At 47.9% G+C, this 104,049-nt stretch carries 104 protein-coding genes, 1 riboswitch and 1 other annotated feature (1 of these 106 running past the window's edge); of the genes, 88 read left to right on the top strand and 16 right to left on the bottom strand.

Going from position 1 to position 104,049, the window contains the following annotated elements; all coding sequences use genetic code 11:
- The 4 genes from HP568_RS07440 to HP568_RS07455 all read left to right on the top strand — a co-directional run.
- A protein-coding gene (locus HP568_RS07440; protein WP_048032227.1) for a hypothetical protein crosses the window boundary here: on the top strand, positions 1-478 show its 3' portion. It extends 11 nt beyond the left edge of the window; the window shows 478 of its 489 coding nt (coding positions 12-489); its start codon lies off the left edge, out of view; it ends in the stop codon at positions 476-478.
- Positions 479-495: 17 nt separating this feature from the next.
- Positions 496-936, top strand: a complete 441-nt coding sequence (locus HP568_RS07445) for a peroxiredoxin (protein ID WP_048032228.1) — start codon at positions 496-498, stop codon at positions 934-936.
- A gap of 73 nt (positions 937-1,009) precedes the next feature.
- Positions 1,010-2,062, top strand: coding sequence for a DNA polymerase IV (locus HP568_RS07450; protein ID WP_048032229.1), 1,053 nt, complete (start codon positions 1,010-1,012; stop codon positions 2,060-2,062).
- Positions 2,063-2,074: 12 nt separating this feature from the next.
- Positions 2,075-2,263 carry a hypothetical protein gene (locus HP568_RS07455; RefSeq protein ID WP_048032230.1) on the top strand — a complete coding sequence of 63 codons (189 nt, stop codon included), beginning with the start codon at positions 2,075-2,077 and terminating at the stop codon, positions 2,261-2,263.
- Between the two features lie 50 nt (positions 2,264-2,313).
- Here HP568_RS07455 and HP568_RS07460 read toward each other — a convergent pair whose 3' ends face one another.
- From HP568_RS07460 to HP568_RS07470, 3 genes are all read right to left on the bottom strand, one after another.
- Positions 2,314-2,760 (bottom strand): GNAT family N-acetyltransferase, encoded by a 447-nt coding sequence (locus HP568_RS07460; protein ID WP_048032231.1) that lies wholly within the window; start codon positions 2,758-2,760, stop codon positions 2,314-2,316.
- A complete protein-coding gene (locus HP568_RS07465) occupies positions 2,757-3,974 on the bottom strand; it encodes an MFS transporter (RefSeq protein ID WP_173628765.1) in 1,218 nt (405 codons plus the stop codon). Before HP568_RS07465 ends, HP568_RS07460 begins: the two co-directional genes overlap by 4 nt.
- A 106-nt stretch (positions 3,975-4,080) precedes the next feature.
- A complete protein-coding gene (locus HP568_RS07470; protein WP_173628766.1) occupies positions 4,081-4,629 on the bottom strand; it encodes a TetR/AcrR family transcriptional regulator in 549 nt (182 codons plus the stop codon).
- A gap of 214 nt (positions 4,630-4,843) precedes the next feature.
- On the opposite strand from HP568_RS07470, the gene HP568_RS07475 reads away from it, so the two are divergent.
- From HP568_RS07475 to leuS, 9 genes are all read left to right on the top strand, one after another.
- The gene (locus tag HP568_RS07475; RefSeq protein WP_012685700.1) at positions 4,844-5,368 is read left to right on the top strand and encodes a YqeG family HAD IIIA-type phosphatase; all 525 of its coding nucleotides are present in this window, start codon (positions 4,844-4,846) and stop codon (positions 5,366-5,368) included.
- Positions 5,365-6,486, top strand: a complete 1,122-nt coding sequence (yqeH, locus tag HP568_RS07480; protein ID WP_048032234.1) for a ribosome biogenesis GTPase YqeH — start codon at positions 5,365-5,367, stop codon at positions 6,484-6,486. Before HP568_RS07475 ends, yqeH begins: the two co-directional genes overlap by 4 nt.
- A 73-nt stretch (positions 6,487-6,559) precedes the next feature.
- Complete coding sequence (locus tag HP568_RS07485; protein WP_173628767.1) at positions 6,560-7,411, top strand: shikimate dehydrogenase; 852 nt, start codon at positions 6,560-6,562, stop codon at positions 7,409-7,411.
- 29 nt (positions 7,412-7,440) lie between these two features.
- Positions 7,441-7,731: a ribosome assembly RNA-binding protein YhbY gene (yhbY, locus tag HP568_RS07490; RefSeq protein ID WP_007727776.1), complete on the top strand. Its 291-nt coding sequence runs from the start codon at positions 7,441-7,443 to the stop codon at positions 7,729-7,731.
- A 14-nt stretch (positions 7,732-7,745) separates the two neighbouring features.
- Complete coding sequence (locus tag HP568_RS07495) at positions 7,746-8,339, top strand: nicotinate-nucleotide adenylyltransferase (protein ID WP_173628768.1); 594 nt, start codon at positions 7,746-7,748, stop codon at positions 8,337-8,339.
- Positions 8,323-8,913: a bis(5'-nucleosyl)-tetraphosphatase (symmetrical) YqeK gene (yqeK, locus tag HP568_RS07500; RefSeq protein ID WP_048032237.1), complete on the top strand. Its 591-nt coding sequence runs from the start codon at positions 8,323-8,325 to the stop codon at positions 8,911-8,913. The genes HP568_RS07495 and yqeK overlap by 17 nt, the downstream gene beginning before the upstream one ends.
- On the top strand, positions 8,913-9,269 hold the full coding sequence (gene rsfS / locus HP568_RS07505; protein ID WP_047072622.1) for a ribosome silencing factor: 357 nt from the start codon (positions 8,913-8,915) through the stop codon (positions 9,267-9,269). Before yqeK ends, rsfS begins: the two co-directional genes overlap by 1 nt.
- Positions 9,270-9,275: 6 nt before the next feature.
- Complete coding sequence (locus HP568_RS07510; protein WP_173628769.1) at positions 9,276-10,025, top strand: class I SAM-dependent DNA methyltransferase; 750 nt, start codon at positions 9,276-9,278, stop codon at positions 10,023-10,025.
- A 39-nt stretch (positions 10,026-10,064) separates the two neighbouring features.
- Positions 10,065-10,309: a binding site (T-box leader), on the top strand.
- 64 nt (positions 10,310-10,373) lie between these two features.
- Positions 10,374-12,791, top strand: coding sequence for a leucine--tRNA ligase (gene leuS, locus HP568_RS07515; protein ID WP_173628770.1), 2,418 nt, complete (start codon positions 10,374-10,376; stop codon positions 12,789-12,791).
- A 75-nt stretch (positions 12,792-12,866) separates the two neighbouring features.
- Here the strand turns inward: leuS and comER are convergent, their stop codons facing one another.
- The 3 genes from comER to asnB all read right to left on the bottom strand — a co-directional run bounded on the left by comER (position 12,867) and on the right by asnB (position 16,529).
- On the bottom strand, positions 12,867-13,700 hold the full coding sequence (gene comER, locus HP568_RS07520) for a late competence protein ComER (RefSeq protein WP_173628771.1): 834 nt from the start codon (positions 13,698-13,700) through the stop codon (positions 12,867-12,869).
- A gap of 74 nt (positions 13,701-13,774) precedes the next feature.
- Positions 13,775-14,485 carry a ComEA family DNA-binding protein gene (locus HP568_RS30105; RefSeq protein WP_173628772.1) on the bottom strand — a complete coding sequence of 237 codons (711 nt, stop codon included), beginning with the start codon at positions 14,483-14,485 and terminating at the stop codon, positions 13,775-13,777.
- Between the two features lie 118 nt (positions 14,486-14,603).
- Complete coding sequence (asnB, locus tag HP568_RS07530) at positions 14,604-16,529, bottom strand: asparagine synthase (glutamine-hydrolyzing) (protein ID WP_048032242.1); 1,926 nt, start codon at positions 16,527-16,529, stop codon at positions 14,604-14,606.
- A 204-nt stretch (positions 16,530-16,733) separates the two neighbouring features.
- Here asnB and HP568_RS07535 point away from each other — a divergent pair, with 204 nt between their 5' ends.
- From HP568_RS07535 to holA, 4 genes are all read left to right on the top strand, one after another.
- Entirely contained in the window at positions 16,734-19,136 is a 2,403-nt protein-coding gene (locus HP568_RS07535; RefSeq protein ID WP_173628807.1) for a DNA internalization-related competence protein ComEC/Rec2, read from the top strand.
- Positions 19,137-19,189: 53 nt separating this feature from the next.
- On the top strand, positions 19,190-19,735 hold the full coding sequence (locus tag HP568_RS07540) for an RNA polymerase sigma factor (RefSeq protein ID WP_012685711.1): 546 nt from the start codon (positions 19,190-19,192) through the stop codon (positions 19,733-19,735).
- Positions 19,735-20,598, top strand: a complete 864-nt coding sequence (locus HP568_RS07545) for an anti-sigma factor family protein (protein ID WP_048032244.1) — start codon at positions 19,735-19,737, stop codon at positions 20,596-20,598. The genes HP568_RS07540 and HP568_RS07545 overlap by 1 nt, the downstream gene beginning before the upstream one ends.
- Positions 20,599-20,839: 241 nt before the next feature.
- Entirely contained in the window at positions 20,840-21,877 is a 1,038-nt protein-coding gene (holA, locus tag HP568_RS07550) for a DNA polymerase III subunit delta (protein ID WP_048032245.1), read from the top strand.
- A gap of 63 nt (positions 21,878-21,940) precedes the next feature.
- On the opposite strand, the gene rpsT is transcribed toward holA, so the two are convergent.
- Positions 21,941-22,216: a 30S ribosomal protein S20 gene (gene rpsT, locus HP568_RS07555; RefSeq protein WP_012685714.1), complete on the bottom strand. Its 276-nt coding sequence runs from the start codon at positions 22,214-22,216 to the stop codon at positions 21,941-21,943.
- Positions 22,217-22,393: 177 nt separating this feature from the next.
- Between rpsT and gpr the strand changes: the two genes are divergently transcribed.
- The 8 genes from gpr (at position 22,394) to HP568_RS07595 (ending at position 31,193) form a co-directional block, all read left to right on the top strand.
- A complete protein-coding gene (gene gpr / locus HP568_RS07560) occupies positions 22,394-23,494 on the top strand; it encodes a GPR endopeptidase (RefSeq protein ID WP_048032246.1) in 1,101 nt (366 codons plus the stop codon).
- 140 nt (positions 23,495-23,634) lie between these two features.
- Positions 23,635-24,813: a stage II sporulation protein P gene (gene spoIIP, locus HP568_RS07565; protein WP_048032247.1), complete on the top strand. Its 1,179-nt coding sequence runs from the start codon at positions 23,635-23,637 to the stop codon at positions 24,811-24,813.
- Between the two features lie 5 nt (positions 24,814-24,818).
- Positions 24,819-25,127 (top strand): YqxA family protein, encoded by a 309-nt coding sequence (locus HP568_RS07570; protein WP_007727739.1) that lies wholly within the window; start codon positions 24,819-24,821, stop codon positions 25,125-25,127.
- A 313-nt stretch (positions 25,128-25,440) separates the two neighbouring features.
- Positions 25,441-26,409, top strand: coding sequence for an ABC transporter ATP-binding protein (locus tag HP568_RS07575; RefSeq protein WP_017247685.1), 969 nt, complete (start codon positions 25,441-25,443; stop codon positions 26,407-26,409).
- A gap of 18 nt (positions 26,410-26,427) precedes the next feature.
- Positions 26,428-27,399, top strand: coding sequence for an ABC transporter ATP-binding protein (locus HP568_RS07580; RefSeq protein WP_048032248.1), 972 nt, complete (start codon positions 26,428-26,430; stop codon positions 27,397-27,399).
- Positions 27,400-27,511: 112 nt separating this feature from the next.
- Positions 27,512-29,167, top strand: coding sequence for an ABC transporter substrate-binding protein (locus HP568_RS07585; RefSeq protein WP_048032249.1), 1,656 nt, complete (start codon positions 27,512-27,514; stop codon positions 29,165-29,167).
- A 93-nt stretch (positions 29,168-29,260) separates the two neighbouring features.
- Positions 29,261-30,271, top strand: coding sequence for an ABC transporter permease (locus HP568_RS07590; protein ID WP_082195900.1), 1,011 nt, complete (start codon positions 29,261-29,263; stop codon positions 30,269-30,271).
- 16 nt (positions 30,272-30,287) lie between these two features.
- Positions 30,288-31,193 (top strand): ABC transporter permease, encoded by a 906-nt coding sequence (locus HP568_RS07595; protein WP_048032250.1) that lies wholly within the window; start codon positions 30,288-30,290, stop codon positions 31,191-31,193.
- 61 nt (positions 31,194-31,254) lie between these two features.
- On the opposite strand, the gene HP568_RS07600 is transcribed toward HP568_RS07595, so the two are convergent.
- A complete protein-coding gene (locus HP568_RS07600) occupies positions 31,255-32,025 on the bottom strand; it encodes an alpha/beta fold hydrolase (protein ID WP_173628808.1) in 771 nt (256 codons plus the stop codon).
- Positions 32,026-32,149: 124 nt separating this feature from the next.
- Here HP568_RS07600 and HP568_RS07605 point away from each other — a divergent pair, with 124 nt between their 5' ends.
- The 10 genes from HP568_RS07605 (at position 32,150) to HP568_RS07645 (ending at position 42,660) form a co-directional block, all read left to right on the top strand.
- On the top strand, positions 32,150-33,244 hold the full coding sequence (locus HP568_RS07605) for a M24 family metallopeptidase (RefSeq protein ID WP_254551073.1): 1,095 nt from the start codon (positions 32,150-32,152) through the stop codon (positions 33,242-33,244).
- Positions 33,245-33,257: 13 nt separating this feature from the next.
- Positions 33,258-33,457, top strand: a riboswitch (cobalamin riboswitch).
- 170 nt (positions 33,458-33,627) lie between these two features.
- The gene (locus HP568_RS07610; protein ID WP_173628774.1) at positions 33,628-34,647 is read left to right on the top strand and encodes an ABC transporter substrate-binding protein; all 1,020 of its coding nucleotides are present in this window, start codon (positions 33,628-33,630) and stop codon (positions 34,645-34,647) included.
- A gap of 24 nt (positions 34,648-34,671) precedes the next feature.
- Positions 34,672-35,730, top strand: a complete 1,059-nt coding sequence (locus tag HP568_RS07615; RefSeq protein WP_241970802.1) for a FecCD family ABC transporter permease — start codon at positions 34,672-34,674, stop codon at positions 35,728-35,730.
- Positions 35,727-36,542 (top strand): ABC transporter ATP-binding protein, encoded by an 816-nt coding sequence (locus HP568_RS07620; protein WP_048032254.1) that lies wholly within the window; start codon positions 35,727-35,729, stop codon positions 36,540-36,542. Before HP568_RS07615 ends, HP568_RS07620 begins: the two co-directional genes overlap by 4 nt.
- Positions 36,543-36,616: 74 nt before the next feature.
- On the top strand, positions 36,617-36,748 hold the full coding sequence (locus HP568_RS29510) for a helix-turn-helix domain-containing protein (protein WP_217366460.1): 132 nt from the start codon (positions 36,617-36,619) through the stop codon (positions 36,746-36,748).
- Positions 36,749-36,769: 21 nt separating this feature from the next.
- Complete coding sequence (locus HP568_RS07625; protein ID WP_173628775.1) at positions 36,770-37,813, top strand: dipeptidase; 1,044 nt, start codon at positions 36,770-36,772, stop codon at positions 37,811-37,813.
- A 23-nt stretch (positions 37,814-37,836) separates the two neighbouring features.
- The gene (locus HP568_RS07630; RefSeq protein WP_173628776.1) at positions 37,837-39,987 is read left to right on the top strand and encodes a CocE/NonD family hydrolase; all 2,151 of its coding nucleotides are present in this window, start codon (positions 37,837-37,839) and stop codon (positions 39,985-39,987) included.
- A 24-nt stretch (positions 39,988-40,011) separates the two neighbouring features.
- Positions 40,012-41,025 (top strand): methyltransferase domain-containing protein, encoded by a 1,014-nt coding sequence (locus HP568_RS07635; protein WP_048032257.1) that lies wholly within the window; start codon positions 40,012-40,014, stop codon positions 41,023-41,025.
- A gap of 112 nt (positions 41,026-41,137) precedes the next feature.
- Positions 41,138-41,686: a sigma-70 family RNA polymerase sigma factor gene (locus tag HP568_RS07640; protein WP_048032258.1), complete on the top strand. Its 549-nt coding sequence runs from the start codon at positions 41,138-41,140 to the stop codon at positions 41,684-41,686.
- Positions 41,656-42,660: a hypothetical protein gene (locus tag HP568_RS07645; RefSeq protein WP_173628777.1), complete on the top strand. Its 1,005-nt coding sequence runs from the start codon at positions 41,656-41,658 to the stop codon at positions 42,658-42,660. Before HP568_RS07640 ends, HP568_RS07645 begins: the two co-directional genes overlap by 31 nt.
- A gap of 54 nt (positions 42,661-42,714) precedes the next feature.
- Here HP568_RS07645 and HP568_RS07650 read toward each other — a convergent pair whose 3' ends face one another.
- Both HP568_RS07650 and HP568_RS07655 read right to left on the bottom strand, forming a co-directional pair.
- Positions 42,715-43,593, bottom strand: coding sequence for a GNAT family N-acetyltransferase (locus tag HP568_RS07650; RefSeq protein ID WP_173628778.1), 879 nt, complete (start codon positions 43,591-43,593; stop codon positions 42,715-42,717).
- Positions 43,571-44,059, bottom strand: coding sequence for an HIT family protein (locus HP568_RS07655; protein ID WP_173628779.1), 489 nt, complete (start codon positions 44,057-44,059; stop codon positions 43,571-43,573). Before HP568_RS07655 ends, HP568_RS07650 begins: the two co-directional genes overlap by 23 nt.
- Positions 44,060-44,250: 191 nt before the next feature.
- Between HP568_RS07655 and lepA the strand changes: the two genes are divergently transcribed.
- From lepA to HP568_RS07720, 13 genes are all read left to right on the top strand, one after another.
- Positions 44,251-46,068 carry a translation elongation factor 4 gene (gene lepA / locus HP568_RS07660; RefSeq protein WP_048032261.1) on the top strand — a complete coding sequence of 606 codons (1,818 nt, stop codon included), beginning with the start codon at positions 44,251-44,253 and terminating at the stop codon, positions 46,066-46,068.
- 238 nt (positions 46,069-46,306) lie between these two features.
- Complete coding sequence (gene hemW / locus HP568_RS07665) at positions 46,307-47,449, top strand: radical SAM family heme chaperone HemW (RefSeq protein ID WP_048032262.1); 1,143 nt, start codon at positions 46,307-46,309, stop codon at positions 47,447-47,449.
- Positions 47,450-47,601: 152 nt separating this feature from the next.
- Entirely contained in the window at positions 47,602-48,627 is a 1,026-nt protein-coding gene (gene hrcA / locus HP568_RS07670) for a heat-inducible transcriptional repressor HrcA (RefSeq protein ID WP_048032263.1), read from the top strand.
- Positions 48,628-48,685: 58 nt separating this feature from the next.
- Positions 48,686-49,228: a nucleotide exchange factor GrpE gene (grpE, locus tag HP568_RS07675; protein ID WP_173628809.1), complete on the top strand. Its 543-nt coding sequence runs from the start codon at positions 48,686-48,688 to the stop codon at positions 49,226-49,228.
- A gap of 51 nt (positions 49,229-49,279) precedes the next feature.
- Positions 49,280-51,106, top strand: coding sequence for a molecular chaperone DnaK (gene dnaK, locus HP568_RS07680; protein WP_048032265.1), 1,827 nt, complete (start codon positions 49,280-49,282; stop codon positions 51,104-51,106).
- 150 nt (positions 51,107-51,256) lie between these two features.
- Positions 51,257-52,384 carry a molecular chaperone DnaJ gene (dnaJ, locus tag HP568_RS07685; protein WP_048032266.1) on the top strand — a complete coding sequence of 376 codons (1,128 nt, stop codon included), beginning with the start codon at positions 51,257-51,259 and terminating at the stop codon, positions 52,382-52,384.
- Between the two features lie 99 nt (positions 52,385-52,483).
- Positions 52,484-53,425 carry a 50S ribosomal protein L11 methyltransferase gene (gene prmA / locus HP568_RS07690; protein WP_173628780.1) on the top strand — a complete coding sequence of 314 codons (942 nt, stop codon included), beginning with the start codon at positions 52,484-52,486 and terminating at the stop codon, positions 53,423-53,425.
- A gap of 18 nt (positions 53,426-53,443) precedes the next feature.
- Complete coding sequence (locus HP568_RS07695; protein WP_173628781.1) at positions 53,444-54,202, top strand: 16S rRNA (uracil(1498)-N(3))-methyltransferase; 759 nt, start codon at positions 53,444-53,446, stop codon at positions 54,200-54,202.
- A 101-nt stretch (positions 54,203-54,303) separates the two neighbouring features.
- Positions 54,304-55,662 carry a tRNA (N(6)-L-threonylcarbamoyladenosine(37)-C(2))-methylthiotransferase MtaB gene (gene mtaB, locus HP568_RS07700; protein WP_048032268.1) on the top strand — a complete coding sequence of 453 codons (1,359 nt, stop codon included), beginning with the start codon at positions 54,304-54,306 and terminating at the stop codon, positions 55,660-55,662.
- The gene (locus HP568_RS07705) at positions 55,659-56,087 is read left to right on the top strand and encodes an NUDIX hydrolase (protein WP_017247721.1); all 429 of its coding nucleotides are present in this window, start codon (positions 55,659-55,661) and stop codon (positions 56,085-56,087) included. Before mtaB ends, HP568_RS07705 begins: the two co-directional genes overlap by 4 nt.
- A gap of 4 nt (positions 56,088-56,091) precedes the next feature.
- Complete coding sequence (gene deoC / locus HP568_RS07710) at positions 56,092-56,757, top strand: deoxyribose-phosphate aldolase (RefSeq protein ID WP_048032270.1); 666 nt, start codon at positions 56,092-56,094, stop codon at positions 56,755-56,757.
- Between the two features lie 101 nt (positions 56,758-56,858).
- Positions 56,859-57,254, top strand: coding sequence for a CidA/LrgA family protein (locus HP568_RS07715; RefSeq protein ID WP_048032271.1), 396 nt, complete (start codon positions 56,859-56,861; stop codon positions 57,252-57,254).
- On the top strand, positions 57,247-57,912 hold the full coding sequence (locus HP568_RS07720) for an LrgB family protein (RefSeq protein ID WP_173628782.1): 666 nt from the start codon (positions 57,247-57,249) through the stop codon (positions 57,910-57,912). Before HP568_RS07715 ends, HP568_RS07720 begins: the two co-directional genes overlap by 8 nt.
- On the opposite strand, the gene HP568_RS07725 is transcribed toward HP568_RS07720, so the two are convergent.
- Complete coding sequence (locus tag HP568_RS07725; RefSeq protein ID WP_048032273.1) at positions 57,878-58,861, bottom strand: Na/Pi cotransporter family protein; 984 nt, start codon at positions 58,859-58,861, stop codon at positions 57,878-57,880. The two genes, HP568_RS07720 and HP568_RS07725, sit on opposite strands and share 35 nt — an antisense overlap.
- 89 nt (positions 58,862-58,950) lie before the next feature.
- Between HP568_RS07725 and HP568_RS07730 the strand changes: the two genes are divergently transcribed.
- On the top strand, positions 58,951-60,246 hold the full coding sequence (locus HP568_RS07730; RefSeq protein WP_173628783.1) for a class I SAM-dependent rRNA methyltransferase: 1,296 nt from the start codon (positions 58,951-58,953) through the stop codon (positions 60,244-60,246).
- A 63-nt stretch (positions 60,247-60,309) separates the two neighbouring features.
- Here HP568_RS07730 and HP568_RS07735 read toward each other — a convergent pair whose 3' ends face one another.
- Positions 60,310-60,498, bottom strand: coding sequence for a DUF4177 domain-containing protein (locus HP568_RS07735; RefSeq protein WP_048032275.1), 189 nt, complete (start codon positions 60,496-60,498; stop codon positions 60,310-60,312).
- A gap of 99 nt (positions 60,499-60,597) precedes the next feature.
- Positions 60,598-61,089 (bottom strand): hypothetical protein, encoded by a 492-nt coding sequence (locus HP568_RS07740; RefSeq protein ID WP_048032276.1) that lies wholly within the window; start codon positions 61,087-61,089, stop codon positions 60,598-60,600.
- Between the two features lie 234 nt (positions 61,090-61,323).
- On the opposite strand from HP568_RS07740, the gene HP568_RS07745 reads away from it, so the two are divergent.
- The 9 genes from HP568_RS07745 (at position 61,324) to HP568_RS07785 (ending at position 71,607) form a co-directional block, all read left to right on the top strand.
- The gene (locus tag HP568_RS07745; RefSeq protein WP_173628784.1) at positions 61,324-62,451 is read left to right on the top strand and encodes a D-alanine--D-alanine ligase; all 1,128 of its coding nucleotides are present in this window, start codon (positions 61,324-61,326) and stop codon (positions 62,449-62,451) included.
- A 216-nt stretch (positions 62,452-62,667) separates the two neighbouring features.
- Entirely contained in the window at positions 62,668-64,473 is a 1,806-nt protein-coding gene (locus tag HP568_RS07750) for an IucA/IucC family protein (RefSeq protein WP_173628785.1), read from the top strand.
- Between the two features lie 40 nt (positions 64,474-64,513).
- Positions 64,514-66,382: an IucA/IucC family protein gene (locus HP568_RS07755; RefSeq protein ID WP_173628786.1), complete on the top strand. Its 1,869-nt coding sequence runs from the start codon at positions 64,514-64,516 to the stop codon at positions 66,380-66,382.
- Position 66,383: 1 nt separating this feature from the next.
- On the top strand, positions 66,384-67,628 hold the full coding sequence (locus HP568_RS07760; protein ID WP_048032279.1) for an AMP-binding protein: 1,245 nt from the start codon (positions 66,384-66,386) through the stop codon (positions 67,626-67,628).
- Complete coding sequence (gene asbD / locus HP568_RS07765; RefSeq protein WP_173628787.1) at positions 67,625-67,891, top strand: petrobactin biosynthesis protein AsbD; 267 nt, start codon at positions 67,625-67,627, stop codon at positions 67,889-67,891. The genes HP568_RS07760 and asbD overlap by 4 nt, the downstream gene beginning before the upstream one ends.
- 32 nt (positions 67,892-67,923) lie before the next feature.
- Positions 67,924-68,907, top strand: a complete 984-nt coding sequence (locus tag HP568_RS07770) for a DUF6005 family protein (protein ID WP_173628788.1) — start codon at positions 67,924-67,926, stop codon at positions 68,905-68,907.
- Positions 68,908-68,913: 6 nt separating this feature from the next.
- Positions 68,914-69,750: a sugar phosphate isomerase/epimerase family protein gene (locus HP568_RS07775; RefSeq protein ID WP_048032282.1), complete on the top strand. Its 837-nt coding sequence runs from the start codon at positions 68,914-68,916 to the stop codon at positions 69,748-69,750.
- Positions 69,751-69,863: 113 nt separating this feature from the next.
- Positions 69,864-70,994 carry a TolB-like translocation protein gene (locus tag HP568_RS07780; protein WP_173628789.1) on the top strand — a complete coding sequence of 377 codons (1,131 nt, stop codon included), beginning with the start codon at positions 69,864-69,866 and terminating at the stop codon, positions 70,992-70,994.
- Between the two features lie 40 nt (positions 70,995-71,034).
- Entirely contained in the window at positions 71,035-71,607 is a 573-nt protein-coding gene (locus tag HP568_RS07785) for a histidine phosphatase family protein (protein ID WP_173628790.1), read from the top strand.
- A 50-nt stretch (positions 71,608-71,657) separates the two neighbouring features.
- Here HP568_RS07785 and HP568_RS07790 read toward each other — a convergent pair whose 3' ends face one another.
- Positions 71,658-73,040: a UDP-N-acetylmuramoyl-tripeptide--D-alanyl-D-alanine ligase gene (locus HP568_RS07790; protein ID WP_048032285.1), complete on the bottom strand. Its 1,383-nt coding sequence runs from the start codon at positions 73,038-73,040 to the stop codon at positions 71,658-71,660.
- 153 nt (positions 73,041-73,193) lie between these two features.
- On the opposite strand from HP568_RS07790, the gene HP568_RS07795 reads away from it, so the two are divergent.
- From HP568_RS07795 to HP568_RS07915, 25 genes are all read left to right on the top strand, one after another.
- Positions 73,194-73,517 (top strand): histidine triad nucleotide-binding protein, encoded by a 324-nt coding sequence (locus tag HP568_RS07795; protein ID WP_012685763.1) that lies wholly within the window; start codon positions 73,194-73,196, stop codon positions 73,515-73,517.
- Positions 73,518-73,630: 113 nt separating this feature from the next.
- Positions 73,631-73,804, top strand: coding sequence for a 30S ribosomal protein S21 (gene rpsU, locus HP568_RS07800; protein ID WP_007727630.1), 174 nt, complete (start codon positions 73,631-73,633; stop codon positions 73,802-73,804).
- Positions 73,805-73,821: 17 nt separating this feature from the next.
- Entirely contained in the window at positions 73,822-74,268 is a 447-nt protein-coding gene (locus HP568_RS07805; RefSeq protein WP_007727628.1) for a GatB/YqeY domain-containing protein, read from the top strand.
- 165 nt (positions 74,269-74,433) lie between these two features.
- The gene (locus tag HP568_RS07810; RefSeq protein ID WP_173628791.1) at positions 74,434-75,777 is read left to right on the top strand and encodes an NfeD family protein; all 1,344 of its coding nucleotides are present in this window, start codon (positions 74,434-74,436) and stop codon (positions 75,775-75,777) included.
- 7 nt (positions 75,778-75,784) lie between these two features.
- Positions 75,785-76,789 carry a flotillin-like protein FloA gene (floA, locus tag HP568_RS07815; protein ID WP_048032288.1) on the top strand — a complete coding sequence of 335 codons (1,005 nt, stop codon included), beginning with the start codon at positions 75,785-75,787 and terminating at the stop codon, positions 76,787-76,789.
- 11 nt (positions 76,790-76,800) lie between these two features.
- Entirely contained in the window at positions 76,801-77,304 is a 504-nt protein-coding gene (locus tag HP568_RS07820) for a hypothetical protein (RefSeq protein ID WP_173628792.1), read from the top strand.
- A gap of 165 nt (positions 77,305-77,469) precedes the next feature.
- On the top strand, positions 77,470-77,667 hold the full coding sequence (locus HP568_RS07825) for a hypothetical protein (RefSeq protein WP_048032290.1): 198 nt from the start codon (positions 77,470-77,472) through the stop codon (positions 77,665-77,667).
- 205 nt (positions 77,668-77,872) lie between these two features.
- Positions 77,873-78,169, top strand: coding sequence for a sporulation protein YqfC (yqfC, locus tag HP568_RS07830; protein ID WP_007727617.1), 297 nt, complete (start codon positions 77,873-77,875; stop codon positions 78,167-78,169).
- A 28-nt stretch (positions 78,170-78,197) separates the two neighbouring features.
- Positions 78,198-79,382, top strand: coding sequence for a sporulation protein YqfD (gene yqfD, locus HP568_RS07835; protein ID WP_173628793.1), 1,185 nt, complete (start codon positions 78,198-78,200; stop codon positions 79,380-79,382).
- Positions 79,383-79,437: 55 nt separating this feature from the next.
- The gene (locus tag HP568_RS07840) at positions 79,438-80,409 is read left to right on the top strand and encodes a PhoH family protein (RefSeq protein WP_048032293.1); all 972 of its coding nucleotides are present in this window, start codon (positions 79,438-79,440) and stop codon (positions 80,407-80,409) included.
- Between the two features lie 3 nt (positions 80,410-80,412).
- Positions 80,413-80,922: an rRNA maturation RNase YbeY gene (gene ybeY, locus HP568_RS07845; protein ID WP_254551069.1), complete on the top strand. Its 510-nt coding sequence runs from the start codon at positions 80,413-80,415 to the stop codon at positions 80,920-80,922.
- Between the two features lie 9 nt (positions 80,923-80,931).
- Positions 80,932-81,303 carry a diacylglycerol kinase family protein gene (locus HP568_RS07850; RefSeq protein ID WP_048032295.1) on the top strand — a complete coding sequence of 124 codons (372 nt, stop codon included), beginning with the start codon at positions 80,932-80,934 and terminating at the stop codon, positions 81,301-81,303.
- Positions 81,304-81,460: 157 nt separating this feature from the next.
- A complete protein-coding gene (locus HP568_RS07855) occupies positions 81,461-81,859 on the top strand; it encodes a cytidine deaminase (protein WP_048032296.1) in 399 nt (132 codons plus the stop codon).
- The gene (gene era, locus HP568_RS07860; protein ID WP_047072508.1) at positions 81,852-82,769 is read left to right on the top strand and encodes a GTPase Era; all 918 of its coding nucleotides are present in this window, start codon (positions 81,852-81,854) and stop codon (positions 82,767-82,769) included. Before HP568_RS07855 ends, era begins: the two co-directional genes overlap by 8 nt.
- A 104-nt stretch (positions 82,770-82,873) precedes the next feature.
- Entirely contained in the window at positions 82,874-83,029 is a 156-nt protein-coding gene (locus HP568_RS07865) for a YqzL family protein (protein ID WP_007727602.1), read from the top strand.
- The gene (gene recO / locus HP568_RS07870; RefSeq protein ID WP_173628794.1) at positions 83,020-83,793 is read left to right on the top strand and encodes a DNA repair protein RecO; all 774 of its coding nucleotides are present in this window, start codon (positions 83,020-83,022) and stop codon (positions 83,791-83,793) included. The genes HP568_RS07865 and recO overlap by 10 nt, the downstream gene beginning before the upstream one ends.
- A 312-nt stretch (positions 83,794-84,105) precedes the next feature.
- Positions 84,106-85,038 carry a glycine--tRNA ligase subunit alpha gene (gene glyQ / locus HP568_RS07875; RefSeq protein ID WP_082195904.1) on the top strand — a complete coding sequence of 311 codons (933 nt, stop codon included), beginning with the start codon at positions 84,106-84,108 and terminating at the stop codon, positions 85,036-85,038.
- On the top strand, positions 85,031-87,100 hold the full coding sequence (glyS, locus tag HP568_RS07880) for a glycine--tRNA ligase subunit beta (protein ID WP_048032298.1): 2,070 nt from the start codon (positions 85,031-85,033) through the stop codon (positions 87,098-87,100). The genes glyQ and glyS overlap by 8 nt, the downstream gene beginning before the upstream one ends.
- 122 nt (positions 87,101-87,222) lie before the next feature.
- The gene (gene ccpN, locus HP568_RS07885) at positions 87,223-87,867 is read left to right on the top strand and encodes a transcriptional regulator CcpN (protein WP_012685777.1); all 645 of its coding nucleotides are present in this window, start codon (positions 87,223-87,225) and stop codon (positions 87,865-87,867) included.
- Positions 87,868-87,878: 11 nt separating this feature from the next.
- Positions 87,879-88,715, top strand: a complete 837-nt coding sequence (locus tag HP568_RS07890; protein WP_007727584.1) for a pyruvate, water dikinase regulatory protein — start codon at positions 87,879-87,881, stop codon at positions 88,713-88,715.
- 204 nt (positions 88,716-88,919) lie between these two features.
- The gene (dnaG, locus tag HP568_RS07895; RefSeq protein WP_048032299.1) at positions 88,920-90,794 is read left to right on the top strand and encodes a DNA primase; all 1,875 of its coding nucleotides are present in this window, start codon (positions 88,920-88,922) and stop codon (positions 90,792-90,794) included.
- Between the two features lie 34 nt (positions 90,795-90,828).
- Positions 90,829-91,959: an RNA polymerase sigma factor RpoD gene (gene rpoD, locus HP568_RS07900; RefSeq protein ID WP_012685780.1), complete on the top strand. Its 1,131-nt coding sequence runs from the start codon at positions 90,829-90,831 to the stop codon at positions 91,957-91,959.
- Between the two features lie 93 nt (positions 91,960-92,052).
- The gene (locus HP568_RS07905; protein WP_173628795.1) at positions 92,053-92,967 is read left to right on the top strand and encodes a hypothetical protein; all 915 of its coding nucleotides are present in this window, start codon (positions 92,053-92,055) and stop codon (positions 92,965-92,967) included.
- A gap of 76 nt (positions 92,968-93,043) precedes the next feature.
- A complete protein-coding gene (locus HP568_RS07910) occupies positions 93,044-93,208 on the top strand; it encodes a hypothetical protein (protein WP_173628796.1) in 165 nt (54 codons plus the stop codon).
- A gap of 139 nt (positions 93,209-93,347) precedes the next feature.
- Positions 93,348-94,487 (top strand): acyl-CoA dehydrogenase, encoded by a 1,140-nt coding sequence (locus tag HP568_RS07915; protein ID WP_048032301.1) that lies wholly within the window; start codon positions 93,348-93,350, stop codon positions 94,485-94,487.
- A 79-nt stretch (positions 94,488-94,566) separates the two neighbouring features.
- Here HP568_RS07915 and HP568_RS07920 read toward each other — a convergent pair whose 3' ends face one another.
- Positions 94,567-95,853, bottom strand: a complete 1,287-nt coding sequence (locus HP568_RS07920) for a S8 family peptidase (protein ID WP_173628797.1) — start codon at positions 95,851-95,853, stop codon at positions 94,567-94,569.
- A gap of 381 nt (positions 95,854-96,234) precedes the next feature.
- Here HP568_RS07920 and HP568_RS07925 point away from each other — a divergent pair, with 381 nt between their 5' ends.
- The 5 genes from HP568_RS07925 to HP568_RS07945 all read left to right on the top strand — a co-directional run bounded on the left by HP568_RS07925 (position 96,235) and on the right by HP568_RS07945 (position 103,220).
- A complete protein-coding gene (locus HP568_RS07925; RefSeq protein WP_056491144.1) occupies positions 96,235-96,969 on the top strand; it encodes a tRNA (adenine(22)-N(1))-methyltransferase in 735 nt (244 codons plus the stop codon).
- Positions 96,945-98,060, top strand: a complete 1,116-nt coding sequence (locus tag HP568_RS07930; protein ID WP_173628798.1) for a Nif3-like dinuclear metal center hexameric protein — start codon at positions 96,945-96,947, stop codon at positions 98,058-98,060. The genes HP568_RS07925 and HP568_RS07930 overlap by 25 nt, the downstream gene beginning before the upstream one ends.
- Before the next feature lie 56 nt (positions 98,061-98,116).
- On the top strand, positions 98,117-100,117 hold the full coding sequence (locus HP568_RS07935; protein ID WP_173628799.1) for an S-layer homology domain-containing protein: 2,001 nt from the start codon (positions 98,117-98,119) through the stop codon (positions 100,115-100,117).
- Positions 100,114-101,610 (top strand): S41 family peptidase, encoded by a 1,497-nt coding sequence (locus HP568_RS07940; RefSeq protein WP_173628800.1) that lies wholly within the window; start codon positions 100,114-100,116, stop codon positions 101,608-101,610. The genes HP568_RS07935 and HP568_RS07940 overlap by 4 nt, the downstream gene beginning before the upstream one ends.
- A 125-nt stretch (positions 101,611-101,735) precedes the next feature.
- Complete coding sequence (locus tag HP568_RS07945; protein WP_173628801.1) at positions 101,736-103,220, top strand: alkaline phosphatase family protein; 1,485 nt, start codon at positions 101,736-101,738, stop codon at positions 103,218-103,220.
- On the opposite strand, the gene HP568_RS07950 is transcribed toward HP568_RS07945, so the two are convergent.
- Positions 103,174-103,854: an endonuclease/exonuclease/phosphatase family protein gene (locus HP568_RS07950; RefSeq protein ID WP_173628802.1), complete on the bottom strand. Its 681-nt coding sequence runs from the start codon at positions 103,852-103,854 to the stop codon at positions 103,174-103,176. The two genes, HP568_RS07945 and HP568_RS07950, sit on opposite strands and share 47 nt — an antisense overlap.
- Between the last annotated feature and the right edge of the window lie 195 nt (positions 103,855-104,049).

The following is a 104,049-nucleotide window of genomic DNA, read 5'->3' on the forward strand; positions in this document are numbered from 1 at the left end:
AATTGTTGTTATTTTGCTTTTTCTACTCGTTTTTCCAAGGTTCCTCTTCGCAGAGTATTTTGCTGAACGCGAAATCAAAATGATAACTGCAAACTATTATCAAGCGCTTATCGACGAAGACTATGAAAAAGCATTCCACACCCTTTTTCTTTATGATGTTGCGGAGGGTAAGCATCCAACTGATGGCACGACGTTAAGTGACCAGGAAGCGAAAGAATTATACATGAAAAAGATCGCTTTCTTAAAAGCTCATCATTACAAACTTAACGATTATGAGATCAAAAAGATTAGATACGAAGATGGGCATACCGCCTTTCTTGAAATGCAGCTTGAAGTTGAGCATGATGGACAAAAATTTCAATATGCTGAAACTGTACATGTATGGGGAGAAAAGGTATGGATTATGGGAGAGGAGGACGATCCGTTCAGAACATATCGGGATGGGAAAATGAAATTTCCGCTAGCCCCAGTAAACTAAGCATAGAGGTGAGAGAAATGTTAAAGGTCGGAGACTCGGCTCCCGTCTTTACGGCGGAGAGCACAAAAGGGACCATTGATCTTAAGGATCACATCGGCAAAGAAAATATCGTCCTCATTTTCTATCCGGGAGATGATACCCCGATTTGCACGAAGCAGCTATGTGCGGTTCAGGATCACTACACCAAAATCGAACAAGCAAACACTGTCGTATTTGGCGTCAATCCCGGTGGTATGGTCAAGAAGCGCTCGTTTGCTGATAAGTTCCGTTATGAATTTCCATTAATCGTGGATGAAGACGAATCGATTCGAAAAGCATATGATGTCGGCAAGGTTCTTGGACTGTTTTTCCAGCAACGCATCGTGTACATGATAGGCAAAAACGGAAATATCATCTACGCCAAAAAAGGGAATCCACCAGTATCAGAGCTGCTACAGGTACTGGAAAGCCAAGTCTAGGACGTTCTCGCTTGCGTCAATGGAACAAAACAGGGATAATAGAAATGAGAATGTATGTTTGGTGGGTATCCCTATGAAAAAAATTCTTCACTTGGATATTGACGCATTTTTTGCGAGTGTAGAGCAGTTAGATCGCCCCGAATTGCGGGGGAAGCCGGTCATTGTCGGGGGAACTGGCAATCGTGGTGTCGTATCTACCTGTAGCTACGAGGCTCGAAAATATGGTGTTCGCTCTGCAATGCCTGTCGCCATGGCGAGGAAAAAATGTCCGCAAGGCTTTTATTTGCCTGTACGCTATAGCCGTTATATCGAAAAATCTGCTGAGGTCAGACAGATATTTACTTCTTATACAGAGAGTTATCAAACAGTGGGTCTAGACGAGGCTTATTTAGACGTGTCCCATTATGAGAATGCGGTACCCATCGCCCGCGATATTAAGAGGCGAATCAAACGGGAGACCGGACTTACTTGCAGCATCGGGCTTTCCTACAATATGTCGTTGGCTAAGATTGCCAGTGATTTGAAAAAGCCGGATGCTTTTGTAATCATCCGACCTGAGCAAGCTTTGGATGTGCTGCGGTCGTTGCCAATTGGCACCTTGCATGGAGTTGGCAAAAAGTCGCAAGAGTTGCTCGCGAAAAAGGGGATTGAGACGGTAGAGGATTTTTGGAGGCTTTCACTCGATGAAGCCACTACATTATTTGGGAAGTTTGGTCGTTCCCTCTATTACCGGGCGAGAGGAGAAGACAATCGCGAAATCGAGATGGATCGCGCGCCGAAATCATTGAGCCGTGAAACGACACTGCCCTTTGATTTGTTTGACAGGGATGCGATTGCTCCGATTGCCACCTCCCTCTTGCGTGAGGTCGAAGAGGACATCCGCGAAGAAGGAGTCGAGCCCCAGACGATAACGCTCAAAATCAAGTATGCGGACTTTACCCAGCGGACCAAGCAACACAAGGCTGTGACTGGAGCCAACTGGCAGGAGCTGTTGGACGATTTGCTCGACGCCTTTGACTATACAGCGGGCGTTCGATTGGTGGGCGTAGGCTTTTCGAATTTTGCCGAGCAGCAAGGGGAGAGATACGAACAGCTCTCGATGTTTTCGTGGAAGCTGGGGAAGTAAGGGGGGAGAACGGTGGAGACAGAGAATGCCTTTCATTGCTGTGCGACCTGTATTCATTTTCGCGTGGAGAAAGGTACGGGAGGAGTCAGCTATCGATGTTCTCGTTTAACTTATGAGACGCGTCCGGACTATCGCTTCCAATGCTGGACTCCGACAGAGAAGGTCAAGCGACTGATGGAAGCACGTAAAAGTCAACGATAGCGACAAAAAGAGGCACCCCCTTCGTCAGTACCGACTAGGAGGTGCCTGTTCTATTCATTTGTCAGGTCGAGGACCATCACTTCCTCCGGTCCATCCATTTCGCCATTTGAGGTAAAGCCGAAAGACTCATACAGCTTGCGAGCGAACTCGTTTTCGGGATGAATGCTCAAGTAAATGCGCGTACAACTGTAGCGTCTGTACATTTCTTCAACGAGCATGTGCAGAAACTTTTTGGCGTACCCCTTACCCTGATGGTGACCATCAAGCATAAAGCGATCCAGCCAAATTCGGCCATTCTCTATTTCTATTCCGTGCATGGCATAACCGACAGCGATGTCCTTGTCATACAGACCGCATGATATCCATTCCGGTTCAAAACCCGATTGGGCGATGGAAAAAGCGTTGCTCTCGATGAAGGCCTGTTGACCTTCCGTTACAGTCAAGCAGGCAATGTGGCGCCAATTTTCTTTCGTAATTTCACGAATAGACAAACTCACAATTTCATCTCGCTTTCATTCGTGTAAAGACGGGCGGATTTGCTTGCTTTTAATTGGACAAAAAGTAAAATGCCAAAGCCAAGGATGGACGCTGCCACGATTAGGAGGGCAGAGGACACAGGTAGTAAATCCGTCAAAATTCCCCCTGCGAGCGGGCCTGCAACCATTCCGATTCCGTGAAACATATTAAAGAGAGAGTACGCCGTGCCGTATGCGCCGCTTCCTCCTTGGTCAATGATGGCCCCCAACGTACTCAAGGTTGGCGATAAGGTAAAACCAATACTAGCCCCAACCAAGGCCATTGCGAGCATTGCCTGCCAGAGGGAGTCCGCCCACGCCAAAAGTGGCAGAAACACAGCCAGCGTAATAATTCCGCCAAACATGAGCTTATACGGATTCATGCGGCTGGAAAGGGAGCCGGCAACTGGCGCGATCAGTCCGTATGCGAGTGTCATGACCCCAAACAAAAGACCAATCGTTGTCGGTGTCATGCTGAGTTTCTCTGTAAAAAATACGGGCAACGTCGGTTCCAGCAAACAAAGGGAAATCTCAGCCAGCAATACGATTCCAGCGATAAAGATGACTTGTGGATTGCGGATGAATCCACCGACATGAAGCTTTTCACTGACAGTTCTCGTCGTGTCTTCCTTCAAGAACAAGTAGACCAGCACAATGTTGATCACGGTAAAGGTTGCTGCTGCCAGGAAAGGCATGCGATGGTCACTGATTTCAAACAACCATCCGCCAATCGGCGCTCCAAGTAATGTACCGGTCGAAATCGCCGTCAATGCAATTCCCATAACAGCTCCGCGCATTTTGGATGGGAACAAATCCGCCAAGAGGGCAAGGGCAGTTGGCCATGTAGCCGCAGCAGCAATACCTTGAACAAAACGAGCGGTAATCAGCAAGGCCATTGTCTCAGCGAAAGCAAACAATAACGTGGACGCGGCGAGACCGAGCAAGCCGATCAAAAGCATGGTCCGTCTGCCGATCCGATCGGATATCGGCCCGAAAATAGGGGTGGCAATGAGCATCGCGACGGCATAGCTGCTAAACAGTACGCCCATCATGGTGGAGGAGGGCGCAAGCATTTCCGTAAAATAAGGAACAATCGGAATCAACAAGCTGTATAGCAGCATGTCGATGAAAAGGATCAGAATGACAAACAAGAGTCCTATTCGTTGTTGTTTGGTCATTTGTGTAAAAATGGACATGATGGAACACCTCTTTACTATAAAAACTATTTTTGTTTTATCGGTTTTCTTGCAAATAGCGATATCGTGGTCTTTCCAAAGTTAGTGGAATGACCACGAGTCAATGTTACCTTTTATCCGCTGGTACCAGTCCGAACAAGAGGACATCTACGATGGCGGAAAGCGCCTCTGAGACTGTAATCTGGTTTTTCGTGTAAAAGCGCAGATCAAGTGTGGAATTAAGGGCATCGACAATCACCTTCAACATGAGTGTAACGTTCATATTGACGATTTGTCCTTCTCGAATCCCCTGTTCGATGAGTACGCGAAGCGTCTGCCAATCCTCGGATAAAGAAGCCTCGACCTGGGCATATTGCTCAGGATAATATCGCTTCATCTGTTCGAGGATGCGCAAATCATAAAATTCATAGTGTGTCGGTAAAACCATCATGACGCCTTTGATTTTATCGATAAGAGAGAGACTGTCGTCTGCGAGAATTTGCTGTGTTTTTTCATCGCCCTCTTCAAAGGACTGCTGAATGATTGTTTCCAGAATTTCTACCTTGGATGAGAAGTGCTCGTATAACGTGCGTTTGCTGATCCCGAGCCGCTTCGCCAAGTCATCCATGGAAAATTTCATGCCTTTATCGCGAATCTCTTCAATAAAACCTTTCATGATCCGGTTTTTAATTGCAATCGACCCCCAGCCAAAACAACGGAATAGAAAACTGTAAAAACAAAAATAGTTTTCTCTGTAACGCTATTTTACACAGGATGACAGAGCAATGCAAGTGGTGATCATGCTTTTTGTTTTGCAACCAAGTGGTCGATTATGGTATAGTAGGTGCCGAAATCGCGGTTGATTGCTTCACATCATTTGGAGGTGCCCCGTGTTTTTAGAGAAGCTGATGCCTAGTCAGTTCGTCGAATCAATCCATCACATTGACATAGATCAATTGAAACGAAATAACATCCGTGCGGTGATTACAGACTTGGATAATACCTTGGTGGAATGGGACAGGCCACATGCAACCGAGGAGGTCATCAACTGGCTTGCTCGCATGCATGAGGCAGGCATACAGGTCACTGTTGTCTCCAACAACAACAAGGAGCGTGTAGACCGCTTCTGTGCCCCCTTAAATCTCGGGTTTATTTATGCGGCCAAAAAGCCGACAAACCGTGCTTTTTTGCAGGCAGTGCGGCAGATGAATGTAACCATCGCTGAGACTGTTGTCATTGGCGATCAATTGTTTACCGATGTGCTGGGAGGAAATCGATTAGGATTTCATACGATCCTGGTTGTTCCTGTAGCCCAGACGGATGGTTTTTGGACCCGCTTTAATCGTCAGATGGAGCGTGTGGCCCTTATTTGGATGGAGAGGAAAGGAATGGTTTCGTGGAGGAGAAAAGCATGACGGAACAAATGCATGGCTCTTGTGCTGGATGTGGGATTGCCATTCAGACAGCAGATGCAAAAAAGCCTGGCTATGCACCTGAATCCGCGCTTGGCAGAAAGGTAGTCATTTGCCAGCGTTGTTATCGCATCAAGCATTATAATGAAGTAGCTCCCGTAGGAATGGGCGATGACGATTTCCTCAAGATTTTGGATGGCATCGGTTCTACGGAGTCTCTTGTCGTAATGGTAGTCGATATTTTTGACTTCCAAGGCTCTTGGCTCAAGGGTTTGCCACGTTTTGTCGGGAAAAATCCGATTTTGCTCGTGGGTAACAAGGTCGATCTGTTGCCGAGAAACATCAACCTGAACCGCGTGCGCAACTGGATGCAGCACGAAGCAAAAGAACGCGGACTGCGCCCAGAGGATGTCGTACTCATCAGCGCGCAAAAAGGACTTCATATCGATGAACTGTTGAATCGCATTGGAGAGCTGCGCAAAGGTCGAGATGTTTATATTGTCGGTGTGACCAACGTAGGAAAGTCGACTATGATCAACCGCATCTTGCATGACTACGGTGCGGCTGAGCTTGAGATTACGACTTCGCCATTCCCTGGTACGACACTGGACAAAATCGAGATTCCGCTCGAGGATGGCCGCTCCATTTTTGATACGCCGGGAATCATTAATCGCGATCAGATTGGGCATATGGTATCCCCGACTGATCTGAGAAAGATTACCCCAACCAGCCGGATCAACTCCAAGGTGTATCAGCTCGATGATGGACAATCACTCTTTTTGGGTGGTTTAGCCCGTATCGACTTCGTACGCGGAGAGAGACAGCCGTTCATCATCTATGCCGACAACGACCTGTACATCCACCGGACGAAGCTGGAGAAAGCAGACGAGGTGATGCAAAAGCACCATGGAACCCTGCTGGTACCCCCAACAGGGGAGGAAGCTGCGAAAGCACTTCCACCATTTGTGAAGCACACCTTTAAAATCAACAAGTCCACCACGACGACTGACATCGTGATTTCCGGTTTGGGCTGGGTCAGCATCCAAGGAAAACACGAAGCGAGTGTTGTCGTGCATGCACCTAAAGGCGTTAGTGTTGGGATGCGCAAAGGGCTGATCTAGCTTAAGCAAGAAAAGTCGAGTTAGCCTTGCCCTTGCCATATGCTATAGAGAGACGTCGGGGAGGAAAAGCTCCATGATTACAAGCAAAACACAACTGGTTGGCCTGTTTGGACATCCAGTTTCCCACTCGCAATCACCGATGATGCACAATACAGCTTTTTCAGAGACCGGGTTGGGGTTTGCCTATGCTGCGTTCGATGTTGAACCGGAAAATCTGGAAGATGCCGTCGCAGGTATTCGCGCCTTAGGCTTGAAAGGGATTAACGTCACGATCCCCCACAAAGTCGCTATCATGCCGATGCTGGATGAAATCGATCCGCTTGCCAAACGAATCGGGGCTGTCAATACCGTCGTTTCTCGTGATGGACGCTTGATTGGCTACAACACAGATGGCATGGGCTATGTTCGTTCGCTTGTGGAAGAGACGGGAATCGTTCTTGAAAAGCAAGTGGTCACCATGGTAGGGGCTGGAGGCGCTGCTCGTGCAGTGGCGTTTACCTTGGCTGAACAAGGAGTCAAGGAAATTCGCATCATCAATCGTTCCCGGGAAAGAGCCGCAGTATTGGCTGAGCATGTCGGGACGATTGTACCTACGAAAATCGTAGAACAGGGCGAAGGGGCAGATGCTATCACAGACTCTTCGCTGTTGATTAATACGACATCGATCGGAATGCTGCCAAACGTACAGGAGACACCTGTGCCAGCAGAGTGGCTTCATTCAGATTTAACCGTTAGCGATCTGATTTATAACCCGCTCGAAACGCGTCTGCTCAAAGAAGCGCGTGCCATTGGTGCTACTGTTCATTCCGGAATCGGCATGTTCGTGAATCAAGGTGCACTGGCTTTCGAGCTGTGGACGGGCGAACGAGCACCAACTAGGGTTATGCGTGAGGTCGTCTTGCAACAATTAAAGAAAACAACCTGATAGGCAGGATGTAAAAGGAGGCATTGCCGATGTTGACCGGCAAGCAAAAGCGCTTTTTGCGCGCAGAAGCACATCATCTCACCCCCATTTTCCAAGTAGGAAAAGGCGGCGTAAACGAAAACATGATTACGCAGATCAAAGAAGCGTTGGAAGTACGTGAATTGATCAAGGTAGCGATTTTGCAAAACAATAATGACGATAAACATCAAGTGGCAGAAGATCTGGCAGCAGGTGCTGGAGCAGAGCTTGTGCAGTTGATTGGCCATACGGTTGTCTTGTACAAAGAGTCCCGGGAGAACAAGACGATCAAGCTGCCATAATTGACCTGCATGCGATGAGACAGCCAATCAAGCAAGTAGGGATCATGGGAGGAACGTTTGACCCGATTCATTGCGGGCACTTGCTGGCGGCTGAACAAGCCAGAGAGCAAGCGGGTCTGGATGAAGTCTGGTTTATGCCTACACATGTTCCACCGCATAAAAAGAGAGAGAGTCTGACGCTGGCGCAACATCGCTTGCAAATGGTTCAGCTCGCCGTGTCTGATCACGAGGTGTTTCGTGTAACAGATGTGGAGTTCGCAAGAGAAGGTCCATCGTACACCTATGATACGATGGTTCAGCTCATCAGGCAGTTCCCGGATTGCCGGTTTTCCTTTATCATGGGAGGAGATATGGTGAAAATCTTGCCCAAATGGTACCAGTACCAAGAGCTGATTCATATGGTACGCTTTATAGGTCTAGCGAGGCCGGGAACCGAACTGGACCTGAAATCGAGCGAGGACGTCACAGTTGTGGAGATGCCTGTTTGGGACATTTCCTCCACGATGATTCGCGAGAAGGTAGCTGCCAGGAAAAGCATCCGTTATCTTGTACCTGATGCCGTGGAGCGCTATATAAAGGAGAACCGAATCTATGAGACTTTTGGATAATCGGGAAGAGCTTCTCGTTCGCGTACGGCAACAAATGCATGAAAAACGCTACAATCACACGCTGGGGGTGGCTGCGTCGGCTCGCGAGCTGGCAGAGAGGTTCGGGGCTGATCCTGACAAAGCCGAGCTTGCTGGACTGTTGCACGATTACTGTAAGTGCTGGCCTGTGGAAAAAATGTTCGAGATTCTCGTTCGTCACGATATGCCTACAGAGCTTTTGGAAGGGGAAAAGGAGCTGTGGCACGCCTTTGCAGCAGCCATTGTGATCCAGACTGACCTTGATGTAACGGATGCAGATATTTTACAAGCTGTTCGCTACCATACAACGGGTCGGGCTGGCATGTCCCTGTTAGAAAAAGTCGTCTGTGTGGCAGACTATATAGAACCAAACCGGGTTTACCCTGGTGTCGATTTTATTCGCGCCAAAGCCATGCATGATTTGGATGCCGCCCTGGCACTCGCCTTGGGAGGCACAATTCAATTTTTGATAGAGAAGCAAAAGACGGTTTTTCCGCTGACATTGACGGCATATAACGATTTGGTTTCCCGCAAAGGGAGAGAAGGAGGGTTTTAATGGTTAAAACAGTAGAAGATTTGGCCCAGTTGGTTGTGAAGGCGGCAGAGGACAAGAAAGCAGAGAACTTGAAGGTGCTCGATATTAAAAAGCTGTCCGTGATCGCAGACTATTTCATGATTTGCCACGGAAACAACGAGCGTCAAGTACAGGCAATTGTTCGCGAAATCCGTGACCAAGCCCACAAAAACGGCTTTGACGTCCGCGGTATCGAGGGAGCGGATGAAGGTCGCTGGGTACTGGTTGATCTGGGCGATATCGTCATTCACGTTTTCCATCGCGAAGATCGCGAGTTTTACAACCTGGAGCGCCTGTGGAAGGACGCAGAGGAAGTTTCCTTCAGCGCGCAAGGGTAAAGACAGATGGCATACGCACATATGGCCGCTGTATATGACAGGCTGATGGCGGATACTCCTTATGACCAGTGGCTCGATTGGGTTGAGCGTCAATGGACAAAGGGAGAGAAGCCTGTGCGGGTCATTGATCTTGGCTGTGGGACTGGCACGATTGCGATCCCACTCGCCAAGCGGGGATACCGTGTTACTGGAGTGGATCTCTCAACAGAAATGCTTGCAATCGCCTATGACAAAATGAGGCAGGAGCAAGTAGAAGTAGCGTGGGTGGAGCAGGATATGCGGGAGCTGTCCTTGCCCGAAGCCGATGCGGTCATCTCTTTGTGTGATTCCTTGAGCTATCTTACAGAGGAAGCGGATGTGCAGGAAACGTTCAAGCGCGTTTTCGCTCATCTCGCCCCTGGTGGGAGCTTTCTGTTTGATGTGCACAGTCCGTACAAGATGCTTCACATCTTCGGAGACGAGACGTTCACACATGTAGAAGATGAAGTTTCGTACATTTGGCAATGTTTTTGCGACCCGCTGCGACTGGAGGTAGAGCATCAGCTAACGTTTTTCATTCGTCAGCCAAACGGATTGTACGAGCGGATGGAAGAAGAGCATTGGCAACGGGCTTACCAGCCTGTCCAACTGATGCGCTGGCTGACAGATGCTGGCTTCACAGACATTGTCATCACCGCTGATTACTCGGATATGCCGCCACAAGAAGCGAGTGAGCGCCTATTTTTTTCAGCCCTCAAGCCGAAAAGTTTGACATGATTGGTTCGGATTGACTATAATGGCGTTATAACTACAGATTTCGACGCGTTTAAGAGGAATAGTAGGAATAGGATTCGAGCATTCACAGAGAGTTGACGGATGGTGCAAGTCAACCCGGATCTATCTGAACTCACCTCCCAGCACTTGCCCCCAAGGTCGTTCAAGCAATGACTGTGTAAGGGTGAGCGGCTTATCCCCGATACGGATGAAACAAGTGGGTGAATGCTTGTCATTTGCCAATCTGGGTGGTACCGCGGGAATGTAAACAACCTCTCGTCCCTTTCGCAATAGCGATCTGGGATGTGAGGTTTTTTGTTTTCACCTATTTTAAGATGGGAGTGCTTTACCATGGTATTCAGTCATCAAAATGTCGAAAAGAAGTGGCAGCAATATTGGGAGCAGAACAAGACCTTCAAAACCTCCGAGGATGAGGGTAAGAAAAAGTTTTATGCACTCGACATGTTCCCGTATCCATCTGGAGCTGGCCTGCACGTAGGACATCCGGAAGGCTATACGGCTACTGATATATTATCCCGCATGAAGCGGATGCAAGGTTACAACGTTCTCCACCCAATGGGTTGGGATGCGTTTGGTTTGCCAGCGGAGCAATACGCGCTCGATACAGGAAACGATCCGGCAGAATTCACCGAGCACAATATCAACACCTTCCGTCGCCAAATTAAGTCACTCGGATTTTCCTACGATTGGGATCGTGAAATCAATACGACCGATCAGAATTACTACAAGTGGACACAATGGATTTTTACGAAGCTGTATGAGCACGGTTTGGCTTACATTGACGAGGTAGCTGTAAACTGGTGCCCTGCTTTGGGAACAGTTTTGGCGAACGAAGAAGTTATTGACGGAAAAAGTGAGCGCGGCGGACACCCAGTAGAACGCCGCCCAATGAAGCAATGGGTCTTGAAAATTACTGCGTATGCGGAAAGACTGCTCGCTGACCTGGATGAACTGGATTGGCCAGAGAGCATCAAGGAAATGCAACGCAATTGGATCGGTCGTTCTGAAGGGGCAGAAGTAACCTTTGGTATCGAAGGTCATGACGAATCCTTTACCGTCTTTACGACTCGTCCAGACACGCTCTACGGAGCAACTTATGCTGTGCTGGCTCCTGAGCACAAGCTGGTTGAGCAAATTACGGTACCAGCTCAAAAGGAAGCAGTGGAAGCATACCTGGATCAAGCAAAGCGCAAGAGCGATCTGGAGCGTACCGATCTGGCGAAAGAAAAGACAGGAGTATTTACCGGAGCGTATGCAATCAACCCGGTTAACGGCGAGCGTCTGCCAATCTGGATTGCGGATTACGTGCTGATCAGCTACGGAACAGGCTCCATTATGGCGGTTCCAGCGCACGATGAACGCGATTATGAGTTCGCGAAAACATTCGATCTGCCAATCAAGCAAGTAATCGCTGGCGGAGATATCTCCAAAGAAGCGTATGCAGGCGACGGAGAGCACATCAACTCCGGCATGCTCGATGGTTTGAACAAAGAAGAGGCTATCAGCAAAATGATCGAGTGGCTGGAAGCGGAAGGCAAAGGAAATCGCAAAGTAACGTACCGTCTGCGCGACTGGCTGTTTAGCCGTCAACGCTACTGGGGTGAACCAATTCCGATTCTCCATCTGGAAGACGGCACGATGAAAGTCGTTCCAGAATCCGAACTGCCAATCGTATTGCCGAAAACAAAAGAAATCAAACCATCCGGTACAGGTGAATCGCCATTGGCAAACATCGCGGAGTGGGTAAACACTATCGATCCGGAAACAGGTATGAAAGCACGTCGTGAGACCAACACGATGCCACAATGGGCGGGTAGCTGCTGGTACTTCCTACGCTTCATCGATCCACACAATGACAAGGCATTGGCTGATCCAGACAAACTGAAAGAATGGCTGCCTATCGACATTTACATTGGTGGTGCAGAGCACGCGGTGCTGCACTTGCTCTACTCTCGTTTCTGGCACAAGTTCCTGTACGATATCGGTGTCGTACCAACCAAGGAACCATTCCAAAAGCTGTTTAACCAAGGAATGATTCTGGGTGAAAACAACGAGAAAATGAGTAAGTCCAAAGGTAACGTCGTAAACCCAGACGATATCATCAACAGTCATGGTGCCGATACACTGCGTATGTACGAAATGTTCATGGGACCACTGGATGCTTCGATCGCTTGGTCGACAAAAGGCTTGGATGGAGCACGCCGCTTCCTGGATCGCGTATATCGTCTGTTTGTGGGCGACAACGGTGAGCTGAACGAAAAAATCGTGGAAACCTCCAACGTGGCTGGCATGGAGCGCGTGTACCACCAAACGGTGAAAAAAGTAACAGAAGACTACGAGGGCCTGCGTTTCAATACAGGTATCTCTCAGTTGATGGTATTCGTAAACGAAGCGTACAAAGCAGAAGTTCTGCCGAAGAAATTCATGGAGGACTTTGTAAAAATGCTGTCTCCAATCGCTCCGCACTTGGGTGAAGAGCTGTGGGAAAAACTGGGTCACAGCGAGAGCCTGGCATATGCAGCATGGCCAACGTATGACGAAGCGAAGCTGGTTGAAGACGAGGTAGAAATCGTCCTGCAAATTAACGGCAAAAACAAAGAAAAGCTGCTCATCGCTTCTGATTCGACGAAAGAACAGATGGAAGAGATGGCGAAGAACAACGAGATGATTAAAGAGCTGATCGAAGGAAAAACGATCGTCAAAGTCATCGCTGTTCCAGGTAAACTGGTGAATATTGTCATTCGTTAAGAAAAGACGGCAAGAAATGAGAAGAGGAGTGGAGCCTGTGAGTGACAGGTATCCACTCCTTTTTTCGTAAGTGCGCTAATGCGGCTGATTGCTCAAATTTCGTGCAACCAGTTCCTGGTCCTCGGCAAACTTTGCTTGTGTGCGACGAAATACTTGGGCGAAAAGACCAGGAATACCGTCTTGCAAAGGAATCAGACCTTCCCCGGTAATTCCTCCGGGCACGCAGACTCTCTTTTGCAGAGTAGGGAGGGTGAATGCTTCTTCGCGTAAAAGATCTGCCATTCCAATTAACATTTGCGTGGTCATGTAAGTAGCAGCTTCTGTGGAAATGCTTGTTTCTTCAACAGCGTCTTGAATCATTTGCTGCAAAATATAGCTGATAAATGCTGGCCCACAACTGACAATGTCAGAAGTAATTCGTAAAAAAGGCTCCGAAATCTCAACAGGGGAGCTAATGTGCGCAAACAGACTTCGTATAAATTGACGTTGTTCCTCTTGGATTCGTGATCCGAATTCACATAAGCTGACACCACTCATTACGGCATTTGTTATAGAAGGAACGACTCTTGCAACCGCACAAGGAACGTGAGACTCCAAATCCGCAAGCTTGATCGGACTGGTGATCGTAATCAACAGGTGGTCTGGCGTTAAGGCAGGAGTAATTTGTTCCAGCATCACGCTATATTCCAGCGGCTTGACGCACAGCACGATCGTTGTAGCTTCTTTGACCAAATCGGCATTGCTGTGCGCGACAATGAGCCCGGGATGTTTTTCTGCCAGTTGCTGCGCCTTCGAAAGGGTTCTGTTGCTAATAATGACATGACCAGGGGTCAGCGCCTTGGCTGACAGCAATGATTCAATCAAGATACTGCCCATGCTGCCCGTACCAATGAACCCGATTCTATTCATGGGCATACCTCCCTCCAATATTCTTTTCTCATTCTATGTAGGAGTGCCTATGATCATGACCGGATGCTGAACACTCATGGTACCACCAGCCGATCCTTTATCCGTGCAAACATCTTCTCGCCAATTCCCTCAATCTGTTTCAAGTCATCCGCAGAACGAAATGGCCCTTGTTTTGACCGATAATCTATGATTGCCTTGGCACGAGCTTCACCAATCCCGGGAAGGCTCATGAGCTCTTCGACAGTTGCCGTGTTGAGATTAATGGCTGTGGAGGCACCAGTGGTGGATACGCTGGCAGCAGAAGCAGATTGTACGAGGCCAATGGTTGCGGTGACTGGCGGGGCTGCCCCTTTAGCCGGGATGACAAGAGCAGCTCCATCTGTGAGCGGCGCTGCCAAATTGATCTGGACAAGGTCAGCATCAGGCAGTGCTCCGCCTGCTTTTTCGAGGGCATTTGCGACACGCGCACCTGGTTCGAATTGATATAAACCGGGATTTTTCACTTGCCCTTTCACATCGACATAGAGAGGAGCGGGGAGTGGTTCCTTTTCTTTTTCCTTTTCCGGTGTCGCTTTTACAGGCTTGGCAGGTTGAGTAGCTGCTGAATCATCTGTCCCTTCTTTTGTTTCAACAGTCGATGCAGCATATGCAGGAGAATGCAACGGTAGTTCGTCAGTCTTATACGATTGGTCACGTTGATATAACCAATAGCTGCAACCGACAAACAGAAGAGCCGCAGTCAGCAAGATGAAACGACGATAACGCTCCCACCATTCCAGCACCATAACAAAAAACCCTCCGTCCTTTACATAGCAAAACGTTCATAGAGTGAACTTGTTCTCTATAAACGATGCTACGAAAAGTAAGAGAGGGTCTGCAAATCTATTTATTACGTTTTCGCTGTTAGCCGATATGCTGCAACGAATTTTTTTTGCGGCGAAGGTCTACATTCGGGCTGACATAAGGCTCAAAATTGTGCTTTTGCTCAATGAAGATTTGATGCCACAGCATGAAGACCAGGATCGTCCAGATTTTGCGACTGTAATCCGCATTGCCTTCGCGGTGTTCATCGAGCATGTACAGCACATAGGCCTTATTGATCAAATTATCCACCTTGGATTCGAAAATGATCTCTTTTGCCCATTTGTAAAATTCGTTTTTGAGCCAATGACGAGTCGGAACAGGGAAGCCCAGCTTCTTTCTCGTTTGGATCTCAGGTGGTAAGAAGTCTTTCATTGCTTCACGAAGCACGTGCTTGGTCGTGCCGTTGGCAATTTTGTACTTCGTTGGAATGGTAGCAGCGAATTCAAATACCTTCAGATCAATGAAAGGCACTCGCAACTCCAAAGAATTGGCCATCGTCATCTTGTCAGCCTTCATTAAAATGTTACCCCTGAGCCAAGTGTGAATGTCCAAGTATTGCATCTTGGTCACATCGTCATATTCGGAAGCGCGTTTGTAAATCTCTTCTGTAATGGTGAAAGGAGATACATACGATTCCGAACGAGTTATATCTTCCATGACGACACGCTTTTTCATCTCTTCACTGAAAATCAGTGCGTTTCCGAAGAAGCGTTGCTCAACCGTTTTCGATCCGCGGATGAGGAAGTTTTTCCCTTTTACCTGATCGGGGAGGCGTTCAGCCATGTATCCGATGGATTGGCGCATCCAGCCAGGCATCCCGGAAAACATTTTGAGAGAATGAGGCTCTCTGTAAATATTGTATCCGCCAAAAAATTCATCTGCACCTTCACCGGACAATACGACGGTTACGTGCTCACTCGCCATCTGCGCTACAAAATAGAGCAGGATGGCAGATGGGTCTGCTACCGGTTCGTCCTGATGCCAGATCAGTCGCGGCAATTCATCCATGTACTGCTTGGCGTTTATCACGCGCTCGAAATGCTCCGATCCCAAATACGCGGCGGTTCGCTTCGCATAATCGAGCTCGCTGTAACCAGGAATATCCGAGCCGACAGAAAAAGATTTGACTGGCTCGAATGTACGCAGCATCCCAACGATACTGCTAGAGTCAACGCCACTGGACAAGAAGGCTCCACGAGAAACTTCGCTAATCCGGTGTTTGTCGACAGATTCGAGCATGACGCTGCGCGTACCCTCAACAAAATAAGAGAACGGCTTGCTTTCATCGGGCTTGAATTCTACATCCCAGTACCTTTCGAGCTTGATCTGGTCGTTTTCAACCACGAACGAGTGTGCAGGCGGTATACGGTAAATACCAGCAAACATCGTTTCAGGATCAGGTACATATTGGAACGTCAAATAGTGATAAAAAGCGGTTGGATTCACTTCACGCTTGAATCCTGGCAGCTCCAGCAAGCTTTTAATCTCGCTGGCAACCCCGATCGAATCATTCGTCTCGACATAGTAGAGAGGCTTGATTCCAAAATGGTCGCGTGCCCCAAACAGACGTTTTTTACGGGAGTCGTAGATCGTAAAGCCAAACATCCCGCGCAAATGCTTAGGTGCATCTGTTCCTACCTCTTCATAAAGGTGTAGGATGGTTTCAATATCAGAATCGGTATGGAAAACGTGACCGATGTCCTTTAACCATTGCTGTAACTCTTTGTAATTGTAGATTTCACCGTTACCAATAATCCAGATGTCACGTGTTTCGTTAAACAGCGGTTGATGCCCGCCTTCCACGTCAATGATGCTTAAACGACGAAAGCCCAGGGCGATGTTGTCTTCAAGGTGAAAACCATCGTCATCTGGACCACGGTGCAGGATGACACCCGTCATTGCACTAATCGCTTCTTGTTGAACAGGCTTTTGCCGCTTGTTATAGAGTGATACGATTCCGCACATAAGAAATGACTCTTCCTCTCACTGGATTGCTCCTGCTAACTCTATCATGTATCGACAATCAGCGCAATCTCTTATGAGTGCCAGTAATTGACCTCGAAAACGCTGATTCTACAAGGGAATTAGCCTTTCTTCTTCTCTATTTTTGTCCCCATTCGGTTAGATATACTCCCTAAGGAGACCATGAATCGTTCGACAAAACGGTTCATGAAAGAACAAGATGGAGGGATTGCAGTGTCAGTTTGGATAGCAAGCTTAGTGATGATGATCGGCCTCATTTCCTCCGCCTATTTGCATCCTGCTTGGCTACTGTTGGCTGCAGGCGTATCATGGGCACTCGTTGCTTGTATCCCGTTACCGTACCGCAAATATGTTGCATGCTACTCACTGATTACTATTCTAGCAGGTCTCTTTTTTTATGGGTACGAGAATCTCCACACCTCAGAAGTGAAACCATTGGCACAAAAGGAGCAGAGGATTTGGATAGAAGGTGTCATTGATTCACCTGTGAAACGGGACGGGGATGTAGCGCGATTTTTTGTCACGATCACATCCTGGGGTGAAAATCAGTCTGATCAGTACGAGCATCAGTCTCTCGAAAAAATTGCGCTTCGTGTTAAGCTTGGTTCTTTCCAAGAAGCATCACAAATAGAGCAGTGGAGACGTGGTAGTGTGATCGTGGCTCCGATCCAACTATCCTTACCAGCTTCTGCGCGCAATCCTCATGCCTTCGACTACGCCAGCTATTTGTATTGGCAAGGTGTCCATGTCACAGGGGAAACAAACTATCAAGCGGTTGATATGACACCTGTTTTTTCTGTGACGGCGAGCTTTCAAGAATGGCAGGACTCAGGTGCCAAGCGAATTGAAGCATTATTTACAGATCCAGAAATAGCGGGTTACATGAAGTCGCTGCTGCTTGGTCTTGGACAAGAGGTGAATCCTGAGCTTGCGTCCATGTATTCGAATTTGGGCTTAAGTCATATCCTCGCGATTTCTGGTTTGCATGTGACAATGGTTAGCTCCATGTTTATGTGGTGTTTGGAACGGATTGGAATCAGACGCAGACTGGCGTTTGTCGTAACGATTTTGTTCTTGATCGGGTATGTGCTTCTGGTGGGAGCCAGCGCGTCCGCGATCCGATCTGGGCTGATGGGGAGTGTAGGTCTTCTCTGTCAAGTATTTGGAAAGAGGCTGGACGGCAAGGACGTCTGGGCAGGTGCACTGATTCTGATGCTGGTGGTGAATCCATATCAGCTATGGCATGTCGGTTTTCAGCTTTCCTTTGCGGTGACACTTGGTCTGATTATTTTTGTGCCATACAGCTTGCAAGTGTTTGTTCGGGTACCCGTCTGGATTCGTACACTTGTGGCGGTTACTTTGTCAGCTCAGCTCGTTTCTTTTCCGTTTCTCATCTACCATTTTCATTTGTTTTCACCTGTGTCTTGGCTGGTCAATTTGGTAGTGACGCCGATTCTCTCGGCTATAGCACTACCGTTCGGGTATATTGCGGTTGTCCTCGATTTCGTCCACCCGTTTTTGGCCGTGATCCCTGTTTGGGTATCGACGGCTATGCTGAAATGGATTCATCTCCCGCTGTTTGCCATTGAAAAAATGAGGCTCCCCTTCACATATTGGCCGCATCCTTCGTGGTGGTGGCTTGTTTTGTATACCTGCTTTTTAGGCGTTCTGCCCATTTTATGGAAGCTTGGCTATCATCGAAAGCGTGATATAATGCTTACTTTCGTTATATTTCTCTTGTTCATTGTAGCGGCTAGACAGCCGTTTTCAGGAGTCGAAGAAGTGCGAATTACCTTCCTTGATGTCGGACAAGGGGATTCCATCGTTGTCGAAATTGGTGATCAGAAGGTATACTTAATGGATGCAGGTGGGACAATGCAGTTCCCTGCTGCTGAACCATGGATGGAAAAGCGTGACCCATTTGAGGTGGGGAAAGACGTCGTTCTGCCGTTTCTGATGTCCAGAGGAATTGAGAAAATCGATCGTGTTATCATGACGCATGGCGATCTGGATCACATCGGGGGATTAAAATCGCTGATTTCTCATTTTTCTTTTGGAGAGGTATTGGTGAATGGAACAGCACCTTCCAAATTGGAGGGCGAGATTGTCCAGCTTTTTCGACAAGAAGGAGTTCCGATACTAACCGGGCTCCCGGGTCAATCATGGTCAGATGGGCCGGGAATCGAGTGGATGTGGCTGCACCCGGGTGAATCGACCTTCTCAGGAAATGATGCTTCCGTAGTACTCCAGCTAACGGCTTTCAACAAGACTGTATTGTTTACGGGTGACATTGAAAAGGATGGGGAAAGTCAGCTTGTTCAAAACGGTTTGACATCTGTGGATGTTTTGAAAGTAGCCCATCATGGGAGCAATACCTCGAGCAACGAAGAGCTCCTTGCAGTTACAGCACCAAAAGTTGCTGTAATCTCTGCCGGGGTGAAAAATCGGTACGGGCATCCATCGTCCGAAGTACTGCATCGCTTAAAAAAATCGGGTTCCGTCGTGTACAGGACTGATGTTCATGGAGCGATTACGCTGGTGATTACACCTGCGGGATTATATTGGCAGGCCCAAATATTGGATACATAATCTGTTTGCAACTTTTTCAATGAGCGAACCGTCTGTAGGGGGGAGAAGAGAATATGCATGAAGCAGAGTTGATCAGGATGGCGCAATCCGGGGATCATGACGCGCTAGTCGAACTGCTTCGATCTATTGAGACCTCCGTTTACCGAAGCGCTTATTACATTCTAGGGAACGAACAAGACGCGCTTGATGCCTCCCAGGAAGTCCTCATTCGAATTTATCGAAAGTTGGATACCTATCAGGAAAAAGCAAAGTTCTCTACCTGGGTACAACGCATTGTCAGCAACGTCTGTATGGATAAATTTCGCGCGAAGAAGGAAACGGTCTCAATTGACGAGCACGAGTTGATCATTCCTGATCGTAACAACGTAGAAGAAGAAATCCTTCTCACCGGGCTGTCGAATGACATCCAGGAAGCCATCGGAAGATTGCCAAAGCAATACCGGATGGTTGTAGTACTCCGCTATCTAGAGGATTTGTCCTATCAAGAAATAGCGGAGGCACTAGATTTGCCGCTTAACACGGTAAAGTCGTATTTATTTCGGGCTAGGCAACAGTTACAGGAGCTGTTGTACGACTACCAGAAAGGGGGGATCGGTTGATGACCAACGAAGAGATTTTTGAACTCATGCAGCGGGATCTGGATGGAGATCTGTTGGAGTCAGAGCAGCAACTGCTCCAGCGTTTGATCCAGAAAGATGCTGATCTGCAGCTTATGTACAACCGTTTGAAAGATGTGTCACAACAATTAGAACATCTGCCCCCTGTCGTACCTCCGTTCAGCATCGTAGATTCTATCCTGCCCAAGCTGGAGTCAGCCGCTGCAAAGCCTGCTGCGGTGAAATCTACGGTGAACGAGGAAATCCTGCCCACTCTGGAAGTTAAGCGCGAGTCGTCTTCACTGCCGGAATCAAAAAAGTGGAAGCGGATGAAAGTGTGGATGGCTAGTCTTGGCAGTACGGCCGTCGCTGCAAGCCTATTGGTTGGCATGCTGTTTTCGGGCGGTGATGGTAAGAAGCATGAAGTCGATTCGTTCCAGAACGGAACGGATATGACACCAGCGGTCGTGGAACCACCCAAAGTCCTTGGGCCAGATGCACCTACTCCTCCAAGCAATAATCCAATACCATCGAATTCTAAAGAGGAAGAGGACAAGACAAAAAAGTCTACTGGATCGGCTACTCAGACGAAGAGTAAAAAACCACCGGCAAAGAACGTTCAAAAGCAAACACCGCCACCGAAGAAAACGAATACGACGCCACCACAAAAGAAGCCAGTACCTCCAACGCCAGTATATACAGATGATAAGCCACCGGTATGGCCGATCGGACTGGAAGAGAATCCGGACAGAGAAGACAAAGAACCTGCTAATGACGATAAGGACGACGGCGGGGACAAGCAAGAGGAGAAAGACAAGGGAAAAAATAAAGATAAGAAAAAAGATAAAGATAATGACAACGACTAACTTTTTTCCGCGTATGGACTGGCACCGCTTGCGGGGATTTTGCGTATAGTACATTATCAAGCACCCCCTGCTTACCGTTTGGGGAGGAGGAATCCCGGGGCTTTTCCCTAAACGTTTACATAGAGGTGCCAACGGATGAAAAAACCGCTACCGATTCACTGGTGGCGGTTTTTTTTCGCTTTGCTCTGTTCAACATGTGCTATAATAACGCAGGTAAGAAGAAGGAAAGGGGAGAAAACGTATGCCACTCCTATCGGCTATTCGCGAAATACGGCAAAAACAATTCTCGCCGATCTACGTTTTATATGGTCCGGAGTCTTTTCTGGCCGAAGATTTTTTGGCGTTGGCTCGTAAAGAAATGGTTGATCCAGAATTTATGGATTTGAATATGAGTGTGTATGATTGTACCGAAACAGGATTGAGTGAAATTCTGCAAGATGCGGAAACCTTGCCGTTTATGGGTGAGCATCGATTGGTGATTGCCAGACAAGCCTACTTTTTAACAGGAAGCAAGCCTTCGACTAAGGTAGAAAGCGACCCGGATGCTCTGCTCGATTATTTGCAAAATCCGCCCCCCTACACCACACTTATTTTACATACAGAAGCCGACAAGCTCGATGAACGAAAAAAGCTGGTCAAAACGCTGCAGCAAAAGGCGAAAGTGATCCCTTTTCCGTTGTTAAAAGACGGAGATTTGTATGGCTGGGTAGAGCGGCAAGCAGGTAAATACGAGGCGAAAATCGATCGTCAGCAAGCCATGAAGCTTGTGGAGCGAGTGGGAGCCGAGCTGCGCCTTCTGAACAAGGAAATCGAAAAGATGGCCCTGTTTGTCGGGGTGGGTGAAAGCATCACGGATGACGTCATTGAGCTGCTTGGAGCACGTACGCTAGAGCAGGATGTATTCGCGTTGATTGAACAGGTCGCTTCGGGGAGATTGGACAAGGCACTCAGGATGATGTATGACTGCATGAAAACAGGAGAGGAGCCGATCAAGCTGCTGGCTCTCTTGGCGAGGCAGTTCCGCATGCTGTTGCATGTCAAGCAATTGGCTCCGCGTGGTTATTCGCAGCAACAGATGGCAGGCATGATTAAAATGCATCCCTACGCGGTGAAAAAAGCAATGGAGCAAGCGCGTCATTTTTCTGAGGAGTCGTTGAAAAAACTGCTGGGCATTTTGGCGGAAGAAGATTTTCGGATGAAGTCAGGGCAAGTGGACAAGCGTCTCGCCCTCGAATTATTCATTGCACGTGCACATGACGAACGAACAAAACGGTCGTGACGTTTTTTTACAGTAAAAAACCCCTAGAACACGATGTTCACGGGGTTTTTTGTGCTTGGTCTCTTACGCTACAGGAGCGCTCAGAACGTTAAGCTTTTTCATCAAACGAGACTTTTGACGGTTTGCTGCGTTTTTATGAATGAGACCTTTCGAAGCGGCCTTGTCCAGCTTTTTCACAGCCACCAGAAGAGTAGATTTCGCCAATGCTACATCGGAAGCAGCGACAGCTTTCTCAAAGTTCTTGATGGAAGTACGCAGATCAGACTTTTGAGAAGCACGGTGTGCGCGACGCTTTTCGATTGTTTTGGTGCGTTTAATCGCGGATTTAATGTTTGGCATGTGTGTCACCTCCTTAATACGACCATAGACATACAGTCATACAACAAAGTAATTCTAGCATGGGGCGAACCCATTTGCAAGAAAGGATTCGGAATAAAAATGAAGGATTCAAGCAAGCTAGTAGCAGGAACAAAATGGTCAGTACTTTTTTCACTTCGGATCAAAGGAGCTGATAACATGGCACATAACATTGATTTATCTGGTTATTCCATTCGTACGGATTTGGCCTTGGAGGCTCATGAGCTTGCCCAGCAGCAAAACCAGAGTGACATTGGGGGCGTTTGGCTGCAAGCTGACGACAGCGAGCCCAATGTGAAAGTAACGAGATTACATGTGGAAACAGAGGAAGCGGGGAAGGAAATCGGCAAGCTCCCGGGGCATTACCTCACGATTGAAGTGCCAAAGCTGCGGGATAATGATACATCGATTGAGGAGCAGGTAGCCAAGCGATTTTCCGTCGAATTTGCGATGTTTCTCAAACAACTGGGAATCACAGAGGACAAAAAGGCTCTCGTCGTTGGTCTCGGCAACTGGAATGTGACCCCGGATGCGCTTGGACCGATGGTTGTAGAAAATTTGTTGATTACACGCCATCTGTATACACTAGCGCCTGAAACCGTCGGGGAAGGGTATCGGGAAGTCAGTGCGCTATCACCGGGTGTCCTTGGGATTACGGGGATAGAAACAAGTGAGATCATTTTTGGTGTCGTAGAAAAAAGTAAACCCGATTTTGTCATCTGTATTGATGCTCTTGCGTCACGCGCTCTGCATCGGGTCAACACGACGATTCAAATATCGGATACAGGGATTCATCCCGGATCAGGGGTCGGAAACAAGCGGAAAGCGATTGATCAGGCGACACTTGGTGTGCCTGTGATTGCTATAGGAGTGCCTACGGTCGTTTTTGCTTCCACGATTGTAAATGATGCGATTACGTACTTGCTAGGGCATTTTGGACAATCGATGGTGGAGAGCAAGCGGGCGTTTAACAAACTGGCATTGAGTACGCTGCCGGAGCGTAAGGAACCGTATACGGAAGAGGATTTGCCTGACTTGGAATCCCGCAAGACATTCATGGGATTGGTAGGTTCACTGCCAGAAGAAGAGAAACGGCAATTGATTCATGAGGTCCTCCGACCGCTGGGACAGGATCTGGTTGTCACTCCAAAAGAAATTGATGATTTTATTGAAGGCGTGGCGAATGTGATCGCAACAGGTCTGAATCGCGCCTTGCACAGTGCCGTAAATGAAGACAATAGCGGATCATATACCCACTAAGTCACGAAAAGCTAGAGTGAGAGAGAAAAGCTAGAAAAGGGTTCTATCGTCTCTATGAGCCTCATAAGCTAAAGCATAGACAAGCGCGAGGGGAAGTTCTCCCTACGTGCAACCATGCTACAGCTAGAGGAGTGAGACAGATGGCGACCCTCATTCAACGCCAATTCGTTGTTCTTTCCTTTATAACTGCCTTCCTGTTTGTCATGACAGGAGTGCTTTCGCTCGGCGGGAACCGAATCGCAATTTCTTCCTCCGCCATTCAACAGGCCGCTTCTCATATTTCCAGTCTGGCGATTTTGGGGTGGATGGGGCAGGAGATTCCTGTTTTGTCCGAAACGGTGCAAGCACAGGCTGATGATCGCACGAATAGCGTAACGGGTTTTCTCTTTCGCTTGGCAACCAATATACAGCCGGGAGACTTGCGTAGCTTGCTAGGCAGGGAGCTCCCTGGGATGGTAACGACAGAGGATGCCAGGTTTGTCGTACAGGGAAAAGGAGCTTCTCTCGCAGATTTTTATTTGGAATATCCCGCCCATCCGAGACAGGTAGCGGATCAATCGCAAGTAGTTCCGATCGTAGAGCCAAAGCCGGAGGATACCACGAAGTCAGGCGAAACAAAGCCAGCTCCTGTCCCTAATTCAATCACGGACGGCAAAAAAATCGTTTACGTCTACAACTCGCACAATCGGGAATCGTGGTTTAGTGAGACGAAGCCGGTGGGAACCTCCGTCGATCATCCTACGAGAAATATATCGTTAATCAGCAAGCATTTATCAGAAGCGTTGAATGACAGAGGAATTGGTTCGGATGTGAGCACCGACGACATTTATCAGCAGCTGTTGAACAAAAAAATGCATTACTCCTTCTCCTACGCGGAATCTTTGCAAGTAGTCAAATCCGCAACGGAGAAAAACAAGGAACTGTACTACTTTTTCGATCTGCATCGAGACACGGCGCCACGAGAGCGCACTACGGTCACGATCAAAGGAAAAACGTATGGAAGAGTATTGTTCGTCATCGGAAAAAGAAACAAAAGCTACGAAAAAAATGAGGCGTTTGCAACAGAGCTTCATGAGTTGATGGAAAAAATGTACCCAGAGCTTTCACGTGGCGTGATGGAAAAAGGCGCAAAAACGGATCATGGCGAGTATAATCAGTCCCTCTCCCCGGGAAGTCTGTTAATAGAAATAGGTGGTACGGAAAACAGCGTGCAGGAAAGCAAGAATACGGCAGAAGCATTGGCTGATGTTTTCGCAGCCTATTATCAGCAAGCTGAAAAAGTAGGCAAAACAGTTTCTGACGAGCCTGCAAAGAGGTGACGGGCATGAACGTGACGATGAAGCTGACTGGACTGTTAATCATCTTGCTGGTCGGGGTAGTTCTGGGATTGCAAACGGCTGAGCGTGGAATATCCAAGGTGAGTGGAGTGCCTGAGGGGCAGGCTCAAACCTTTTCCATCAAAAAAGTGGATCAAGGGCAAGTGGAGATCGCGGTTATGGGCAAGCAAGTTCAAACTGCCAACCCGAAGGAAATGGTCAACTACGTCAGTCGGATTGGTTTGACTTTAGGTGGAAGCATTAAAAGTGGGGCGCAGAGTTTTGTCGATTGGGTTGGGAGTTTTTTTGAACCGTGAAAATGGTTTATGCGCAAAAAGAAGGGGTGCAGAAAGCCCCAGTGACAAAAGACCCGTACAGGCGGGTCTTTTGCATGTGACCACAGTTGCTTCATTCGATCTGCTCAAACAGTGCAAGTGAGGCTACATCAACAATGAAAGGGCTATCATAAAATTCTTTTAGATAATTTTCAAACGAGAGTGAAATATTCTTTTTAATCAGTAAAGAGATAATAGTTTGAATTTATTGTGTTGCGAAAAAATTGAATAAATGTCATAATGTCTACTGAAAGGTCTATTTTGGAAGTATATATCGGTGAGAGAGGTGAGCCACGTGTCACATCCTGTCCTACAAATCGAAAACCTGCAAACGCACTTTTTCACGGACCGCGGCCAAATCCCTGCCGTTGATGGCGTGACGATCACGGTACAAAAAGGAGAAGTAGTCGGTATCGTAGGCGAATCCGGCTGTGGAAAGAGCGTTACCTCCCTTTCCGTTATGAAGCTAGTACCCAATCCCCCAGGGAGAATCGTGGGAGGTTCGATTAAATTCAAGGGGGAGGACCTCGTATCTGTCGACGAAAAGCGAATGAGAGACATCCGCGGGAATGAAATTGCGATGATCTTTCAGGAGCCGATGACGTCATTAAATCCGGTGTTTACGATTGGAGACCAGATAGGAGAATCAGTCCGATTACATACGAAGGCGAGCAAAAAGGACGCAAGAGCACGTGCCATTGAGATGTTGAAAAAAGTCGGAATTCCTCGAGCAGAAGCCATCGTTGATGAATACCCGCACCAGCTTTCCGGGGGGATGCGACAGCGCGTCATGATTGCGATGGCAATGGCTTGTAATCCGGAGCTTTTGATTGCAGACGAGCCTACTACAGCGCTCGACGTGACGATTCAAGCGCAGATTTTGGACCTGATGCGTCAACTAAACCGGGAAGCAGACACAGCCATTCTCCTCATTACCCACGATCTTGGGGTCGTTGCGGAAATGTGTCACCGCGTCGTGGTGATGTACGCAGGAAACGTGATTGAACAAGGCGATGTTCGTACGATCTTAAAAAATCCAAAGCATCCTTATACGATCGGCTTGTTGAATTCGTTGCCCAAGCTCGAAGGATCACAGGAGCGTCTCTATTCGATTCCAGGCAACGTCCCGATTCCGGGTTCGCTTACTGTCGGATGCCGCTTTGCACCTAGATGCGATAAAGTATCAGACCGATGCCGCAGTGAGATGCCAGAATTAAAAGTGGTAGGGGACAATCACCTTTCCCGCTGCTGGCTGACCGAATAACCCGAGAGGAGCATGCAGGTGGCTGAAGATCTTCTGATCGTAAAAAATTTGAAAAAATACTACCCAATCACAGGCGGTGTTCTTGGAGGGGAAGTAGGCGTAGTAAAGGCGGTAGATGATGTTTCGTTTACCGTTAAAAGTGGAGAAACTTTGGGGCTGGTAGGTGAGAGCGGCTGTGGAAAGTCCACGACGGGACGTTCCTTGCTGCGACTGATTGAACCGACCTCCGGTGAAATCAACTTTGACGGTACAGATGTCATGTCGCTTTCCACAGATGCGATGAGAAAGATGCGACGTGACATGCAAATTGTCTTTCAGGACCCGTTTGCTTCGCTTAACCCTAGACATAATATTGAAAAAATTTTGGAAGAGCCTTTGATTGTACATGGTTTGGGTTCTTCGGCAGAGCGAAAAAAGCGTGTGCAGGAAATGCTGGAGATCGTTGGTCTGAGCAGCTATCACGCGAGCCGCTATCCGCATCAATTTAGCGGAGGACAGAGGCAGCGGATCGGCATTGCGAGAGCGCTGATGCTCAAGCCCAAATTGATCGTTGCGGATGAGCCTGTGTCTGCACTGGACGTATCCATTCAGTCGCAGGTGCTCAATCTCATGCAGGATTTGCAACGCGAATTCGGCCTTACATACTTGTTCATTGCCCACGATTTGAGTGTCGTGCGTCATATCAGTGATCGGGTAGGCGTGATGTACCTTGGCAGAATTGTCGAGCTGACGACAAGTAGCCAATTGTATTCCAATCCGCTCCATCCGTACACGAAAGCGCTACTGTCGGCGGTACCTTCACCAGACCCTGATGCGGTACGTGAAAGAGTTATCCTCCAGGGAGATGTGCCGAGCCCTGCAAAACCTCCAAGTGGCTGTACATTCCATACGAGGTGTCCCCATGTAACAGAGGAGTGTCGTACTGTGCGTCCAGAATTTGCGGACACAGGCGACGGTCACTTTGTTGCTTGTCACTTATACAAGTCCTAATCGACAAAAGGGAGTCTTGTAAAGGGGGGATGCAAAGCAGGAGGAATTGTATCGACCGACCATCTACCAAAAAGGAACATGCGACCATTATTAGAAAAAGGGGGATGTTTTCATGAAGAAGAGAGTTCTCTCCGCAACCATGACCAGCCTAGTAGCGCTGGCCATGCTGATTGCTGGATGCTCTAGCACGTCAACAACACAAGCGCCGGCAGAACAACCAAAGACAGAAACTCCGGCACCTGCTACTGAGCCTGCAAAAACTGGACCGAAGCAATTAATCGTTGGTCGCGGTGCAGACACAAAAGGGCTTGACCCAATCACGCAAACAGATGGTGAGACATTTAAGGTAACAGAGAACATTATGGATACATTGATTGGCTTCGCGGATGGCTCAACAGAGCTCGCTCCATCGCTGGCTGAGAAATGGGAAGTAACTCCTGATGGTCTCGTTTATACGCTGAAACTGAGATCAGGCGTAAAATTTCACGATGGAACGGATTTCAATGCAGAGGCGGTCAAATACAACTTTGAGCGCTGGAGCGACAAGAGCCATCCACAACATTCACCAGAGGGCTTCGAGTATTACATCAGCCAATTCGGTGGATACAAGGGTGACGCGAATCACGTCATCAAATCCGTGGAAGCAGTCGATCCAACCACTGTAAAATTCACCTTGACTCGCCCATTGGCTCCATTCCTTGCCAACCTGGCAATGTCTCCTTTCGCGATTGGTTCGCCTGAGGCATTGAAAAAAGATGTTAAGAAATTCAATGAGCATCCAATCGGTACAGGGCCTTTCAAATTCGTAGAGTGGAAGCGTAATGACACGATCACGCTCGAGAAAAACCCTGATTACTGGAGCCCAGGATATCCGAAGCTGGATAAATTGGTGTTCAAGGTTATTCCGGAAAACACGGCACGTCTGACTGCTTTGGCTTCTGGTGAGATCGACTTGATGGATGGTCTGAACACAGATGATATCCCGGCAGTAAAAGACAACAAAGACCTGCAACTCTTCCTGCGCCCTACTAATAACATTGGATACATCGGTTTTAACGTAGAGAAGAAGCCACTCGACAATCCAAAAGTTCGTGAAGCCATTGCTTATGCAATTAACAAACCTGAAATCGTAACAGCCTTCTTCGATGGAGTTGGAGAACCAGCAGTCAATCCAATGCCAAAAACCATGTGGGGACATAACAACGATATTAAAGATCGTGAGTTTAACCTCGATAAAGCAAAACAATTGCTGGCGGAAGCAGGACATCCAAACGGCTTTAAAATCAAGTTCTGGGCAATGCCAGTTCCACGTCCGTACATGCCAGAAGGTGTGAAGATTGCAGAAGCAATCCAGCAAGACCTGAAGAAAATCGGGGTTGATGCTGAGATCGTGACGATGGAATGGGCAACGTATTTGGAAAAGACTCGTTTGGGTGAGCAAGAAATGTTTATGCTTGGTTGGACAGGTGACAATGGCGACCCTGACAACTTCCTGGCCGTCTTGCTCGACAAAAACAGCATTGGTAGCAACAACTATACACGCTGGGCAAACGACGAAGCTTCTCAATTGATGATGAAGGCTCAGTCCACTCCAGACCAAGCAGAGCGCGAAAAACTGTACAAACAAGTACAAGAGATCATCTTCAAAGATGTGCCAATGGTTCCGCTGGCACACTCTACACCAGCATTGGCAGGAAAAGCGAATATCGTAGACTACAACCCGCATCCAAAAGGATCTGAAAGTTTGGAAAAGGTAGATTTCAAGTAAGCTGATTCATAGTAATTGGGTAAGAGGAGTGCATACCTCTTCTTACCCTTCTTTCATTCATTTGGCGATAATTTTATGCAGGAAGGCGAGGAGATGGCATTGCTAGCTTACAGCATTCGAAGAATTTTAATGCTCATTCCTGTCTTAGTGGGCATGTCAATCATCGTTTTTTCCATTATTCGTGCCATCCCTGGTGATCCGGCTTTGACGATTTTGGGAGAAAAGGCAACACCACAAGCGATTGCAGACATACGAGAGGCATTGGGTTTGAATAATCCGTGGTACATACAGTATTTCGATTATATGAAAGATATTTTGAGTGGAAATCTTGGGGAATCATTGCAAACGAATGCGCCGATTTCAGATGAAATCTTGCCTTATTTGGCGGCGACGACTGAACTTACGATTGTGAGTATGCTTATTGCTGTGTTTATCGGTGTAAATGCAGGGATTCTTTCTGCGTGGAAGCAAAACTCCTGGTTTGACTACTGTGCGATGTTGATCGCCTTGGTCGGTGTATCCATGCCAATTTTTTGGTTAGGTTTGATGGAGCAGTGGGTGTTTGCCCAAGAACTGAAATGGCTGCCATCAGTTGGTCGCGACGATTCGCGTAATCCCGTAGAGGCCATTACGCACTTTTATATACTGGATACGATGATCGCTGGTCAGTGGGATCAGCTTTGGGAAGTCATCAAGCATTTGATCCTGCCAGGAATTGCGTTAGGTACGATTCCGATGGCGATCATTGCACGCATCACTCGTTCAAGCATGCTGGAAGTCATGCGTGCCGACTATGTCAGAACCGCTCGTGCAAAAGGGCTGACGCAGTTTTGGGTCGTGTACAAGCATGCGCTGAAAAATGCGATGATCCCTGTCTTGACGGTAATTGGATTGCAAACAGGGTTGCTGTTGGGTGGAGCTGTTTTGACAGAAACGATCTTCGGATGGCCAGGTGTCGGTCGTTATATTGTGACCGCCATTGGAAACCGTGACTATCCGGTTATCCAATCCGGTATCCTTGTGATCGCGACGATTTTCGTCCTGATCAACCTCTTGGTCGACCTTCTGTACGCCTATATCGATCCACGCATCAAATATCGCTAAGGAGGGACGAAGAGACATGGCACAACCACAATTACAACCACAAGATCAGGTAGTACCTTTAAAAGTGAAGCAAGAAGAAGTAGTCTCTCCTTGGAAGGATGCATGGAGGACGCTACGAAAAAACAAGCTGGCGCTGGTGGGCTTCGGGATTATTTTGTTTTTCATTGTTGTGGCGGTATTAGCTCCATGGATTGCGCCGTATCCGTACGACGAAGGCAAGCTAGTAATGAAAAACAAACCACCTTCCGAAGAGCATTGGTTTGGAACAGATTACAATGGTCGTGATGTGTTTAGTCGCGTTATTTATGGGGCACAAATCTCCTTGTGGGTAGGGACGTTCTCTGTCATTGGCTCCGTTCTCGCAGGGACCTTGCTCGGTCTTGTGGCAGGATATTATGGCAGATGGATTGATACAATCATTTCGCGTCTCTTTGATATTATGCTTGCGTTTCCAAGTATTCTTTTGGCAATCGCTGTCGTTGCCATCTTGGGGCCTTCTTTGCAAAACGCCTTGATTGCGATTGCGATTATTAACATTCCGACATTTGGACGCTTGGTGCGCGCCCGCGTATTGAGTTTGAAGGAAGAAGAATTCGTCATGGCCGCACGGGCAATCGGGATGAAAAATTCCCGGATTATCATGCAGCATATTTTGCCGAACAGCCTCGCACCAATCATTGTGACAGGGACGATGGGGATCGCCACAGCGATAATCGAAGCAGCAGCACTTGGCTTTCTCGGACTGGGAGCACAAGCGCCAGAACCGGAATGGGGAAAAATGCTCGCTGATTCACGTCAGTACATTCAGAAAGCACCATGGACTGTTATTTTTCCAGGGCTCTCTATCATGCTGACAGTTCTCGGCTTTAACTTAATTGGGGACGGTTTGCGCGATGCACTCGACCCGCGGATGAAGAGCTAGTTAAATTGTAAAAAGACAGAAGGAGCTGGAGTTGCCCGTCCTTCTGTCTTTTTCTTTATCCTTAACCTTTTTCCATGAAGGTGCGGCACAACTGATTGAAAACAGGAGCAGCTTTCGTGATGACTTGATGCTTCACGTTAGGGATCATCTCGAGTTTTACTTTTGGTAATTTCATGGTAAGCATTTGCGCATAATGGTGTATCCGTTGATCTTGTTTGCCATAGGCAAGTAAAATCGGAAGCTGGATGTTGCCCAGACGCTCCGTACACTGATAACGATGTCCCGCAGCGTAAAGGTACTTTAAGCTGTTGGGATCTGTTTTGGAGGCGTGGGCCGTCCATTTCTCCCGCATTTCTGGGTCATCGACATGGGAGGAAGCAATTGAACGGGCAAGAAGAGGAACGCCGTGAAGCATCGACAACGCCTGGGCCATCCAAAATCGTCCATGCAAATACAGGTCATTCACTTCGGAAAAACCACTCGCGAGTATTCCGCCTTGTACATGATCAGGATAGCGAAGACAGTATTCAAGGGCGATAGAAGCACCTTGGGAGTACCCCAAAATAAAGGGACGTTCAATGCCGAGTGACCCGACAAGTTTATGGAGCCGTTCTGTCAGCTCCCCAATGGAAAAGGGCTTCTCCATCGGTGAACTGTCGCCATGGCCGGGCAGATCAGGGACAATGAGCTGATATGTATCTGCGAGTGTTTGCTGATAAACAAAATTGATGGAGCCGATGCATGGTGCATGAATACACAATAGCGGCTGGCCTTTCCCTGATATGTGAAAAGCAAACTGCTTGCCATCCTGATGGACGAGTATTTGTTCCATTTTCGTTTTCACCCCACCCTTAGGTTGTCCGATACGAAGTAGATTTTTCAATTGAAGTCTTCTTTTTTTGATGGGGAAGTGGTATTCTCGCAATAGAATAATTGGTGAAAGCAGGGTGAAGAAGTTGTTTCAAGAGCGCATTTCGAAGCTCCACACGTTTTTGACAGAGCAAGAGCTGAACGCGGTGTTGATTACCTCTCCCAAGCACGTCTACTATTTGACCGGATTTTTTACAGACCCGCATGAACGTTTTATGGGTCTCGTTATTCCTGCGGAGGGAAAACCTTCTTTAATAGTACCTGCTCTTGATCGTGAGGCAGCGGCAGAGGCTTCGTTCGTTCAAGATATCCATACACATACGGATATCCAAAACCCGTATGAAATCCTCAAGCAAGTGTTGCCAGCGAATTTGACGAAGCTGGGTATTGAGAAAAGTCATATGACTGTCGAGCGCTATGAAGCACTTGGACAGGTTGTTCTGGCGTCGAGCTATGTGGATGTGGAAGAGCCACTGCGTGAAATGCGTTTGATCAAATCGGTGGATGAAGTGGAGCGTTTGAAGCACGCTGTTCAGTTGGTCGAGGAGTCCTTGCGGGAGACCCTGAAAAAAGTCAAGACAGGCATGACCGAGACAGAAATCGTAGCTGAGCTGGAATTCCAGATGAAGCGCTTGGGTGCCGAAGGTCCGTCCTTTACGTCCATGGTATTGGCAGGGGAGAAGTCGGCACTGCCACACGGGAAACCAGGAACGCGCCAGGTGCAAGAAGGCGACTTGCTTTTGTTTGATATCGGGGTAGCAGCCAACGGATATGTATCCGATATTACCCGTACCTTTGCTGTAGGCGAGATCAGTGCTCAGCTTCAAGAAATTTACGAGACAGTATTGACTGCCAACGAAGCGGCCATTGCTGAGATTCGTCCGGGTGTGACTTTTGCGCATTTGGATAAAACCGCTCGCGATGTCATCACCGCAAAAGGCTACGGAGAATACTTCATGCACCGTCTTGGGCATGGACTTGGGATGGATGTACATGAATATCCATCTGTTCACAGCCAGAACCAAGAAGTGCTTCGTCCAGGAATGGTCTTTACGATCGAGCCAGGCATCTATCTGCCAGGTGTAGGCGGAGTGCGGATTGAAGACGATGTATTGGTTACGGAAACGGGCGTTGAAATTCTCACGCAGTTCCCGAAAAAACTGACTACTATTAATGAATGAATAAATCGTAAAAATTGAATACGTATCGAATGGTGCTAGATGGCATATGCCGTCAGCTTAAAAGGGAAGTCCGGTGAGAAACCGGCGCGGTCCCGCCACTGTAACGAGGAGCAACTAGCGAATAGCCACTGTTTTTTGCGAGACAAAAAATGGGAAGGTAGCTGGGGGTGTTGATTCGTAAGCCAGGAGACCTGCCATGCGAGCATATACAATCGACCCACGAGGATGGGGCAGATGTGGAAGCAGTCTATGAACGGGCGCCTTTGCGCCTGCTTATCGCTATATCTACGTTTGTCATGCACCTCCCGATTGAAATGGGGGGTGCTTTTTTTGTGGAGGATTTGGTTCAACCCATCATATATATACAGAAAAGGGGATGACAGATGTTTAAGGCATACAAAACACATGCAGTAATGAAAGGACTAGCTTTCGGTATCATGACAGCTGCCATGCTTTTGGTTTCGGCATGCGGCTCCTCTACGACAACACAGGCTCCAGCCAAAACAGAACAAACGGCTACTCCAGCAGCAGAGGGCAAGCCAGTAACACTAACCAATAATGGCATCGAAATGACCTATCCAACAGCACCTGAGCGTGCCGTGACATTGAACCAACACGTCACCGAAATCATGCTGGCACTGGGCCTGGCTGATAAAATGGTCGGAACCGCTTACCTAGACGATGAAATCCTTCCAGAGCTCAAAGCAGATTACGACAAGATTCCGGTACTGTCTGATAAGTATCCAACGAAAGAAGTGCTGCTGGCAGCCAACCCAGACTTCGTGTACGCTGGATGGAAAAGCGGATTCGGCGAAAAGGGCGTAGGATCGATGCAGGACTTGGAAAAGGTCGGCATCAAATCGTATCTGCAAGCATCATCTAGCATGCCTGGCCCGACTATCGACGATGTGTTTGCAGACATTACGAATATTGGACGCATTTTCCATGTGGAAGACAAAGCCAATGATTTGATCAATAAAATGAAGAGTGAAATGGACCAAACGCTTAGTAAAATTGGCAAGGTGGACGAGCCACTTAACGTGTTCGTGTACGACAACGGGGAAGATAAACCATTCACAGCAGCAAACAACTACATGACGTCCTTAATCAAAACTGCTGGCGGTAAGAACATTTTTGATGACATTCAAAAGGGTTGGGCAGAGGTCAGTTGGGAACAAGTAGTGAGTCGCAATCCAGACGTGATTATTATCGTTGACTACGGTGATAGAACCGTCGAGCAAAAACGTAATTTCCTTTTGACCAAAAAAGAACTGGCGGATATCCCGGCAATTAAAAATCAACGACTAATGGTATTGCCATTGTCTGCGGCTTCTGAAGGCGTTCGAGCACCGATTGCGCTGAAAATTTTGGCGGAAGGACTCTACCCGGATAAATTTAAATAGAGTACGACCCTTTTAAGGGAGGGAATAGCACTGCAACAGATCAAGTTACCTTATATCATCATTACTCTACTGGTCGGACTCTTCCTCTCCATTACGTTTGCAGTTACCTTGGGTTCAGTGGAGATTAAGCCGACAACGGTATGGAAAATCGCCTTATCAAAAATTCCGATGTTGAACCAATGGATTGAGGTGGATTGGTCCAAAGGGGAGCAAACGATTATTTGGGATATACGCTTTCCACGTGTTCTCTTGGGGGCGATCGTCGGCGCAGGTCTGTCTGTCGTGGGAGTAGCCATCCAGTCGTTGGTTCGCAACTCCCTGGCTGACCCGTATGTATTAGGCGTATCTTCAGGTGCTTCGGTTGGCGCTACCTCGGTGATTATATTCGGAGCATTCAGCATGTACGGGCAGTATGCACTATCCTTTGGCGCTTTTACAGGCTCCCTTGTGTCAATCATTCTCATTTTTACGCTATCCCGTATTGGAGGACAAAACTCGACGGTACGCCTGCTCATGGCTGGAATTGCGATATCTGCAATCTTGTCGGCCATTACCAGTCTCCTTGTTTTTTCAGCACCGAATGAGCATGGAATTGGGACAGTCCTGTTTTGGTTAAGTGGTAGTCTGGCTGGGGGGAAATGGGAGTACCTGACGATCCCGACATTGATTGTCGTCATCTGCCTCATCGTCTTAATGGCCCAATACCGCTCGCTCAATGCGATGCTAATGGGCGAGGAGTCAGCAGGGACATTGGGGGTTAATACGGTGCAATTCCGCAAGCTTCTCCTGGTGATCACGGCACTACTCACGGGGGTGATTGTGTCCATTGCGGGATCAATCGGTTTTGTCGGATTAATGATGCCCCACATCGTCCGTGTGATGGTCGGATCAGATCACAGACGTGTCCTGCCTGTCAGCGCATTGTTTGGCGCGATATTTCTAATTTGGGTCGATGTAGTCGCCAGACTTGCATTTGCACCGGAAGAACTGCCGATTGGTATTTTGACAGCGCTGTGTGGAGGTCCATTCTTTATCTGGTTGATGTTGCGGAGTTCTTATTCCTTTGGAGGTAGCGGACGATGAATTTGTTGGTTGAGAATATATCGGTCGAACTGGAGAAAAAGGGAATCCTTCGCCATGTTAGTCTGGAGGTGCGGTCCGGAGAGTTTGTGGGACTGATCGGGCCGAATGGCAGCGGAAAATCCACGTTGCTAAAAAGCATTTATCGCGTATTGAAGCCACGTTCGGGATGGATCTCGCTTGATGGCGACGACGTATACAAGTTAACCTCACGTCAAAACGCTCAGCGAATGGCGGCAGTACGGCAGGAGTCCTCTGTTGAATTCGATTTTTCGGTAACCGAAATCGTGAATATGGGACGTGCTCCGCATAAGCGGCTATTTCAGTCTGATAACGCAGAGGACGTTCGGATTTGTGAAGATGCTCTACAGAGGGTAGGGATGCATACATACGCTGATCGCAGCTTTTTCAGTTTATCAGGTGGGGAGAAGCAGCGGGTGCTGATTGCTAGAGCTTTGGTGCAGCAAGCCCAGTTCCTTGTCCTTGATGAACCGACGAATCATCTGGATGTTCGATACCAGTTGCAGGTGATGGATCTGGTCAAAACGCTGGGGATTACGGTCTTGTCTTCGTTGCATGATCTCAATATCGCTGCGATGTACTGTGATCGTCTGTACGTGATCTGTGAGGGGGAAATCGTTACATCAGGGACGCCAGAGGAAGTCTTGACACCCAAGCTGATCCTGGATGTTTTCGGAGTAGAGACAGAGGTGACGACGCACCCCATTACAGGCAAAAAGCATGTGTATTTCTACTCGGAAGCGATCCGTGTGAAGCCATCTGTCCAGAAGGTCGTGAGTGGAGTCAACGGATAGGGGTGGCGGAGAGAGGATGCCTGGTCGGCGTCCTTTTTTGTTAAGCGGACGGCATAAGAAGCCTGGGACAGGATGTGACGAGCGAGCGGGGCTACGAGGCTGACCAGTTGGATAAAAAGGATCTCTTATTGATCAAAGGAGCTGTGCAATACGTCGCGAATTTGTTGGATATATTCGATTTCTATCTCGATATGAAGAAGTATTAATCATGATGGGAGATGACCCGAATGGCGGAAGTAACGAAAGAACAGGCGCGCAAATTTCATGACGGTGTTCACGTTCTGGATGGGCATTTTGATCTGCTGATGGATGTGGAGATTCAGCGTGGATACGGTCGAACCAAAATGATCGAGACGGAGTATTTGCCACGGTTCCAGCAGGGGGGCGTGCATTCCATCGTGGCAGCGGTGTTTGTAGAGGATGCTTTTGTACCGGAGATGAGTCTGCGCAAGGCGCTCAACCAGATCAGCGCTATGCATGCAGAGGCGGCAGAGTCACCCGAGCACATCGTCATCGCCAAAAAACTAGATGATTTGCAACGGGCAAGAGCGGAACAAAAAGTATCGTTCATTCTGTCGTTGGAAGGGGCAGAGCCGCTGCATAACGATTTGAGTCTCTTGCGTGTCTTTTATGAGCTCGGCGTACGGATGATGGGGCTGGTTTGGAGTCGGCGCAACTTCGTTGGGGACGGCAGCTTTTTTGCACCGGTGCGCGAAGGGAAAAAAGGAGGCATCACCGATTTCGGTGTGCGTCTCATCGAGGAAGCGGAAAAGCTGGGCATCGTTATCGATGTGAGCCATTTGAATGACGAAGGGTTCTGGGACGTGATGGAAATCGCTGAAAAGCCAGTGATTGCTTCTCATTCCAACAGCCGAACAGTCGTGCCAACGATGCGGAATTTGACAGATGAGCAGATCAAAGCGATTGCGGAAAAGGACGGACTGGTCGGGTTGAATGCGTGTAGCATGTTCACAGCGGCGAGCAGCGCTGACGCAACTATTGAGAGACTGATTGATCATGTTGACTATATGAAGAAGCTTGTCGGAGCAAGGCACATTGGTATGGGCCTAGATCTGTGCGATGATTTGACGAAATATTTGCCCTTGGACAAGATTACCAAAACCAAAGAGATGCCATTTGATGTAGTAAAAGGTCATGCGTCACTTCCGGAAATGACGCGTGAGCTGATGAAGCGCGGGTACACAGATGCAGAAATCGAAGGAATCTTGGGTGGTAATTTCCTCAGAGTGTATCAGGAAGTGTGGAAGTAAATCAGATACAGGAGGAATGACGGATGGCACAGTGCAAACAAGTCTCTTTTGGCTATTATCAATCTGGCCTCAAGGTAGCTGATATACGCTTTGAGGATGGGGAAGTTTGGCATCGGGGCACAGGTTGGGATACGGGTGGCGCGGCTGACGGTCTATTTGTACAACTGATGGAAGGGGAAGCAGCCTACGAGTTGCCTCTCCTCACCTTGGCACAAAAGCTACCGGAATGGGAACAAATCGACTGGGAGAGTGAACAAGTCGTGTTTCCGGAAAGCGGAGGGCATTACCAACGCCATCTATCCATCGAAGGAACAGGTCCCGCAGGGAAAAAGCAAGCGTGGATCTGGGCCGTGCGCGAAGCAGCGCAGCCAATTGACTTGATCATTTGTGAGAACGAAGTCATCGCTTTCGTGCTGACTGGTCGTGGAGACAGTGTCGTATTGGCAAAAACAGAGTGGGAGAATTTGACTCCACTTACAATGTGGCAGGACCCGCTGCTGTCCGAAGTTACCTATGGTGTACATCATTTGGGTAGGCATGATGTAGAGATGAGGGATGGCATTCGTTTGGCTACCGAGGTTTGGCTGCCCGCGGGTTTGGCGGAAGGACAGCGAGTTCCAACGATTTTCATGCGCACTCCCTATGGACGGTTGGATGGCATTTTTCGCCGGTTACCCTTTGTGGCTCGCGGATATGCGCTGGTTGTTCAGGATACGCGCGGACGAGAAGATTCCGAGGGAGAGTGGATTCCACTCGTTCACGAGCGCAATGATGGAGACGACAGTCTAAACTGGATTGCAAGCCAGGAGTGGTCAGACGGCAACATCGGGATGCTCGGTGGCTCGTATGTGGGGTATGTGCAATGGGCTGCGGCCGCGAGCGGCAATCCGCATCTGAAGGCGATTTTTAGCTATGTGACAGTAGGAACGCCTTACGTGGACATCCCGCGCAAAGGGGGAACGATTCTCGGTGGTCTGTCATGGATTTTCATGATGGCAGAGAAGCGGCGAAATGTCGCGGCGCTTTCCCGGGATGACTGGAGTGAGGTCATCAAGGTACGCCCGATCAAAGAAATCCCGCAAAAAGTGCTAGGGAAAGAAATCCCGTTTTGGACAAAATGGATGGAGCATCCGGACGGAGACGAGTTCTGGGCTATGTCAGACTGGAAACGGCATGCGGATCAGGTCAAGGTGCCTGCTCTCCTCGTATCAGGCTGGTATGACGACAACGGGATGGGGACGAGTGAATCGTGGGAGGTCATCTCTCGAAATGTGCCAGAGCATGCCAGACTCATCTTGGGGCCGTGGTATCACAAGGCGAATACGACGCGAGAAATCCATCATGTACCCTTTGGAAACAACGCCATCCGCTACGATCTGGATGTGACACAGCTCCGCTGGTTTGATCGCTATTTAAAAGGAGTGGAAAATGGCGTCGATCAAGAGCCTCGTGTCGAGTACTACATGGTGGGAGAAAACAAATGGAAGACTTCGCAGACTTGGCCACCAGCGGAGGTGACGCTGACGAATCTATATCTGAATAGTGGGGGAAACGCCAATACGAGTGGCGGAGATGGAACACTGACCCTTTCTATCTCAGGTGAACAGCCGGTCGATACATACAGCTATGATCCACTAGACGCAGCTCCATATCTGCTGGATTTGTCCGAGAATGAAAACAGCGTTCCGGAAAACTATCGTGATGTGGAAGAACGGGCAGATGTCCTTGTCTACACATCAGAGCCATTGGAAGAGGAAGTTGTCATCGCGGGAGAAATCTCGGCCGTTATCTATGCAGCCAGCTCAGCGCGGGATACAGATTGGTTGGTTCGGCTGTGTGATGTAGATGAGGAAGGCAATTCGATTCGTCTCTCGGACGGGATTATATGCGCACGCTACCGGCACTCATTCGAAGAGCCCGAGCTCCTTGTCCCTGGACAAATTGAATGCTATGAGATTCGCATGACCAAGATCGCCAATGTCTTCCAAAAAGGTCACCGCATTCGCGTCTCGGTTACTTCTGGGGCCGAGAACTTCTCGTTCCCCAATCCGAATACAGGCAACGATCTGGCAACGGAAACCGAGACAGTCATTGCCTCGCAATGTGTCTACCATGACAGTCAGTATCCGAGTCATATCAAGCTCCCTCTCTTGCAGTCTGGGGGAAGTAAGTAATCTTCAGGAGGTATCTAAAGCATTATGACTATCTACAGTTGCAAAAAATGCAAGTTCCGTTACGATGAGTGGCTGGGTGATACGAAAAATGGCGTCCCGCCTGGGGTGCCTTTTCCTCATTTAGCAGGTTCTGTGTGTACCGAATGCGGGATGGACGAGGAAGGTCGGCACTTGCCGCTTCCTGAAACGAAGTACACAAACGTAGAAGCTACGTATTACGATCAGTTTGCCGGGAAGGCCAGCATCGCTTTTTATCGAAACTGGTTGCTGGGAGAAGCGGAGCAATCACCAGTCTCCGTGCTGGAGCTGGGTGTCGGAACCGGGAGAATTGCCATTGAGCTGGCACGGAATGACTTGTCCGTCTGCGGGATCGATTGGAGCCCGGATATGCTGGAGATGGCCTCCAAAAAGAAACGGCGCATGTTGAAAGGAAAAGAAGAACGGCTGGAGCTGCTAGAACAAAATATGTGGGAGTTGGAGCTTGATCGGCAATTTACGCATGTGCTTCTTCCAGAAGGCATTTTTCAGCAGGCCACCTGTAGGGCCAAGCAACGTCAATTGCTTTCGGTCATCCGTGATTACATAACAGAGAACGGAACAGTGGCCATTGATTTACTCTTGCCGCCAGTAAAAAATCAATGGACAACGATGCAACGCAAATTCGTTTTCCCGGACCGTATGGTGTATCAAAAGGTAGAGGGTGAAACCTCGCTCTTGGACCAAAAGTTCCGCTACACGCTTACTTATGAAACTTTTCTGGATCAGATCGAGCAGCCGAGGTATCGCGTAGAGCGCGAGATGGCGCTGCTTTTGCCTACAGAGCTTGAGCTGTTACTGGAAGGATTGGGCTTTCATGTCACCTATAGCAAAGAGAATGTATTCCACAAGCAAGACTGCGAACCGAGCCAAGCGGACACGGGCTATGATATGGATCGTTGGCAGCATGGTGGGTATCCATTCGCTGAACCTGTCGGGACACCGGGTGGAGCCACTCGCTGGACGATTTTGGCGAAAAAAATTTCTTCCACCACCTTGTAACAAAACGTCTGCTGCTGCATCTAACCAGTAAGAAAACCTCGATCGAGGTCTTTTCATGGAGGAGCGACCGCGTTTTTGCGGAAAATTTTCATACGTGAAGGAGGTCGCGCCCTTGGAAAAATTGCAGCCAACGACAGATGCTGCGTTTGAACAAATCATGAGGGAGTATGGGACCCGCGTGCTTCGACTCGTCACTTTTCTGGTTAAAGATCGCAGCTTGGCAGAGGATATTACACAGGATGTATTCGTCAAGGTGTATCGGCATCTTCCCCGATTTCGGCAGGAGAGCAGTGTGCACACGTGGTTGTATAGAATCGCGGTAAATGAGTGCAAAGGTTATTTGCGTTCTTGGTCGTTTCGTCATATCCTTCCCCGCTCGTGGATTAGACAGGATGGGGAGCTTTCTACAGAAAGTCTTGTGCTCGATCAAGCCGAAAGGGACCAGCTCGTAGCAGAAGTGTTGCAGCTTCCTCCACTCTATCGTCAAGTGATTGCCCTTCATTACTATGCGGATTTATCCATCGGAGAGGTGGCGGATGTGCTTGGGGTAACGGAAGGAACAGTCAGAACCCGGTTGCATAGGGCCAGACAGCAGCTTCGGCAGAGAATGGGAGAGGGGAGGGACTGGGAATGGACGAAAACCGATGGCTCACGGACTTAAAGGAACGGGCAGATCAGACCATTTTTCGTGATGTACAGTTCACTGCATCGATGGAAGAGCGAGTGAGACAGAGGGTGAGGCCCGGGACAGGGTGGATGACTGGCTGGAGGAAGCTAGCCTTGCCGGGCGTTTTGCTGGCGATGAGCTTGCTATTGTGGTTCGGGCTTCCCATTCAGGAGGAGAGACAATCTGCACAGCATGAGGTGAGACCTTCCCAACAAGAGACACAAGTACCCGCCTTGTTACCAGGTGGACAAATCGTCGAAGCGGATTTGTGGAAGCTGTCGCCTTCTTTGACATCCACTTACGACAATCAATCCTTTTCTTATTTGGGAGAAAAGCCTGTCCGCATCATGACGGATCGGGACGGTTTCTACGAAGGGCAGACGCAGCGGGTGATATGGCTGTTGAATGGGGACTACGCAGAGGAAGTAGAGATCGCTGCTTACAACACCGATGGGACCCGTCTATCGTTGGGCAGCTACGAGGTTATGGACCCGTTATACGATGCAGAAGGACATTTTCCCTCAGGGATCGTGTTACCAGAACCGGGAAAATGGAAGCTGGAAGTAAGAACAGGAGGCAAACATCTCGGACAAGTTTTTGTCGAGGTGAAAAAAGGGATAGCACCCGCGAACCGTCAACTGGTCGGGCCTATCATTCAGCAGTATTTGGAGACAGAAAGCGATAAGCTGGGGTGGCTGGGAAAACATCGCGAGACAAGCGTTGAGCTCCTCGGTGTGGAAGCGCCAGATGCTGCGAAACGAACCGTATACGCTTGGGTGAAAATAACGGGTAGCAACTCTTCCGCCATCAGTGCACCCATGGTCTTTCAAATCGCCTACAATGGAAATGATTATCGGGTAACGGACTTCCAAATGCCCGAGGACGGCAGCAACTACCAGAGCAGTCTGCAAAAACTGTTTCCACCTAAAGTGCTGGAGCAAGTTCACGATCGATCAAACACAAAGTAAGAATGACAAAACGGACCTTTGCGTAAAAGAAGGTCCGTTTTTCTCTTTTTATGTCTATCCGTATATTTGACCACCTATCGCCAAGTATGTCCCATTACGGCGGGGCAGGCTATCGCCATTCGCAACCATCACTGGGGGATGAGAAACCTGTGTGAACCCGGTTTGCTTCAAGTAATTATGAAACGCTGCTTGCTCATCGGGTACGTCTATCCGCACACGTCCGGTATGATGTTGTGTCAGCTTGTACAGGAGGTGTTCAGCCATGATGGCATTTTCTGCGACGATCGGTCCCGCGATTAGGTTGACTGGGCCTTGAACGGCGAAGCCATACCCGATGATATTGCCGGAGCGATTTTTGGCTACGAGACAGGTAGTAGCTTGTCTCATGCGTGTCTCGAGAAAATGAGTGCGCCTGCTACCCAGTGCTGCTTTGTCCAATGCAACCACGCCCGAAAAATCGTTCAACGCCATTGGTACAATTTCAAACTCGTCAGGGGCTTCGTTTTGCGGAGGTGCTTCAGGCAAAAAGCGTTCAGCGATAAATTTTTGAATACGATCCACTGACTGGAATCCGAGATTTTTGTACAATGGCTCGCCTTCTGGAGTCGCAATGAGCATGATCGTTGTATCGGTAGAAACAGACGCCATGCACGCCTTCATGAGTAGTCGGCCAAATCCTTTGCCTTGTGACGAGGGATGGACGATCACCATACCGATGCTCGCAAGCTTGTCATCGTAGGGGATGATAGCTGCACATGAAAGGAGGGTGCCACTCGTGTCTTTGTGACCGAATACGGTTCCGATAGACAGAATTGTGCGAATTTCAGCTTCGTCGTAATCCCAGCTTACGGAATCAGATAAGGCAATAAGTCCGGGAATATCCGATATCGTTAAGGAATGCAAGCAAGAGTCAACACTGTTCACTTTGATCATTCTCCGTTTCTTTCTTTGTGTTCACGGCAGTATCGTCGAAGAGATTGTGTAATGCTTCCGCCACTTTTGTACGTGTAGCGGCCAAATGGCTCGCAGCTCCATGCTCGTAAAGCGGATCACTCCACGCGAAACCATCATAATGGAATCGAGGGATGACGTGCATATGAAAATGAGTCAGCTCGTTGAAAGCACCGCCGTTTTGACAAATAGTAATGCCATCGGGCTTGTACAACTTGTTAAGGGCATGGGACAGAGATGTGACTGCCTCGCATACCTTTTGCATCGTGCGTTCATCCAAGTCTGTCCACTCTACAAAATGCTCCTTCGGGAGAATGAGCATGTGACCTTCCGAAAAAGGATCGATATCCAAGAGGCACGCGACCCATTCGTTTTCATAGACGATATGCGCTACTTCGATTCCATGGGCCAACCGACAGCCCAAACAATCGGCTTGCTGTGTATCCATGCCTAGCCACCTCCATGCTAGTTACCACTTTAGCACAGGAAAAGTCTGGATACGAGAAAAAGGAGGCAAATGCCTGATTCTCTTTGGTTGCTCTTTATATCATCGGTTTGTTATAATTACTGTTAGTGTATTTTTTGTGAGGCGCAATCTGAACGTTTGAATGGATTCGCGTGGGAGGGAACGAACAACACATGGATCGTCGTGAAAGACAAAAAAGGATACGAAATTTTTCCATCATCGCCCACATTGACCATGGAAAGTCGACGCTGGCAGACCGCATTTTGGAGCTGACCGGTGCTTTGACTGCACGTGAGATGGAAGCCCAGTTTCTTGACACGATGGAGCTGGAAAAAGAGCGCGGGATTACGATTAAGCTCAATGCCGTGCGTTTGAACTATAAAGCAGATGACGGTGAGGAATACATTCTCCACCTGATTGACACCCCTGGACACGTCGACTTTACGTATGAAGTATCCCGCAGTTTGGCTGCCTGTGAAGGGGCTATCCTCGTCGTGGATGCGGCACAAGGGATCGAGGCCCAGACTTTGGCTAACGTGTATTTGGCGTTGGACAGCAACCTGGAGATCATTCCAGTTGTTAACAAGATCGACCTGCCAAGTGCAGAGCCTGAGCGCGTGAAGCAAGAGGTTGAGGACGTGATCGGTCTGGATGCCAGCGATGCGGTCCTGACTTCTGCCAAGGCGGGTATCGGGATTAAAGAAGTACTGGAAGCCGTTGTGCAAAAAGTACCTGCTCCAGAGGGAGACCCGGATGCACCTCTCCAAGCTTTGATTTTCGACTCCTATTTTGATGCGTATCGTGGCGTTATTGCCTCCATCCGTGTCATCAACGGAACCCTAAAAAAAGGTATGAAGATCAAGATGATGGCGACTGGCAAGTCATTTGAGGTAACCGAAATCGGTACATCGACACCACGTCAAACGCAAGTAGAAGAATTGACGGTTGGAGATGTAGGCTACGTAGCTGCTTCCATTAAAACAGTGGGAGACACCAGTGTGGGGGATACCATTACAGATGCGAATCGCCCTGCACCTGAACCGCTACCTGGTTACCGCAAGATCAACCCGATGGTCTTCTGCGGTTTGTACCCAATCGAAACGAACGAGTACAACGATCTGCGTGATGCATTGGAAAAGCTCCAGCTAAACGATGCTTCCCTGCAGTTTGAACCGGAGACTTCCCAAGCACTTGGCTTTGGTTTCCGTTGTGGTTTCTTGGGACTCCTGCACATGGAGATCATCCAGGAGCGGATCGAACGGGAATTCAACATTAACTTGATTACGACCGCGCCGAGCGTTATTTACCGCATTACCAAAACGAACGGGGAAGTATTCGAAATCGACAACCCGTCTAAAATGCCGGAAGCGCAAAAGATCGAAATGGTCGAGGAGCCTTACGTTACGGCGACAGTTATGGTGCCGAAAGAATACGTCGGTGACGTTATGCAGTTGTGCCAAGGGAAACGCGGTGAGTTTCTCGACATGCAGTATATGGGTGAGAACCGTGTGCAGCTGAAGTACGACATGCCTTTGTCGGAAATCGTTTACGATTTCTTTGACCTGCTGAAGTCGGGTACAAAAGGCTATGCATCCTTTGACTACGAGCTAGGTGGGTACAAAGCTTCCAAACTGGTGAAAATGGATATTCTCCTCAACAGCGAAGTGGTGGATGCTCTGTCGTTTATCGTACACAAAGACACGGCTTATCCTCGTGGAAAAGTTATCTGCGAAAAGCTGAAGGAACTGATTCCTCGTCAGCAATTCGAGGTGCCGATTCAGGCGACCATCGGACACAAGGTTGTCGCTCGTGAAACGATCAGTGCGTTGCGTAAAAACGTTCTTGCTAAATGTTACGGCGGGGACATTTCGCGTAAGCGCAAACTGCTCGAAAAGCAAAAAGAAGGAAAGAAGCGCATGAAGTCTGTCGGTTCCGTAGAGGTACCACAAGAGGCGTTTATGGCTGTATTGCGCATGGATGATAAGAAGTAGGCCTGACCTTGTGTCAGGTCTTTTCCATTAAAAGCGGTGGTCAAAAAGTCGGCTTTTGATCACGAAGTCATTTATGAAAGTTGATTCGGTATCGAAACTGGCGTTCACCTTCGAAGTCCGGTGCTCATGTAGGTCCCCTACACTCCGCTCCTCCTTCATCAGGTTCTCGCCACTTTCTCGGTGCTGAAAAGCCGACTTTTTGACTTTTCATTTTATCAATTTTAGGAGGGAAAGGGACATGATGCCACAATCGGTTTACATTCACATTCCCTTTTGTACGAATAAATGTTACTACTGTGACTTCAACTCATTTGTGACGAACAATCCGCAGCTCATTTGGGATTACTTAGACGCATTGAAAAGCGAAATGGAGATCACCTTCAGCCAGCAGCCGATTGAGCAGGTGAAAACGATTTTTGTCGGCGGAGGGACGCCTACGTTTCTCGATCATGCCCAAATGCGCGCGTTTTTGGAGCTGGTACAAAAACAGTTGGGCAAGTACTGGGCGGATGATATCGAGTTCTCGATGGAAGCGAATCCGGGAACGACAGATGTGGAAAAGCTGCGGATTATGCGTGAATTGGGTGTCAATCGCCTGAGCTTTGGTGTGCAGTCCTTTGACGACGCGCTTTTAAAACGACTGGGACGAATCCATGACCAAGAAGCTGTGTACCGCAGTATCGATAATGCGAAAAAAGTAGGCTTCGACAACTTCAGCATCGACCTGATGTTTGGGTTGCCGGACCAGACACTAGACATTTTCCGCCAGACGTTGGACAAGGCGTTTGGGTTAGGGACCACCCATTTCTCCGCGTACAGTCTCAAGGTGGAGGAGAACACGCTGTTCCACACGCTCTACCAGAAGGATCAGTTGCCGCTGCCATCTGAAGAGACAGAGCTTGAGATGTACATGGTCTTAATAGAAGAGATGGAGCGTCACGGGTACAAGCAGTATGAAATTAGCAATTTTGCAAAACCGGGCTTCGAGAGCAAACATAATAAAACCTATTGGCTCAATCGTGAATACTATGGGTTGGGTGCAGGGGCCCACGGCTATGTGTGCGGCCACCGACACGTAAATGCTGGTCCGCTTGCGATTTACATGCAGAAGTGCAAGGAAGGACTGCCGCGTGTAGAACAATTCGAGGTACCACGCGAGGATGCCATGGAGGAACAGATGATTTTGGGGCTGAGGTTGAGAGAAGGAGTTGACCTTTCGGCGTTTGCATCCCGTTTTGGCGCAACTGTTCATGATGTGTTTGGGACAATAATAGAAGAAGAGGTAGCCAAAGGAATGCTGCAAGAACAGGACGGGTTTTTGAAGCTGACGAAACAGGGGCTTCCGCTCGGAAATGAGGTATTTGCACGCTTTCTTCGTTAAGTCAAAGCGAAACTCGCGAAAAATGAGATTTTTTGTCTCTTGAACTAGCTCAAGTTCGTTGACAAATCCTTCTACTATTGATACCTTAGTATATAGATTTAGCACTCGATAAGCATGAGTGCTAACAATCCAACAGGAGGCGAGCGACATCCATGTTATCAGACCGTCAACAAATGATTTTAAACGCGATTGTCGATAATTACATTCATTCTGCCGAACCTGTTGGCTCCCGAACCATTTCCAAACGGGACGACATCGGATTCTCTTCGGCAACGATACGCAACGAGATGTCTGACTTGGAAGATTTGGGGTACTTAGAACAGCCCCACACTTCGGCGGGACGCGTTCCTTCTACAAAAGGATACCGCTTCTACGTCGATAACCTGATTCAGCCTCATCTTTTGGAGGAAGCTGAGTTGGGTAAACTAAAACAGTTGTTTGCCGAACGTATTCTCCACGCAGAACAAGTGGTAGAGTACACTGCCCAAATTCTCTCTCAGCTGACAAACTACACGGCGATTGTCTTGGGACCAGAGATTTTTGAGCATCGGTTAAAACATATTCAAATCGTTCCTCTCAATGCTGAACAGGCTGTCGCGATTGTGGTGACGCATACCGGACGAGTGGAGAACAAGCTGATCGATCTTCCAGAAGGCATTGGTGCCGGGGAAATCGAGAGACTCGTCAATCTGTTGAATGCAAAACTGTCCGACGTGCCACTATGGCAGCTTCGACAACGTCTTTATCAAGAGATTTCCGGTGAAATGCAGCGTCATACGGAGCAGTATGAAGAAATTCTTCAGCTCCTCAACAACTCGCTGACACAAGAAGAAGAACGAGTATACTTACGCGGTGCGACCAAGATCATGAACCAGCCGGAATTCCGGGACGTGGATAAAGTCAAGGATATTCTTGAGCTATTAGAGCAGCACGATCAGTTGATGAATGTGATTGGCATGCAGGGTGATGGTCTCACGGTACGCATCGGACAGGAAAACCAGCTAGACGCGATTAAGCAATGCAGTATTATTACCACTTCTTATTCGCTTGGAGGCAAGCCTGTAGGAATGGTAGGGATACTTGGGCCGACACGAATGGAATACGGCAAGGTCATTACTGTGCTCAACCATTTGGCGGAAGGCCTATCGCGCATGCTGACTTCGCAGTTTGAGAAATAAATGGAGTGAATGGCTAAACAGTCTTCTGACTGGGAAAAGCCGCCAGGAGGTAGTGACGTTGAGCGAGGAAAAAGTAACGCAAGACCCGACTCTCGAGGAAGAACAAGTAGCAAAGGATGCAGACCAAACAGAAACATCCGAGATGAACTGGGAGCAAGAGGCTGCTCACTGGAAGGCTCAGGCTGAGGATCACCAAAACCGCATGCTGCGTGCCATGGCTGATATGGATAACCTTCGCCGCCGTGTTCGCAAAGAGCAGGAAGATCTGGCTAAATACGCTTCTCTTAAAATCGTGGAAGAGCTTCTGCCAGTTCTCGATAACTTCGAGCGAGCACTTGCCGCTGACAAGGAATCCATGACAGTAGACTCCCTTTTGGAGGGTGTAAACATGGTATATCGTCAGATGGTCCAAGTTTTCGATAAAGAAGGCTTGGCTGCAATCGAGGCAAAAGGAAACCCATTTGACCCTCACATCCACCAAGCGGTTATGCAAACACAAAACCCTGAGTTTGAATCAGGTGTTGTGGTAGCCGAGCTGCAAAAAGGATATATGTTCAAAGACCGCGTCGTTCGTCCGGCGATGGTTCAAGTGAACGAGTAATCTCAAAAAACGAAAATTCACTAGACGTAAAGTGTTAGGAGGACATTTTGTATGAGTCGCGTAATCGGAATTGACTTGGGAACAACCAACTCTTGTGTAGCAGTAATGGAAGGCGGCGAGCCAGTCGTTATTGCCAATGCGGAAGGTAACCGCACCACACCATCCGTGGTAGCATTCAAAAACGGCGAGCGCATCGTTGGGGAAGCAGCAAAACGCCAAGCGATCACCAATCCAGACAATACCGTAATCTCCATCAAGCGCCACATGGGTAGCACCCATAAAGAAACGCTGGAAGGCAACCAGTACACACCTGAGCAAATCTCTGCTATGATCCTGCAAAAGCTGAAAGCAGACGCGGAAAGCTACCTCGGTCAATCTGTGACGCAGGCAGTGATTACGGTTCCAGCTTACTTCAATGACAGCCAACGCCAAGCAACAAAAGATGCTGGTAAAATTGCTGGCTTGGAAGTACTGCGTATCGTGAACGAACCAACCGCAGCTGCACTTGCATACGGTATGGAGAAAACAGAAGATCAAACGGTTCTCGTATTCGACTTGGGTGGCGGTACCTTTGACGTATCCATTCTCGAATTGTCCGATGGCTTCTTCGAAGTAAAAGCGACTTCCGGTGACAACAAACTGGGCGGAGACGACTTCGACGATGTTGTTATGAACTACCTGGTGAGCGAATTCAAAAAAGAGCATGGCATCGACCTGTCCAAGGATCGTATGGCTCAACAACGTTTGAAAGACGCTGCGGAAAAAGCAAAGAAAGACCTCTCCGGCGTATTGACTACAACCATTTCCCTGCCGTTCATTACAGCAGATGCAACAGGTCCAAAGCACTTGGAGATGAACCTGACTCGTGCGAAGTTCGAAGAGCTGTCTGCTGAACTGGTTGAGCGTACAATGGGCCCAACTCGTCAAGCGCTGAAAGACGCTGGTCTGACTCCAAGCGAACTGGATCGCGTTATCCTGGTTGGTGGCTCTACTCGTATCCCAGCGGTACAAGAAGCGATCAAGAAATTTACAGGAAAAGAACCACATAAAGGTGTGAACCCAGACGAAGTAGTAGCACTGGGAGCGGCTGTTCAAGCGGGCGTACTGACTGGTGACGTGAAAGACGTCGTTCTTCTCGACGTAACTCCACTGTCCCTCGGTATCGAAACATTGGGTGGCGTATTCACCAAGCTGATCGATCGTAACACGACGATCCCAACAAGCAAATCCCAAGTGTTCTCTACAGCTGCGGATAACCAAACATCTGTAGAAATTCACGTTCTCCAAGGGGAGCGTCAAATGGCGGGCGACAACAAATCGCTCGGACGCTTCAACTTGTCCGATATCCCGCCAGCGCCACGCGGTATCCCGCAAATCGAAGTATCCTTCGATATTGACGCGAACGGTATCGTAAACGTACGTGCAAAAGACCTGGGTACAGGTAAAGAGCAACGTATCACGATCACTTCTAACTCCGGTCTGTCCGACGATGATATCGATCGCATGGTAAAAGATGCTGAATTGAATGCAGAAGCGGACAAACAACGCAAAGAGCAAGTAGAAGTTCGCAACGAAGCTGACCAACTCGTATTCACGACTGAGAAAACACTGAAAGAAGTAGAAGGCAAGATCGACCAAGCTGAAATCGATCGCGCTAACACTGCGAAAGATAAAGTGAAAGCGGCTCTGGAAGGCGGCAACTTCGAAGAGATCAAGACAGCGAAAGATGAACTGTCCGAGATCATCCAACAAATTTCCGTGAAGCTTTATGAGCAGGCTGCTCAAGCGCAAGCAGCACAAGGCGGCGCTGAAGGTCAAGAGCCGAAGAAAGACAATGTCGTTGATGCTGACTACGAAGTGGTAGACGATAAAAAGTAACACGCTGGAACTGTGAGGGGAGAGATATCTCCCCTCGCTTCCCACGATGTGACCCATGAAAGTCAAAGTCACGGAATGCTGACTTTGACTTTTTTTCAGGTCTGTCACATGCTATGATAACAGTTGACTGTCATGGGAGTGATGTAGGAGATGAAACGTGATTTATACGAGGTTCTTGGCGTAGCAAAGGACGCGGACGCTGATGAAATCAAAAAAGCGTATCGCAAGCTGGCACGTCAGTACCATCCCGATGTAAATAAAGAGGCTGACGCGGAAGAAAAGTTCAAAGAAGTAAAGGATGCGTACGACATCCTGTCCGAGCCACAAAAACGTGCGCAGTATGACCGTTTTGGTCACCAAGACCCAAATCAGGGCTTCGGTGGCGGAGGTTTTGATGGATCAGGCATGGGCGGCTTCGGAGATATTTTTGATATGTTCTTCGGTGGTGGCGGCAGACGTTCGAATCCAAATGCTCCACGCAAAGGATCAGACCTGCAATTTGGCCTAAGCATTGACTTTATCGACGCGATTTTTGGAAAAGAAACTGACGTGGAAATTCCAAAGGAAGCAGAATGCGATACGTGCCTTGGTTCTGGCGCGAAGCCTGGTTCCGGAGTAGATACATGTAAGACTTGTAGTGGTACAGGACAGCAAGAAGTGGTGGCGAACACGCCATTCGGCCGAATCGTCAATCGCCGTGTTTGCTCGACTTGCGAAGGCAAAGGGAAAGTCGTCAAAGAAAAATGTTCAACTTGCCGTGGCAGTGGACGTGTCAAGGTACGCCGCAAAATTCATCTCAACATCCCTGCGGGTGTGGACGATGGAGCACAATTGCGCGTAACAGGCGAGGGCGAACCGGGCGCAAACGGTGGACCTCCTGGTGATTTGTACGTCGTATTGCGTGTGAAGAGTCATGAGTTTTTTGAGCGTGAAGGAAATGATATTTACTGTGAGGTTCCGCTTACTTACGCCCAGGCAGCACTTGGAGATGAGATTGAAGTGCCGACTGTCGATGGTCGCGTGAAGTTGAAGATCCCGACGGGTACCCAAACAGAAACATTCTTCCGCTTGCGTGGTAAAGGTGTTCCGCATTTGCGTGGGAACGGCCGCGGTGATCAGCATGTGAAAGTGCGCGTCATTACACCGACCAAGCTGAGTGATAAACAAAAGGAATTGTTGCGTGAGCTCGCCGAACTGTCTGGAGAAAAGCCAGGACAGCATGGGGGAGAAGACGAAAGCTTTTTCGAAAAAATGAAACGGGCATTCCGCGGCGAGTAATCCGTCGCGGTTTTGTCCGCTTTTTGCCTAAAGTTTCATGTAGCGAAGTCGATTAAATGAAAAGCCCGATTGGGAGCTTATGTGGGGAGTGGTAGATTCGTGAAATGGTCAGAAATCAGTATCCATACTACAGCGGAGGCTACGGAGGCGGTGTCAAGCCTCTTGTATGAATTGGGTGCCAATGGTGTCGTAATTGAAGACCCGGAGGTGCTTTATCGTGAGTGGGATACCCCCTTTGGCGAAATCTACCAGCTTTCTCCTGATGATTTTCCGGCCGAGGGCGTATTCGTTAAAGCATACCTGCCGGTTGACAGCAGCGAGCTGCTTGACGTTGTAGAAGAGCTGAAAGAGCAATTGGCGCAGTTGATCGAGTACGGTCTGGATATCGGCAAGGCATCGATTGCCGTAAACGATGTCCACGAAGATGAATGGGCCCACGCCTGGAAAAAATATTACAAACCAGTCCATGTGTCTGATCGCATGACCATCAAGCCAGTATGGGAAGAGTATGAGCCGAAGCATCCAGATGAGATCATTATCGAGATGGACCCAGGTATGGCATTTGGTACAGGTACACATCCGACGACCATCCTTTGTCTGCGTGCACTTGAGAAGTATCTGGCAAAAGGTGATCAAGTGTATGATGTTGGGACAGGCACAGCTATTTTAAGTATTGCAGCTATCAAGCTCGGAGCAAAAGATGTGCTGGCGATGGACTTGGATGAAGTTGCTGTACGCTCCGCACAGGGCAATACCGAACTGAATGGTGTGCATGAGCATATCAACGTGAGACAAAACAACTTGCTCGACGGCATCGAGGAGCAGGTGGAAGTGGTCGTGGCGAACATTTTGGCAGAAGTCATCGTGCGTTTCACCGACGATGTATTCCGCGTGTTAAAGCCAGGTGGCACCTTTATCTCGTCAGGTATTATTGCTGCACGTGAAGCGGATGTAAAAGCGGCATTGGCGGCTTCGGGTCTTGAGGTCGTGGAAACCATTTTCATCGATGACTGGGTAGCAATTGTAGCAAAAAAACGATAGAATAGTGGGGTTGGCGAGATGCAACGATATTTTGTCGAGCCACATTCCTTTACTGAGAATGAGCTAACGATTGTCGGAGACGATGTACACCATATCGTAAATGTAATGCGTGCCAGGGAAGGCGAAGAAATCATCGTTTCTGATGGAGCGGGCAGGTCGGCACGGGCCAAGCTTGTCTATCTTTCTGCCAAGGAAGTACGGGCAGAAGTAATGGAAATGCTCCAAGAAGAACGAGAACTGCCGATCCGGGTCACAATTGGTCAAGGGCTTCCAAAAGGCGAGAAGCTGGAGTGGATTTTGCAAAAGGGGACGGAACTTGGGGCGTACTCTTTTTTCCCGTTTTCTTCTGAGCGAACCATTGTAAAGCTGGACGCCAAAAAAGAAGCGAAAAAACTGGAGCGTTGGCGCAAAATTGTCAAGGAGGCTGCTGAACAGTCTCATCGTGCTGTTTTGCCAGAGCTTTTATCTCCTGTTTCATTTCGTGAGATACTTCAAGCTGGCCAGTCGTATACGCATTGCGCCATTGCCTATGAAAAAGAAGGCAGTACCACGATTCATCAAGTGCTAGAAGAGATGACTGCGGGTGATTCCCTTCTCGTTCTCGTTGGACCGGAGGGAGGCTTCTCTCCTGAGGAAGTGGCCCAAGCAGAGAGCAAAGGGTTCCTGACAGTTTCCCTTGGCCCACGCATTTTGCGCACGGAAACGGCAAGCCAGTACGTTTTGGCCTGCGCTTCCTATCAGTTTGAACGAAAGGCTTCATCACTTCGCAAAGGATGAGCAGGAACGAAGCGGTCATGACCGTTTCGTTGACCGCAAGCGGTCGCATCCACTTTTATGAAAAACGTCGAGACGTTTTTCACGGAAAAGGAGGAATGGCAATGTCTACCGTTGCTTTTCATACATTGGGCTGCAAAGTAAACAGCTATGAAACAGAGGCCATCTGGCAATTGTTCAAGGCAGACGGCTACGAGAGAGTTGACTTTGAACAAGATGATGCAGATGTTTACGTCATTAATACTTGTACGGTTACGAACACGGGAGATAAGAAGAGCCGCCAAGTGATTCGTCGTGCGATTCGCCGTAATCCTGAGGCGATCGTAGCTGTAACTGGCTGCTATGCGCAAACCTCTCCAAGTGAGATTGCGCAAATTCCTGGTGTAGATATCGTAGTTGGTACACAAGGGCGCGAGAAGCTGATCGAGTACGTGGATCAAATTCGTGCAGAACGCACGCCGATCAACGCAGTAGGTAACATTATGAAAGCTCGCGAGTTCGAAGAGCTTGATGTTCCTAACTTTACGGATCGCACACGTGCTTCCCTCAAGATTCAAGAGGGCTGCAACAACTTTTGTACGTTTTGTATTATTCCTTGGGCGCGCGGTCTGATGCGTTCCCGCAAACCGGAAAGTGTCGTTGAACAGGCTCAAAAGCTGGTGGAAGCGGGCTATCTGGAAATCGTTTTGACTGGGATTCATACGGGTGGATACGGCGAGGATTTGGAAGACTACAACTTGGCCAAGCTGTTGATTGACCTTCATCAAGTCGAAGGCCTCAAGCGAATCCGTATTAGTTCGATCGAAGCGAGCCAAATCACCGATGAAGTGATCGAGGTCATCAACAATTCCGATCGTGTCGTGCGCCATCTGCATGTACCGCTGCAAGCGGGAGATGACGAAGTGTTGAAACGCATGCGCCGCAAGTATACGACTGCTGAGTTTTACGAAAGAATGGTCAAAGTACGCGAAGCATTGCCAGGAGCAGCGATTACAACTGATGTCATCGTAGGCTTCCCGGGTGAGACCGAAGAGCAATTCTGGAACGGATACGAGTTTATGAAAAAAATCGGGTTTGCCGAGATGCACGTATTCCCGTACTCCATGCGTACAGGTACACCAGCAGCGCGTATGACGGATCAAATCCCTGAAGAGGAAAAGAACGAGCGCGTAGCGAAGCTTCTGGAGCTCAATCAGGAATTGACCTTGGCATACTCCAAGAAATTCGTAGGGGATGTACTGGAAGTCATTCCGGAGCGTCCGTTTAAGGAAGCACCAGATAGCGGTCTTCTGATGGGCTATTCGGACAACTATCTGAACGTCGTCTTCCCTGGCGATGAGAGCATGATCGGCAAGATTTGCAAGGTCAGACTGGATGAACCAGGCTCGGAATACTGCAAAGGGACTTTTGTTCGCGTAGTGGAAACAGGGGCGCTTCCTTACCTGAAGGAGCGAGCTATATGAGGGAGATATCGGCAGGAGGCGTTGTATACCAGAAGCAAGACACAGAGTACATGCTCCTATTGATTGAAGACCGCTATGGCAAAGTAACACTCGCAAAAGGGAAGCAGGAGATGGGCGAGACCATCGAAGAAACGGCTCTGCGCGAGGTTTTAGAAGAAACAGGCGTAGCAGGACGATTGGGATCCAAGCTCGACATGATCACTTATGTGTATACACATCCAGTGACGGGTGAATCCATCGACAAAGAAGTCCATTATTATTTGGTGGAAGCCTATAACACAGAGATCACCGTGCAGCTAGAAGAAATCAATGATGTTCATTGGCATTCTGCAAAGGAAGCATGGGATTTGCAACTGCAACGAGGATACCGTAACAATGACAGCATTTTTCGCCTTGCATTCGAACAATTAGGGATAGAGGTGTAGTTCTATGAACATGAACAAATATATCGACCACACGCTGTTGAAGCCTGATGCTACACAAGAGATGATTGACAAGCTGTGTGCTGAAGCAAGAGAGCACGACTTCATGTCTGTTTGCGTAAACCCTTATTGGGTAAAACGCTCTGCTGAACTCTTGGCAGGCTCCGATGTGAAAGTGTGCACAGTTATCGGATTCCCTCTGGGAGCGAGCACGATCGAGTCCAAAGCAGCCGAAACCCGCGATGCGATTGCAAACGGAGCGACTGAGGTAGATATGGTACTGAACGTAGGTGCCTTGAAATCTGGCGACCTGGAAACTGTCAAAAAAGACATCGCTGCTGTGAAGCAAGCTGCTGGCGATATTCTCTTGAAAGTGATTCTGGAAACTTGCCTCTTGACCGAAGAAGAAAAAGTAGTTGCATGCAAGCTCTCCGTAGAAGCTGGTGCTGATTACGTAAAAACCTCCACAGGATTTTCAACAGGTGGAGCAACGGTTGAAGATATCGCGCTAATGCGTAAAACCGTAGGACCAAATGTAGGCGTAAAAGCGTCTGGTGGCGTTCGTGACGGCGAAACAGCGGTTGCGATGATCGAAGCAGGCGCGAGCCGTATCGGTACAAGCTCCGGTGTTTCCATTGTAACTGGAGCAAAAACAACAGGCAGCGGATACTAATACGAAAGAAAAGCCTGGCCGAGGTAAGGCCGGGCTTTTTCCGTCCTACATGCTGATGTTCCTATAGAGAGAGGATAGGGAGCGGGGAGGAGATTAGCAAAATGAAATTTGTTAAAGGAATCGTCATCCTGTTGGCTTTTTATGGGGTAGGCGTAGCTGCGAGCAAATGGCTGCATATTCCCCTGCCCGGGAACCTGGTGGGAATGCTGCTGTTAACACTGGGACTGTGTATGGGATGGATACGAATGGATTGGGTGGAACAAGCGGGTACTTTTCTGATCCGACATATGTTGCTCTTTTTCGTACCGATCATCGTCGGAGTTGCTTCCTATTTAAACGTATTCACGCAAAATCCATTGCCAATCATACTATCGATGGTTCTCGGTCCGTTGCTGGTCATGCTTGTGACTGGCGTGGTCGTGCAATGGTATTTGAAGTATCATAAACAAAAATCAGAATCGTCCTTGCAGCAAGAGGGGAGGACTCTGGATGCTTAGTCAATTTCTCGCCATTTTGGTATCCATAGCAGGGTACAAAGGCGCAACAATGATCAACGCTCGATTCCAACGATTGCAGCCTCTCTTGGTGGCTGTAATCTTGGTTTGGACCATGTGGTGGCTGTTTAGTGGTGATTGGGAGGCGTTTGCTGCCGGAGGATCGTGGATTTCCTTTTGGCTCGGCCCTGCAACGGTGGCACTCGCTATTCCACTGGCTAAACAGATCAAGGAGTTTGCTCATATTTGGCGCGGTGTTATGCTTGGTGTATGTGCAGGCTGCGCAGTTGCGATCTTCGTCGTTATGGCGGTTCATTGGTGTCTGGGTTCAGATGAGCTCGTATACAAAAGCATGCTCAGTAAATCTGTGACCACCCCGATTGCGTTGGAGCTGAGTCGGTCCATAGGTGGGGAACCAGCACTTGCAGCCTTTTTTACCGCGCTGACGGGGATGGTCGGTGTGATGATTGCCCGTCCTGTTCTCAAATGGGGAAAAATCAAAGATGATTGGGCAATTGGGATCGCGATCGGTACGAGTGCACACGCCATTGGCACGGCTAGCCTGAACCGTGTTTCTCCTGTTCAAACGGCAGCGTCCAGTGTCGCAATGATCGTGGCAGGCGTCATTACTTCCATCTACTTGATACCATTTTCTTTCTGAAGGTGAGGTCAGTAGGACGACGCTTATCAGGGATTAGCCATTGAATAAACCGAGCTATCTGCGGGACGAATGGCAGCGCGACCAACGAGCAGACGAGATTGAAGATCGTCTGTGAATGAGCGATCTGCATAGCAGGACTATCCGTTAAAAATGCACTGACGAGGGCAAGCTGGGAAAGAAACGGTAAAAAAACAATCGCGCCAGCAACATTGAAGAGCGTATGGCACCATGCGACCTGTTTGGATGCCGTATTCGTGCCAATTGCAGCGATGACAGCGGTAAAGCAAGTTCCGACGTTCGCGCCCAATACGATGGCGAGTGCCGTTTCCATCGAAAGAATTTGATGACTGAGCAGACCCATCGTGATGACGGTCGTAGCGGAACCGCTATGAATGAGAGCGGTGAAAATGATCCCGGTTATCAAACCGATCCAGATGGAATGTCTGCTTTCCAGAAAAAGCGAACGAAACGTCTCAGACTGCTCCAAAGGCTTCGCCATGACTTTCAATGTATCGATACCGAGGAAGATCAGTCCGAAGCCAGCGACGACGAGACCGATGCAACGAATGTTTCGGCGCGGCATCAGCCATAGAGCTACTCCGATGAGAAGCATGGGGATGGCAAAGGACTCGAGCTTGAGCGCAACCAGCTCCGTTGTCACGGTCGTGCCCAGATTGGTTCCCAAAATGATGCCGACGGTTTGCGTGAACTGGATGATGCCTGCGTTCGTCAGCCCAATCGTCAGGACAGTTACCGCACTGGAGCTTTGCAAGACAAAAGTAGCGAAGAGACCAATCCAGAAGCTATGGAGTGGGGTACGAGTAAAGCGCCCCATCCATTCTTCCATTTTTTTGCCGGCGAGGTTTTGAAAGCCGGAGCGCATGGCGTACATACCGAAAAGAAAAAACGTGAGCCCAAATGTAAAAGGGGCGAGGATGGAGACTATCACAAGATACGTTCCTCCCTGTCCATTTTTAGCAAGTTACTATAACGCTATGCCTGTACAAGGGCAAGCATGACAAGAGGAGGAATAGCTGCATGGCACGTGTGCTATTGAATCAACATCGGAAAAAGCGGCTAGAAGTAGGACATCCGTGGATTTTTCAATCAGAGGTATTAGAAATTCAAGGGGATGTAGAACCAGGTGAAATCGTCGAGGTCACCAATCACAAAGGACATTTTTTGGCAAAGGGTTACATCAACCCAGCTTCACAAATGATCGTGCGCATTTTGAGTTACGACCAAAAGGAAGAGATCGACTACGACTTTTTCTTGCGTAAAATCAAGCAGGCGGCAGAATTCCGGACGCGATTTGTGGACAACCCACGAGCTTGCCGCGTCATTTACGGGGAAGCCGACTTTTTGCCAGGACTCATCGTCGACCGCTACGAAGACACATTGGTTGTCCAAGTCCTCTCATTGGGGATGGAGAAGCGCATCGATTGGATTCGGGATGCATTGGTAGAGGTATTTGCACCGACCGGTATTTATTTGCGCAATGATGTACCTGTCCGTGAACTGGAAGGGCTGACACAGGGCAAAGAAGTCCTGTACGGAGAGTGTCCGCGTGAGGTATTGATCGAAGAAAACGGATTGAAATACTATGTGGATATCGTAGAGGGGCAAAAGACCGGCTTCTTCTATGATCAACGGGAAAATCGTGCTTCCATTGCGCCATTGATGAAAGGCTGGGGCGAAAAGCACGGCATAACCCTGACGAGCATGGAGGCAGAAGGCGAGACAAAGCAGGTGCCTGTGGACAAGCGTGGTAAAGTGGTCAAAAATCCGTTTTGGGATGGCGCCGAGGTATTGGAATGCTTTACACATACTGGTTCCTTTACCCTGAATGCTTGCAAACACGGTGCGAAAAAAGTGACAGCCCTCGATATTTCCGATCACGCCATCGAAACAGCGAAGCGAAACATTACACTCAATGGCTTCTTGCATCGCGTTGATTTCGTGGTGGCTAATGCGTTTGATTACTTGCGTGAAAATGTAGAGGCAGGCAAGAGCTGGGATGTGGTCATTCTTGACCCGCCAGCGTTCGCGAAATCCCGTGGAGCAGTGAAGGGCGCTTGCCGCGGTTACAAAGACATTAACTTAAACGGAATGAAGCTCGTCCGTCCAGGTGGATTTCTCGTTACCGCGTCTTGCTCGTACCATATGTCACCTGAGCTGTTCCTGCAAACGATCCAAGAAGCAGCGATCGATGCGAAAAAGATATTGCGCCTGATTGAATGGCGAGGCGCGGGCAAGGATCATCCGCAAATCAGTGGGGCTGATGAGGCTCATTACTTGAAATTTGCCATCTTTGAAGTAAGAGATCGTCGATAGAGAAAAAGAAAAACAGCGTCCGCTTTCATACGGCGCTGTTTTTCTGTTCGGCTTCAGTCTCATTTAAGACTTTGGTTTTTCAAAAATCAATTCGAAGTATTTGGCCAAACCGTCGCCCCCGATGCTTGGAGCAAAGATTTGCACCAAACGCCAGCCTTCCTTGGCGTGCTCGTGGACAACGGTCTGATAATCTTCTTTTGGTTGGCGTCGAAAAGAGGACAGCTCAACTCGGACGAATTTGTATTCAAACATGTTCTTTCCCCCCGCTTGTATCGTCTCTCTTTTTATACGCGCGACGAGCGGAAAGAGTTGCAAAAGAATGTGAATCATTTCGAATAAAGAAATAAGTGCTCATGACAATTGCTTGTCATTTTTTACACGCCTGACGAGGTCGAGAGCCTGCTTGAACCCGAGTTCCTTGCCTAAAAAGACTTGTCCTTCGGCGGGGGTAGAAGCGCGGGCCTGGCTTAAGTTCTGAAGCTCGTGGGTCAAAAGATGCTCGACCAGATATAGCTGTACCTGACCAATTTCGCGTTCGCTTTTCCGATCACGCTCCTTGAATTTAGCCCGCTGCTGACTTTCCTCCACGTACTTGTCAATATCATCCTCCAAAAAATGTGATGCATTGCAGATGATATGGCGGTAGTCATCCGTCTTAGAGGGAATGGTACGGATGGTGTGACCGAGATGGGCAAGGAGAAATTTGTTCAAGACGATTGGGTCGCGGGTGTAGTTATTATGCAGCAGGGAATATTCCCCCAAGAAAGAACCGCTGTCCTTATCATAGCTGTGCAATAAAGTGTAAGAAGAGCAGTACGTGCAGTACAGTAAATAATCTCTCATGGAAATCCCTCCAAAAAATAGCTCCATGACAGGAATTTTATTTATATGGTATGAGAAAAAACGTGAGCAGGTGATACTTGCTTCTCTTGTTTTTGGCGTTTGGTTTGTGTATGCTAAATGACGGGCTCGGCCCGGTAAATAGAGCAGATGTTGGGCTTTTGCATAGCATAGGAGAGAGTAGAAACTGGGTAGACTCTCCGGGTTTCGTACGGAGGGGAAAGGAGCATGACACAGATGGGGAATCAAAAAATTCGACTGGGCATTATTTATGGAGGAAAATCCTCAGAGCATGAAGTTTCATTGCGTACGGCCATGTCCATTATGCAGGCCGTGGATGCAAATAAATATGAGGTAACACCTGTGTACGTTCAATTGGATGGCTCTTGGGTGACTGGAGAAACACTGGCAGGTCAATTGCCGGATAAGATCGAAGCGTTGCGCTTATCGGCAAAAACATCAGTTATTAACGAGGCAACAGAGACAGGGCAAGAGCTGGCAGTAACAAGCAAGCAAGGATCGTTGTTTGCCATGAATGAGCAAATGGATGTTGTTTTCCCTGTGGTTCACGGACCATTTGGCGAAGATGGGACGATTCAAGGATTGTTGGAATTGGCGAATATCCCGTACGTGGGAACCGGAGTAATGGCTTCCGCTGTCGGAATGGATAAATGGATGATGAAGACCGTCTTTGCACAGGCTGGACTTCCGCAAGTGAAATATGTAGGCTTGCTGCGTTCTCAATGGGAAAAAGGCCAGGACGATGTCATGGATCGGATCGAGCGTGAACTCGGCTACCCGTGTTTCGTCAAACCGGCAAATATGGGTTCCAGCGTAGGGATTAATAAAGCGAAAAATCGTGAGGAACTCAAGTACGCATTAGAGGTAGCTGCCAAATTCGACCGCCGATTAATTGTAGAAGAGTTCGTTCAAGTCCGTGAGTTGGAAATTGGTGTTTTGGGGAATGAAGAGCTGATGACTTCTGTCGTTGGGGAAGTCATTGCTGCTAAAGAATTTTACGATTACGAAGCCAAGTACAAGGGGGCGGGAACAGAGCTTTCCATTCCTGCCATCGTTCCCGAGCATGTATCCGAACAAATCGCGGAAATAGCCAAGCAGGCATTCCAAGCACTCGATGGCTCTGGCCTTTCCCGTGTAGACTTTTTCTGGGATGAGAAAAACGACAAACTCTATATCAACGAAGTGAATACGATGCCAGGCTTTACGCCGTTTAGCATGTATCCAATGCTCTTCCAAGCAGCGGGTGTGAGCTACAGCGAGCTGATCGATCGTCTGGTGCAGCTCGCTATCGAGCGACATGCGGATAAAGGTCGCAACGTCGTAGATGCGGAAGAGTTGGATTAATCATGAGAAAAAAGATGCTGATGAATCGGCATCTTTTTTCTTTTTGTGTCGGATGATGGAACTAATTTCTGTCAGACTATCTCTCTTAACTGTACAAGCTAAATATTATCACTTGAAATGAGAATGATAATCGTTTACATTATATATGGGACGTTTTACCAGTTATGTAAGTCACAATGCTTGAAAAAAATTGGATCAAGCAAGAGGAGAGGTAACATGTTCGTAGTCAAGCATATCGCAGAGCATGCAACGATGCAGAGCTTTCTCAATTGTTATCTCCGAGAAACAGGTAAGGGCGAGTGGATCAATCGGAAAGACGAGATTACGAAGCAGCTAACGAAAATCATACAGCCGAGTACAACTGGTACGTACCTTCATTGTGAACTCCCGCAGCAGGGGATTTCCCTCTATGTCGGTGTCAAATATCATTCGGTGACAGGCAGGCATTTGTTTCATTATCCAGCTTGCTACCGAAGTGGTGACTGTACTCGTTTCGTTCAGGCGGACTATTTGACATTAGCGGTTCTTTTGATTAAAGAACTAACGCTTCAGCATGGGGAAAATGCAGTTCCAGATGAATTAGTCTTGCGCATGATTCAAAGCTGCCAAAGCATTGAGAAATTTGTTCGGACTCGCCAAAGTAATGCGGAGATTTTATATGGAGTGGAACAAAGCTTCATCGAAGCAGAGCAGGCGCTTTTATTCGGTCATTTGTTCCATCCAACCCCGAAGAGTCAGCAAGGAATTCCTGAGGCCAAGCAAGCGTTGTATGCACCGGAGTGTTGCGGGAAGTTTCAGCTTCACTTGTTTGCTGCCCATCCGTCGATTGTTCACGAAAAATCTGGGCTAAAAGAATCCGCTACGCAATTACTGAAGGGTGAGTTTCCTTCGATAGCTGATGTCGATCCATCATTTTCAATCGTCCCGATTCATCCGCTTCAAGCAGAATGGTTGCTAGAACAGGTAGCCATACAATCCTTGATCGAGAAAGGGTTGCTTCTTTATCTGGGTCCAGCAGGTGAGGAGTATATGGCAACATCCTCTCTTAGAACGGTTTACCATCCTGAAAAAAAATATATGCTCAAGCTGTCCGTTCCAATCAAAGTTACGAATTCTTTACGGATCAACAAGTTAAGTGAGATGGAGATTGGTTTAGAGGCGAAGCAACTTTTTGAAACAGGGATCGGTGAGGTGAGTCGCAAGTATCCAGGCTTTGGTTTTATCTCTGATCCGGCTTACATCACGATCACGTTGGATCAGGCGGAAGAAACGGGATTTGAAGTAATCCTGCGTGATAATCCCTTTATGGGGAGTAATACAGAGCAAGTCACGCAAATCGCTGCGCTCGTGCAAGATCCACTTCCTGGGTACAAGAGTAGGTTGGCAACGATCATTCACCATCTGGCAAAAAAGGAAGGGAAGGCACTGGAAGTAGTTAGTTTGGAATGGTTTAAGCGCTATGTAGATATTTCATTGAAGCCAATGGTATGGCTCTATCTAAAGTACGGAATCGGCTTGGAGGCCCATCAACAGAATAGTGTTGTCACTCTGAAAGACGGATACCCCGAGCAGTTCTTTTATCGTGATAATCAAGGCTACTATTTCTCAGAATCGATGCAAGAAGTATTAGAGACAGAATTACCTGGGATTGGCAAGGCGAGTAGAAACATTTACAAAGACCATCTTGTAGACGAGCGCATCACCTATTATATGATTTTTAACCATATGTTTGGACTTATTAATGGATTTGGAACGGAAGGATTAATTGATGAACAAATCTTATTGGCAGAGATGCATGAGGTTTTGACGGAGTTTTTACCTATGAATCGAGAGGCGTCGAAGTTTCTGGAGAATCTACTCACTCGCGAACAGCTTCCGTGTAAGGCGAATCTGCTCACGCGCTTCTATGATCTGGATGAATTAACCCAACCGGAAGAGAGATCATCTGTTTTTGTTTACATAGATAATCCTTTAGCAAAAGTAAAGCAGACCGAAAAGGCTGAGCTGCATGCTTTTGGATAGCTTACTAGCATCTAGCTTGAAGAGATTTGGAGGATAAGGTATGGAGTTAACAACACAAGATTTCTCGATTGAAGAGGCACTTCACTCGACACAGTATGTGCAGGTGAGAAGAAGGGTGTTTCGACAATGTATCGAGTCTTTGTTATATGAGGGGATTTTGATTCCTGAGACCATCCAAGAGGATGAAGAGACGATTTACATCCTACATGGGCTTGATGAGGGGGATCTGCCTGTTCGCTATCGCTGCCAAGGGCGGAGGAGTGCGAGTTTTGGTCTTGTTCGTTTAGGGAAGGACCCTGTTACTCGTGTTGTTTATGATCAAAGCGGAGTTGCACAGAAAGAATCCGAAGCGATATCTCTCACTCGTTTTTTAGTGGAAGTCTTCCGAATGAATACCGTAGATGAACAAAGACTGAAGCTATTTGCCAATGATTTAGAACAAACCTTGTTAAAGGATACATTGTCCCAATACTATCGGGTACAAAATGATATTCGAATGCAGGGCAAATCGTACGATGAGCTGGAAGGTGATCTGATGGACGGTCACCCTTACCACCCTAGCTATAAATCACGTGTTGGATTTACCTACGTAGATCATTTTGCCTATGGTCCTGAATTTAAGCAGGAAGTTCATTTTCTTTGGTTAGCGATACATAAGCAATATTCTCAAGTGTCCATTGATCAAGACAGAAATTTCGATGACCTTCTTTTGGAAGAAATAGGCCAGGAACAAAAAGAAGTGTTTCAACAAATCATCATCAATCATGGATGCGCTCCTGATCAGTATGCCTTCGTGCCTGTCCATCCTTGGCAGTGGCGTAATCATATCGTGCCTGGATTCCTGGACGATATCCATCGCAAAGAGATCATTGTGCTAGGCGTAGGCTCTGATGGTCATCGTCCACAACAATCCATCCGCACCTTTGCTAACAAAAGTAATCCGCATAAACCGTATCTGAAACTCTCGATCAACGTAGTGAATACTTCAGCGCCACGTCATCTTACTCCCCATTCATTGGCAAGTGCCCCCATTGTTTCGAGGTGGCTCAAGGAGATTACGGATGCAGATTCGTATTTACGAGACGTGCAAAAGGTGATCATGCTTCAAGAGTTTGCGGCAGTGGCATACGATCCTCCCCCTGCTTCTGAACTGATGGAAATGGTTACATTCGGGGTAATTGGGTGCATGTGGAGAGAAAGTCTCATCCCTCATCTCGAAGCGGGAGAAGAGGCGGTTCCTTATAACGTATTAGCGGCAGTAGAGGTGGATGGGGTGCCATTCATTGATCGTTGGATTCGTGAGCAAGGGCTAGAGAATTGGCTTGCACGATTATTGGAAAGCAGTGTATTGCCAGTCGTTCATATTCTTGTGAAACACGGAATTGCCATGGAAACCCACGCACAGAATATGATCTTGGTGCATCGGGAGGGTGTACCTTCTCGGGTCGCATTGAAGGATTTTCATGAAGATTTGATTTTTTGCCAACCGTTCTTGAGTGAGCCAGACAAATGCCCGAACTTTGCGGAAGTGCATGAATATTACGCAACGAAGCCCGATGATGTGATGTTTCACATGAATGAAACATCGACAGTCAGAGATTTGACTTTGGAGACTTTATTTCTGATCAATCTGGGCCAATTAGCACGGCTATTAGAGGAACACTACGGATATACCGAAGAGCAATTCTGGGAGATGGCCGTTAAGGTATTGGAGGGTCATCAGCAACGATTCCCGGAATTGGCGGAGCGATTTACGCGATTTGATCTGTTTGTTCCAAGCGTGCAGGTAGAGAAATTGACCAAGAAAAAGCTATATACAACAAGCGAGAACTATCATTTACATGAAGTTCCCAATCCTTTGTTCGAGGCAAGAAAAAGGCTTCATTCCATGGCTGTGGGAGGTTACTAGCATGTTCATTGTGAATCAAAATGAGATTTCTGTGCATGAGATGGAGAGACATAAGCAAGGATTCGAAAGCATGGATCATTTTCGACAGCCGGAAGGAAAGAGGTACGCCGTCTGCATAGCTGACCCACTTGACGTGATTAGTCTTGTTCAATATTTACGTGAGCATAATGCCTCCGTGCTGTTAATTCACGGAGAAACTCCGATGGAAACAGCCTATCAGATGGCAGTGAAAGCAAGATGTTATGGGCTTGTTTATCAGGAGACAAAGCACTTCTTGTCCATCACAGATAAACAACAGAGTGAGAAACCATCGCTCTACCAATATAGCTCAGGTACTACAGGCGACGCGAAGCTGATCGGGAGAAGCTGGGATGATATCCAAACAGAAATTCATGCCTACAACCAGTTGTTTCAGGGAGAGGAAGCATTAATCCCGATTGTGCTGGCATCGGTGACACATTCGTATGGATTGATATGTGGAGTTTTGGCAGCACTGGAGCGGGGAAGCAAGCCTTCGATTGTAACGCACAAAAATCCGAAGTTTGCTTTGCAAGTGATTCAAGGTACTCCCCGGCATATTGTGTATGGTCTGCCAGTCTTTTATCACATCCTATCAAGCTTTACACGAGAACAGGTACGCTTTCACCGGTTAATGACATCTGGAGCTCCGATGCCAGAAGGCTTGTTTCTAAAGCTGCAAGGCATGAGCGACACCTTGATGCAACAATATGGATGCTCCGAGGCGGGGTGCGTCAGTATGAGTAAACAAATGCGGTCGCATACAGATCTGGGTGTTCCCCTGTCCCATGTAACAATGACAGCAGGTGAAAAGGAAGAACAACCCGGTGAAATAAAGATTTGGAGCGGACAGAACGAAATAGCGACGCAGGATTTAGGTTTCTGGACAGAAGAAGGACATATTCAATTTGTATCCAGGATGGATGATGTGATTAACGTTTCTGGCTTAAAGGTATTTCCTTTGGAGGTCGAGGACGTCATTTTGAAAATGAGTGGGACGAAAGAAGTGGTTGTGTATCGTGGGCGTCATCCGGTCATGGGGGAAATTGTAAAGGCGCAGGTTATTACCGAGGGAGGAACTACTCCTGAACAAATCAGGGAATGGTGCCAAGATCGTTTGCCAGGCTATAAAGTCCCATTCGAAATCCAATGTGTGACGAGCATTCCTAAGACAGCCACAGGAAAAATCAGCCGTCGATTATTAGAAATGGAGACGATCAGCAAATGACACGAACAGAAAGAATCGAGCAAATCCATACGATCATGACCGAAAAATTAAAATTATCGCATATCCTCCCGCTAGAGGAGTCCATGCGATTGAATGAGGATCTACATATTGATTCGATTATGCTATTGCAACTGATTGTTTATATCGAGGAAGATTTGAATTTGGTAGTTCCTGCTCACGAGTTAGATCCACGAATCTTCCAAACGGTTGGATCACTCCTTACTTTTGTTGAACAGCTAGAACCGCAGCATGTATCGAATTAGCGTCTATACAAACACCGAGTGGGGGATACAGAATGGTTAAGGTCCATTGCATTATTTCATGCCTATGCGAAGTGATTAAGCGCCGCACAAAGATTGATTATCGTCCCTATTATTTTGGCATTTGGGATGCCGAGTACTCCATAACGGATCAAGGCGTGGTCACCTATTACATTGATAACCATGAGGAGATTATCAAGGGATATGAACGACTTTTCCGAGCGAAAGTAACAGAATGGTATGATCATTCCCAAGATAAAGCCTCCAATCTGGACATGTTCTTAGAGCTCATTGATAAGCGTACCGAGGATCAGTTTGTCCTTGTTCAGATAGACATGTCACTGGTTCCAGAGCGAGATAATAAATTTGCGTTGAAGCCATTCCCGCATTTTTTGATGATTTCAAAGACGGAGAACGAAGATGAGTGGTTTATGTTTGACCCGGATTTTCGTTGGGAGGGCAATGTGAAGAAGGAGACGGTGATCAAAGCCTTCTTGGAAAATCCGTTTGGTGGCGGCTTTATGGTGGATGCGAGTAAAATTAAGGAACCAACCTATGAAATGATCCACGACTATTTCTACGATGCACTCAAACGTGATCATAATCCATTTACCCTTGAATTGAAGCAATTGATTACAGACATGGCAGAAGGGCGCAATGGATACAACTTGGACATGCTGCTCCCGGCAGTGACTCAGGTGAAGGTGATTGCGATCCGTAAATACAGCTACGAGTATGCATTCCTATATCTGCAAGATTATTTGCAATACCATCGTGATGAGTTTTTGCGCATCGCCTATAAAGTGGAGGACATCTACCAAGGGTTTACGACAGCTCAGTACTTGTCAGTCAAAATGGCGATGACCAAGAATATGGCGTTGTTACCTCCGATTATCGAAGCGTTAGAAGAGATTGATCTGATTGAACTTGAAGTGAAAAAAGAGTTGGAGCGTCAGTTTGTTTTGTGGACCCAAATGGATAAAAGTCTCGTCACTGTAGACGAAAAAGGGTGGAGGTAAAGTCAAATGAAACTCTCATTGTGCACAATCACTTTTCGCCACCAGTTAATTTCGTTAGCACAAATTGTCCAGTTTGCTCATCGTCATCATTTTGATGGAATCGAGTTATGGGGAACCCACGCCCAACATCTGTACGATCATGATCGATTAGAGATGGAGGAGCAGGTAAAGTTGGTCAGGGATCAAGGCATGAGTATCTCCATGCTTAGTGATTATTTGGATATTGCTACTTCATCTGGTTTTCAGCGTACACTGGAAAAAGCAAAAAGACTCATTTCACTGGCGAAATGGCTACATGTAAAGCAAATCAGGACGTTTGCTGGACAGAAGGCGAGTCAAGAAGTTGGGCCAGAAGAGCGGGCGCGCTATGTGCATCATCTGCAAATCTTATGTAAGATGTGTCAAGAGCACGGGATTCAGCTTTTGGTCGAAACACATCCAAACACGCTCACGGATTCTATGAGTTCTACACTTGCTTTGTTGCAGGAAGTCAATCATCCTGCACTAAAAGTTAATCTTGATTTTCTTCATGTCTGGGAATCAGGTGCTGATCCAATCGACGCGTACGAGCAATTGAGACCGTGGGTAGCTCATTATCATTTGAAAAATATTTCCTCACCGAATCATCTGCCAGTATTCGCTCCACATAATGTATATGCCCCTAACGGCGATCGTGAGGGAATGGTACTGCTCGGTGAAGGTGTTGTAGATTATGGGCCTATTTTAGAAAAGATTGCGGAAACGGATTATTTTGCATCTATTGAATGGTTTGGTCAGAGTCCACAGCGTGTATTAGCTGAAGAGGTAGAGTGGTTGCGGAAGGCAATGATGGTTCGTGCGTAAGTGAAAAAGGTCGGAGGCGCAGGGGTGCTTCCGCCCTTTTTTTCGTGTAAAAAGAAACCAAGTGCTTCTAGCGAGCGTCTACGTTATTGATAACTTATTCGGGAGGACCCTTGATGAAAAAGTCCTTATTGCTCTCATGCCTGCTGATTTCCTTGCTGGGCATCCTTGTACCTGGACAAATCAATGCCGCTGCTCCTGCGAAGGCAGACCCTCGTAAGCCAGAGCCGGTCGTCATCTATCAAGTAACGGTAGATGGAAAAGTGACAAAAACCGTTACGAACATGCCCTTGATCCACCGGGCGAGCATGTCGCCATCGGGCAGGTTTGTATACGGTGAGCGGATCGGATATGGGAAGACAGACCGAACCATACCGTACTTGTACGATATGCAAACAAAAAAGATGACGCAGCTATCCGGCTATGGCAAATGGTCACCGAAGCAGGACGCGCTCTACATTCGTGAAAATGGCGGTATCGTGAAGCTCAATCTGCCAGACGGCAAAAAAACGGTACTCGTTCCGGCAGCAGCTCAGTATCCTGTCCTTGATTTTTCCGTTTCACCGGATGAACAGTACATGGTGTTCACCCGGATGGACATGCTCTCTTCCAATTCCAAAGCAAGCGGTCACCTGATCTTGCAGCACCTGCCTACACTCAAAATGAAAAAGAATGACCAGTATGAATGGCCAAGTGGAACGGAAGAAGAAATGTATTACTGGGTGCCGACTTCAAAAAAGCTATTTTACAAAACGCAAACCGCAATCAAGGAGTTAGACTTACCGACTGGTCTGAAATACGATCACCAAATGACGGCATTCCCTTCTTACTCCAACGATATGAAGTACCGTTACATGCGAACCACTACAGAAGAATACATGCTGGATTTGCAGACAGGGAAAAAAGTCAATTTGAAGGATTCCGTGTTCACTGAGAGCTACTTGGACAAGATTGTTTGGTCGCCATCAGGAAGTCAGATGGCAGTAGAACAACACTCTCGTACTTCCAATTCTCAAGATTCCTATATGTACATTCAATCATGCAAGCAGGTCACGAAATGCGGTTATTCATTCGGCTCTCCTGACAAGGGAATGCCTGGCTATTATCACTTAAGTGACAATCATCGTATCATCGGCTGGGCAAAGGACGGGAAGTCGTACTATGTAGCTGATCTCGCATCGATCCACTATAGTGCTTTTCCGCCTGAAAAGTTGGGTCCTTCCAACAATGTCATTGAACTGCGATGATTGCTCAATCGAAATCCGCCAAAACGGAAGAGGTGCAAGGATGCTCACACATGTGTATATGATCCGCCACGCAGAATCTCCGTACATTCAGGATCAGGAGAAAACACGCGGATTGTCTGAAAAGGGCTGGCAAGATGCGCAATGTGTAGCAGAAATCTTGCAAGGGGAACAAATTGACGTGTTTGTCTCCAGCCCTTATGCAAGAGCCATCCAGACAATTGAAACTACGGCGAAGCAAGCGAATCGGGAAATCAAGCTGGAACCGGATTTCCGCGAGCGCGAATTAGGTGCTTGGGTAGAGTGCTTTGAGCATTTTGCACAGGCTGTCGAGCATGTATTTGCAAATCGTGAGTTCGCTTTCGCAGGGGGAGAATCGAATGCGGTAGCGGGGGAAAGAGGACTCGCTGCCTTGCAGGAAGTTTTGGATCACCATCGAGGCAAAAAAGTCGCGATTGGCATCCATGGAAACATCATGACGATCATCATGAATCATTACGATCCATCGTACGATTTCTCCTTTTGGAAAAAGACCTCGATGCCCGATATTTATAAACTAAGCTTTGAGGAAGATCAATTGATTCAGGTAGAACGTCTTTGGAATGACAATCACTAAATAAAGAAGCCGTCTCCCGTATGATACGAGAGGCGGCTGTTCTTTTTCTATTATTCGTGATCTTCCAGATCAGTAATAAGCGTCCATAAGGACATACCTTTGGAGGCTTTGAACAAAAATGCATGCTTCTCATCCCGCAAAGGCAGTAGAGCAACCAGTGCCTCTGCTTTTGTGGCAAAATGCAGCTTGTTCCCCGTGTAAGCATCGTGGAGATGGCGTGTATCCTCACCGACTGTCACGAGCAGCTTGAATCTCTCAGCGATGTCTTGAATCGAGGCTCCTACGCCCGCGTGCATAGCCCCGCTATCTGGACCGAGCTCATACATGTCACCTAACACGATGACTCTTGCGCGCTCAGAGTACAGCTCAGCAAACGTCCGTACAGCAGCCTCCATGGAGACGGGGCTGGCATTATACGCATCACTGATATACACAGCACCGTGCTTGGAGTTCATTTGCTCAAACCGCATGGCGGAGAGCTGAACGGTGGACAAGGCGTGTGTGATTTGTTCAGTATCCATTCCGAGCCTCTTGGCAATCGCGACAGCAGGCAGTGCATTCAGGACACTGTGGCGGCCATGCAACGGCAGGAATGCCTCGAACTCCTCCCCGGAGGCAAAGCATACTTTGAAACGAGTCCCACCTTCAACCGTTTCGATTTGCTCCGCCCAAATATCCGCCTTCTCATTAACAGAGTAGTATAGGAGTTCACCTGGATACAGATGGGCTATCATCCGTAGATACTCCGAATCCTTGTTGAGCAGCACGAGTCCGTCAAGAGCGGTATGAGGAAGCAGCTCCGCCTTTGCGAGAGCAATTTTTTCACGCGTACCAAAATACTCAATATGGGATTCCCCGATAAAGGTAATCACGCTAATATCTGGCTGGACCAGCGATGCGAGCAGATCGATTTCCCCAGCGTGGTTCATCCCGAGCTCTAGTACAGCAGCATGATGTTGTTCTTCCATCTGCAATAACGACAAAGGTACACCGATGTGGTTGTTGAAGTTTTTATACGTCTTGTATACGGGCGAACGGCTCGCAAGTACGTGTGCCACTATGTCCTTTACGGTTGTTTTCCCGATACTTCCTGTAATGGCGATGCGAGGGAACGAAAAGCTTTTCCGATAAGCGGCAGCCAGCTTTTGAAAGCCACGCAGTGTATCATTGACGAGAATTAACCCAAAATCATTTGGCAAGTTCGCAGGAATCTTCTCCTGATTCGAAACGAGTGCAGCTACAGCTCCTTGTTCAGCTGCTTGTAACAAAAAATCATGTCCATCCCGTGCGCCGCCTGTCAGCGCTACAAACAAAGATCCCGCAGTCAGCTCGCGGGTATCAAAGTGAACGGATGACAAGGCAAGCCCTGGGGAACCAGCGAGCAAAATCCCTTCTGCGTTGATTGCTGCCTGATCCAGTGCAATTGGTTTCATCTGCACGAACTCCTTTTTCTTGTTATCCTGTTTCAACCTCGAAGTCATGCTACCATGCGTCAGGTAGTGCCGCAAGACAAAAGTGAGGGAATGTGATAGGATCAATTCTTACATACATAACTATCCACATACAGAGGAAGAAAGGAGTCTCCCATGGAAAAAAGTATTTTTACCAAAATCATGGACGGTGAAATTCCTGCTCGTATCGAGTATGAGGATGAGCACGTCATCGTCATCCACGATATTGCACCAAAAGCACGCGTTCACTTGTTGATTATCCCGCGTAAGCCAATTCCCACGCTTATGGATGTAAGTGCCGAGGACCTGCCGCTGATCGGGCATATCCACCATGTAGCACAACTCTTGGCGAAAAAGCTGGAACTGCCAGGTTTTCGCCTGATTAACAACTGTGGTAAAGAGGGTGGACAAGAGGTTTTCCACATCCATTATCACCTTTTGTCCGGTTTTTACGAATAAAATTGAACTAAAGGTTGACCTTCTTTAGTCATCTATCCTATAATGAAGTGTGACAGTCTGTTCGTACGTTCGACTCAGGCGTCCCACGGTTTTAGCGGAGGGAGGGAAGACAAATGGCAGAAATTCGAGTCAAGAAAAACGAGTCTTTGGATAGCGCACTTCGCCGCTTCAAGCGTGAAAGCGCAAAATCCGGGGTGATGGCGGAACTGCGTAAACGTCGCCACTTTGAGAAGCCTAGCATTAAGCGCAAGAAGAAATCCGAAGCAGCTCGCAAGCGCAAGTTTTAATTGACGGAGGGCTCATCATGAGTGTAATGGAGCGACTCGATCAAGATATGAAGCAAGCAATGAAGGACAGAGCTGCTCTAAAACTCTCTGTTATTCGCATGGTGAAAGCCGCATTAAAGAACGAAGAGATTAACAAGGGCAGACTTTTGTCTGAAGACGAAGTGCTGACCATCTTGACTCGTGAGTTAAAACAACGCCGTGAATCCCTCCACGAATTTGAGAAGGCAGGCCGCGTGGAACTTGCCTCGAAAACGCGCGAAGAGATCGACGTGCTCTCCGCTTACTTACCCGCTCAGCTTAGCGAAGACGAAATTCGTGATATCGTTCGGGAAGGTATCGCAGCTACCAATGCCTCCTCCAAAAAGGAGATGGGCAAAGTGATGGGTGCGATCATGCCGAAAGTGAAAGGCAGAGCAGACGGAAACCTCGTGCAAAAGATTGTATCTGAGGAACTACCATCGTAGACGAGAGTAACACCTCATATAGATACGAACAGAAAAACTCAACCTGTAAAGGTTGGGTTTTTCTTTTTTTCCAAATGTGAAATAAATATGAAACGATTGCCACTCTCTTTCGTATACCTTATTGCACATACGTTGAAGCTGATAGAAGGAAAGGAGGTACATGCAATGAGTGCAGCAAGGCTAGTAAAAAGCCGCATGCGATTGCTTTTTTCACTTCTTTGCCTGATTATGGGAATGACGATGCTTCTTGCTCCCGCATCCACAACAGCCCAGACCTATCAAAAAGCTGTCTGGATTCCAGTAGATAGCACGATCGAGCGAGGGTTGGAGAGCTTTTTGCACAGAGCATTTGCTGACGCACAGGAGCAGCAGGCAGACCTTGTTATTTTGCATATCAATACGCCAGGTGGAGAAGTGAACGCTGCCGACCAAATTGGACAGTTGATCCGTCAGGCTCCCATGCATGTGATAGCCTATATTGATAACCAGGCTTTTTCAGCGGGAACTTACATCGCCCTGAATGCAAATGAAATTATTATGACTCCAGGCAGTAGCATGGGGGCAGCCGCACCGATTGACTTGGCAGGGAATGCAGCAGATATCAAGTTCATTTCCGGTTGGAGCAATAAAATGATGGCGGCAGCGGAGTTGAACAATCGCAATCCTGACGTTGCTCGCGCGATGGTGGAAATCGATACAGAATTCCCCGGATTAAAGCCAAAAGGTACGGTACTGTCTCTCGATGCCCAACAAGCGAAACGGTTAGGTTATGCGGATGATGTGGTGTCCAATAAGGAAGAACTGCTCAAAAAGCTCGGTATTCAGCCAGATTCCCTTCAGGCGATTGAGCCAACAGGTGGAGAGCTAGTCGCTAGGTGGGTGACGAGTCCCATTGTGATGAGTCTTCTGCTCATCATTGGATTGGGCGGAATTGTAGTAGAACTGTTTGCCCCTGGTTTTGGTGTTGCAGGGACGATTTCACTCGTCGCGTTCAGTCTATATTTCTTTGGACATTATGTAGCGGGATTTGCCAACTGGTTGCACATCGGACTGTTTGTCTTCGGAATCTTACTGATGCTTCTGGAAATTTTTCTCCCGGGCGGCATTGTCGGTGCGATTGGTTTCGTGAGTATTGTGACAGGTCTCGTAATGGCAGCCTATGACACGCAGCAAGGGCTTGCATCGCTAGGCGTGGCCGCTCTGATCACTGCAATTGTAGCATTCATGCTAGTGAAGAGATACGGGGTCAAAGGTCTCTTCAACAAGTTTGTCCTGGGTGACACGCAGCGTAATGAAGAAGGCTACGTTGCTCCGCGCGATCAGCGTGAGCTGGAAGGAAAATCAGGCATCGCCCTAACACCATTGCGCCCGGCAGGGGTCGTCAAGGTGGAAGGAAAACGTGTGGATGCAGTATCGGTTGGTGGTTTCATTGAAGCGGGTACCGCCATCACCGTAGTGCAAGTAGAAGGCACGCGTATCGTCGTTGCCGAACTAGAACAAAAGGAGTGAGCACTTCATGTTTGAAGGCGGTTTGATTCCCCTTATTTTTATGGTGGCAGTAGCCATCGTCGTACTTTCTGTTTTCTTCTCGTTCGTACCAGTCATGCTCTGGATTTCTGCACTGGCTTCCGGTGTGAATATCGGGATTATTACTCTCGTCGCTATGCGCTTGCGTCGCGTCGTACCATCCCGTATCGTGAATCCGTTGATTAAAGCGCGTAAAGCGGGCTTGCAACTGGATACAAACCAATTGGAGAGCCATTATCTCGCAGGCGGTAACGTTGACCGTGTAGTAGATGCGCTCGTAGCAGCACAACGAGCAGATATTCCACTTGGCTTTGAACGAGCAGCAGCCATTGATCTGGCTGGTCGTGATGTATTGGAAGCGGTACAAATGAGCGTTAACCCGAAAGTGATTGAAACACCTGTGGTAGCAGCAATGGCAAAGGACGGTATCGAGCTGCGCACTCGTGCAAAAGTAACGGTTCGTGCCAACATCGATCGATTGGTCGGTGGTGCTGGTGAAGAAACGATCATCGCCCGTGTAGGTGAGGGGATCGTATCGACCATTGGTTCGTCAAAAGGACATAAGGACGTATTGGAAAATCCGGATCTGATCTCTAAAACGGTATTGAATAAAGGTTTGGATGCCGGAACTGCTTTTGAAATTCTCTCGATTGATATTGCGGACGTGGATGTAGGGAAGAACATTGGGGCACAATTGCAAACCGACCAAGCGGAAGCAGATAAACGTATTGCCCAAGCGAAAGCGGAAGAGCGTCGTGCCATGGCGGTAGCCCAAGAGCAGGAAATGATTGCGCGCGTACAAGAGATGAAGGCAAAAGTAGTAGAAGCCGAAGCACAGGTACCACTCGCTTTGTCCGAAGCATTGAAAAGTGGCAAAATGGGCGTAATGGATTATTACAACATGCAAAACATTGCTGCTGATACACAAATGCGTCAATCCTTCGGGCATGCAGGTGACAAACAAGAGCCTGCTTTGCCAGACGAGAAAGAATAAGGGCGATTGCCATGGAAGATCTCATGGATCTCGTCGTAGATTTATTGGGTTTAGTCGAGTGGATCATCCCGCTCATCGGCAAGTTCTGGTTTGTTATCCTTGGTTACTTAGGATATAAAGCTCTTGGCAAAGCCGGAAAGAAGAAGATGTCTCAAGGCAAACAAATGCCTCCGCTTACCCCGGCTACAACGTCGGATATCCCTATGGAAAATAAGGATTACGGTAGAGAGACGGTGCGGGCATCCTCCAAATACGAGCCACCTCAGCAAGAATCGATGGAAGGGATTGGAGTTGAGCAGGAATGGGCATTCTCCAGAACAGCTCGTGCTTCAACGGGTCCAACCATCACAGTAAAGCAATCGGAAACGATGAAGGTCGCTGATTCGGAACGAGTAGGAACACTCCCATCGAAACACGGCAATCCGCGTGATGGGATGAAATGGGCGCTCATTTTTGGAGAACCGCGCTCAAAAGCTCCGTATGCCCAGCAGGTTCGGCAAAGAAAAATTTTATAATAGTAGCCAGTCAAACAGGTGAACTTCGGTTCGCCTGTTTTTTATTGATAAGCAACGTCTTATGTCGAAAAATATCGAATAACTTATCTTGTTTCTCGTATCCTTGTTGACTATCCTGAATGTAAAGAAAATTCTCCCAATAGAAGAAGGGGTAGAGGTCAAGCGATGAATCAACAAATTTTTGAACAAATGGGGCGGTTTCGTCAAAAAGTGATTCGGCTTGCCATCTTCGAAAACAAATCGATATATGAAACAGCGATCGCGTGCGGTTGTTCAGTTGAGAAAGTAAAGCGAGTCATGAAAAAATGGAAGGCGCTTACAAAAGAAAAAGAGCTGGTTTCTTCTGCAAAAGAAAGCAAATAATCAATGGAGTTTGTTGAAGTATTCCAAAGACGGAGCTCTCACCTGCTTGCTAATTAGCGAGCGCTGAGGGCTCTTTTTTTGTGACTGTTTTTGATGAATGCCTCTTTGTGCTCGCGCATACGCATAGATAAGAATGGTTTTGCACCTGCAAACAGATGAGCTCGTCATATTCGCCAATATATAGAACGAGAAGGGGGGCTAATCCATGAAGCGTTGGAGCCGCCGTCTGCGCCAGTTGGCCGGAGGGGTGTTGGATCTGCCGCAAGATGTAGTCCTGGAAGTCCCGCGCATCACGATGATCGGTCATTTGCAAATGTATATAGAGAATCATCGAGGAGTTTTGCATTTTAGCGAAAAAGAGCTTCGTCTGCTGTTGACGAACGGTCAAATGATTGTTTCAGGTGAACAGCTTGTCATCCGAGCGATTTTGCCTGAGGAGGTTTTGTTAGAAGGGAGAATCGGTGGCGTGAAATTTTTGGAGACGGGACCACAGAGCTCGTAATCTTTTTTAGTGGGAGGGGGCGGCACGTATGCGGTATGGAATCAAGGAGTGGGTGGATGGACATGTAACCATTACCGTTCGGGGAAAACGATTTGAGCGGATGCTAAATATGGCCGTGCGGGATGGGATTAGAATCTGGAATATTCGCAGAGTAGGAGAAGAGGTGACTCGCTGCGATATTTTAATTCGTGATTATTTTCGTTTACGACCGCTTTTAAAAGAGACAGGCTGTCGTAGTCACGTCGAAGCAAGAGACGGGCTACCTTTCTGGCTCTTGCGGTTACGCAGACGATCTGGATTGGCAATTGGGGCAGCCCTTTTTTTCATCGGATTGTACATGCTCTCCTCTTTTGTTTGGAGTGTCGAAGTGAGTGGGACCAAAATGGTTGATCCGCGACGAGTGATTCAAGCCGCTGAACAAGTGGGGATTAAAGAAGGGGCATGGAAGGTCAAACTAAAAGAACCGTTGGTTTTGCAAAAAGAGCTGTTGAGTCTGCTGCCTGAAGCGTCTTGGGTTGGAATCGAGATTCAAGGAACCAAAGTCATGCTTCAAGTGGTTGAAAAAGAGGCGCCCGTAAAGCCGCTTGCAACAGGTCCACGGCATCTTGTAGCAAAAAAGAGGGCTGTCGTCCATAAAATTCTTCCGGAGGTTGGTCGCAGTCAGGTTGTGAGCAATCAATTGGTTGAAAAAGGCCAAGTGCTCATCTCGGGGATCATTGGCAATGACGCTCGTCAACAAGCAGTATCAGCGCGAGGCAAGGTGCAAGGGGAAGTGTGGTATATGAGTAACACATCGGTCCCGCTAAAACAAACGATGTATCGTTTGACGGGAGAAAAACTGGAGCATCAATACCTTCTTGTAGGCCCCTATGCGATCTATGTGTGGCCATTTGAAAAACAGTCCTTTGCACAAGCTGAAGTGGCAGAACAACGGTTTTTGCCCTCGTACGCGGGATATACCTCTCCACTTGGCTGGAAGACAGTAACGTACGCGCAAACAGCACCCGTTCAAACAGAAATGAGCGTGGAGGAAGCGATGGAACTGGCTAAAAAATTTGCCAGGGAGGATATCTTGAAAAAAGCTGGAAAAGATGCGTTCATTCAGGACGAAAAAGTTTTGCACGTCACAACAGAGAATGGTAAAGTTTACGTAAGCATTCATTTTTCCGTCATTGAAGATATTGCCATTGAACAGCCTTTCATTGGGCAGTGAGGATGGCAAGCAAATGACGCATTGCTGATTACCGTTGCAAGGAGATGGAAGCCTGTTGCACGTACAAGATGAGGTAAGAATCCCGTTTTCAGACGCATCTGAGGCCTTGCTGTTGTTCGGACCACATGACGCGTACCTAACACTGATCGAGCAAAGAAGTTCCGCCAAAATCATGACCCGAGAAGGCGAACTGGTTATTAGCGGGGATAAGCCGGAAGTGGACAAACTGACAGAGTTGATTGAAATTCTGCTACAGTTAATTCGCAGAGGGATTGCCCTGTCCGAACGAGACATCTCTTATGCGATGTCGTTGATTGAACGGGGAGAAGGTGCCCAACTGCTCGATGTGTATGATGAAGAAGTCGCTCGTACCCAACGTGGCAAAGTAATCAGGGCAAAGACTCTGGGCCAGCGTCATTACTTGTCTGCGATCAAGAAGCATGACATTGTGTTTGGAATTGGACCAGCTGGGACCGGAAAAACGTATTTGGCTGTTGTCACAGCAGTAAATGCGTTGAAAAATGCGCGTGTCAAACGGATCGTTCTTACCAGACCGGCCGTAGAAGCGGGAGAGAGCCTTGGGTTTTTGCCAGGAGATTTGCAGGAAAAAGTAGACCCTTACCTGCGTCCGCTCTATGATGCCTTGTACGACATGCTGGGCAATGAACAAGTCGCCAAAATGATGGAACGTGGACTCATTGAGGTTGCACCTTTGGCGTACATGCGTGGTCGTACGCTCGAAGATTCCTTTGTCATTTTGGATGAAGCCCAGAACACAACTCCCGAGCAAATGAAAATGTTTTTGACCAGGCTTGGCTTTGGTTCCAAAATGGTCATTACGGGTGATGTGACCCAGGTGGATTTGCCAAAAGGCAAGAAATCCGGATTGCGCGAAGCACAGCGCATCTTAAGCCCGATTTCCGATGTAGCCTTTATTCATTTCCAAGAGGGAGATGTCGTTCGTCACAGTCTGGTACAAAAAATCATCGCTGCCTATGCCAAGGAAGAAGTAGAACACGGCTATTAATAAATGGCGTCACAAAAAGGAGATCGTTTACCTGTGTTATCTGTAGAAATCCTTCATGAAGAAATCGAATCGATCGATGAGAATTTGCAAAACCTGCTTGTCCGTTGCCTGGAAGCAGCGGCAAAGCTGGAAGACGTACAAGGAGAAGTAGTTGTCACGTTGGTGAACAACGAGCGCATCCACGAGTTGAATCGCGACTATCGAGGTGTTGATCGGCCTACGGATGTTCTGTCCTTTGCGATGAACGAGCCGGGCGAAGGGGAAATGGAAATCTTCATCGATGAGGATGAGGCCAGCGAGTTTCCGAATATGCTTGGAGATATCATCATCTCGGTGCCAAAAGCACATGAGCAGGCCGAAGACTATGGCCATTCATTCGAACGCGAACTCGGATTTCTCACGGTTCATGGTTTTCTTCACCTTCTGGGCTATGATCATGGGACGCCAGAAGAAGAGAAGGAAATGTTTTCACGTCAAGAAAAGGTGCTGGAAGAAATCGGCTTGACGAGGTAGGAGATTACGTTGAAGGAATGGCGACGATTGACTCGCAGCTTCACCTACGCTCTGCAAGGAATTTCCTATACCGTACGGACACAGCGAAACATGCAAATCCACGTAGCCGCAGCCATTGTGGTGCTGGCGGCAGCGTGGTGGCTGCAGATACCCCGCAGCGATGTTTTGCTGGTCCTTTTTTCTATCGGTCTGGTTTTCTCCCTTGAGCTGGTAAACACCGCGATTGAAGCAGTCGTTGATTTAGCTTCCCCGGAATGGCACGTCAAGGCGAAGATTGCCAAAGATGTGGGAGCAGGAGCTGTACTTGTGGCGGCGATTCTGTCCCTTATCATTGGAGTTCTCGTATTTGGACAGCCACTGTTGCAAAAAGTATGGGGATAGTTTTTACTAGTAGAGAAGAAGAAGGTTTTTCATAAGCCAAAATAAGGTACCGGACGGGTCATTGTAGTTGACCTTTCAGTCTGGTTTCTTCGTGTCTCATTGGACACATTCTGTTGTGAAATGATGTTAAAGATCAACCATATGAGGAATGATGAGAATGGATAAGCAATCATTATTAGCACAAGCAATCGAAGCCAGAAAGCTCGCTTATGTACCATACTCCAAGTTTCAGGTAGGAGCAGCTCTTTTAGCTGAGAGTGGCAAGGTTTATTTGGGAGGCAATATTGAAAATGCAGCGTACTCGCTGTGCAACTGCGCAGAGCGTACGGCTCTTTTTAAAGCGTACTCAGAAGGCGATCGGACTTACAAGGCATTAGCCGTCGCTGCCGATACACCGCAAGCTGTATCACCATGTGGAGCTTGCCGACAAGTCATGGCAGAGCTGTGCCCGCCGGACATGCCTGTATTTTTGACGAATCTCAAAGGCGACATTTGGGAAACAACAGTATCTGCCCTGCTTCCAGGCGCATTCACCAAGGAGGATTTACGTGGATAATCGCAAGACCAAGCAATCGTTTAAATCGGGCTTTGTTTCTATTGTGGGACGGCCAAATGTTGGAAAATCAACATTGTTGAATCATATTGTGGGACATAAAATCGCTATCATGTCGAACAAGCCGCAAACGACACGCAACAAAATTACAGCGGTGCATACGACAGAAGAGGGTCAAATTATTTTCTTGGATACACCGGGGATTCACAAGCCTCAATCCAAACTTGGAAACTACATGGTTTCGGTTGCCGAAAATACATTGAATGAAGTAGATCTCGTTTTGTTTGTTGTCGATGCAACTGAAAAACGCGGAGCCGGGGACGACTACATCATCGAGCGGTTGAAGCAGGTCAAAACGCCAGTATTTTTGGTCATCAACAAAATTGACAAGGTGCACCCGGAAGCACTGCTGCCGATTATTGACGATTACCGCAAATTGTATGATTTCAAGCAAATTGTTCCAATCTCTGCACTGGAAGGTAACAATACAGGGTCATTGCAGCAGGCTATTTTGGGCGAAATGGAAGAAGGCCCGATGTATTACCCTGCCGATCAGGTGACAGACCATCCGGAACGCTTTGTAGCAGCCGAGTTGATTCGGGAAAAAGTTCTGCATTTGACGAGAGAAGAAGTACCGCACTCCATTGCTGTCGTAATTGAAGAGATGAAGCGAGGCGAAAATGGTAAAACGCTTTACATTTACGCCGCCATTTACGTAGAGCGGGATTCCCAGCGCGGTATTTTGATTGGGCAAAAGGGTCAGATGCTCAAAGAAATCGGTCAACGTGCGCGCAAGGATATCGAGCGGTTGATGGGGGACCAAGTATTTTTGGAGCTCTGGATCAAAGTGAAAAAGGATTGGCGCAACCAAGAGCGGATGCTGCGTAACTTCGGTTTCTACGACGAGCAATAATATTCCCGGCGCGATGTGTTAATTTTTCCAAGGCATAGAATAACGGGCAAAGGTGATTCTAAGAAGGAAGTGGATAGACCCGATATAGGAAAGGATGATGCTCCATGCTTCGTGACTTTTCTTGGAGAGTTTTCGCTTCAACCGGTGATATCCATGCTTACCTTCTCTACCGTGATCACCATCAAACGGATGTTTCCAGCGAGGAAGCCTCGTTTGATCTCGCCCAGGAAGAATTGGGTGACACGCAGGCATGCTTGTAAAGTGGGAAGGGATTGTCATTCGCAGTGTGGACTATGGTGAGTCCAGTAAAGTGGTGACATTGTTTACCCGGGAGAACGGCAAATTAGGCGTGATGGCCCGAGGTGCCAAAAAGACCAAAAGCCGTCTTGCCGCCGTCTCCCAGTTGTTTTCGCATAGTTATTATCTATGCAAGGCAGGACCCGGGACAGGAATGCCCGATCTCTCTCAGGGAGATATGCTGGATTCGTTCCGGGATATGCGGCAAAGCCTGACTGCTACGGCTTATGCCGCATACATAGCAGAACTGTTGGATCGATTGACGCAGGAAAAGGAGCCCAATCCCTACTTGTTTCAGCTACTCCTTCATACGTTCCGCCATTTGGATGAAGGACGAGATGCCGAGATCCTGTGTCGGATTTTTGAGACCAAGATGCTCATTGTAGCGGGGATATCCCCGCAGCTTACAGCGTGTGTAAACTGTGGCGAACAGCGCGAGCCCTATGCGATCAGTGTGGGACAGGGCGGGCTGTTGTGCCCAGTTTGCTTGCCTTCCGATTCGTATGCGATAGCAGTTACACCCTCGACCTGGAAGCTGTTACGGCTGTTCCAGGTATTTGATTTGGAGCGGCTTGGTGACATTGAAGTAAAACCGGCTACACGCAACCAGCTCAAGCATGTGCTGCGTAGCTTCATGGACGAGTATTTGGATCTCAAGCTGAAAAGTCGAGCATTTCTGGAACAACTGGAGCGTATGGAAAGAATGACCCAAACAGATCAGGACTAATTGACATACGAATTTGTTTTCGTTATGATAAGAACCAAACTTGTATACCGAATGTTGCCGTGAAGGAAAAGAGTAGTCGGCCACTGGCTGTGAATAGCGAATCGGGGATAGTGGAAGCCCGGTCGCCATGCTGATGAAGGGCGTTCTGGAGCAATTTAATTGTAAGGTGGGCGAAGAAGTCATTCGCCAAGTAGGGTGGAACCGCGAGAATCCTCTCGTCCCTACACTGTCGCATCAGGCAGTGTAGAGGCGGGAGGTTTTTTTAGTTTCGACTTAAAGCCAAGTTCTAAAAAGTTTAGAGGAGGAAAAAGCATGAAAATGACATTTCAAGACATCATTTTGACGCTGCAAAACTTTTGGGCAAAGCAAAACTGTCTCATTGTCCAGCCGTATGACGTTGAAAAAGGGGCAGGTACGCTAAATCCAATGACCTTCCTTCGTTCCATTGGACCTGAGCCGTGGAATGTGGCATATGTAGAGCCTTCCCGTCGCCCGGCTGACGGACGCTATGGGGAAAACCCGAACCGTTTGTATCAGCATCACCAGTTCCAAGTAATCATGAAGCCATCACCGGACAACATTCAGGAGCTGTACCTGGAGAGCTTGCGCGAACTCGGAATTGAGCCACTTGAGCATGACATCCGATTTGTAGAGGACAACTGGGAACACCCGGGTCTCGGCGCATGGGGCTTAGGCTGGGAAGTTTGGCTGGACGGAATGGAAATCACACAGTTCACGTACTTCCAGCAAGTGGGCGGTCTGGAATGTAAACCAGTGGCAGTCGAGCTGACTTACGGACTGGAGCGTTTGGCTTCCTATATTCAAGAGAAAGAAAATGTGTTTGATCTGGAATGGTGCAACGGATATACGTACGGTGATGTATTCCTGCAACCAGAATACGAGCATTCCAAATACACATTTGAGCTGTCTGATGTCGACATGCTGTTCTCTCTCTACAATACGTATGAGGCAGAAGCAAAAAGACTGATGGCACAGAGACTGGTTTACCCGGCATACGACTACGTTCTGAAATGCTCCCACACCTTCAATTTGCTTGATGCGCGTGGAGCCATCAGTGTGACGGAGCGTACAGGCTACATCGCTCGTGTACGTAATCTGTCTCGTGAAGTAGCACAAACCTACTACAAAGAGCGTGAGCGCCTCGGTTTCCCGCTTTTGCAAAAAGGCAATGCAGACGCTGCGGATCAAGTGAATCAGGTGAAGGGAGAGGATACAAATGAGTAAGCGCGATCTACTCGTAGAGGTTGGTTTGGAAGAAATGCCTGCTCGTTTTGTCGCACAGGCAGCGGCACAATTCAAGGAAAAAGTAGAAAAGTGGCTGACTGCTGAACGCGTGCCGTTTGATCAAATTACGGCATTGGAGACACCTCGTCGTTTTGCCCTGTTGATCAATGGATTGGCAGAAAAGCAGCCTGACCGCAATGATGAAGCGAAGGGTCCTGCACGCAAAATCGCACAAGATGAAGCGGGCAATTGGTCCAAGGCAGCACTCGGTTTTGCACGAAGCAACAATGTTGAGCCAGACCAACTGTATTATAAAGAAGTAAACGGGATCGAGTATGTTCATGCTCGTAAATCCGAAGCGGGAAAACCGACTACCGAGCTTTTGCCGCAACTGGCTGAAGTGATTACCAGCATGAGCTTCCCGAAAAACATGCGCTGGGGCGCACGCGATTTGAAATACGTTCGTCCGATTCGTTGGCTGGTTGCTTTGTTCGGCGATGAATTGATCGATCTGGAGATTGCAGGTGTAAAAAGCGGACGCGTTTCTCGTGGACACCGCTTCTTGGGAACAGAGGTTACGTTGAATCACCCGAGCGAATACGTGAGCAAGCTGGCTGAGCAGTATGTCATGGTGAATCCGGACGAGCGCAGAGCAGCCATTGTAGAACAGATTCATCGCTTGGAGAAGGAAAATGGCTGGACGATTCCAATGGACGAAGGACTTCTGGATGAGGTAGTCCATCTCGTAGAATATCCAACCGCTCTGTACGGTACGTTTGAGCAAGAATTCCTATCTATTCCACGTGAGGTTTTGGTGACCTCCATGCGTGAGCACCAGCGTTATTTCCCTGTTGAAAACGCTCAGGGTCAATTGCTGAATCATTTTGTGACAGTGCGTAACGGTGACAGCCGCGCTCTGGAAAACGTAGCGAAAGGGAATGAAAAAGTTCTTCGCGCACGTCTGTCTGATGCTCGTTTCTTCTACGTGGAAGACCAAAAGCTGTCCATTGAAAGCTGTCTGAAACGTTTGGAGACAATTGTTTACCATGAAGAGCTGGGAACAATCGGTGATAAAGTTCGCCGTGTACGCAAAACTGCTGCGCAAATGGCAAGCAAGCTGGGTGTGAGCGCGGAAGAGACGAAACAAGTAGACCGCATTGCAGAAATCGCAAAATTTGACCTCGTTACCAACATGGTAGGTGAATTCCCTGAACTGCAAGGGATTATGGGTGAAGATTACGCGCGTAAAGCGGGTGAGACTGACCTCGTAGCAAGTGGCGTATTCGAGCATTACCTCCCGCGTTTTGCAGGGGACAAAATGCCAGCTTCCGCCCAAGGCGCTATCGTCAGTCTGGCTGACAAGATGGACACGATCGTAGGCTGCTTCTCGATCGGGATTGTGCCTACTGGCTCACAGGACCCGTATGGTCTGCGCCGTATGGCAGCGGGGATCGTTACGATTTTGGTGGAGCGCGACTGGCAAATTTCTCTTGCCGATCTGTGGAATGCCGCGATGGAAGGCTATGTAGCGCAAGGCGTAAACAAGCGAGCAGCAGAAGACGTGAAAAAGGACCTCGTAGACTTCTTCGCACTCCGTCTGAAAAACGTCTTGCAGGATCATGGCGTGCGCTACGATGTCATTGACGCCGTTCTTGCTGCCGACCTGACACTGGTTCCAGAAGTGCTGGCAAAAGCAAAAGCATTGATGGGAGCGGTACAAACAGAAGAATTCAAGCTGATTGTGGAGCAATTTAACCGGGTAAACAATCTGGCACAAAAAGCGGAAGCAGACCAAGTCAGCGAAGCTCTGTTCGCAGAAGATGTAGAACGTGCCTTGTATCAGGCATTCCAAGCTGTTCAGAAGGATGTAGAGGGTCTGAAGGATCAAGAGAAGGTGCTCGCAACCTTGTCAACCTTGCGCCAGCCGATCAACGCATTCTTTGATAAGGTAATGGTTATGGCCGAAGATCAGGCTGTTCGTGCAAATCGTCTGGGACTTCTCTTGCAACTTTCTCGTGTACTTTATCGCTATGCAGATTTTTCCAAAGTTGTATTCGCGTAAACAAAATATAACCGGTGCCTTCGTCTGAAAATCAGGCGGGGGCACCTTTTTTCCGCGTGAAAGAAGGAATATCCCGTCGAATAGAGTAATACTAGGAAGAGGTAAAGACAGAACCGGGGTGATTGGTCATCGAGCTTACCAAACGACAAGAGCACATCTTACAGATAGTGAAGGATGACGGACCGATAACAGGAGAGCATATCGCGGAGCGACTGAATTTGACTCGCGCGACGCTTCGCCCTGATTTATCCATCCTCACAATGTCAGGATATTTAGAAGCCAGACCTCGGGTCGGGTATTTTTATGCCGGCAGACCCGCAAGCTCAGTCATAAGTGAACGGCTTCACAAGCTTCTCGTCAATGACTACAAGGCTGTACCGATTGTGGTTTCCGAATCCGCCTCGGCTTACGACGCCATCGTTACCCTCTTTTTGGAGGATGTTGGCACATTATTCGTCGTCAATCAAAAAGGATATTTGGCTGGCGTGATTTCACGAAAAGACCTCCTGCGGGCTTCTTTAGGCAATAAGACGCTGGAGGATGTGCCGGTCAGCATTATCATGTCTAGGATGCCGAATATCATTACATGCGCACCTGATGAGACCTTGTACGCAGCCGCTAAAAAGCTGATTGATTTTCAGATTGATTCGCTGCCTGTCGTAAGGCCTAGCGAGGAAGATCCGAAGCAAATGGAGCTGTTGGGGCGCGTCACCAAGACGACGATCGCGAAAGCATTTGTAGAATTGGGTAGCGAACCGAAAGTGTAGGAGGAGAAGCGATGCAAGGTAAACAGCAAGGACAGCTCATCTATGTAGTCTCAGACTCCATCGGCGAAACGGCCGAACTTGTCGTTCGCGCAGGAGCTAGTCAGTTTGATCGTTTTTTGTTTGATGTACAAAAGTATCCGTATATAGAAGACAAGGAATCGATTGACGAAATCATTGCATCGGCAAAAGAATCGCGGGCAATGATCGTGTTCACTCTGGTCATTCCGGAGCTGAATGCGTATATTACACAACAAGCTGCTCTTCACGGAATTCCGGCTCTTGATGTTATGGGGCCGTTGATGAATACATTGCAGGGCATGTTAAAAGAGCCACCAACAGGAAAACCGGGCTTGGTACGCCGTCTGGATGAAGAGTATTTCCGCAAAGTAGACGCCATCGAGTTTGCCGTCAAATACGACGATGGACGCGACCCACGCGGCCTGTTGCGCGCAGATGTGGTTTTGATTGGCGTTTCGCGGACTTCCAAGACGCCACTTTCCATGTATTTGGCTAACAAGCGACTTAAGGTTGCCAATGTTCCGCTTGTCCCTGAGGTAGAGCCGCCAGAAGAATTGTTCCAACTGCCAATAGAAAGGTGTATTGGGCTTACCATCAATCCGGAGCAACTGAACGGCATTCGAACAGAGCGTCTGAAGGCACTGGGATTGACAGCACAAGCAAATTACGCCAATCTCGAACGAATTGCCGAAGAACTGGCTTATTCCAAGCGCATTATTGAGCGCCTCGGATGTACCGTTATTGATGTTTCCAACAAGGCAGTGGAAGAAACGGCAAATATCATTTTGGAGATGATTCGAAAAAACAATCTCCGTAATGAAAGGAAATAGGCCGAAAGAAGGATTTTGGCGTTTTTTGTAGAAAATCAATTAGCCGAGGTACTTATCATAGCGTGAGTTTCTCAACGTTTATTGCACTTAGAAATGTGGAAAAGTAGAAAAGAAGAAAAGAAGTTTGATGTAAAGAAGGAAATTGACGAATTTTGACGAACTAAATATTCTCACGTGCGATTCTCCTTATAAAGGTGGAAAGACATGACTGGTCCCACTTCAGATGAATTTGTAAATCAAGTGCGTGCCGCTGTCGACATCGTAGACGTTGTAGGAGAGTACGTTCAACTGAGAAAAAGCGGTCGTGCCTTTCTCGGTCTATGTCCGTTTCACTCTGAAAAGAGCCCTTCCTTCAACGTAAATGCAGAGCGACAGTTTTTTCATTGCTTTGGCTGTGGAGCAGGTGGGGATATCTTTTCCTTTTTAATGAAACTGGAGCAATTGACTTTTCCAGAGGCACTGCACAAATTGGCGGAGCGTGCCGGGATATCTGTGCCCCAGCCGCAGCAGGTAGAGGAATCACCTGAAAAACGGATGAAACATGCGATGCAGGAAGCGCATACGTTCGTTTCACGCCTCTACCACTACGTGCTTACGAAAACTCCTTATGGCGCAGAAGCGATGAAGTATCTCGCAAAGCGCGGAATGTCTGAGGCGACAATCGCCGAATACCAAATCGGATTCGCCCCGGATTCCTGGGATTTCGTGACGCAGCAGTTAACAAAGCGGGGATTTTCACAGGAATTGATGGTGGAGGCAGGGCTTTTGGCCAGGAGCGATGCAGGAAAAATCTTTGATCGCTTTCGAGGTCGTATTATGTTTCCGATCCAGGATTCCCAAGGTAACGTCATCGGATTTGGTGGGCGGTTACTGCAAGGATCGAAGCCCAATTCCAACCAAAAGTCTCAACCCAAGTATCTGAATAGCCCGGAAAGCCTTTTGTTCAACAAAAGCGCTACGCTGTTTAATCTTCATCGTGCGCGCCCCATTATTAGAAAGAAAAAAGAGGCGCTGTTGTTTGAAGGATATGTCGATGTTATATCGGCATGGCAGGCGGGTTTTATGCAAGGTATTGCCACTTTGGGAACAGCCTTGACGGAGCAGCAGGCCAGAATTCTTCGTCGCAATACAGAGTCAGTTGTACTCTGTTATGACGGAGATGCTGCAGGACAAGAAGCAACGAGCAAAGCGATTCACGTTTTGCAGCAAGCCGGTTTGATCGTTCGAGTAGCTCCACTTCCACAAGGAGTGGACCCGGATGATTACATCCGCCAGCATGGGGCTGAAGCATTTTCCCAGCAGGTATTGTTACAGGCGATGCCAATTACGGCTTTCCGTCTGAAACATTTACGCAGTCAGTTCGTAATAAAAGATGAGACGGACAAAGCTCGCTTAATCGCGAAGGCGGTCGAAATCATCAACGAACTCAACAGCCCGGTGGAACGGGACATGTATCAACGGCAATTGGCAGAAGAATACTCCCTTACTCTCGGTGATCTCAAATGGGAGTCCAAACGTGCTTACAATCAGCAAAAAAGTGAGCGCCAAAGGGATAAAGTGACGCCAGCATGGAATAATAGTATAAATAATGGCAAAGTTACGCTCGCGAAAACACTGCCACCCGCTTATCACACGGCTGAGCGCATGCTGCTTTACTACATGATGCGGAACGAAGAAATAGCCGCCCGCGTCCAACATGAATGCAGCGCCCACTTTCAAGTGGATGAACACGATGCGCTGGCTGCCTACCTGTACGCCTACTATGCAGAGGGAAACCCGGAAGACCCTGGAAAGTTTATACATTATGTGCAAGACGATTTGTTAAAGCAATTAGCCTCGGGATTGGCCATGATGGAGTGCAACAACGACGTATCTGAATTAGAGATCGGTGACTACATCAAACAAGTGAATAACTACCCGAAGCGTGCCGAGTTGGAACGATTGCGCGATGAGCAGCGGAGCTTACACCTCCAAGCGGCCGCAGCGGACAGCGAGGATGCGCGCAAACAACTTGAACTTCAAGCAGCCGTTACAGGGATGAAGATTCTTGAATTGGAAAATGCTTTAAAAGAAGGGTAGCTTCAGATCATTCCCGGGGAAGGAGGGAAAGTAGATGAACAAGCAAAATATTACTTCCGACATGGAAGCAACGTCCATCGAACAAGTGAAGGAACAACTGGTCGAATTAGGTAAGAAACGCGGCGCACTGTCGTATAAGGAGATTACTGCTCGTCTGGCAGGTTTTGAGCAGGATTCTGATCAAATGGATGAGTTTTTTGAATATCTTGGTGATCAAGGCATTGAGATTAACAACAATGAGAATGAAGATGACGACGATGAAGTCGATCAAATGATCATCAAGGACGAGGACAACGAAGAATTTGATTTTGACGATCTCTCCGTTCCGCCTGGAATCAAGATCAATGACCCTGTACGGATGTATCTGAAGGAAATTGGTCGAGTTCCTCTGCTCTCCGCAGAAGAGGAGATTAAACTGGCACAGCGAATTGAACAAGGTGATGAGGAAGCCAAAAGACGTCTGGCTGAGGCGAACTTGCGATTGGTTGTATCGATTGCGAAGCGTTATGTAGGACGCGGCATGCTATTTCTCGACTTGATTCAAGAAGGGAACATGGGTCTGATTAAAGCGGTGGAAAAGTTTGACTATCGCAAAGGCTACAAGTTCAGTACGTATGCGACCTGGTGGATTCGCCAAGCGATTACCCGTGCTATTGCAGACCAGGCTAGAACGATCCGGATTCCGGTTCATATGGTGGAAACGATCAATAAATTGATCCGCGTTTCCCGCCAGCTTCTGCAAGAGCTAGGTCGTGAACCTATGCCAGAAGAAATCGCTGAAAAAATGGATCTCACTCCGGAAAAAGTTCGGGAAATCATGAAGATTGCTCAAGAACCAGTATCCCTGGAGACTCCAATTGGGGAAGAAGACGACTCCCACTTAGGTGATTTCATTGAGGATCAGGATGCATTGGAGCCATCTGATGCAGCTGCCTATGAACTTTTGAAAGAACAGTTGGAAGACGTTTTGGATACATTAACAGACCGGGAAGAAAATGTACTGCGTCTGCGTTTTGGATTAGATGACGGTCGTACACGGACGTTAGAAGAAGTAGGGAAAGTGTTTGGCGTAACCCGTGAACGGATTCGTCAGATCGAAGCAAAAGCGCTTCGCAAATTGCGTCATCCGAGTAGAAGTAAACGCTTAAAAGATTTCTTGGAATAACCGATATAAGAAGTATGTGGCCTACGTTAGCCGACGTAGGCTTTTCTTATTCATGAAAGTAAACACTTTTTGTCGTAGTTAGGAGGGGCCGCGTTGGACGACCAGCGCAAGCGCACGATTATCGCCGAAATTGAAAACTGGCGACGCAACCATTTACTGCCTGAACATTACTGCATCTTCTTGTTAAATCTGTATACAGAAGGGGATCGGCCAAATACACCGGCGTCCGCAGGCGGGATTGAGCGAATGGGAACGGCACCGGGTGTGCTGTCAGGAAAAGTCAATTCAACATCGTCTGTCACAAATACATATGCACCTAGAACTGTCTCTCCAGTGACGGGGAAAATGGTAGTGGCATGGCTCCTTGGTGCCTTTGTCATTGCTGGTTTGATCTTACTTGCTTTTCATTTTAACCGTTTTCAAACCCCAATGCAAATTACCATCTTTGCCTGTTTCGCTCTCGTTTTCTATATTCTGGGACTCGTATATCGAAGGTCGGCCCCGCCATTAACGCATTTATTCCTGGCTTTGTCTTTTCTGATCTTGATTGCGGGCGGCGTTTATTGTATCCAAAAATTGGAAGGTAGTATGCCGTTTATCCTGTTCTATTTAGGCTTCGTTTGCATGTTACTGTGCATCAGCGCCATTGTTTTCGGATATGCTTATTTGCTCTATGCAGGGTTACTGGGTTTGGCTATCTTGTATGGCATTACGACCGTGCATCGGGTAGGGATGGATTATACGTGGTGGACATCGGAGTTGTACTGGGTACCGCTTGCGTGCTTGCTCACAGGTATGGGCTTCTTGATGAATAAGGCCAATGCAAAATGGGCGGGAGTATTTGCTGTATGTGGACTTGCCTTTTTCTTTGGTGCAGAGATACAGGCGCTGTATATTCCAGCAGCGAAGCGGGACATGATTCAATTGCTGCTGTTCATTAAGGTGTTCATCGCGTCAACTTTGTTTTTCTTCACGCGAGGATATTGGTATGCGTGGTTGCGACTGTAGCACGCTGCGTGACTTCTCGTTTTCCTCCCCCTGCTTATCTGTTACAATTTCAGAAGAGAGCAAACGGGGTGAATAGATGAACAACAAGTGGAAAGTATTAATCGGTATTTTGCTGGCGGCTTTTTTTCTGGGTGGAGAAACAGTAGCCAAGTTTATGGGTGTAAATACATACAGTCTCGGATTCATAGCAGCCTCTGTATCTTTTTTGGGAGCGATTTTATTAGGAGCACGCCGATCATAGGCGTGTTTTTTTTGAGAATTTACCACATGAATTTCAAATCGTGGTGTATAATGGTAAGAGTATTCTGAACAAACGCTCAGTCAAAATTGTGTGTTTCTTGATGGTTCTTTACTAAAGCGTTTTCAAGGGGGCAGCGATTATGAACTTCGATTTGACTTCAGAACAACAAATGTTGAAAAAAATGATGCGCGAATTTGCTGATGAGGTAGTGGCACCAGGAGCAGATGAACGCGATCAAACTAAACAATTTCCTGTCGAAATATTCAAGCAGATGAGCGAGCTGAACTTGATGGGTCTTCCTTTCTCTGAGAAATACGGGGGGGCGGGAGCCGATTCTACGAGTTTTGCGATCGTTGTAGAAGAGCTTAGTCGTGCATGCGGATCTACAGGAATCACGTATTCGGCGCATATTTCATTAGGTGGCGCTCCACTTGCTTTGTTCGGAACGGAAGAGCAGAAGCTGAACTATTTAAGCAAAATCTGTTCGGGCGAAAGCTTTGGTGCGTTTGGCTTGACGGAACCGAATGCAGGGTCTGACGCAGGTGGTACGAGGACGAATGCGGTCTTGGCTGACGGGGAGTGGACGATTAACGGCTCCAAATGCTTCATTACCAATGCCTCCTATGCTTCTTTTCTCGCCTTGACAGCTGTGACTGACAAAGAGCAGGGCTCACGTGGTATTACAGCTTTTATCGTTCCGACAGATGCCCCTGGTTTTCAAGTGCTGGCGAACTATGAAAAGCTAGGCTTACACAGCTCCAATACGACCGAGCTCGTTCTTGAAAATGTCCGGGTGCCAGAGGAAAACGTCCTTGGGAAGAGGGGCGAAGGCTTCAAGCAGTTCCTCATTACACTTGATGGTGGGCGAATCGGGATCGGGGCTATGGCAGTAGGAATTGCACAGGCTGCCTACGACAAGGCGCTGCAATACTCCAAGCAGCGTACTGCTTTTGGTAACTCCTTGAGTCATTTTCAAGCGATTCAGCACAAGCTTGCGGATATGGCGATGCAAATTGAGCTGGCGAGAACGATGGTGTATAAAGCAGCGTGGTTGAAGGATCATGGTCGCAAATTTACGAAAGAAGCAGCAATGGCAAAATTGTATGCTTCGGAGATTGCCATGTCTGCTACTCATCAGGCCATTCAGATTCACGGTGGCTATGGTTATATGCGGGAGTATCAGGTGGAGCGATTTTTCCGCGATGCCCGGCTGCTGGAGATCGGCGAGGGGACTTCAGAGATTTTACGTAATGTTATCGCAAGAGAAATCGGTTGCTAGCCTTTTCGTGTTTGATAATGAAAGAGCATGACTGCCAGCGAAAACTGACAGCCATGGCTCTTTTTTTGTTTTTTACTTTTTATTGATCGCCTGGTTGTACAGTTGGGAATCCAAATCCGCTAGCGATATCGTCTCCTACAGCAGAGTTTGAGCCACCTTTGATGTCATTTGCTTTCGCACGTTTTTGCAATTCTACGCGAACATCTTGATAGCTCCAAGATGGATTGGATGCCCAGATTTTTGCAGCCAAACCTGAAATGTGCGGTGTTGCCATGGAGGTTCCGCTAATGGAATTATAGCCTCCGTTATTCCATGTAGACTGAATAGCGCGTCCTGGTGCTGATACTTCCACATCGCGCTCTTGAATCACGTAGTCTCCCGCTTGCCCGCTCTTGCCACGAGAAGAGAAGTCAGCCACACGGTAGGTTCCGTTTTGTTGAACATTCTCTAACGCTGCTACGGCAACGGTATTCACTAATGCTCCAGGGTAGCCAATGCTATTCACTGTCGGTCCAGAGTTACCAGCCGCAGCGACGACTAATACACCTTTTTGGTTTGCATAAGTGATGGCATTTGCCATAAGGGTACTCTTACCGCTAGAGCCAAGGGACATAGAGATGATCGTTTTCACGCCTAATTGAGCGGACTGGTCAGCAGCGTAACGAATGGCAAAGGCAATGTCATCCTCATAGCCCGAGCCTGAATCATCCAATACTTTATATGCCCATAGCTTCGCATCTGGTGCTACACCATAAATACCAGCGCCACCGCCGCCGTCAGCGAGTACAGTTCCAGCGACGTGTGTTCCATGACCATGCGCATCATTGCAAGCACCAGTAACAACAGGAGAAGCTTGCGTGAAATCGTTGCACTGCTCTGCGTTAGCAGTTAGGTCCGGGTGCTGTGTATACACGCCAGTATCCAGGACTGCAACACGAACATCTGCACCGCCAGTCGCAGCGGAGAGGGACTGGTTCTTATAGATTGCTTTAATTCCCCACGGAACGACTGCCGCAGGAGAGAATTCTGGTTCGCTTACCTGATCTTCTTCTATATACTCAGCGATCTTAAATTTTTTCAACACGGTAATTTTTACGTTGGGATCGCTTTTCAGTTGGTTAAGTTGATCGCTATCTACATCGAGGGTAAAGCCCTCTCCTCCAAAATCATGGCGTACTTCCAAAGGTCCAGCAAAATAACCGGTTCTTACATCTGAATCTGACTGAATTAATACCCGCGCAGTACCTAATCCACTGAATTCATTGGTTGAATCATTACTGGCTGCCCCCACACCAGTGAAGACACTCATCACTAGCGCCGAAGAAAGTAATCCCATTGCCCACCACTTGCCGGTTCTTTTTTTCAAACTATTCTCCTCCTTAAAGATATTTAGTTTGTGTAGTTCATGATGTGCATGGCGTTAATATACATATCTGTAAAAAAATTGTAAATATTTATTTATTAAAATAAAGTTCACAATTTCCTAAAAATTAAGTTAAATTACATAAAATACCATAAAACATGATTATATTTAAAAAATTTGCTTGTAATTCCGAACACTTCATCCGAGGTATGTCCACCTGTAAGCCCCCCGACTGCTATCCAAGCGTCTCCGTTAGTGCCTGGTCCCTGCTGGGTACAAGAGCGAGGATTTTGTCGTTCTTTGCTGATCATCTGTTAGGGAATTAGCATTTCGCAATTGCTGCCAAATAGGGTAGAATAGAGGCAACGGAAGGTGAATATACAGATGACATCAGTATCAATATCCAAGCGGCTACAAACGATTGCCCGCTATTGTCCAGAAGGAGCCCGCGTCGCCGACATCGGGTCGGATCATGCGTTGTTGGCTTCTTATTTGCTTGTAAAAGGAATTGCCTCTTTCGTGATCGCAGGCGAGTTGAATGAAGGGCCTTTTCAAGCGGCACAAAAACAAATACATACATTGCAGGTTAAAGATCGCGCTTCGGTGCGTAAAGGAAACGGGCTCGCGGTAGTACAGCCTGGCGAAGCAGATGTGATCTGCATTGCTGGGATGGGAGGCCAATTGATCGTTTCCATTTTGGAAGCAGGAAAAGACAAACTGGAAGGTGTGCAACGCCTGATTCTGCAACCAAACGTAGGGGAAGAAGCGGTTCGCCTGTGGATGATAGAAAATGGTTGGCAGTTAATCGCGGAGTCCATTTTGCAGGAGGACGGCGTGATTTATGAGATTCTCGTCGCAGAACGAGGCAATCCTATCTTGCCTTATGAGGGCAAAGATCGTACACAGCATGAGCTCCTGCGCATTGGTCCATTTCTTTGGGAAGAAAAATCAGAGGTTTTACGAGAGAAGTGGCTGCATGAGCAAGAAAAATGGCAAAAGGTCATCGTTCAATTAAAGCGTTCGGACAAGCCGGAAGCAGCAGAACGAATCAAAGAAATCGAAGCAGAAGTAAAATGGATCGATGAGGTGATCGCATGCTTGCGCACGGACAAACAGTAATCCAATATGTAGAACGTCTGGCACCTAAATCGTTGGCGATGGAAGGCGACAAGATTGGCCTTCATGTAGGAACCTTGCAAAAAAAGGTGAAAAAAGTGATGATCGCACTAGACGTGCTGGAATCTGTGGTGGATGAAGCAATTGCAGAGGGTGTAGACCTAATTGTGGCTCACCATGCCGTCATTTATCGACCACTCAAACACCTCCGGACGGATCTCGCCGCAGGACGCGTGTTCGAAAAGCTGATCAAGCACGACATTGCGGTATACACGGCCCATACCAATTTGGATGTTGCGTATGGGGGAATGAACGATTGGCTCGCAGAAGCGGTTGGACTCACTGACGTAGATGTACTAGATGTACTTTCACGAGAGGCTTGGAAGAAGCTCATCGTATTCGTACCCGCTACCCATAAGGAAGCAGTGTTTTCCGCACTTGCTGAAGCGGGTGCAGGGCATGTAGGCAACTATAGCCACTGTTCTTTTCAGACAGAAGGCACTGGAACCTTTTTACCTGGGGAAGGAACGAATCCCTATATCGGTTCGACAGGTCAATTGGAAAAAGCAGAGGAAGTTCGCATCGAGATGATCGTTCCCGCGTCCAAGCAATCGGCTGTGGTCAAAGCAATGCTTGCTGCCCATCCCTACGAGGAAGTCGCCTATGACATCATTCCCTTGGAGCAGTCCGGAACCGCATACGGGATTGGGCGAATCGGTACTCTGCCTGCACCACTGACGCTGCGTGAATTTGCTTTACTCGTCAAGGAACGGTTTTCCCTCCATGGCCTGCGCGTAGTTGGTGACTTGGATGCGACAGTCAAGAAAGTAGCGGTAGTAGGTGGCGACGGTAGCTCTTTTGTTTCCAAAGCAATTTTTAAGGGCGCGGATGTTTATTTAACCGGAGACATTGGTTATCACACTGCACATGATGCACAAGCAGAAGGCTTGTCGATTGTAGATGCTGGTCACAATATCGAAAAAATCATGAAGGAAAAACTGGCGACCATCTTGCTTGAACAATTGCAGGCAAATGGTTACGAAACAGAGGTTATTCCTTCGCGTGTGCACACAGATCCGTTCCAGTTTGTATAAGACGTAGCAGGATCAACCTTATGTTTCCTGCCAGATGAAGTGTAGGAGGATTTTATGTGCAGAAACTAATCCGGACAATTTCTTGTGGATTACTGACGTTAAGCTTACTCACCCCCGGCGTCGCATCAGCGGCTGGGGGCTTATTGCCATACAATGACATCAGCAAGCACTGGGCGAGAAACGCAATCATTCAAGGTGTGCAGCTCGGTTTGTTTGAGGCTGGTCCAAATGTTTCGAAGTTTTACCCAAATCGTGACATGACGCGTGCGGAATTTCTTGTCATGATCGATCGTCTTTACTACGGTGGACAGTACCATATCTATCCGCTTACTTTCTTATCCGAGCATTCGGAGTGGGCGCGAGCAGAAGGTTTTCAGGAACCGTATTTGCCGTATAAAGATGTCGATCGCCTGACGTGGATGTACAAACCAACGCTGCGCATTTCCACGATCTTGGATAGACTGTACGGTCCAAATGCAATTCAGTACATATTTCCTGGTGAGATGATGAAGCCGAATCAGCCGATCACCAACGAAGAGGCTGCCAAGATATTGCAAATGTTCACGATGTCTCCAGATAGTAAAAATGCTTGGGAAGAAGTGCGTTCCTGGGGATGGCTAGAGGGAGAAAAAACGGATCGGGTGAAGCGGGGAGATGCTGCTGTCGCAGCTGATCGCATGGTGAATTATTTCCTTCAGGATGGAATCATGCCTCTGTTGGATTACGATGGGAAAAAGTTCCCGATGGTCCCGGATATCGAAGAGGTATTGCCGTTATTCGCAACCTATACAGATCCCAAAACAACAGAAGAACAGATTTATGTAGATGCGGCTGCCGCTATTCGCAGTAGAAATGATAGTGAGGAGACATTTGAACAGCTAAGCAAGCTGGCCGATTCCTCTTTCCCGAATCAAGTCGGTGTTCACTATTTATTAAGCTGGAATCCTGAAACACCGATTGAAACCAATCTGGAGCAAGCTTTTCTTGCTATCGACGCCTACTTCGAAGACAAAATCATTCTCCCTGATACACTCGGGCTATTGAGTGCCAATGTGTATGATATTGCCTTGCAGCTAGGGAACAAGGATCAAAGCCAATACAAAAAAGTACTCGACCGACTCAGTGCTTATGAGCAAAAAGTGAAGCAAGATTCCAAAGAATGGGAAACGCTCGCCTTGTATGTCGGGGCACTGGAAATCAGGAGTGGTCAGGTAGAGCTAGCGTTGGAACGTTACCAGCGATTTGCCGACAGGAGCCCGGAGGCATTGTTGAATACTTCCTACTATTATTTGCAGGAGGGGCGTATCCAGGAAGCAGAAGAAGTTCTTGCTGCGATGAAACCGAAAGCGTCAGACAGCAGAATGAATCAGTTGCACAAAATGTTGCGCCAAGAGTTTGCGTCTTTAAAAGAACAACCAGCTATTATTTCTGATTTGGGATACTCTTTGCGCCAGTTGGACAATGCCGACACCTACCAAGTGAAGGGTGAAGCGGTGTTGAGTGGATTGACGTTCTCATACACGCAGGATATTAACAAGGAGAAACAAATAAGCAGAATTTCCGGCTTTTATCAATCTCCGCAAAAACTAATATCAGACAAGTTGCTCTCCTATACAGACGGGAAAACAAATACGCAATACTCGTATGATACGGATCGGCATACATGGGACAAGAATAGAACGGACAACGTTGACTTTTTGCACGAGTGGGTTGGTGCTGTCAAGGTAGCCGATCGTGCCAAGGAGCTTCATGCTCGCTACTACAAGCAATCATACGGAGAGTACGATGTCATTACGGAGTGGATTCCGGGGTCTATGTTAGTAGAGAAATCCAAGAAGGTTACGCTTGGACAAGGAAAAGTGAAAGACGTTCCGTTGTTCATGAACAAGTATTATATTGATCGGGTTAGCGACCAAATCGTTAAACATACGTGGCGTTATGAAGAGATTTATGAGGGCGACGAATATGTAGCCTATTCGGGTACCGACAATTACGACTTTACAAGCAATGTTGCATTCTCGATACCTGATGATGTTCGAAAAGGGGTGGCACCATGAAGCGAATTAGTCAATGGGCAGTAGCAACTGTCCTGCTACTAACAACTGTTCTTCCTGTGCAAGCGGCAGAGTATCCTTACGAAGAAACAGAAGAAGTGTTCCAGCACGTCATGGAGAGCCACTTGAGCAAACCGGCAGCCAAACAATTGGTAAAAGGGGCTCTAGAGGTGGTCAGTGAGCAGGCTAATCAGAAAAAACAGCTTCAGTTCAAAGTTTCTGAAGAAGATGATACTTGGGACGAGTTGGAATTGAGGCTTGCAGAATGGCAGAAGAAAGGCGGGTTTGATACGCCGACGATGAACACGTGGGCGATTGAAGGAATGCTCTCCACACTCAATGACCCGCACAGCGTATTTTTTACTCAAGATGAATTGCGTTTGTTCCAATCTGATGTTGAGAATCAATTTGTTGGATTTGGCTTTCGTCTGCGGCTGCAAAATGAACATATTATCATCCGTGAAATCGTTCCGAATTCTCCAGCAGCAGCATCTTCGTTGCAACGAGGCGATCAATTGATCAAAGTAAATGAGACCTCGCTGGTTGGAAAGACTTTTGAAGAAGCGTATGCTTATTTGAAGGGCAACGAAGGGACCGAAGCCGTTCTTACTGTGTATCGTCCATCCGACAAACGGGAGCACCAGGTAAAGCTGAAGCGTGCCTCCATGACCTTGCCGGAAGCGGAAGGACAGATGTTTACGAAAGGCGCGGTTGGTTATATCAGTCTTGAAACTTTCGGATCAGAAGGAGCCATCCAGGTAAGGGATAAGCTTGCAGAGCTTTCCCGCGTGCAAAAACCGTTGTCCGGATTGGTGTTAGACCTGCGTGATAATGGCGGGGGATACTTGTCCACAGCACGGGACATCGCGAGCCTCTTTATGGAAGAAGGCTTGCTTATGTACACCACGAATCGTAATGGGGTAGAGGTAGAGACGTGGGTACGAAATGGGCAGGATATCGGCATTCCAGTGCGAATTTTGGTAAACGGTGGAACAGCTTCTGCATCTGAGCTGTTGTCAGGTGCGCTGCGTGATCATGGCATCGCCAAACTTGTGGGTACCAAAACATTTGGAAAAGGGAGCGCCCAACAAGTTATTCCATTGTCGGACGGTGACGCACTGAAGCTTACACTGAATGAATATTTTACTCCTAAGCATACTGTGGTGAACCACGTAGGGCTTCAACCAGATATGGTTGTGGAGGATTATGGAGCACAAGTAGTAGAAGCTCTCCATTCATTGAACGTCACTACGTGGGAACTGAGTGATGCAGAAGGTGATACAGTCATCAATGGAATTCCTTTCCCGACGGTAGATCCTCTCTTTAAACAAACACCTCAAGGGCTGCAAATCCGAGCTGCTGTACTTTCGCATCTACTGGGTGATCCGTCCATTGGTGAAAAAGATTATGTGGAATTTGCTCCGTATTTGAAGAAGTACCCTGCACTAAAACTGCAAACGAATAATGGTATCAACACCCTCACATTTACTTCGTGAGCATGGTCCCCTGTTGCTTTAGGCGAACAGGGGCTTTTTCTTTTTCATGGCGTATACTCGGTAATGGAAAATCGAACACTATCAAGTGCGACTATGACTACTACGACAAGAAGGGTGGCAGCCGGATGAAAAAGGTCATACTTTTCCTGATCGACTCCATGATGCCTGATGTTCTGGAGCGATGCATTGCTGCCAATCAAGCACCGGCACTTCGGTTTTTCATGGAGCATAGCCAGTACATACCAGATTGTGTGACCGTTTTCCCTACGATGACGGCTTCGATAGATTGCTCCCTCATTACGGGTGTTTACCCCGATCAGCACAAAGTACCGGGGTTAGTTTGGTATGATGCAGAGCAGAAAAAGATGGTGAATTATATTAATGGAGCCAATTCCGTCCGGAAAATAGGGGTTTCGAGTTGTGCAGAAAATGTCCTATTTGATTTGAATGAACGTCATCTTAGCAAGGATGTCAAAACCATTCATGAGGTACTGGAAGAAAATAATCTCGTCTCGGGTTCCATCAACGTTATCGCCCATCGGGGACATAAGCAGCATAAGGTGAAAATGCCGACCTTACTTGATACAATCACATCTTTTTCCCTGCGAGAGCATGTGAGTGGTCCAACGATCATGAGTATGGGGACGCTGGTGCGCCCGGCGTTATTTCGTACCGTCCCGTGGGATTTCTCCCAATCTGCTTTGGAAGGCTATGGAATTAATGATGCGTATGCAATCGATGTTATGATTGAGGTAATTCGCAGCGGTCAGCAGCCACATTTTACTTTGGTCTATCTGCCAGAGAATGATCATAAACTCCACAATTCCCCGGAGGATGCCGTACAGCACTTGGCAGATGTGGACAAGCAATTGGCCCGTTTGTTGGATAGCTTCGCGTCATGGGAACAAATGCTGGAGAGAAACGTATGTATTTTGATTAGTGATCATGGACAAACCGTCATTGGAGAAAGTGAAGACCACAATATTCCATTAGATTATCTCCTGGCGAATTTTTCGATCCATGCGCTCGGTACTGACGTGACTTCGGACGTGGAAGTGGTCATTTGCAATAATGAGCGTATGACTTTTTTGTACCCAGTGAATGGAACGGATCCACTTTCTATTGTAGAAGCGGTTAGTGTGGAAGAAAGAATTGATTTAATTGCTTGGAAAGAGGGCGAGAAGGTAAAGGTGCGTCGGGGTGGAACACAACAGGAAATGTGTTTTTGGCGCAATGGGGAGTATCAAGATGCGTACGGTTCTTCTTGGTCTGTTGAAGGGGACGTTTCCGTGCTGGATGTGCAATATGATGGAGAGTGTCTTTCTTTTGATACATATCCAGATGCTTTTTCTCGACTATATGGGGCGCTGTTTTCGCAGAGCGTTGACGTGGTAGTCGTTACTGCTGCCAAGAGCTATGAATTTTTATCGGAAAGTGCTCCTACGCATTTAGGTGGAGGAAGTCACGGATCACTGCATAAGCAAGATTCGCTGATTCCGTTAGTGATTGCAGGTGCTTCGGAGAGGTTTCCACTCCCGGCAAGACTGGTAGATGTCAAAGATTTTATTCTTCGAGAGCTGGGGATTCCGTCAGCCTCAAATCGGCAATGACGGGGACATGATCCGACCAATTGACCGGTAGCAACTCGTAGTTCTCAATATTCCAGTGATGAGAAGCAAAAATATAGTCCAGACGACGGCGGAAGGCTGGAAGTGTTGGTCTTTTTTCCTGACCTGAGACAAGAGCACAGTCCATCAGGTGTGGAGTAAAGGACACATTACTCGCGTTGAAATCCCCCATTAGAAGTAATGGGGCTTTTGCGTGTTGCTGTATCAACGTCGACATGAGCTGTAGCTGGGCCAGTCTGCTTACTTGATTTAAGCTGCAGTGTGTAACGCAAAGCGTAATCGTACGACCGAATCCTTGAAAGGATGCATACAGGAGTGTCCGCTGCTCTTTTCTGGCCGGCAAAACGATGGCGTCGACATTTTCAAGCGCGTACTTTGATAGCAGTGCATTGCCGTAATACCCGCCTCCTATCGCGATCGAAGGGGAGAAGGCCAGGTGATATTGTAATTGATCAGCGATGTAGCTTGCCTGATACCCATGCTTCCCGTTTTGGTGGACTTCCTGAAGGCCGATGATGTCTGGTTTCAAGTCCTTTAAAGTCAGAGTCATTTCGTTCAGGCGTTTTCGCCACCAGAGGTCACGGCCGCTATGAATGTTGTAGCTGACTACACGCACCCTAGTTCACTTCCTTTGTTTTGACGTTATTTTTAACTTATTTAGTTTTCCCTATTGCATTAGGTTTTAGTCTATGCTATATTAAAAAACGTCGCCTCTGCTTGAGGCACAGATGGAATGAAATGCTCCTTGAAAACCGGAATAGAATTAATCTGTGAAATAAGCTTGTGTTTTACTTGAAGTCAGATTCATCTT

The organism is Brevibacillus sp. MS2.2, assembly GCF_013284345.1.
GTDB classification, from domain to species: domain Bacteria; phylum Bacillota; class Bacilli; order Brevibacillales; family Brevibacillaceae; genus Brevibacillus; species Brevibacillus brevis_C.

Excerpts from the sequence above, each read along its gene's own strand:
- HP568_RS07445 (WP_048032228.1), top strand. The coding sequence starts at position 496 with ATGTTAAAGGTCGGAGACTCGGCTCCCGTCTTTACGGCGGAGAGCACA.
- HP568_RS07450 (WP_048032229.1), top strand. The coding sequence starts at position 1,010 with ATGAAAAAAATTCTTCACTTGGATATTGACGCATTTTTTGCGAGTGTA.
- HP568_RS07465 (WP_173628765.1), bottom strand. The coding sequence starts at position 3,974 with ATGTCCATTTTTACACAAATGACCAAACAACAACGAATAGGACTCTTG.
- HP568_RS07470 (WP_173628766.1), bottom strand. The coding sequence starts at position 4,629 with ATGAAAGGTTTTATTGAAGAGATTCGCGATAAAGGCATGAAATTTTCC.
- yqeH (WP_048032234.1), top strand. The coding sequence starts at position 5,365 with ATGACGGAACAAATGCATGGCTCTTGTGCTGGATGTGGGATTGCCATT.
- HP568_RS07485 (WP_173628767.1), top strand. The coding sequence starts at position 6,560 with ATGATTACAAGCAAAACACAACTGGTTGGCCTGTTTGGACATCCAGTT.
- yhbY (WP_007727776.1), top strand. The coding sequence starts at position 7,441 with ATGTTGACCGGCAAGCAAAAGCGCTTTTTGCGCGCAGAAGCACATCAT.
- HP568_RS07495 (WP_173628768.1), top strand. The coding sequence starts at position 7,746 with ATGAGACAGCCAATCAAGCAAGTAGGGATCATGGGAGGAACGTTTGAC.
- yqeK (WP_048032237.1), top strand. The coding sequence starts at position 8,323 with ATGAGACTTTTGGATAATCGGGAAGAGCTTCTCGTTCGCGTACGGCAA.
- rsfS (WP_047072622.1), top strand. The coding sequence starts at position 8,913 with ATGGTTAAAACAGTAGAAGATTTGGCCCAGTTGGTTGTGAAGGCGGCA.
- HP568_RS07510 (WP_173628769.1), top strand. The coding sequence starts at position 9,276 with ATGGCATACGCACATATGGCCGCTGTATATGACAGGCTGATGGCGGAT.
- leuS (WP_173628770.1), top strand. The coding sequence starts at position 10,374 with ATGGTATTCAGTCATCAAAATGTCGAAAAGAAGTGGCAGCAATATTGG.
- comER (WP_173628771.1), bottom strand. The coding sequence starts at position 13,700 with ATGAATAGAATCGGGTTCATTGGTACGGGCAGCATGGGCAGTATCTTG.
- HP568_RS30105 (WP_173628772.1), bottom strand. The coding sequence starts at position 14,485 with ATGGTGCTGGAATGGTGGGAGCGTTATCGTCGTTTCATCTTGCTGACT.
- asnB (WP_048032242.1), bottom strand. The coding sequence starts at position 16,529 with ATGTGCGGAATCGTATCACTCTATAACAAGCGGCAAAAGCCTGTTCAA.
- HP568_RS07535 (WP_173628807.1), top strand. The coding sequence starts at position 16,734 with ATGAAAGAACAAGATGGAGGGATTGCAGTGTCAGTTTGGATAGCAAGC.
- HP568_RS07540 (WP_012685711.1), top strand. The coding sequence starts at position 19,190 with ATGCATGAAGCAGAGTTGATCAGGATGGCGCAATCCGGGGATCATGAC.
- HP568_RS07545 (WP_048032244.1), top strand. The coding sequence starts at position 19,735 with ATGACCAACGAAGAGATTTTTGAACTCATGCAGCGGGATCTGGATGGA.
- holA (WP_048032245.1), top strand. The coding sequence starts at position 20,840 with ATGCCACTCCTATCGGCTATTCGCGAAATACGGCAAAAACAATTCTCG.
- rpsT (WP_012685714.1), bottom strand. The coding sequence starts at position 22,216 with ATGCCAAACATTAAATCCGCGATTAAACGCACCAAAACAATCGAAAAG.
- gpr (WP_048032246.1), top strand. The coding sequence starts at position 22,394 with ATGGCACATAACATTGATTTATCTGGTTATTCCATTCGTACGGATTTG.
- spoIIP (WP_048032247.1), top strand. The coding sequence starts at position 23,635 with ATGGCGACCCTCATTCAACGCCAATTCGTTGTTCTTTCCTTTATAACT.
- HP568_RS07570 (WP_007727739.1), top strand. The coding sequence starts at position 24,819 with ATGAACGTGACGATGAAGCTGACTGGACTGTTAATCATCTTGCTGGTC.
- HP568_RS07585 (WP_048032249.1), top strand. The coding sequence starts at position 27,512 with ATGAAGAAGAGAGTTCTCTCCGCAACCATGACCAGCCTAGTAGCGCTG.
- HP568_RS07590 (WP_082195900.1), top strand. The coding sequence starts at position 29,261 with ATGGCATTGCTAGCTTACAGCATTCGAAGAATTTTAATGCTCATTCCT.
- HP568_RS07595 (WP_048032250.1), top strand. The coding sequence starts at position 30,288 with ATGGCACAACCACAATTACAACCACAAGATCAGGTAGTACCTTTAAAA.
- HP568_RS07600 (WP_173628808.1), bottom strand. The coding sequence starts at position 32,025 with ATGGAACAAATACTCGTCCATCAGGATGGCAAGCAGTTTGCTTTTCAC.
- HP568_RS07610 (WP_173628774.1), top strand. The coding sequence starts at position 33,628 with ATGTTTAAGGCATACAAAACACATGCAGTAATGAAAGGACTAGCTTTC.
- HP568_RS07620 (WP_048032254.1), top strand. The coding sequence starts at position 35,727 with ATGAATTTGTTGGTTGAGAATATATCGGTCGAACTGGAGAAAAAGGGA.
- HP568_RS07625 (WP_173628775.1), top strand. The coding sequence starts at position 36,770 with ATGGCGGAAGTAACGAAAGAACAGGCGCGCAAATTTCATGACGGTGTT.
- HP568_RS07630 (WP_173628776.1), top strand. The coding sequence starts at position 37,837 with ATGGCACAGTGCAAACAAGTCTCTTTTGGCTATTATCAATCTGGCCTC.
- HP568_RS07635 (WP_048032257.1), top strand. The coding sequence starts at position 40,012 with ATGACTATCTACAGTTGCAAAAAATGCAAGTTCCGTTACGATGAGTGG.
- HP568_RS07645 (WP_173628777.1), top strand. The coding sequence starts at position 41,656 with ATGGACGAAAACCGATGGCTCACGGACTTAAAGGAACGGGCAGATCAG.
- HP568_RS07650 (WP_173628778.1), bottom strand. The coding sequence starts at position 43,593 with ATGATCAAAGTGAACAGTGTTGACTCTTGCTTGCATTCCTTAACGATA.
- HP568_RS07655 (WP_173628779.1), bottom strand. The coding sequence starts at position 44,059 with ATGGATACACAGCAAGCCGATTGTTTGGGCTGTCGGTTGGCCCATGGA.
- lepA (WP_048032261.1), top strand. The coding sequence starts at position 44,251 with ATGGATCGTCGTGAAAGACAAAAAAGGATACGAAATTTTTCCATCATC.
- hemW (WP_048032262.1), top strand. The coding sequence starts at position 46,307 with ATGATGCCACAATCGGTTTACATTCACATTCCCTTTTGTACGAATAAA.
- hrcA (WP_048032263.1), top strand. The coding sequence starts at position 47,602 with ATGTTATCAGACCGTCAACAAATGATTTTAAACGCGATTGTCGATAAT.
- dnaK (WP_048032265.1), top strand. The coding sequence starts at position 49,280 with ATGAGTCGCGTAATCGGAATTGACTTGGGAACAACCAACTCTTGTGTA.
- dnaJ (WP_048032266.1), top strand. The coding sequence starts at position 51,257 with ATGAAACGTGATTTATACGAGGTTCTTGGCGTAGCAAAGGACGCGGAC.
- HP568_RS07695 (WP_173628781.1), top strand. The coding sequence starts at position 53,444 with ATGCAACGATATTTTGTCGAGCCACATTCCTTTACTGAGAATGAGCTA.
- mtaB (WP_048032268.1), top strand. The coding sequence starts at position 54,304 with ATGTCTACCGTTGCTTTTCATACATTGGGCTGCAAAGTAAACAGCTAT.
- HP568_RS07705 (WP_017247721.1), top strand. The coding sequence starts at position 55,659 with ATGAGGGAGATATCGGCAGGAGGCGTTGTATACCAGAAGCAAGACACA.
- deoC (WP_048032270.1), top strand. The coding sequence starts at position 56,092 with ATGAACATGAACAAATATATCGACCACACGCTGTTGAAGCCTGATGCT.
- HP568_RS07715 (WP_048032271.1), top strand. The coding sequence starts at position 56,859 with ATGAAATTTGTTAAAGGAATCGTCATCCTGTTGGCTTTTTATGGGGTA.
- HP568_RS07720 (WP_173628782.1), top strand. The coding sequence starts at position 57,247 with ATGCTTAGTCAATTTCTCGCCATTTTGGTATCCATAGCAGGGTACAAA.
- HP568_RS07730 (WP_173628783.1), top strand. The coding sequence starts at position 58,951 with ATGGCACGTGTGCTATTGAATCAACATCGGAAAAAGCGGCTAGAAGTA.
- HP568_RS07735 (WP_048032275.1), bottom strand. The coding sequence starts at position 60,498 with ATGTTTGAATACAAATTCGTCCGAGTTGAGCTGTCCTCTTTTCGACGC.
- HP568_RS07740 (WP_048032276.1), bottom strand. The coding sequence starts at position 61,089 with ATGAGAGATTATTTACTGTACTGCACGTACTGCTCTTCTTACACTTTA.
- HP568_RS07745 (WP_173628784.1), top strand. The coding sequence starts at position 61,324 with ATGGGGAATCAAAAAATTCGACTGGGCATTATTTATGGAGGAAAATCC.
- HP568_RS07750 (WP_173628785.1), top strand. The coding sequence starts at position 62,668 with ATGTTCGTAGTCAAGCATATCGCAGAGCATGCAACGATGCAGAGCTTT.
- HP568_RS07755 (WP_173628786.1), top strand. The coding sequence starts at position 64,514 with ATGGAGTTAACAACACAAGATTTCTCGATTGAAGAGGCACTTCACTCG.
- HP568_RS07760 (WP_048032279.1), top strand. The coding sequence starts at position 66,384 with ATGTTCATTGTGAATCAAAATGAGATTTCTGTGCATGAGATGGAGAGA.
- asbD (WP_173628787.1), top strand. The coding sequence starts at position 67,625 with ATGACACGAACAGAAAGAATCGAGCAAATCCATACGATCATGACCGAA.
- HP568_RS07770 (WP_173628788.1), top strand. The coding sequence starts at position 67,924 with ATGGTTAAGGTCCATTGCATTATTTCATGCCTATGCGAAGTGATTAAG.
- HP568_RS07775 (WP_048032282.1), top strand. The coding sequence starts at position 68,914 with ATGAAACTCTCATTGTGCACAATCACTTTTCGCCACCAGTTAATTTCG.
- HP568_RS07780 (WP_173628789.1), top strand. The coding sequence starts at position 69,864 with ATGAAAAAGTCCTTATTGCTCTCATGCCTGCTGATTTCCTTGCTGGGC.
- HP568_RS07785 (WP_173628790.1), top strand. The coding sequence starts at position 71,035 with ATGCTCACACATGTGTATATGATCCGCCACGCAGAATCTCCGTACATT.
- HP568_RS07790 (WP_048032285.1), bottom strand. The coding sequence starts at position 73,040 with ATGAAACCAATTGCACTGGATCAGGCAGCAATCAACGCAGAAGGGATT.
- HP568_RS07795 (WP_012685763.1), top strand. The coding sequence starts at position 73,194 with ATGGAAAAAAGTATTTTTACCAAAATCATGGACGGTGAAATTCCTGCT.
- rpsU (WP_007727630.1), top strand. The coding sequence starts at position 73,631 with ATGGCAGAAATTCGAGTCAAGAAAAACGAGTCTTTGGATAGCGCACTT.
- HP568_RS07805 (WP_007727628.1), top strand. The coding sequence starts at position 73,822 with ATGAGTGTAATGGAGCGACTCGATCAAGATATGAAGCAAGCAATGAAG.
- HP568_RS07810 (WP_173628791.1), top strand. The coding sequence starts at position 74,434 with ATGAGTGCAGCAAGGCTAGTAAAAAGCCGCATGCGATTGCTTTTTTCA.
- floA (WP_048032288.1), top strand. The coding sequence starts at position 75,785 with ATGTTTGAAGGCGGTTTGATTCCCCTTATTTTTATGGTGGCAGTAGCC.
- HP568_RS07820 (WP_173628792.1), top strand. The coding sequence starts at position 76,801 with ATGGAAGATCTCATGGATCTCGTCGTAGATTTATTGGGTTTAGTCGAG.
- HP568_RS07825 (WP_048032290.1), top strand. The coding sequence starts at position 77,470 with ATGAATCAACAAATTTTTGAACAAATGGGGCGGTTTCGTCAAAAAGTG.
- yqfC (WP_007727617.1), top strand. The coding sequence starts at position 77,873 with ATGAAGCGTTGGAGCCGCCGTCTGCGCCAGTTGGCCGGAGGGGTGTTG.
- yqfD (WP_173628793.1), top strand. The coding sequence starts at position 78,198 with ATGCGGTATGGAATCAAGGAGTGGGTGGATGGACATGTAACCATTACC.
- ybeY (WP_254551069.1), top strand. The coding sequence starts at position 80,413 with ATGGCGTCACAAAAAGGAGATCGTTTACCTGTGTTATCTGTAGAAATC.
- HP568_RS07855 (WP_048032296.1), top strand. The coding sequence starts at position 81,461 with ATGGATAAGCAATCATTATTAGCACAAGCAATCGAAGCCAGAAAGCTC.
- HP568_RS07865 (WP_007727602.1), top strand. The coding sequence starts at position 82,874 with ATGCTTCGTGACTTTTCTTGGAGAGTTTTCGCTTCAACCGGTGATATC.
- recO (WP_173628794.1), top strand. The coding sequence starts at position 83,020 with ATGCTTGTAAAGTGGGAAGGGATTGTCATTCGCAGTGTGGACTATGGT.
- glyQ (WP_082195904.1), top strand. The coding sequence starts at position 84,106 with ATGAAAATGACATTTCAAGACATCATTTTGACGCTGCAAAACTTTTGG.
- glyS (WP_048032298.1), top strand. The coding sequence starts at position 85,031 with ATGAGTAAGCGCGATCTACTCGTAGAGGTTGGTTTGGAAGAAATGCCT.
- HP568_RS07890 (WP_007727584.1), top strand. The coding sequence starts at position 87,879 with ATGCAAGGTAAACAGCAAGGACAGCTCATCTATGTAGTCTCAGACTCC.
- dnaG (WP_048032299.1), top strand. The coding sequence starts at position 88,920 with ATGACTGGTCCCACTTCAGATGAATTTGTAAATCAAGTGCGTGCCGCT.
- rpoD (WP_012685780.1), top strand. The coding sequence starts at position 90,829 with ATGAACAAGCAAAATATTACTTCCGACATGGAAGCAACGTCCATCGAA.
- HP568_RS07910 (WP_173628796.1), top strand. The coding sequence starts at position 93,044 with ATGAACAACAAGTGGAAAGTATTAATCGGTATTTTGCTGGCGGCTTTT.
- HP568_RS07915 (WP_048032301.1), top strand. The coding sequence starts at position 93,348 with ATGAACTTCGATTTGACTTCAGAACAACAAATGTTGAAAAAAATGATG.
- HP568_RS07925 (WP_056491144.1), top strand. The coding sequence starts at position 96,235 with ATGACATCAGTATCAATATCCAAGCGGCTACAAACGATTGCCCGCTAT.
- HP568_RS07930 (WP_173628798.1), top strand. The coding sequence starts at position 96,945 with ATGCTTGCGCACGGACAAACAGTAATCCAATATGTAGAACGTCTGGCA.
- HP568_RS07940 (WP_173628800.1), top strand. The coding sequence starts at position 100,114 with ATGAAGCGAATTAGTCAATGGGCAGTAGCAACTGTCCTGCTACTAACA.
- HP568_RS07945 (WP_173628801.1), top strand. The coding sequence starts at position 101,736 with ATGAAAAAGGTCATACTTTTCCTGATCGACTCCATGATGCCTGATGTT.